Source organism: Curtobacterium sp. Leaf183 (genome assembly GCF_001424385.1).
GTDB lineage: Bacteria > Actinomycetota > Actinomycetes > Actinomycetales > Microbacteriaceae > Curtobacterium.
In genome coordinates, this window is the sequence record NZ_LMPO01000001.1 from 60014 (window position 1) to 175356 (window position 115343).

Sequence of the window (115343 nt, forward strand, 5' to 3'; positions counted from 1 at the left end):
TCGGGCAGCACCTCGTCGATGGTGCGGATGCCCGAGACGGTCTCGAGCAGCATGCCCTCGGCAGAGTGCTCGAACAGCAGCTGCCGGCACCGGCCGCACGGCATCAGGGTCGCGCCGTCGCCGTCGACGCACGTGAACGCGACGAGCTTGCCGCCGCCGGTCATGTGCAGCTGCGACACGAGCGAGCACTCGGCGCACAGCGTCACGCCGTACGACGCGTTCTCGACGTTGCAGCCGGAGACGACCCGGCCGTCGTCGGTGAGCGCGGCGGCGCCCACCGGGAAGGACGAGTAGGGCGCGTACGCCCGCCCCATGGCGGCGGTCGCCGCCTGCCGCAGGGCGGTCCAGTCGACGTCGACACCCGCGTCGAGCGTCGACGAGTCGGACTGGAGGTTCGTGGCCGGGTCGGTCCAGGCGGGCTCGCCAGCTTTCTGGTCACCCGCAGCGTTCGTGTCGGTCATGTGCCGGGCCTCCTGGCTAGCTCTTGATGTACGGCTTGCCGGACGCAGCCGGGCCACGCGACTGCCCGACCAGGCCGGCGACCGCGAAGATCGTGACGACGTACGGCAGCATCAGCAGGAACTCGCTCGGGACGGGCGAGTTGATCGACCCGAGCACGTTCTGCAGGTTCGACGCGAAGCCGAACAGCAGCGCCGCGAGCGTGGCGCGGATCGGGTCCCACCGGCCGAAGATGACGGCCGCGAGCGCGATGTAGCCCGCGCCGGCGGTCATGTCCTTCGCGAACGGTCCGACCGAGCCGAGCGTGAAGTACGCACCGCCCAGGCCGGCGATCGCACCCGCGAGCGACACGTTCCAGAACCGGGTGCTCAGCACGTTGATGCCGACGGTGTCCGCTGCCTGCGGGTGCTCGCCGACGGCACGGAGGCGCAGGCCCCAGCGCGTCTTGAACAGCGCGAACGTGACGACCGCGACCGCGACGTACGCCAGGTACACGATGACGTTCTGCTCGAAGAAGACCGGGCCGATCACCGGGATCTGGTGCAGCACCGGGATCGGCAGCACCGGGAAGCGGATGCCGGTGTTGAGCGTCTGCTCGGCCGGCGACAGCACCTGCGAGTACAGGAAGCCCGTCAGCCCGGAGATGAACGCGTTGATGACGACACCGACGATGACTTGGTCGACGAGGTACTTGATGCTGAACGCCGCCAGGACGAACGACACGAGCACCCCGGCCACGAGGGCACCGACCAGCCCGACCCACGCGGAGCCGGTCAGGGAGCCGATCATCGCGGAGACGAACGCCCCCGCCAGGAACTGGCCCTCGATCGCGATGTTGACGACGCCGACCTTCTCGGAGATGACGCCGCCCAGCGCACCGAACACGAGCGGGACGCTGAGGCCGAGCGCGCCGACCAGCAGACCGGGCAGCGGGATGGTGGCGCCGGCGGCGGCCCACGCCAGGAAGCCGACCACGAACAGCAGCGCGAAGACCGACGTGACCCACAGGGGGACCTTCCGGAACCCGCGGACCTGGACGACCGCGAACACGGTGGCCAGGGCGAGCAGGACGGTGACGACGACGCCGGTGCCCGTCGCGGGCAGCGGCACGTCGGGCAGCTGCACGAAGTCACCCGCGTTGGCGAGCCGGAACGTGGCGTCCCCGGAACGGTGCAGCAGGACGAAGAAGACGAGCGCCACGACCGTGAAGACGGCGTACGCGATCGGCAGCTTCCAGCTGCGGGTGGTCTCGACGGCGCGGTCGGCCAGCGGGGCGTGCGGCGCGGCCGCGGTGGGGCTGAGGGTGCTCATGCGGCGACGGCCTTCCGCTCGGACTTCGTGGAGCGCTTGCGACGGGCGCCGGGCTGCGGGATCCGGAAGATCGCGCGGACGAGCGGCGGTGCGGCGATGAACAGGACGATCAGGGCCTGGATGACCCCGACGATGTCGATCGGGATGCCGTTCGCGGCCTGCATGGCGTAGCCACCGTTCTTCAGCACGCCGAACAGGATCGCCGCCCAGAACACGCCCCACGGCTTCGAACGCCCGAGCAGCGCCACCGTGATGGCGTCGAAGCCGATGCCGGCGTCGATGTTCGAGGTGAACCCGCTCGTGACGGCGCCCTGCACCTGGTAGGCGCCGGCGATGCCGACGAGGGCACCGGAGATGACGAGCACCCAGAAGGTCAACGACGGCACGCTCATGCCGGCGACCCGGGCGGCGCGCGGGTTCTCGCCGATCGTCCGGAACCGGAAGCCGAGCGACGACTTGTTGAGCAGCCACCACACGACGACCACCGCGATGATCGCGACGATGAACCCGAGGTCGACGCCGTAGCGCGGCCCGAACAGTGCCGGCAGCACCGAGCTGTCCTTCATCGCGGGCGAGATCGGGTTCGGGCTGCCGCCGGCCTGCAGCAGCCCCGGGGTGCGGAGCATGTAGCTGACCAGGTACAGCGCGACGTAGTTGAGCATGATCGTCAGGACGACCTCGTTGGCGCCGGTGCGGGCCTTGAGCAGCCCGACGATCCCGCCCCAGACCGCGCCACCGACGATGCCCGCGACGATCGTCAGCGGGATGTGGATCGCGGCCGGTAGGTCGAAGGAGAACCCGAACCACCCGGCTGCCGCGGCACCCATCAGGATCTGTCCCTGGCCGCCGATGTTGAACAGCCCCGCGCGGAACGACACCGCGATGCCGAGTCCGGCGACGATGAGCGGGACGGCGTAGTCGATGGACCGGGTGATCGGCACGACCGCCTGGGCGAAGGACTCCGCGCCGAAGTTCACGACCGACCCCTGGAACAGCGAGGCGTACGAGCCGCCCACGGCGGTGCCGATCGCGCGCAACGTGTCACCGGGTCGGGCGAAGAAGTAGCCGGCTGCCTGCTGCACGGCCTGGTCGGTCAGCGCGATGAGGATCCCGCACGCGACGAGCGCCAGCACGACGGCGAGGACCGTGACGAGCACGGAACCGTTCATGATGCCCTGCAGGGCAACCTGCCAGCGGTCGGCACCGGAACGGTCGGCGGCCCGGCGCTCGGTGTCGGCCGCGGAGTCGGTCATGAGGTGCGGGGTGCCCTCGACGTCCTGGATCCGGTCGTCGGTCACCGGGGTCTCGTCTGGCGTGGGGGTGCTCACGCTGCCAGCTCCGTTCCTTCAGGGAGTTCTCCGGCCATCATGAGACCGAGGACGTCGCGGGGGGTGTCCGCGGGGACGATGCCGATGATCGCGCCGCGGTACATGACGGCGATCCGGTCGGCGAGCGCGACGACCTCGTCGAGCTCGGTGGACACGACGATCACGGGGACACCGGAGTCGCGGGTGGCGACGATGCGCTTGTGCACGAACTCGATGGACCCGACGTCGATGCCGCGCGTGGGCTGCGCGGCGACGAACAGGCGGAGTTCGCGGCTGAGCTCACGGGCCAGCACGATCTTCTGCTGGTTGCCGCCCGAGAGTCGGCCGGCCGCGGTCGCACGCCCGGGGGTGCGGATGTCGAACTCGGCGATCTTCTCGTCGGCGAAGGCGTCGCGCTCGGTGGCGCGGATGGTGCCGGCTCGGACGAACTCGGCGTGGTCGGCGCGGTCGAGCATCAGGTTCTCGGCGATGGTGAACTCGCCGACCAGCCCGTCCTCTTGCCGGTCCTCGGGCACGAACCCGACGCCGGCGTCGAGCACCTGCTTGACGCTGCGGCCGGTGAGCTCCTTGCCGTCCAGGGTGACCCGGCCTGCGCGGACGGGCTCGAGGCCGATGATGGCCTCGGTGAGCTCGGTCTGGCCGTTGCCCTGCACCCCGGCGATCGCGAGCACCTCACCGCGGCGGACGGTGAACGACACGTCGTCGACGAGCACGATGCCCTGCGGGTCCGTGACGGTGAGGCCCTCGACGACCAGGGCGTCCTCGCCACCGGTCGACGGTTCCTTCTCGACGACGAGTGACACCGCGCGACCGACCATCAGCGCCGCGAGCTCGTTGTTGGTCGCGGTGGGCGATGCCTCGCCGACGACCTTGCCGAGCCGGATCACCGTGATGCGGTCGGCGACCTCGCGGACCTCGCGGAGCTTGTGGGTGATGAAGACGATCGCGGTGCCGGCCTCGCGGAGCTGGCGCATGATGCCCATCAGCTCGTCGGTCTCCTGCGGCGTCAGGACGGCGGTGGGCTCGTCGAAGACCAGCACCGAGGCGTCGCGGGACAGCGCCTTGATGATCTCGACGCGCTGCTGCACCCCGACGGGGAGGTCCTCGACGCGGGCGTCGGGGTCGACGTCGAACCCGAACCGCTCGGAGATCTCCCGGACGCGTCGGCGCGCACCGGCGAGGTCGAGGCGGCCGCCGAAGGCCGTCTCCTCTTGTCCGAGCATGACGTTCTCGGCGACCGTGAACACCGGCACGAGCATGAAGTGCTGGTGCACCATGCCGATGCCCGCACGCATCGCGTCGCCGGGGCCGTCGAAGTCCTGGACGACGTCGTCCAGCAGGATCTCGCCCTCCTCGGCCTGGTACATGCCGTAGAGGACGTTCATCAGGGTCGACTTGCCGGCCCCGTTCTCGCCGAGCAGACAGTGCACCTCGCCGGGTTCGACGGTGAGGGAGATGTGGTCGTTCGCGACCAGCGGGCCGAACCGCTTGGTGATGCCGCGGAGTTCGAGCTTCATGTGGCGGGATCTTCTTCTCTTGAGCGCACGGTGATGCGGGCGGAGGATCGCTCCCCCGCCCGCATCGATGGTGTTACTTGACGGTCGCCTCGGTCTTGACCTTGATCGAGCCGTCGATGATGCCGGACTTGATCGTGTCGAGCTCCTTCGACAGACCCGAGTCGACCTTGGACTCGTAGTCGTGGAACGGCGCGATGCCGACGCCCTCGTTCTTCAGCGTGCCGACGTACGGGGTCTTCGAGAAGTCGCCCTTGGCGGCCTGCTCGACGACGTCCTTCGTGGCGGGGCGCATGCCCTTCTCGACGGAGGTCAGCGCGATGTCCTTGTAGCGGGGGTCGGCCTCGTACAGGTCGCTGTCGGCGCCGATCAGCACGGAGCCGTTGTTCGCGTCCTTGATCGCCTCGGCCGCCGACTGGTAGATCGGGCCACCGACGGGGAGGATCACGTCGGCACCCTGGTCGATCAGGGTCTGTGCGACCGACTTGGCCTGCGTGCCGGCCTCGAAGCCGCCCGTGAAGGAACCCTTCTGGCTGTCGACGTCCCAGCCGACGACCTTGACGTCCTTCTTCTTCTGGTCGTTGTAGTACTTCACGCCGTCCGCGTAGCCGTCCATGAAGATCGTGACGGTCGGGATCTGCATGCCACCGAACGTGCCGACGACACCGCTCTTCGAGTACGACGCGGCCGCGTAGCCGGCGAGGAACGCGGCCTGCGAGGTGTCGAACGTGATCGGCTTGACGTTCTTCGCGTCGATCGAGTTGTCGTCGATGATCGCGAAGTCGGTGTCGGGGTTCGCCGCGGCCTGCTTCTTCGTGGCGTCGGCGAGGTTGAAGCCGACCGTCACGATGAGCTTGCAGTTCTGGTTGACGAGCTGCTCGATGTTCGAGTCGTAGACCGTGGAGTCCTTCGACTCGGCCGACTTGTACGTCGCCCCGAGCTCCTTGGCGGCGTCCTGCAGACCCTCGTAGCCGAGCTGGTTGAACGACTTGTCGTCGAACCCGCCGGAGTCCGACACCATGCACGGGCGGAAGCTGGTGGTCTTCGCCGACGAGGTGTCGGACGGAGCGGCGGAGCAGCCGGCCAGGACGGCGACGGTGCCGACGAGCGCGAGGCCGCTGAGTGCGATCTGACGGGTACGAGATGACACGGGTGGGTTCCTCCGGGGAGCTTGGCCCGGTCACTGTGCACCGGGCGATCGTGGCGACAGTACACGACCGCCTGGCCGGTACAGGACGCCGCTGAGGGCCCCCGGGGATCGGTTACGGGATCGCGACCGCACCGTAATGCGCCTGTAACGCGGGGACACCGGATCGGCCCAGATCCGGGCATTTCGTGATGGAGCGCTACAGGACGTCGTCTCGGCCGCTGATCTTCAGCGCATCCACCACACCCTTGACCCGCTGGGCGTTCGCGCTGGTGGTCACGAGGAGTGCATCGGGGGTGTCCACGACCACGATGTCGTCGACCCCGATGAGTGAGATGAGCCGCTGGCTGTGCGACACCACGATGCCGCTCGACGAGTCCGCCAGGATGCGCGCCCCGTCGCCGAGCACGGCCAGGTGGTTCGCGAGCCCGCCGGACTGCAGCTTGGCGAGCGACGCGAAGTCGCCCACGTCGTCCCAGTCGAAGTCCCCGGGCACGACGGCCAGGCGCCCGGCGGCGGCTGCGGGCTCGGCGACGGAGTAGTCGATCGCGATCTTCTTCAGTTCCGGCCACACGGCGTCGACGACGGCGCCCCGCGCCGAGGTGTCCCACGCGGCGGCGAGTTCCTCGAGTCCGGCGAGCAGCTTCGGCTCGTTCCGGCCGATCTCGGCGAGCAGCACGTCGGCGCGCGAGATGAACATGCCCGCGTTCCAGAGGTAGTTGCCGTCGTCGAGGTAGCCGGTGGCGGTCTCGAGGTCGGGCTTCTCGACGAAGGAGCGCACGGTGTGCGCCTGCGGCGCGGACTCGATCCCGAGCGAGTCACCGACGTGGATGTAGCCGAAGCCGATCGCCGGCTCGGACGGCGTGATGCCGATCGTCGTGACGTACCCGGCGCGGGCCGCGGCGACGGCCTCGGCAACGGACCGGCGGAACCCGCGGGCGTCCCCGATGACGTGGTCGGCGGCGAACGAGCCGATGACGACGTCGGGTTCGCGGCGGTGCAGGATGGCCGCGGCGAGGCCGATCGCCGCCGTGGAGTCCTTCGGCTCGCTCTCGAGCACGACGTTGTGGTCGGGGACCCCCGGCAGCTGCGACTCGACCGCGACCCGGTGCGCCCGCCCTGTGACGACCATGATGCGGCCCTCCCCGGCCAGCGGCGCCAGGCGGTCCCAGGTCTGGCGCAGGAGCGAGGTCCCCGACCCGGTCAGGTCGTGCAGGAACTTGGGGGCGTCGGCACGCGAGAGCGGCCAGAGGCGCGATCCGATGCCGCCGGCGGGGATGATCGCGTAGAAGTCGTCGAGGGGTGCAGCCACGGGCTCAACCTACCGCCGTGCGACACGTCTTCCTGGGTGCCCGCCGGACCTTCGGCGGGAAACCGCACGACGCCGCCTCCGGGCTCGCACGACCTGTTCACCCCCCGCGGAGGTCCCGTTCACCGGGCTGACCCGCTGCCGGACACGTCCGACGCGCAGCCTGGAGCACGCCATGAACGCACGCAGCGTGGAGCGCGGGACGTCCAGCAGGACCGTCGCCGTCGTGACCGAGAGCTTCCTGCCCACCCTCAACGGCGTGACCACGAGCGTCCTCGCGGTCCTCGACCACCTGGAGCGTCGCGGCCACCAAGCCGTGGTCATCGCACCGGACACCCCCGGGATCGCGGGCCTGCGGTCGCGGACCCAGCTCGAGCGGTACCGCGACTTCGACGTCCACCGGGTCCCGGCGGTCGCCTACCGACAGTTCCCGGTGGCGCTGCCGCACCCGGTCCTCGACACGATCCTCGCCGCCTCCGGCGCCGACGTCCTCCACGCCGCCAGTCCGTTCCTGCTGGGTGGGCGCGCGATCACGGCAGCCGGGAGGCTCGGCATCCCCTCCGTCGCCGTGTTCCAGACCGACGTGGCCGGGTTCGCCCGCCGCAACGGCCTGGCCGCGACCGCCCCCCTCGTGCGCAAGGTGCTCGGGCGCATCCACGCCGGCGCCTCGCTGACGCTCGCGCCGTCGTCCGCCACCGCGGCCATGCTCATCGAGGACGGCGTGCCCCGCGTCGCGCGCTGGGGGCGCGGCGTCGACACCGCGCTCTTCCACCCCGCGCGACGCACGTCGTCGGCCGTCCGCAGCCTGCGGCGGCGGCTCGCCCCGCGCGGCGAGACCATCGTGGGGTACGTGGGGCGGCTGGCACCCGAGAAGGAGGTCGAGCGGCTCGCCGAGCTGGGCGGAATCCCGGGCATCCGGGTCGTGGTCGCAGGAGGTGGGCCCTCCCGTCCGGCCCTGGAGCGCCGGCTCCGGCACCTCGACGCGACCTTCACCGGCCCCCTGCGCGGCGACGACCTGGCGGACGTGTACGCGGCGCTCGACGTCTTCGTGCACACCGGACCCGCCGAGACGTTCGGGCAGACGCTGCAGGAGGCGCACGCCTCGGGACTGCCCGTCGTCGCCCCGGCGTCGGGCGGGCCGCTCGACCTGGTCGCGCCGGGACTCGACGGGGCGCTCTACGACCCGGACGAACCACAGGCACTCCGAGCCGCCGTGCTCGGGATGCACCTCGACCGGGCGCGCGCGGAACGGATGGGGTCCGCCGGTCGTCTGCGCGTCGAGGACACCACCTGGGAGGCCGTCGGCGACGAGCTCCTGGCGCACCACGACACGGCCAGGAACATCGGCGCACCGCCCGCGGCGCGCAGGGTCCTCACGGGTTGGAACGAGAAGGTCAGCGGCCGGTCGTAGGATGAACGTGTTCCACACGAACATGACGGCAACGGCTCGCCGATCGACGAGCCAGTCCTACGGAAGGGCGAGCTCATGGCCGAGCAGACCACAGGCGGTACGGCGACGACAGCCGCACCCACGGTGTCGATAGACGGACGACCCAGCGGGTCGGCGATCAAGTCGCCGCGCACACCACGCACGCCCCAGGGCACCCTGTACCGGGGCAGCGTCGGGATGTGGTCCTGGGTGCTGCACCGCATCACCGGGGTGGCGATCTACTTCTTCCTGCTCGTGCACATCCTCGACACGGCGCTCGTGCGGCTCTCCCCCGAGGCCTACAACGCCGTGATCGGCACGTACAAGACGCCCATCATGAACCTCGGTGAGATCGCCCTGGTGATGGCCATCGTCTTCCACGCGTTCAACGGGCTGCGCATCATCCTGGTCGACTTCTGGTCCAAGGGGCCGAAGTACCAGCGCGCCATGTTCTGGGTCGTCCTCGTGCTCTGGGCCGTGGCGATCGCGGGCTTCCTGCCGCGCCAGCTCATGAACCTCGTCGCCGACTTCCACTGAACCAGGGGCACACCATGACCACGCAGACCATCGCGCCCCCTCGCAGTGCCGAGGCCGCCCGCCGCACCACGAACTGGGAGAAGTGGGGCTGGATCTACATGCGCGGCTCGGGCATCCTGCTCGTCGTGCTGATCTTCGGCCACCTGTTCGTCAACATGGTGGCCGGCGAAGGCGTCAAGCAGATCGACTTCGCCTTCGTCGCCGGCAAGTGGGCCAGCCCGTTCTGGCAGGTCTGGGACACCCTCATGCTCTGGCTCGCGCTGATCCACGGCTCGAACGGCATGCGCACCATCGTCAACGACTACGTCGCCAAGCCGGGCATCCGCAAGACCCTGCTCGTCGCGATCCTCGCCGCCTGCGTGCTGCTCATCGTCCTCGGCACCCTGGTGTGCTGGACGTTCGACCCGTGCCCCGCCGGCGCCGCAGCCGCCGACCTGCCGTCGTTCTGCCCCGCGCAGTAGCCGCATCCACGACGACGCACGCAGCAGGGCCGTCGTCAGCACCCGCCGCACCACCGACCGGAAGACATCCTTGAGCGACATCACCGTCCACCACCACCAGTTCGACATCGTCATCATCGGCGCCGGAGGGGCCGGCATGCGGGCCGCGATCGAAGCCGGTCCGAAGGCGAACACCGCCGTCATCTCGAAGCTCTACCCGACCCGGTCGCACACCGGTGCGGCGCAGGGTGGCATGGCCGCGGCGCTGGCGAACGTCGAAGAGGACTCGTGGGAGTGGCACACCTTCGACACGATCAAGGGCGGCGACTACCTGGTCGACCAGGACGCCGCCGAGATCCTGGCGAAGGAAGCCATCGACGCGGTGATCGACCTCGAGAACATGGGTCTGCCGTTCAACCGCACACCCGAGGGCAAGATCGACCAGCGGCGCTTCGGTGGGCACACGCGGGACCACGGCAAGGCGCCGGTCCGCCGTGCGTGCTACGCCGCCGACCGCACCGGGCACATGATCCTGCAGACGCTGTTCCAGAACTGCGTCAAGCTCGGCGTGAACTTCTTCAACGAGTTCTACGCACTCGACCTCATCATGGTCGACGTCGTGGGCGACGACGGCGTCACCCGCAAGCAGCCCGCGGGCGTCGTGGCCTTCGAACTGTCGACCGGTGAGCTGCACGTCTTCCACGCCAAGGCGATGATCTTCGCCACCGGCGGCTTCGGCAAGATGTACAAGACCACCTCGAACGCGCACACCCTGACCGGCGACGGCGTCGGCATCGTCTGGCGCACCGGCCTGCCGCTCGAGGACATGGAGTTCTTCCAGTTCCACCCGACCGGCCTGGCGGGGCTCGGCATCCTGCTCACCGAAGGTGCCCGCGGCGAGGGCGCGATCCTCCGCAACGCCTCGGGCGAGCGGTTCATGGAGCGCTACGCCCCGACCATCAAGGACCTCGCCCCCCGTGACATCGTCGCGCGCTGCATGGTGCAGGAAGTGGCCGAGGGCCGCGGGGCCGGTCCGAACAAGGACTACGTGCTGCTCGACTGCACCCACCTCGGCGCCGAGGTCCTCGAGACCAAGCTCCCCGACATCACCGAGTTCGCGCGCACCTACCTCGGCGTCGACCCCGTGGTCGAGCCCGTGCCGGTGATGCCGACCGCGCACTACGCCATGGGCGGCATCCCCACGAACGTCAAGGCCGAGGTCCTGGCCGACAACGACACCGTCGTGCCCGGCATGTACGCCGCCGGCGAGTGCGCCTGCGTCTCCGTGCACGGCTCGAACCGCCTGGGCACGAACTCGCTGCTCGACATCAACGTGTTCGGCAAGCGCTCGGGCAACAACGCCGCCGAGTGGGTGCAGACGGCCGAGTTCCTGCCCCTGCCCGAGGACCCCGCCGCCAACGTGCGCGGCATGCTCGAGCAGCTCCGCGCCGCCACCGGCACCGAGAAGGTCGCGCTGCTCCGCAAGGAGCTCCAAGAGGAGATGGACAAGAACGCGCAGGTGTTCCGGACCGACGAGTCCCTGGCCCGCGTCACCGAGACCATCCACACCCTGCGCAACCGGTTCATGAACGTCTCCATCCAGGACAAGGGCAAGCGGTTCAACACCGACCTGCTCGAGGCCGTCGAGCTCGGGTTCCTGCTCGACCTGGCCGAGGTCGTCGTCTACTCGGCGCGCAACCGCAAGGAGTCCCGCGGCGGACACATGCGTGACGACTACCCCAAGCGTGACGACGAGAACTACATGCAGCACACCATGGCGTACCTGACGGGCGACCCGCACTCGTCACTCGCCGACGACCACATCACACTCGACTGGAAGCCCGTCGTCGTGACGCGGTACGAGCCGATGGAGAGGAAGTACTGATGACCGACACCCTGGTCTCCGACGCCCCCCGTACCGACACGGTGCAGGACGCTCCCCCCGGTTCGTTCCCGGTGACCGTCATCGTCCGGCGGTTCGACCCGGACGTCGACGACGAGCCGCGCTGGCAGGACTTCGACGTCATGATGCTGCCGACCGACCGCATCCTCGACGCCCTGCACAAGATCAAGTGGGAGCAGGACGGGTCGCTGACCTTCCGCCGCTCCTGCGCGCACGGCGTGTGCGGGTCCGACGCGATGCGCATCAACGGCCGCAACCGCCTGGCGTGCAAGACCCTGATCAAGGACCTCGACGTCTCGAAGCCGATCTACGTCGAGGCCATCAAGGGCCTGCCGCTCGAGAAGGACCTCATCGTCGACATGGAGCCCTTCTTCAAGTCGTTCCGCGAGGTCCAGCCGTTCCTGCAGGCGAAGTCGGTGCCCGAGAAGGGCAAGGAGCGCGTGCAGTCGGTCGCCGACCGCGCCCGCTTCGACGACACCACGAAGTGCATCCTGTGCGCCGCGTGCACCTCGTCGTGCCCGGTGTTCTGGACCGACGGGCAGTACTTCGGCCCCGCGGCGATCGTCAACGCGCACCGGTTCATCTTCGACTCGCGCGACGACGCGGCCGACGTGCGCCTCGACATCCTCAACGACAAGGAAGGCGTGTGGCGCTGCCGCACGACCTTCAACTGCACCGACGCATGCCCGCGTGGCATCCAGGTGACCAAGGCGATCTCCGAGGTCAAGCAGGCCGTCATGCGAGGCCGGGCATAGGCGCACCCGATAGGCTCCCGATCATGACGTTCGCGGACACGCGCCCCATCCTCGACCAGCTCGGGTACACCATCCGGTACGTGCAACTCCCCGGGGAGACCCTGCACGAACCGCCCGTCGAGGGGGCGCTCCGCATCGTCCCCGCCGACGGCGCGGACACCTTCGCGCTCGAGGTCGTCGACTACGGCACCGCCCGTCGTCTCGCGACCGCACGCGGCGAGGACGACGCGGTGGAGATGCTCCGGCGCTTCCTGAACCGTCCGTTCCCGGCACCGCGCGACCTGCCGCGGCACGAGCTCGACGGGCTGCGGGACCGCGCTGCCTCGACGTACCCGCAGCTCGCGCAACAGGTCGGGCAGTCCGGGCCAGACGGCCTGACGATCCAGATCCCGGCCGGCGTCCCCGTCGACCGCATCGGTGGACCGGACGGCTACCTGCTGCACCCGCTCGACACCCCGATGCCCGCGCGCTCGCTGCCGCCGCACGTGACGGCCGCGCCCGAGGTCCACCGCTACGTGGTCGACCGTCCGTTCCTGGTCTCGGTCCGTTTCGTGGCGCCGTGGTTCGACCAGCCCGGCGGCGCGCTGCGCTTCCAGATCGCGAACCCGACCACGACGATCCGCGACCTCGTCGTCGACGGCTCACTCGTGCGGGTCCGCGCCGTCTGACCGACCACCACCACGAGGAAGGGCCCCGGCGTTCGCCGGGGCCCTTCCTCGTCGTCGCGCGGGTCAGCCGCGGCCGGGCTCGTCGAAGCGCTGCCCCTCGGGGTTCGACGGCAGGAGCGCGAACACGATGCCGACGATGCCGACGAAGACCGCGATGATCCACAGGGCACCGGGCAGGTTCGCGTCGTGCAACCGGCGCCAGCCGAGCGCGAGGCTCGGCACGATCGTCGCGAGCCCCCACAGGGCTCCGAGGATGACGGGGAGCGCGATCAGGGGTGAGGTCGAACTGGTCGAGGCCTGCACCCCGGTCGCGCTGCTCGACGCCGAGCCGGTGCCGGTCCCGATCACGATCGCCAGGAGCAGCCCGTAGATGACGAACAGCACGATCGCGTTCGCCAGGACCCACCACCAGTACTCGCTCCGGCTGGCACGCCCGTCGAACCGCGCGTACTTCTTCCAGAACCGCGCGGCGGCCTTGGGGAACGAGATGCCGTACCACGGTGCCCAGAGGGGCGGTGCCCCGTCCGGGCCGACGGGTGCCGAGCCCCCGTACTGCGGTGCGTGGCCCGGACCGGGCTGCTGACCGTACTGGTTCGGTTGGCCGTACGGGTTCGGCTGACCGCCGGGCTGCTGCCCGTACGGGTTCTGCGGCGGGTACTGGTCGGTCACGGGGTCCCCCTGGTGGTCGAGTGGTGGTCGTGCACGAGTCAACCAGACACGCGGCGCACCGGAGCGTCCCCGACTACCCCCGATCGGGTCGGTCGTACCGCTGCCCCTCGGGACGGGAGCGCTGCAGCACCATGATGAACAGCACGATCCAGCCGATGATCGGGATGACACCGATGACCCACCACCAGCCGCTGTGGCCCGCGTCGTGCAGACGGCGCATCAGCAGCGCGATCGAGGGCAGCAGGATCGCCAGACCCCACAGCGTCGCCGGCAGGACCGCGACGAAGTTGTCCGAACTGGCTCGGACGCCGAAGTAGCCGGTGCTGGTCGAGGTGACGGTCGTGCCGGTGGCGCTGGCGAGGATGCCGTCGAGGATGTTCACGACGATGCTCGCCAGGAACGCCCAGAGGACCCACCACCAGAACTCGCTGCGGCTGGCACGCCCGTCGAAGCGGACGTACTTCTTCCAGAAGCGTCCGAAGGCCCGCCCGAACGAGATGCCGTACCACGGCGCCCACAGCGGCGGTTCGCCACCGTTGCCGACCGGTGCCGGTGCGCCGTACTGCGGCGTGTGGGCCGCACCGGGCGGCTGCGCATACGGGTCCTGCGGCGGGTACTGGTCGGTCACGGGGTCCCCCTCGGGGTCGAACGGTCGTCGCCTGCGAGTCAACCAGACGACCTGGCCAGCCGTCCCGACGCCGACCGTCCCGACGCCGACCATCCCGACGCCGGCCGCCCCGACGCCGGCCGTCCCGACGCCGACCATCCCGACGCCGACTCAGGGAACCGACCCCGGCTCAGGGAACCAGTGCCAGCTTGCCCCCGGGGTGCCCGGACTCGAGCAGCTCGGCCGCCTCGCGGGCCTGCGCCAGCGGGAACGTCCGGGCGACCGGGACCTCGAGCTGGCCCGCAGCCGCGAGGTCGATCAGCCGCTGCCGCACCGAGTCCCGGAACGCCTTGCTCTCGGGCTGCGCTCCCCCGACCATCGGGATGCCCTCGGCGGCCGCACGCTGCTGCGCGGCGATCGTCACGATCCGGCTCCGGTCGGCCACCAGCGCCAACGAGACGTCGATCGCCTCGTCGGTGCCGACGCAGTCGATGGCCACGTCGATGCCGTCGGGTGCGAGGTCACGCACCCGGGCCTCCAGACCGTCGCCGTAGGCGATCCACTCGCCGCCGTACCGCCGGACGGTGTCCGCACCGCGTTCGGACGCCGTGCCGATGACGCGGACGCCCAGTGGGCGCAGCTGCTGCAGGACGCTCACGCCGACCGCGCCGGACGCGCCGTGCAGCAGGACCGTGTCCCGCCCGGAGACCCGGGTCACCCGGATCACGTCGGGGGCCGTCGTGCCGGCCAGCAGCAGGTTCGCGGCCTGCGGGAAGTCGAGGGACGCGGGCTTGGCGAACACGTCGGCAGCGGGCACCGTCAGCTCCTCGGTCCAGCCGCCGGACACCCGGAACGCCAGGACCTCGTCGCCGACGGCACCCCCTCCGGAGGCGATCTCGGTGTCGGGACCGATCGCGCTGACCACACCGGCGACCTCGTAGCCGATCGCGATCGGGTAGGCCGACGAGTCGGCGGCGCGCGTGTGCTTCGTGTCGGCGGGGTTCATGCCGGCGGCCCGGACGGTGATCGTGACCTCACCCGGCCCCGGCGGCCGGACGTCGACGTCGATGGACTCCAGGACCTCGCTCGCGCCGGGACGCGGCGCCACCCACTGCTTCGTCATGCACCGGACGCTACGCCCCGCCGCGGTACCCTCGGCTCCGTGTCGTCCCCCGAGCCCTCCGCTGCGCGTCCACCTCGGGCCGCGGTCGTCGTCAACCCGTCGGGCATCGACGTCCGCGTGCTCCGCGCCGCGGTGACGACCGAACAGGAGACCCTCGGGTGGGCCGACACCCGCTGGTTCGAGACCGCCCGGGACGACGACGGCCGCGCGGCGGCACGCGCGGCGCGGGACAGCGGTGCCGACGTGGTGCTCGTGGCGGGTGGCGACGGCACGCTCCGGGTCGCCGCCGAGGAGCTGCACGAGTCCGGCATCCCGCTCGCCCTGGTCCCGACCGGGACGGGCAACCTGTACGCGCGGAACCTCGGGGTGCGCCTGAACGACGTCACGGGGGCGGTCCGCAGGGCCTTCCACGGAGCCGACCGGCAGGTGGACATCGCCTTCGCGGACCTCACGCGGGCCGACGGTGCCACGAGTCGGCACGCCTTCCTGGTGATGGCGGGCATCGGCCTCGACGCGAGCATGGCGGCGAACACGAACGCCCGGCTCAAGAAGCACTTCGGCTGGGTCGCGTACTCCGACCCGATCGCGCGGTCGGTGCTCGGGAACCGCCGCATCGAACTGCGCTACCGGTTGGACGACGCGCCGGAGCGGAGCATGCGCGCGCACACCGTCATCGTCGGGAACTGCGGCACGCTGACCGCCGGCGTGCTCCTGCTGCCGGCGGCGCGGCCCGACGACGGGGTGCTCGACGCCGTCGCGTTCCGGCCGGACGGCGCGATGGGGTGGACCAAGGTCGGCTGGGGACTGTCCATGAACCGGTTCCACCACCGCACGCGCTTCGGACGCCTGCTCGCGTGGTTCCTCCCGAAGTCGCGCGCACTGGGCTACACGACCGCCCGGCGGCTCGCGATGACGCTCGACGAACCGCAGCAGGTCCAGCTCGACGGCGACCCGTTCGGCACCGTGGTGCAGGCGGTCCTGACGGTCCGCCACGGCGGGCTGACGCTCCGGGGCGCCTGAGGCGCGACCCCCTGACGGACAGGAGGCCCGGTGCCAGCTGGCACCTGGGCCTCCCGTCCTGTCAGGGGGTCGCGTCGGACCGTCAGGCGCGCGCGGACCGCACCCGCTCGGCGAAGGCGGCGTGCAGCGGGTGCTGCTGCTCGAGGCCCGTGATCTGCGTCACGACCTCGGCGTCGGACTGGTCCGAGGCGAGCAGCGCCTGCAGTTCGACGCTCTGTTCGTCGTCGGGGACGTCGAAACGGAGCGCCGCACCCATCGCGCCGAGCAGCGCAGTCGGCTCGGTGCCGTCCTCGGCCAGCGCGGCAGCGGGTGAGACGAAGCGCTCGTCGCGGGACAGCTTGCGGAGCGGCTGCCGGCCGACACGGGTGACCGTGTCGGGCAGGTGCACGTTCTCGAACCGGGCGATGATCGCCTGCACGTAGGCGCAGTGCACCTCGGGGTCGAGCTCGTGCCGACGGACCAGCAGGTCGCTCGTCTCGGCGAGCACCGACTCCAGCTCGGAGCGCACCGCGGGGATCGCGATCGCGTCGGAGATCTTGTCCGCACCGGCGAGGAAGCCGTGGTACGCGACGGTGGCGTGGCCCGTGTTGACGGTGAAGAGCTTGCGCTCGATCGAGGCCGCGAGCCCGTCGACGTAGTGCGCGCCGGGGATCTCCGGCTCGTGCCCGCCGAACGGGGTGCGGTCGATCGCCCACTCGAAGTAGGTCTCGACCGTGACGTCGAGGCCGCCGTCGGCAGCCTGGGCCGGGACGATGCGGTCGACCGCGGTGTTCGCGAAGACCGCCTTGGCGAGGGCCTGGTCGCGGGTGTCGGCCGGGAGCGCGTCGACGACGAAGCCGCGCAGGATGTCGGTGGCGTTGAGCGCGTTCTCGCAGGCCATCACGGCGATCGGGGCCGCGTCGGCATCGCGTGCGGCGAGGCCCTTCGCGATGACCGGTGCGATGAACTTGAGCACATTCGGCCCGACGGCGCACGTGACGACCTCGGCGGTGGCGATCGCGTCGACCACGGCCTGCTCGTCCTGCGCGCTGTTCAGTGCGCGGAAGCCAGTGACCTCGTGGTCCTGGGCGTCCTGGCCGACCTCGTGCACGGTGTACGAGTCCGCCGCGGCGAGGGCGTCGATGAGCGGGGCGGCGACGTCGGCGAAGACGACCTCGTAGCCCGCCTGGTGCAGCAGCAGCCCGACGAACCCGCGGCCGATGTTGCCGGCGCCGAAGTGGACCGCGGTGCGCTGTCCGTCGCTCACTCGTTGACCTCGCCCAGGATCGCGAGGATCGCCGCGGTGTCGGGGGCGTCGGTCAGCTTGGCGACCTCGTCCTCGTCGGAGAACACGATCGCGATCTTGGAGAGGATGTCGAGGTGCTCGTTGTTGACGCCGGCGATGCCGACGACGAACCGGACCTCGTTGCCGTCCCAGTCGATCGGCGCCGCGTAGCGGATGAACGACAGCGCCGAGGACTTGATGGCGTCCTTGGCGTCGTTCGTGCCGTGCGGGATGGCGAGGAAGTTGCCCATGTACGTCGAGACGCTCTTCTCGCGCTCGAGCATCGCCGGGTAGTAGTCCGCCGTGACCGCGCCCGCAGCCTCGAGGATCTCGGCAGCCTCCTTCATCGCCTCCGACTTGGTCGGGGCGGTGTCCTCGGTGTGGATCCGGATCTGGCTCTCCTGCAGGACGGGCATCGGGGGTTCTCCTTCGTTCGTGGATCGTGATGACGAGAGGGGACGGTCGCCCGTCCCCTCTCCATCGTGCTCTCGTTGACTGGTCGTCGGACCAGCGGTCGTTACTGGTTCTTCAGCTGCTCGACGACCTGGTCGTACTGCGGTGCGTTCATGAAGTTGCCGACCGACACGTGCTGTGCGTTCGGGTTCTTCTGCTTCGCGCGGTCCGTCAGTTCCTCCTGCGTGATGATGAGGTCCTCGTCACCCGTCAGGTTCGCGATGGCCTTGTTGACGACGGTGACGCCCTCGATGCCGGCCTTCTTCACCTTGTTGCGCAGGACGCTGGCGCCCATCGCGCTGGAGCCCATGCCGGCGTCGCAGGCGAACACCACGTTCTGCGCGCGGGTGGCCGTCGCGGTGCTGGCCGAGCCGACGCCGCCGAGGGATGCCTCGGCCTCTTCCTCGTTGGCGGGCGAGTTGTTGCCGAGCAGGCCGGCGGTCGCGGCGTTGACGTCGCGGCCCTTGTTCGCCTGCAGCTTGGCCATCGCGGCGCTCATGTCGCCGCCGCCGTTCGCCAGGTCGCGCTTGCGGGTCGTGATGAGGAAGAACGACGCGACGGCGAAGGACACCGCGGCCGACAGCACCACGGACAGGATGACGCCGAGGAAGCTGTTGCGCTCCGTGGCGCCGAGCACCGCGAAGATCGAACCCGGCGACGCAGGCGCGACCAGACCGGACTTGAACGCGACGTTCGTGGCGACACCGGTCGCACCACCGAGGATGACGGCGATGAACAGGACCGGCTTCTGCAGCACGTACGGGAAGTAGATCTCGTGGATGCCGCCGAAGAACTGGATGATGATCGCGCCGGGAGCGGTCGAGCGGGCGATGCCGACACCGAAGAAGGTGAAGGCGAGCAGGATGCCGAGGCCGGGGCCGGGGTTCGCCTCGAGCAGGAAGAGGATGCTCTTGCCGGACTCCTGGACCTGCTGCGCGCCGAGCTGGTCGAGCACGCCGTGGTTGATGGCGTTGTTGAGGAAGAACACCTTGGCGGGCTCGATGATGATGCTCGCGACGGGCAGCAGGGAGTGCTGGACGAGGAAGTTCACGGCGTCGCCGAGGCCCTCGGCGATGAGCTTGAACAGCGGCGCGAGCCAGAAGAACCCGATCATCGCGAGCACGAAGCCGAGGATGCCGGCCGCGTAGTTGTTGACGAGCATCTCGAAGCCCGGCTTGATCTTGCCGTCCCAGATCTTGTCGATCTGCTTGATCAGGTACGCGCCGAGCGGCCCGCAGATCATCGCACCGAGGATCATCGTGGTGCCCGAGGCCCCGACGATGACGCCCATGGTCATGATCGAGCCGACGACCGCGCCGCGGGTCTCGTAGACCATCCGGCCGCCCTGGATCGCGATCGCGAGCGGGATCAGGTAGGTCAGGATCGGGCCGACGAGCCCGGGGTTGGCGACCCCGGCGGTCTCGCCGAAGCCACCGAGGACGCCGACGGGCGTCCAGCCGGTCTGGATGAAGAACGCGGTGATGATGCCCCACGCGATGAAGATCGCGATGTTGGGCATGACCATGCCGGAGAGGAACGTGCCGAACTTCTGGACGGCGACGCGTGCGCCTCCCCGCGACTTCGCGGGAGCGTCAGGCGCTGCAACGGACGACGTTGTCATGTGCGGTGACTTTCTGTGTGGTGGTGCTGCTGCGTGGAGGGTGACGGGTTGTGGAGCAGGGGCTAGACGGCGTGCGCGGCCGCCGCGGCGGACTTGGCAGCCGCCGCCGTGGACGCGGCGAGTGCCGCCCGGGCCATCTCGCGGGCTTCGTCGAGCGTGTGCCTGCCGAGTTCGGCGCGCACGTCGGCGAGGGCCGCGGGGGTCATGGAGAGGGTGGTGGCGCCGAGGCCGACCAGGACGACGGCGAGCAGCGGGTCGGCTGCGGCCTCGCCGCAGATGCCGACTCCCTTGCCCGCGTCGGCACCGGCGCTGCCGAGCTGCGCGACGAGGCGCAGGACGGCCGGGTGCCACGGGTCCTGGTACGACGCGACGGTGCCGAGCATGCGGTCGGCGGCCATCGTGTACTGGGTCAGGTCGTTCGTGCCGATCGACACGAAGTCGGCGGACTGGAAGACCTGTTCGGCCAGGAGCGCGAGCGAGGGGACCTCGGCCATCACGCCCGCGGTGCGGATCCCGAGCTCGCGGGCCAGGTCGACGAAGTACTCGGTCTCCTCGGCGTCGGCGACCATGGGGGCCATCACCCACAGGTCCGCTTCGGTCTCGGCATCGGCCTGGGCGAGGGCGGTGAGCTGGTCGCGCAGCACCTCGGGGTGGTTCCGGAGCGCGCGGAGCCCACGCCGGCCGAGCGCCGGGTTCTCCTCGTCCTTGTCGGTGAGGAACGGCAGCGGCTTGTCCGCACCGGCGTCGAGCGCCCGGACGACGACCTTCTTGCCGGGGAACGCGGCGAGGAGCTGGCGGTAGGACTCCTGCTGCTCGGCGACCGTCGGTGCCTTCGGCGAGTCGAGGAAGAGGAACTCGGTGCGGAAGAGCCCCACGCCCTCCGCACCGAGAGCAACGGCGCCCGCGGCGTCGGCGGGGCTGCCGAGGTTCGCCAGGAGCGGCACGAGGTGGCCGTCGGACAGGGCACCGGCGGTGAGCGGTGCGGCTGCGGCGGCGAGGCGGTCGGCGATGCGCTGGTCGACGTCGGCGACGAGCTCCGGCGAGGGGTCGGTCACGACGGTGCCGGCCGCGGCGTCGACGACGACGTGGGTGCCGTCGGACAGGTCGTCCGCGCCGGTCACCCCGACGATCGCGGTGATGCCCTTGGCACGGGCGAGGATCGCCGTGTGCGAGGTCGGGCCGCCGTCGCGGGTGACGAGTGCGAGGACCTTGTCGAGGTCGAGGAGTGCGGTGTCCGCCGGCGCGAGGTCACGGGCGACGAGCACGAACGGGGTGTCCGACTCGGGGACACCGGGGGCGTGCACGCCGCGGAGCTTGGCGATGATGCGCTGGGCGACGTCGTCGAGGTCGGTCGCCCGCTCCCCCATGTACCCACCCATCGAGACGAGCAGGTCGCGGAACTGGCCGAACGCCTCGAACACGGCGCGCTCGGCGTTGGTGCCGCCGTCGACGCGGGCGTGCACGTCGTCGAGCAGCGTCGGGTCCTGCGCCATGAGCGCCTGGGCCTCGAGCACGGCCTGGGCATCGCCACCGGCGAGCTGCCCGCGCTTGTTGAGGTCCTCGGCCACCGCGGCGAGCGCCGCGTGCACGGACTGCTTGGCGTCGTCCGCCGAGCCCTCGAGTGCCGCCGTCGACGGTTCGCCGAGCGGGTCCGCCATGCGGAGCACGGGGCCGTGGGCGACGCCACGGCCGACGCCGGTTCCGAGCAGTTCGGGCATTCGAGACTCCTTCATCTCACGCGCGCTTGCGGTGGGGTGGTTCGGTTCGGTGCTGCGCACACGAAGCGGACCACGTCCGTGCGGCTGTGGAGCACACTACATCGATCCGCGTTGACAAACAAACACATCCGGGGATAAAAATACACAAACAGATGCCCGTTTCCGTCTGGAGTCCCCCCCACTCCGGGGCTCCTCCGGCGGAATCTGCCCGTCCGTGTCCGTTCCGCCCCGATCCGAGCCCGACGACGAGGTCCCATGTACGCACCAGAGCGCCACCAGCGCATCGTCGACCAGGCGCGTGCCGCTGGCCGGGTCGACGTCAAGGACCTCGCCGAGCTCCTCGAGGTGACCCCGGAGACGATCCGTCGCGACCTCACCTCGCTCGAGCGCCGCGGACTCGTCCGCCGCGCACACGGCGGTGCCATCCCGGTCGAGCGCATCACGCTGCACCCCGGGGTCGGCGACCGCGGCGGCATCAACCAGACCGAGAAGATGGTCATCGCCGAGGCCGCACTCGAGGAGCTCCCCGAGAACGGCTCGATCATGATCGACGCGGGCACGTCGACGATCTGCCTGGCCGAGATGCTGCCGACCGACCGCGGGCTGACGGTGGTCACCCACTCGCTGCCGGTCGCGATGGCGGTGGCGAACCGCGCGGGCATCGACCTGCACCTGCTCGGTGGCAACATCCGCAGCGACTCGCTCGCGGGCGTCGGCACCTGGACGCACCAGCTGATCGGGATGGTCAGCGTCGACGTCGCGTTCATCAGCATCAACGGCATCACCCCCGAGCGGGGCTTGACGACCCACAACATGGCCGAGGCCGCGGTCAAGTCCGCGATGATCAAGTCCGCGCGCCGGAGCATCCTGCTGGCGGACCACACGAAGTTCGGTCGCGAGGAGTTCGGCCGCGTCGCACCCCTGGCCGCGATCGACACGATCATCACCGACCCCGGTGTGAACCTCGACCTGGTCCGCGAGGTCGAGGCCGCCGGCACCGAGGTGTTCTGGCCTGGCCGTCCCTGACCGTTCCGTCCGACCCACCCCCGGCCGCTCGCTACCATGAGCGCACCACCCATCGACGAGGAGTCAATCGATGTCCGAAGCCACCCGCACCGTCACCGTCGCCAGCGGATCCGGGCTGCACGCCCGCCCGGCGTCCCTGTTCGTCCAGACCGTCACCGCGTCGGGCCACCAGGTCACGATCACCAAGGGCGACAAGTCCGCCAACGCCGGCAGCATCCTCGGCCTGCTCGGCCTGGGCGTCGAGAACGGCGACGAGGTCACGCTGACGGTGTCCGGCGACGACGCCGAGACCACCGCGGACAGCCTGGTCGAGTTCCTGAAGACGGACCACGACGCGGCCTGACCGCGACCGTCGCGTCAACCGCGACCACCTGTCTGACGGGAGGCCCGGTGCCAGCTGGCACCGGGCCTCCCGCGCGCGCTCCGCATGTTGCGACGCGCCAGCGGCGCGCGGCGCCAGCGCCGACCGAGCCTGCGAGGTCGGTCGTCCTGTACGTCCCACCCCGCCGATAAGGTGGTCGGCATGACCCGCCTGCGCCTCGCATCCGTCAACGTGAACGGCGTCCGCGCCGCCTTCCGCAAGGGCATGGGCGACTGGCTGGCCACGCGTGACGTCGACGTGCTGGCGCTGCAAGAGGTGCGCGCGTCGACCGACGACCTGACCGGGCTGCTCGGCGACGAGTGGGACGTCGTGCACGACCCCGCATCGGCCAAGGGCCGCGCCGGGGTCGCCATCGCGTCGAAGCACCGGGCGCACATCCACCGCGTCGAGCTCGGCCCGTCGGAGTTCGACTCCGCCGGTCGCTGGCTCGAAGCGGACTACGAGATCGGCGGCACCCTCGTGACGGTGGTGTCGACGTACGTGCACTCGGGCGAGGTCGGCACCGACAAGCAGGAGCAGAAGTGGCAGTTCCTCGACGCCATGACCGAGCGGCTGCCCGCTCTGCGCGCCCACAACCCGCTCGCGGTCGTCGTCGGTGACCTGAACGTCGGGCATGACGAGCGTGACATCAAGAACTGGAAGGGCAACGTCAAGCGTGCCGGCTTCCTGCCGCGGGAGCGCGCGTACTTCAGCCGCTTCTTCGGCGCCGAGGGCACCGATGTCACCGGGGCGGACGACTCCACCGGGCCCGGTCTCGGGTGGGTGGACGTCGGTCGCGACCAGGCGGGCGACGTCGACGGTCCGTACACGTGGTGGTCCTGGCGCGGCCAGGCCTTCGACAACGACTCCGGCTGGCGCATCGACTACCAGATGGCCACGCCCGAGCTCGCGGCGAAGGTCCGTTCGTACACGGTCGACCGCGCCGACGCGTACGACCAGCGATGGTCCGACCACGCCCCCGTGGTCGTCGACTACGAACTCTGACTCCCCCACCTCCCAGCACGTCACGTACAGGACCCGCACCATGACCAAGACCCGCATCTTCTCGGGCATCCAGCCGTCCGCCGGCTCGCTCCACCTCGGCAACTACATCGGGGCGCTCATGCAGTGGCGCGACCTGCAGGACGAGCACGACGCGATCTACTGCGTCGTCGACATGCACGCCATCACCTCGCCGCAGGACCCGGCGGAACTCCGCGCGAGCACCCGGGCGACCGCGGCGCAGTACATCGCCTCGGGCATCGACCCGTCGAAGTCCACCCTGTTCGTGCAGTCCCACGTGCCGGCGCACGCCGAGCTCGCCTGGGTCCTCAACACGCTGACGGGCTTCGGCGAGGCCAGCCGGATGACGCAGTTCAAGGACAAGTCCGCGCGCCAGGGTGCCGAGGCGGCGTCGGTGGGCCTGTTCACCTACCCCGTGCTGATGGCGGCGGACATCCTGCTCTACGACACCGCCGTGGTGCCGGTCGGCGACGACCAGCGCCAGCACGTCGAACTCACCCGCGACCTGGCCAACCGCTTCAACTCCCGGTTCGGCGAGACCTTCGTGGTGCCCACCGCGCAGATCGGCACCGAGACCGCACGCATCTACGACCTGCAGGACCCCACGAGCAAGATGAGCAAGTCCGCCGCGTCGGACAACGGTCTCGTCCGCCTGCTCGACGACCCGAAGCGCACGGCCAAGAAGATCCGCTCCGCGGTGACCGACACTGAGCGCGAGATCCGGGCCGACCGTGCCGCCAAGCCCGGGGTGACGAACCTGCTGGCGATCCTGTCGGCGTTCACGCGCACGCCGGTCGCGTCGCTCGAGGACGCGTTCGCGGGCAAGGGCTACGGCGACCTCAAGGCCGCGGTGGCGGACGCCGTCGTCGCCGAGATCGAGCCGGTGCGTGCCCGCACGCTCGAGCTCCTCGACGACCCGGCCGAGCTCGACCGACTGCTCGCCGTCGGTGCCGACCGCGCGTCCGCGATCGCCGAGGACACCCTCGCCCGGGTGTACGACCGCATCGGCTTCGTGCCGCGCGGTCGTCGCTGACGTGCTGCCCGTCACGCTGCGCTCGGAGCGGGTGCTGCTCGAGGTCCCGACGCGCGCGGACACCGTCGCGATCACCGAGGGCTGCCAGGACCCCGAGGTCGTCCGTTGGACCACGATCCCCACGCCGTACCGGCCGCAGGACGCGAACGCCTTCGTCGACGCGCTCGTCGGGCCCGGCTGGGCGTCCGACCGCGAGTACACCTGGGCGATCCGGCGACCGGGCTCGACGTGGCTCGACGGCGTGGTCTCGTGGCGCACCGAGCGGCGCGACCTCGGGTTCTGGCTCGCGCCGTCGGCACGGGGCCGTGGCCTGGTGCACGAGGCGGTGTCGCTCGTCGTCGACTGGGCGTTCGACCGCGGGGCGCCCGACGTGTCGTGGGAGTGCTACGTCGGCAACACGGCGTCGGCCGCCGTCGCCCGTCGCGCCGGCTTCGCCTACACCGGCACCGGCGACGCGGACATCCCCAGCCGCGACGGTGGCCCCACGCCGGCGTGGAAGGGACTGCTCCGTGCCGACGGGGTGCCCGCGTCGGACCTGCCCTGGCCGACCGAATCGTACGGCGCCGGGCGTCCAGAGGCCGGTCACGCCGGTAGTCTCGGTCCGTGAACGAGCGAACGTCGTCAGGGGCGTCCGCGACCGAGGTCCAGGCCATGCGCCGTGGTCTCGAGCTCGCGGCCCAGGGACCCGTCGTGGGCGACCACGCCCGGGTCGGTGCCGTCGTGCTCGCTCCGGACGGCACCACGCTGGCCGAGGGCTGGCACCGCGGTGCCGGCACACCCCATGCCGAGGTCGACGCGATGTCGCGGCTCACGCCGGACCAGCTCCGGGGTGCGACCGTCGTCGTCACCCTCGAACCGTGCGACCACACCGGCCGGACCGGGCCCTGCTCGGTGGCGCTCATCGAGGCCGGTGTCGGTCGGGTCGTGTACGCGATCGACGACCCCGGTCCGCAGGCGCACGGCGGTGCCGACCGACTCCGCGCGGCCGGCGTCGACGTCGTGTCCGGCGTGCTCGCCGACCAGGCGTCCGCCTTCCTCGAGCGCTGGCTGCTGTCGGTCCGCCGGGGGCGCCCGTGGGTGACCGTGAAGTGGGCGTCGAGCCTCGACGGCCGCACCGCCGCGGCGGACGGCACGAGCCGGTGGATCACCGGCGCGGCCGCCCGGCAGCACGTGCACGAGCAGCGCGCCGCGCACGACGCGATCCTGGTCGGGACCGGCACCGTCCTGGCGGACGACCCGTCGCTGACCGCGCGGGGTGACGCCGGCGAGTTCCTGGCCGACCAGCCGCTGCCCGTCGTGCTCGGCGACCGTGCCGTGCCCGGCGACGCCGCCGTCCGCGCACACCCGCGCGGGCTGGTGCACCTGCCCGGCCACGACCTCCACGTCGCGCTGGGCTCGCTTGCGGACCGGGGCGTCCGCACGGTGTTCGTCGAGGGTGGCCCCACCGTCGCGTCCGCCTTCATCGCGGCTGGACTCGTCGACGAGGTCCTCGTCTACCTGGCCCCGGTGCTGCTCGGCGGTCCGCGTGTTGCACTTTCCGACATCGGCGTGGGAAGCATGAACCAGCGTCTGCGGTTGGACGTACTATCGACCACCAGCCTCGGCCCCGACCTGCTGGTGCGTGCACGACCCGTCCGTGTCGACTCCCGCCGACACCACGACGAGCACGCTGACGACGGGGCCCGTACCGACCGGAGCACCCCATGACCGACGCACTGACCTCTCCCGTCCCGGGCAGCCCGGTCCGGTTCGAAGTCGCCACGAACGTCCCGACGACCCACGGCACCTTCGAGATGCGCGCCTACCGTGACCTGGTCACCGGGGCCGAGCACGTCGCCGTCATCGGTCTGACACCTGACGGCGACGCTCCCGTCGACGGCGCCCTCGTCCGCGTGCACTCGGAGTGCCTGACGGGCGAGGCCTTCGGGTCGCTCAAGTGCGAGTGCGGTCCGCAGCTCGACGCCGCCCTCGACACGATCGCGGCCGAGGGCGGCGTGGTCGTCTACCTGCGCGGGCACGAGGGCCGCGGCATCGGTCTCGTGAACAAGCTCAAGGCGTACCGCCTGCAAGAGGACGGCCTGGACACGCTCGACGCCAACCTGGCGCTCGGGCTGCCGGCGGACTCGCGGGCGTACGGCGGCGCAGCCGGCATCCTCGCCGACCTCGGCATCCACCGCGTGCGACTGCTGTCGAACAACCCGGAGAAGCAGCGTCAGCTCGAAGAGCACGGCATCGCGGTCGACACCCTCGTGCCGCTCGTCGTCGGCATCTCCGTGCAGAACGCCGGGTACCTCGACACCAAGCGCGACCGGATGGGCCACCAGCTCCCCGAGCACCTGGAAGCCGGCGCACACCAGTAGCCACCGGCACCGGCAGACCCTCGGCGGATTCGCAGGTCCACGACATCCGTCGTACACTGGGCCTCCCCGTCACGAGCGGCCCACCACCACCCGAACGCACCCGACCGAGCAGCCGCCCACCTCGCGGCCCGGTCCGAGTCCGCCGTTCGCGCCCTCTGCGTCCCACGACGCTCTCCTCGGAGTCGCCCGCATGTCCGCCACCTCGGCTGCCCCCGCACCCACCCAGAAGACCAACCCGCGCTCCCGCGTCGTCGTCGCGAGCCTGATCGGCACGTCGATCGAGTTCTACGACTTCTACGTCTACGCGACCGCCGCGGTGCTCGTCTTCCCGACGCTCTTCTTCCCGAACGAGGACCCGACCGCGTCGCAGCTGTCCTCGTTCGTCACGTTCGCCCTCGCGTTCTTCGCGCGACCGGTCGGGTCGGTCCTCTTCGGCCACTTCGGTGACCGCATCGGCCGCAAGACCACGCTCGTCGCGTCACTGCTGGTCATGGGGACCGCGACGTTCCTGATCGGCTGCCTGCCGACGTTCGACTCGATCGGCATCTGGGCGCCCGTCCTGCTCGCGGTGATGCGCTTCGCCCAGGGTGTCGGCCTCGGCGGCGAGTGGTCCGGTGCAGCGCTCCTGGCGACCGAGAACGCCCCCGAGGGCAAGCGGGGTGTCTTCGGGTCGATGCCCCAGCTCGGCGCGCCGATCGGCTTCCTGCTCGCCAACGGCCTGTTCATCGCGATCAACGCCGCGATGCCGGCCGGCGCGGACGGCACGCCGAACCCGGACTTCCAGGCGTGGGGCTGGCGCCTGCCGTTCCTGCTCTCCGCCGTGCTCGTGCTCGTCGGCCTGTACGTCCGGTTCCGCCTGGTCGAGTCGACCGTGTTCCGCGGGGTGCAGGAGTCCGGCACCGTCGCGAAGGTGCCGCTCGGCCGGGTGTTCCGCACCTCGTGGAAGGCGCTCATCGTCGGCACCTTCGGCATGGTCGCCACGTACGTGCTGTTCTACTTCATGACGACGTTCACGCTGTCCTACGGCACGACGGGGTCCACCGCCTCGGCGCTCGTCCCGAAGGTCGGGCTCGGCTACTCGCGCGGCGAGTTCCTCACCCTGCTCATGATCGGCGTGGTGTTCTTCGGCATCTTCACCCCGATCGCCGGCATGCTCGCGGACCGGTTCGGACGTCGTCGCACGCTGATCCCGACCACGATCGGCATCGCCCTGTTCGGTCTGACGTTCCAGTTCTGGTTCGCCGCCTCGACCGGACCGATCACCGTCGTGACGTTCCTGATCGTCGGCCTGTCGCTGATGGGCCTGACGTTCGGCCCGATGGGTGCGCTGCTGCCGGAGCTCTTCCCGACGAACGTCCGGTACACGGGCTCCGCGCTGGCCTACAACGTCGCGTCGATCCTGGGCGCCTCGCTGGCGCCGACCATCGCCCTGGCGCTGTGGAAGCCGGACGGCGACATCTTCCTCGTCGGGCTCTACCTGACCATCGCAGCCGTGGTCACCCTCGTCGCGCTGCTGCTCGTCCGGGAGACCCGCGGCACCGACTGGAGCGCGGCCGACGCGGGCGCGGCGCGGAGCGCCGAGCCGACGGACGCGAGCCGCACGCCGTAGTCCGGACCTCCGAACGGACGGGAGGCCCGGTGCCAGCTGGCACCGGGCCTCCCGTCCGTCTCGGTGCGGCCCGAACCCGAGGAGCGACAGGAGCGACGTCGTACGACAGCGACGATGTCGCATGAGTGGCACCTGGCGCATGGAGTGCCGCCGAGACGACAGACCCGCAGTCGTACGACATCGACGATGTCGTTCGGCGTCGGCACCCCCGCGGCCCCCGCCTGCGCGTCAACTCAGGTTGACGCGTGTCGGTACGTCAATGTAGGTTGACATGCATGGACCGGCCGACCATCACGCACCTCGCCGCCGGGGCCAGCGGGGACGACCCGTTCGACGCCCTGGCCAGCGTGCGCGAGCTCCGACGCGAGCTCGACCGGACCGAGGAACTCGCCGCCCGGCGGGCTCGGAACGCCGGTGCGTCGTGGCAGGAGATCGCCACGCTCCTCGGCGTCAGCCGCCAGGCAGTGCACAAGAAGTACGGCAGAAACTAGGACACGATGAGCCTCCCCTTCGCCCGCCCCAAGAAGACCGACGGCCCCCGCGCCACGTTCGGCCGGCTGCTGTCGTACCTGTTCGAGAACAAGCCCGCGATGGTCGTCATCATCGTGCTCAGCGTCCTGGGTGCGGGCGCCTCCCTGGCGCAGCCGCTGCTCGTGAACCAGGTGATCACGGCGGTGCAGCACGGCAACACGCTGAGCATGCTCGTGTGGTTGCTGGTCGGGCTCGTCATCGTCTCCGGGCTGCTCAACGGCATCCAGCACTTCCTGCTGCAGCGTGCGGGGGAAGGCGTCGTGCTGTCGACCCGCCGCAAGCTCATCGCCCGGATCCTCAACCTGCCGATCTCCGAGTTCGACACGCGCCGCACCGGTGACCTGGTGTCCCGGGTCGGCAGCGACACGACCCTGCTGCGGGCCGTGCTGACCCAGGGCCTCATCGAGTCGATCGGCGGCTCGCTCACCTTCATCGGCGCGATCATCGCGATGGCGGTCATCGACCCGCTGCTGCTCGGCATCACCCTCGCCATCGTGCTCGTCGCCATCGTCGTCGTCGGCGGTCTGAGCCGCCGGATCCGCGTCGCGTCGAAGCGTGCGCAGGAGAAGGTCGGCGACCTCACCGCGGCCGTCGAGCGCGGCATCGGTGCCGTCCGCACCATCCGCGCCGCCGGTGCCACGGAGCGCGAGGTCACCGAGGTCGACACCCACGCCACCGAGGCGTACCGCCGCGGTCTCGACATCGCGAAGATGTCCGCGTTCGTCGTCCCCGTCGCGAGCATCGTGATGCAGGTCGCGTTCATCGCCGTCCTCGGCGTCGGCGGAGCCCAGGTCGCCGCAGGCACGATCACCATCGCCACGCTCATCACGTTCATCCTGCTGCTCTTCATGATGATCATGCCGCTCGGCCAGGCCATGGGTGCCGCGGTCGCCGTCGCCCAGGCGCTCGGCGCGCTCGGCCGGATCGAGGAGATCCTGCACCTGCCCACCGAGGACCAGGACGACGCGGCCGTCCGCCCCAGCGCCGCGATCGCGACCGACGACGCGATCACCTTCGAACACGTCACGTTCCGGTACGCCCGGTCCGCTGACGCGTCCGGTCCCGACGGCGCGGTCGCGTCCGGTCCGGACGGCGCGGTCGCGTCCGGTGACCGTTCCGACCACCCAGCAGGCCGCGCCCCGGCCGCCGACGCGCCCGACGCCGAGCAGGCGGTGCTGCACGACGTCTCCTTCCGGGTCCGCCGCGGTTCGCGTGTCGCTCTCGTGGGTCCGTCCGGTGCCGGCAAGTCGACGACCCTCGCCCTGATCGAGCGCTTCTACGACCCGACCGACGGGGTGATCCGCCTCGGTGGCATCGACGTCCGTGGCCTCGACCGTGACGAGCTCCGTGCCCAGATCGGGTACGTCGAACAGGACGCCCCCGTGCTGGCCGGCACCATCCGCGCGAACCTGCTGCTCGGGTCGCCGAACGCATCCGAGGACGACTGCGTCCGCGTGCTCGAGGCCGTGAACCTCGGTGACGTCCTGCACCGCGACCCCCGCGGGCTCGACGCCCAGGTGGGCGAGGACGGTGTGATGCTCTCCGGTGGCGAGCGCCAGCGCCTGGCGATCGCCCGTGCGCTGCTCGCCGCTCCCCCGATCCTGCTGCTCGACGAGTCGACCTCGTCGCTCGACGGTGTCAACGAGCAGAAGATGCGTCTGGCGATCGACGCCGTCGCCGAGGACCGCACCCTGCTCGTCATCGCGCACCGGCTGTCGACGGTGGTGGACTCGGACGTCATCGTGGTGCTCGAGCACGGGCGCGTCGTCGGGGTCGGGACGCACTCCGAGCTCGTCGAGTCGACCCCGCTGTACCGCGACCTGGCGAAGCACCAGCTCCTGGTCTGAGGCCGACCCGTCTGCGCGGCCTCCGTCAGACCAGCGCTCCCCCGGGCCGCCCGATGCCCTCGTCCATGTCGCTCTGGTCCACGTGCCCACCGGCGTCGGCGATCTCCGCCAGCGCGGTGGCGCTCCGCCCCGGATCGACGCCGACGACCAGGTCGCGGAGGACGACGACGTCGAGCCCCGCGCGCAGGCCGTCCTGCGCGGTGGCCCGGACGCAGTGGTCGGTCGCGATGCCGACGATCGCGATCTCGTGGACCGCGCGGTCGAACAGCACGTCAGCGAGGTCCTGACCGGTGTCGGTGGTCCCCTCGAACGCCGAGTACGCCGGCTCGCCCTGGCCCTTCATCACGTGCACGTCGATCGGCGCCGTGTCGAGCTCGGGGTGGTACTCCGCCCCCGGCGTCCCGGCGACGCAGTGCACGGGCCAGGTGGTGACGAAGTCCGGTTCGACGCCGACGGCGAAGTGCCCGCCGTTGTCGTCGTCACCGTGGTGCCAGTCGCGCGACCCCACGATCAGGTCGTACTCGTCGCCGTGCCGGGCGAGGAAGGCGGAGATGCGGCCGGCGAGTGCCTGTCCTCCGGTGACGCCCAGCGCCCCGCCCTCGGTGAAGTCGTTCTGCACGTCCACGACGATGAGTGCCCGGGTCATGGACCCATCCAACACGGCCCGGCGTGCCGGTCGGTCGGGGGTCAGCTGTTCGTGAGCCTGTTCCCACAGGTGTACGCGGCCGCCGTCACGGCGTCGAGCGCCGGCAGCGCCGCGGCCCGCGACGACCCGATCGCGTAGAACGCGAAGGTCAGCTTCGTGCCGTCGGCGGCGTCGATGTAGCCGCCGAGCGTGTTGGCACTGTCGATCCACCCGGTCTTCGCGTGCACCTTGCCCCGCGCCACGGCGTTCGCCCCGGTGAAGCGGCTGGACAGCGTGCCGGACTGTCCGGAGACGGGGAGCGACTGCGCCAGGGTGTCGAGGCCCTTCGCACCCGCCGCCACCTGCACCATGAGGTGCGCGACGAAGTCCGGCGACACCGCGTTCGCAGCGCTCTCGCCCGAGCCGTCCTTGATCACGATGCCCGACGGGTCGACCCCGTACGACGACAACGCCTTCTGGTACACGCTCGTCAGCGACGCAGCGGAGCCGCCTGCGCCGGACTCGCGCGAGGAGATGCGGGCGAGCATCTCGGCGAGGGTGTTGTCCGAGTTCGGAATCATCTGCCCGATCAGGGTGGAGACGGGCTGCGAGTCCACCTGGGCGATCGTGGACTGGCTGGTGGTCGCACGCTTGACGATCTGCGCGCTGCCGGCACCGACGACACCGGCGTTCGCGAGGGCGGTGCGGAAGGCGGCACCAGCACGACCCACCGGGTCCTCGGAGCGCGGCGAGGTCGCGGCGCCGGGGTTCGCCCGGTCACCGTCGACCATGAGCGCCGTGACCTCGGGCTGGTACCCGATCGTCCGCTCGCTGACCGGCCAGGTCGGGTCCCAGGCGTCGGCGTCGTTCCAGTAGGTGTCGTCGGTGACGATGGTCGTGACGGGTGCGTCGCCGAGCTTGGCCTTCACCTGCTGCGCGAGCTGGCCGAGGGTCGGGGCGCCGGGGTAGACGGTCGCGCCGCCCGCGGACAGCGTGGCGTCACCGTGGCCGACGATCGCGATCGACCCGTTGCCCTCGTCCGTGACCGTCGTGGGGATGGTGTGGCCGCCGCCGAGGACCGCGAGGGCAGTCGCCGTCGTCAGGGTCTTCATCACGCTGCCGGTCTGGGCAGCGGTGTCGCCCTTCCGCGAGAACAGCATCTCCCCGGTGGCGGCGTTCATCACGTACCCCTCGAAGTCGCCGAGGCCGGACGCCGACGCGGCACTCGCGATCGAGCACGTCCGCAGCGCGCTGGGGCCCGGGGCGTCAGCCGGGACCGTCCGCGGCGGGACGGTGGCCGACGGTGACGGCGCGGCCGAGGCGCTCGTCCGCGCGCTCGGGCTCGTCGACGCCGACGCGACCGGTGCCCGTGCGGCGGTGGGCGCCGTGGCCGATGCGACCGCGACCGCTCCGCCGGACCCGAGCACGAGCACGGCGGCCAGACCGCCGATCACCCAGGGCACGGGCTTGCGGGCGATCGATGCACGGATCGCGGCGAAGGCCCCGCTCAGCCGTGCGGGCACGGACGGTCGGTCGGGTTCGGACGGTTGCTCGGACATCGCAAGCGATCCTACGGAACTGCGGCAGGAGCCTCCAGACCGGTTCCTGCGGTCACCCGCCCGGCTGCCGACGTCACCGCGCGGCGGGGGCCTCGTCCGCGGCGTAGCGGACGCCGACCTGGCGCCGTGCCTCGTCCATCGCGCGCATCACGGCGATGGTGCCGTCGGGCGTCATCGCCGTGGCCTCGTGGTCCCCCGACGTGACCATCGCCTCGAAGGCGCGGACCTCGTGCGCGTAGCCGGTGAGTTCCTCTCGGCTGTCGAACTCCTCGACCACCGCACCGTCGCGGTCCCGGATCCGCCAGGTCGTCGGGGTGTACCAGGTCGCGTCGAGGTCGATCCGGCCGTCGTCGCCGATCACGGACGCCGTGTTCGGGCTCCGCACGTCGAGGGCGAAGTGCACGAGCGACTGCGCGCCGCCGTCGTGGGTCATCACGATGCCCATCTGGGTGTCGACCCCCTGTTCGCTGAGCGTGCCGGCCGCCGCCACGGCAGTCGGCGCACCGAGCACGTCGATCGCGAACGAGATCGGGTAGACGCCGAGGTCGAGGATCGCGCCGCCGCCGAGCGCCGGGTCGTTGAGGCGGTGCGACGGGTCGCTCGGCAGGGCCTGGTGGTGCGACGCCTCGACGATGCGGGGCCGGCCGATGCGCCCCTCGGCGACCACCTGGCGGAGCATCGTCATCTGCGGCAGGAAGCGTGTCCACATCGCCTCCATGACGACGACACCGCGCGCGCGGGCCGCGTCGACGACCCGCTGGGCCTCGTCCGCCGTGATGGTGAAGGCCTTCTCCACGAGCACGTGCTTGCCTGCCTCGATCGCGAGCAGCGCGTCCTCGGCGTGGCGGGAGTGCGGGGTCGCCACGTAGACGGCGTCGACCTCGGGGTCGGCGACGAGGTCCGCGTAGCTGCCGTGTGCGCGCGGGATGCCGAACTCGGTGGCGAACGACTGCGCGCTCTCGCGCGTGCGACTGCCCACCGCGACGAACGCCACCCCCGCACGAGTGCAGTCGCCGACGAAGGACCGGGCGATGCCGCCCGTCCCGATGACTCCCCATCGAACGGTCATGCGGCATGTCTACCAGGTGGCCCTCCACAGCCACGTCCGGTGCGGGACGTCGTCCACGTCATCGCGGACCAGTGGACTACCCGGCTGACTGCCAGCTAGCGTGCTCCTGCGTCCCCCGCTCGGGGGTCGACAACCGAAGATCAGGAAACCCATGCGCCGTATCGCGTCCACGTCCCGGTTCCTCTCCGTCGCGGCTGTCGGGGCCGTGCTCATGATCACCTCGACCGTCGTCGGGGGCGCTCCCGCGTCGGCACACGGCTGGGGTCCACCCGGTCACGGCGCAGACCCGGACGCCGGACTCACCCCACGCACGTCGTTCACGATGGCGCCGGACGGGTCCTCGGGCGCCACGCAGGGCGGTGAGGGCATCCCCAACATCGACTCCGACAAGAAGACCATCGCGACCTACTACGGCGACCCCGGTACGGGTCTGGCCGACCGGACCGACTCGCCGTACATCCGCGAGGTGCGCGCGATCGTCGACCGACAGACACGGCAGCTCCGACAGATCCACGACCGCGCGGTCCGGCACGGTGAGAAGCCGGCGATCGTGCTCGATGCCGACGACACCACGCTGTGGACCTACGACATGGAGGTCGCCGACATGCACTTCGTCTTCGACCCGGCCGAACAGGACGTCTGGGTCCAGGACCAGCGCTTCCCCGCCGTCCCGTCGATGGTCGGCTTCGTGAACACGGCATCGAGCATGGGGTTCACGGTGTTCGGGCTGACCGGACGCAACGACGACCAGAAGGCCGCCACCCTCGCGAACCTGACGAAGGTGGGCTACCAGGGGTTCACGTCGGACGACTTCTTCACGAAGTGGACCGGCAAGGGCGACAGCACCCAGCCCGCCTGGATCACGTGTGCGACGGCGTCCTGCACGACGGTCGAGTACAAGGCGCAGACGCGCAGGCACATCGAGCAGGACCTCGGGTACGACATCACGCTCAACGTCGGCGACCAGTGGAGCGACCTGCAGGGCGGGTTCGCGGACCGCTCGGTCAAGCTGCCGAACCCGACCTACTACCTCCCCTCGACGAACCTGCCCGGAGTGTCGGAACCACGGCTCGCGCCGCGCACCCGGTTCACCATGGCCGCTGACGGTTCCTCGGGCGCGACCCAGGGTGGCGAGGGGATCCCGAACATCGACTCGGTCAAGAAGACGATCGCCACGTACTACGGCGATCCCGGCACCGGCATCGCGGACAAGACCGACTCGCCGTACATCCGCGAGATGCGGTCGATCGTCGCCCGTCAGGCGCCGGTCATCGCCGCGCAGTGCGTCGTCGCCCGGCACCAGCACCGGAACCCGGCGATCGTCCTCGACGCCGACGACACCACGCTGTGGACGTACGACATGGAGGTCGCCGACATGCACTTCGTCTTCGACCCCGCCGAACAGGACGTCTGGGTCCAGGACCAGCGCTTCCCCGCCACCCCCTCCATGACCTCGCTGGCCGGGGTCGCGCAGCGCGCGGGGTGCACGGTGATCGGGCTGACCGGACGCAACGACGACCAGAAGGCCGCGACGATCGCGAACCTGCAGAAGGTGGGCTACCCACAGATCACCGCCGAGCAGCGCGGGACCCAGACCTACTACACGAAGTGGACGGGCATCGGCGCCTCCCAGCAGCCTGCGTACATCACGTGCGCGTCCGCGAAGTGCACCACGGTCGAGTACAAGGCGCAGACGCGGGCGCACATCGAGACACCGAGCGGGGGACGGTACGACATCGTCGCGAACGTGGGTGACCAGTACAGCGACCTGCTGGGCGGCTCGGCCGACCGGGCGGTGAAGCTGCCGAACCCCACGTACTACCTGCCGTGAGCGCGTAGCGTCGCAACGACCAGGGGTCGTACCGGACTGGAGGCCCGTGGCCGACCGCCACGGGCCTCCAGTCCGGCCCCGGTCCGGTCAGGAGCCACGGCACGGCACCCGGCCGGTTCCGCTCCGTGCCCTGCACGGGACTCGCGAGGAGGCGCCGACTGTGGACGAACCAGAACCGTGGTGGACCGGAGCGGTGGTCTACCAGGTCTACCCGCGCAGCTTCGCGGACGGCAACGGCGACGGGATCGGGGACCTCGCCGGGCTCCGGCGTCGCCTGGACCACATCGCCGACCTCGGTGTCGACGTCGTCTGGCTGTCGCCCGTGTACCGGTCCCCGCAGGCGGACAACGGCTACGACATCAGCGACTACGAGGACATCGACCCGCTGTTCGGCACCCTGGACGAGTTCGACGCGCTGCTGGTCGAGGTGCACCGCCACGGCATGAAGGTGGTGATGGACCTCGTCGTCAACCACTCGAGCGACCAGCACCCCTGGTTCCAGGCCGCCAAGCTGTCCCGCACCTGCCCCAAGCACGACTGGTACATCTGGCGCGACCCGGTGGACGGCCACGAACCGAACGAGTGGCGCGCGGCGTTCGGCGGCCCGGCGTGGTCGTGGGACCCCGGTACCGGTCAGTACTACCTCCACATGTTCACGCCGCAGCAGCCCGACCTGAACTGGGACAACGCGGACATGCGGGACGCCGTGTACACGATGATGAACCACTGGCTCGACCGGGGAGTCGACGGCTTCCGGATGGACGTCATCAACCACATCGCCAAGGACCCGGCGGCACTCGCGGACGGCAGTGCGGCGTACGTCATGCAGCCGCGCATCCACGACCACCTGCAGGAGATGCACGAACGCGTGTTCGCCGGTCGTGACGCGCTGCTGACGGTCGGTGAGATGCCGGGCGTGACCGTCGAGGACGCGGTCCTGTTCACGGACCCCGAACGGCACGAGCTCGACATGGTGTTCCAGTTCGAGCACGTCGGGCTCGATCACGGACCGACGTCCAAGTTCGACAACGAGCCGTTCGACCTGGTGGCGCTCAAGGCCTCGCTCGCACGCTGGCAGACCGGCCTGGCCGACACCGGGTGGAACTCGCTGTACCTGGCCAACCACGACCAGCCGCGTCCGGTGTCCCGCTTCGGCGCCGCTGCCGTCGCCGCCGCGCACGGGTTCCGGGCCGACCCCTTCGACCTGCGCTACGAGTCGGCGACCCTGCTCGCGACGGTCCTCCACCTGCACCGCGGGACGCCCTACCTGTACCAGGGCGACGAGATCGGCATGCTGAACGCGGGGTTCACCGCCATCGACGAGTACCGCGACATCGAGTCGCTCAACTGGTTCCGGGGCGTCGTCGGGCGGGGCATGCCCGTCGACGACGCACTCCAGGCGCTGGCGGTCCGCAGCCGTGACAACGCCCGCACGCCGATCCCGTGGGACGACGCGACGCCGGCCGGCGGGTTCTCGGACGTCGAACCGTGGATCGGCATGGGCCAGGGCTGGCCGCGGGTCACCGTCGCGTCGGACCGAGCCGCCGGGGAGCGCTCGGTGTACGAGCACCACCGCAGGCTGATCGCGCTGCGACATGACTCCAGGACCGTCCGCGTCGGCGACTTCACCCTGCTCGAGGCGGACCACGCGGCGCTGTGGGCGTTCACCCGGTCGCTCGAGGACGCCGCGGAGCCGGGGCTGGTCGTCGTGGCGAACCTGTCCTCCTCGAGGATGACGCTGCCCGACGCCGTCGCGGAGCGTCTCGGTCGCTGCGTGCTGGGGAACCTCGGCGTCCCCGCACCGGACGACGCCCGATCACTGCAGCCCTGGGAGGCGCGGGTGCACGAGGACCTGGGCTGACGTCGCACCGCTGATCTCACCCTCGCGGGGGAGGTTCCCGAGGTGAGCGCTGCCGTACCGTGGCGCCGTGATCGAAGTCGACCATCTCTCCAAACGATACGGTCCGAAGCTCGCCGTCGACGACGTCTCCTTCGTCGTCCGACCGGGCAGCGTGACCGGCTTCCTCGGGCCGAACGGCGCCGGGAAGTCCACCACGATGCGCATGATCATGGGACTCGACCGGCCCACCTCCGGACGCGCCACCGTGAACGGGCAGCCGTACCAGGCACTCCGCGACCCCCTGCGCCAGGTCGGAGCGCTGCTCGAGGCCAAGGCGGTGCACACCGGGCGGAGCGCCTACAACCACCTGCTGTCGCTCGCGGCGACCCACGGGATCCCGAAGTCCCGCGTGCACGAGGTCATCGACATGACCGGGCTGGAGTCCGTCGCACGCAAACGCGTGGGCGGGTTCTCGCTGGGCATGGGACAGCGGCTCGGCATCGCCGCGGCGTTGATCGGCGACCCACGGACGCTCATCCTCGACGAACCGGTCAACGGCCTCGACCCGGACGGCGTGCTGTGGGTCCGGCAGCTCGCCCGGCGTCTGGCCGCCGACGGCCGCACCGTCTTCCTGTCGAGCCACCTGATGAGCGAGATGGCGCAGACGGCTGACCGCGTGGTCGTGCTCGGCCGGGGCCGGGTCCTGGCCGACGCTCCCATCGCCGAGTTCGTCGCCGGCTCGGACGGCGGCGGTGGGACGCGTGTCGTCGTCCGCACGCCGACGCCGGACCGGTTGTTCCCGGCGATCGGTGCCGCCGCCACCGCGGTCACACCGCGCGACGACGGGTCGTTCCTGGTCGTCGGTCCCGACGCCCCGACGATCGGCGCGATCGCCGCCCAGGCGGGGATCGTCCTGCACGAGCTCACCCCGGTGGGCGCCAGCCTCGAGGAGGCCTACATGGCCCTGACCCGCGACGACGTCGAGTACCGATCGGAGGGCACCCGATGACCACGACCGCCACGATCCCGCCCGACGCCCGCCTGTCCTTCCCCCGGCTGGTCCGCAGCGAGTGGATCAAGCTCCGCAGCATCCGGTCCACCGTGTGGTGCTACGGCGCGCTCGTCGTCCTGACGATCGCCATGGCCGTGCTGCTCGGTGCGCTGGTCAACCGGGGCGGCACCGCGCTGCCCACCGACGCGGCGAACGCGCAGATCGTGAACATCAACACCGCCGGGGTGTCCATCACGGCGCTCGTCGTCGGGGTCCTGGGCGTGCTCATCATCACCGGTGAGTACGGCACCGGGCAGATCCGGTCGACCTTCACCGCCGACCCCCGCCGCATCGGCGTGGTCCTCGCCAAGGCCTGTGTCCTCGCCGCGACGACGTTCCTGGTCAGTGCCGTGTCGACCTGGATCGGCGTCGCAGTGTCGACCGCGCTGCAGGCGACCAACGACGTCCACCCGCACCTCAGCGACCCCGCCGTGGTCCTGCCGATCCTCGGCTCGTCCGTCTACGTCACCCTGCTCGCCCTGCTGGCGTACGGGATCGGGCTGCTCGTCCGCTCCAGCGCCGGTGGGATCGCGATCACGCTCGGCATCCTGCTCGTGCTGCCGGTCATCCTGTCGGTCTTCGCCAGCCTGACGAACGCGCAGTGGATCCTCGACGTGGCGAACCTGCTGCCGTCGCAGGCCGGCGGCAAGCTGTTCACGTACTCCCCTCCGGGCGTGCCCGCGGCGGCGCAGACCGGGCTCGTGCTCAACGGCTGGGGCGGCTTCGGGGTCCTGGCTGCCGAGGTCGTTGCCGTCGGGGCGCTGGCGGTCGCCGTCGCGCGGAGTCGGGACGTGTGATCGTCGGGCATCGCGTGGCGCGATCGGAGTGATCGGGTGCCGATTCCGGAACGAGGAAAACCCCCGGGAGACCGGGGGTTTTCCTCGTTGCTTCGTGGAGCCGCCTGTCGGAATCGAACCGACGACCTATTCATTACGAGTGAATCGCTCTACCGACTGAGCTAAGGCGGCGGACGCTCCGGAGACCGGAGCGGCACGGGTCACGACTATACAGGTTCAGACGAGCGAGCGCGAAACGAGCGACCCGAGCTCGTCGAAGGAGCGCTGCAGGTCGTCCACCAGGTGCGACTGCGCGGGCGATTCGGACCACTCCCACCACGCGTGTCGGAGGGTCGCCAACGACACCAGCGACGCCAGTCGAGCGCGGCGGTGCAGGGACGCCTGGTCCTCGGTGACGGTCGGGTCGTCATGGGTCATGCGCCGGGCGATCACCGTCTCGAGTTCGGCCTGGAACTCCTTCATCGAGGCCATCCGCTGGCTGAAGAGCTCGGGATTGGCGCGCAGCACCTGCTGGCGCTCGGTGATCAGCCCGCGCTCCTCGATCAGTTCCCGCGCCGAGTGCACCAGGAGCGCCCCGACGTCGCCGAGCAGTTCACCCGTCGGGCCGCCGGCGACGAACGCGTCGAGGGCCTGGTCGTCCGGCAGGGTGGGGTCGTCCCCCAGGATCGCCTGTTCCTTGCTCGGGAAGTAGTTGAAGAACGTGCGCGGAGAGATGTCCGCGCGGCGCGAGACCTCGTCCACGGTGACCGCGGCCAGGCCGTCCTCGATCGCGATGCGGAGGGCGGCCTGCTGGATGGCGAGTCGGGTGGCGCGTCGCTTCCGTTCACGCAGGCCGGGTTCTGCATCGGGCATGGGCTGATTGTCCCATGTCGGACCGGCTGGGCGGACCGACCTCGGACTGCTCTCAGCGGAGGGCCCGGACGACCGTCACCAGGAGCGCTTCGAGTGCCAGGAGTGCGGCGACGTTGGCCGCGATCCGCGTTCGGGCGAGCGCGACGGCGTCGAGGACCTCGAGCGCGGCCGCCGGCGGGACCGAGTCGAGCGCGCGGTCGAGGTCGTCCTGCATCGCCAGGTTCACGGGTTCACCCGGCGCCCCGAGCCCCATGAGCAGCAGGTCCCGGTAGAGCGAGGACACATCGACGAGGATGCGGTCGAGGCCGTCCCGCAGGCTGCGCGTCGCCCGGCGCTTCTGGTCGTCCTCCATCGCACGGAGCTGCGACCGGAGCGCCGGCGGGACGGTGCCCCCGGGTTCGACACCGAGCGAGCGGAGGGCGGCATCGCGTTCCTCGGCATCGCGCTCGAGCGTGATGGCCTTGGCGTCCTCGTCGGCGACGGCGAGGAGCTCCGCTGCCGCGGTGACCGCGTCGCCGACGCCCCGGATGCGGAGCACGGTCTGCAGCGTGCGACGGCGACGGTCGCGCGCGTCGGCACTCGTCGCGAGGCGCTGCGCCATGCCGATGTGGCTCTGCGCCTGGCGAGCCGCGTCGAGCGCCAGGTCGCGGTCGACGCCGTTGCGCGCCACCAGGAGGTCGGCGACGGCCTCGATGCCCGGGACACGGAGCCGCACCGAACGGACGCGGGACCGGATCGTCGGCAGCAGGTCGGCTTCACTCGGGGCGCAGAGGATCCACACGGTGCGCTCCGGGGGTTCCTCGAGCGCCTTGAGCAACAGGTTCGATGTGCGCTCGGTCATGCGGTCGGCGTCCTCGATCACGACGACGCGCCACCGACCCACCGAGTGCGAGTAGTACGACGAGGTGACGAGCTGGCGGATCTCGTCGATGGTGATGATGACGCGCTGCGTCGTGAGGACGGCGACGTCCGGGTGCGTGTGCGCGGTGATCTGCCGGAGCGTGTGGTCGTCGTCGGGCCCGGAGCCGACGAGCGCCGCGGCGAAGGCGGTCGCCACGTTGGACCTGCCCGATCCGGGCGGACCGGTGATGAGCCACGAGTGGGTCATGCCGCCGGTGCCGTCGGGCGACTCGGCGGCGTTCCGCAGCGCGGCCACCGCTTCTTCCTGCCCGGTCAGGCCGTCCCAGACGCTCACAGCGCCATCTTCGCAGCGACCACCGTCACGGAGCGATCCCGACCAACGGGCCGATGCCGGCGCGGATCGCTGCCTGCACCTGGTCGCTCGGGGCGGCCGCGTCGACCACCAGGAACCGGTCGGGTTCGGCGGCTGCCATCTCCAGGAACGCCTGGCGGACGGTCTCGTGGAACGCCGCGGCCTCGGACTCGAGTCGGTCGAACGTGTCGCCCCGCGCCGCGGCGACGCGAGTGCGCCCCACGGTCACGTCGAGGTCCAACAGCACTGTCGCATCCGGCACGAGCCCGTCGGCGGCCCAGTCGGAGACGCTGCGGACCTGGTCGGCGCCGAGGCCGCGCGCGACACCTTGGTAGGCGACCGAGGAGTCGATGTAGCGGTCCTGCAACACGATGTCGCCCCGGGCCATCGCCGGTCGGACCACGGTCTCGACGTGGTGGGCGCGGTCGGCGGCGTACAGCAGGGCCTCGGCACGCGGAGCGACGTGTCCGCGCTCGTGCAGGACGATCTCGCGGACCCGCAGCCCGAGGTCGGTGCCCCCGGGTTCCCTGGTCCGGACGACCGTTCTGCCGTGCGAACCGAGCCACGTCGCGAGCAGCTCCGCCTGGGTGGTCTTGCCTGCGCCGTCGCCGCCCTCGAGCGTGATGAAGCGACCGGTCACTTCTTCTTGGCCGGTGCGCGTCGGGCGGCGGGCTTCTTCTTGACCGGCCCCTTGGCTCGCTTGTCCGCGAGCAGCTGGACGGCGCGCTCGAAGTCCACGGACTCGACCTCTTCGCCGCGCGGGATCGTGGCGTTCGTCTCGCCGTCGGTGACGTACGGCCCGAATCGGCCGTCCTTCATCTTGATCGGCTTGCCCGACACCGGGTCCGCTTCGAACTCCTTGAGGGACGCACTCGCGGCCCGCTTGGCGCCGTACTTGGGCTGGGCGAAGATCTCGAGCGCTCCGGCGAGGTCGACGTCGAAGATCGCGTCCTCGCTCGGCAGCGTGCGGGTGTCCGTCCCCTTCTTCAGGTACGGCCCGTACCGGCCGTTCTGCGCCGTGATCTCGTCACCGGACTCCGGGTCGGCACCGACCGTCCTGGGCAGGGACAGGAGCTTCAGCGCGGTCTCGAGGTCCACGCTCTGCGGGTCCATCGACTTGAACAGCGACGCGGTGCGCTCCTTCGGAGCAGCAGCCTTCTTGGCGGGCTTCTTGGCCTTGGTCGCGGTCGCCGTCGTGCCGGCGGCGGCCTTCTTCGCAGCGGCGGTCTTCGTCGCAGCGGCGGTCTTCGTCGCGACGGGCTCCGGCTCGGCAGGGGTCTCGATGACCTCTCCCGTGGCGGGGTCCACCTGGGGCTCGGGCGTGCGCTCGGTCACGTACGGACCGAAGCGGCCGTCCTTCGCCAGGACCTCTTTCCCCGTCTCCGGGTTGATCCCCACCACGCGGTCGCCGACGACCGGGGCCTCGACGAGTTCGCGTGCCTTGTCCGCCGTGAGCTCGTCGGGGGCGAGGTCCTCGGGCACGTTGACGCGGCGGGGCTTCTCCGGGTCGTCGCTCGGCGTCTCGATGTACGGGCCGTACCGACCGATGCGGAGGGTCAGCCCGGGCGAGAGCTCGACGGAGTTGATCTCCCTGGCGTCGATCTCGCCGAGGTTGTCGATGACCGTGCGGAGTCCGCGCTGGTCGCCGCCACCGAAGTAGAAGCCCTTGAGCCAGTCGACGCGGTCGGCCTCGCCGTTGGCGATCCGGTCCAGGTCGTTCTCCATCTCGGCCGTGAAGTCGTACTGCACGAGGTCGCCGAAGTAGTCCTCGAGCAACCGGACCACGCTGAACGCGATCCAGTTCGGGACGAGCGACGTGCCGCGCGGTGTGACGTACCCGCGGTCGACGATCGTCGAGATGATCGCCGCGTAGGTGGAGGGACGCCCGATGCCGAGCTCCTCGAGCGTCTTGACCAGGCTGGCCTCGGTGTAGCGCGGCGGAGCGGAGGTGTCGTGGCCCTTGGCCTCGACCTCGTCGACACCGAGGTGGTCGCCTTCGGCCATCGCCGGGAGCTTGGCGTCCGCGGCGTTCGCCGACGCGTCGTGACGCTCTTCGTCGCGGCCCTCTTCGTAGGCGTTGAGGAAGCCGCGGAACGTGATGACGGTGCCGGACGCGGTGAACTCCACGTCCGTGCCCTGCGCCGTGGACGCGAGGCCCTCGACGGGCTCGGCGGAGGTGATCCCGAGGACGACCGACGCGGTCGAGCCCTTGGCGTCCGCCATCTGCGAGGCGACGGTCCGCTTCCAGATGAGGTCGTAGAGCTTCCAGTCGTTGCCGCGGAGGACCTTCTCCATCTGCGACGGCGTCCGGAACACGTCACCGGCGGGACGGATCGCCTCGTGCGCCTCCTGGGCGTTCTTGCTCTTGCCGGCGTAGCTGCGCGGCTTGTCCGGGATCGTGTCCCCGCCGTAGAGCTCGGAGGCCTGCTTGCGAGCGGCGGAGACGGCCTGCTGCGAGAGCGACGCGGAGTCGGTTCGCATGTAGGTGATGTGGCCGTTCTCGTAGAGCGACTGCGCGACGCTCATCGTCTGTCGCGCGGAGAACCGGAGCTTGCGCGCGGCTTCCTGCTGCAGGGTCGACGTGGTGAAGGGCGCGGCTGGTCGACGTGTGTAGGGCTTCGAGTCGACGCTGCGCACGACCGCGTCCCCGGCACGCTCGAGCACGGCGGTGAGGGCGGTGGCGGAGGCCTCGTCGAGCCGCACGGCGTCGGAGGTGGTGACACCCCGGTCGTCGAAGTCGCGGCCGGAGGCGACGCGGGTGCCGTGGATCCGGGCGAGCTTGGCCGTGAAGGCACTGTCGCCGGCCTTCTCGAACCGGGCGGTCAGGTCCCAGTAGTTGGCGGAGACGAACGCCAGGCGCTCGCGCTCACGGTCGACGACGAGACGCGTCGCGGCGGACTGCACGCGGCCGGCGGACAGGCCGGGTCCGACCTTGCGCCACAGGACGGGTGAGACCTCGAAGCCGTAGAGACGGTCGAGGATGCGGCGGGTCTCCTGCGCGTCGACGAGCGCGGTGTCGAGTTCGCGGGTGGCTTCCTGCGCCCGCTGGATCGCTTCCTTGGTGATCTCGTGGAACACCATCCGCTTCACGGGGACCTTCGGCTTCAACACCTGGAGCAGGTGCCACGCAATGGCCTCGCCCTCGCGGTCCTCATCAGTTGCGAGGTAGAGCTCGTCGGCGTCCTTCAGGGCGCGCTTGAGGTCGGCGACGGTCTTCTTCTTGGCGTCGGAGACGACGTAGTACGGCTCAAAGCCGTTGTCGACGTCGACCGAGAACTTGCCGACCGACCCCTTCTTCAGCTCGGCGGGGAGGTTCTTGGGCTCGATGAGGTCACGGATGTGCCCGACTGACGCCTGGACCTCGTATCCGTCACCGAGGTATTGCGCGATCGTCTTCGCCTTCGCGGGGCTCTCGACGATCACGAGCTTCTTCGTGCCTGGCACGTGACTCCTTGATCGATGGTGCTGTCGGCCCTGGGACGCGGACGCGTCCGGGTCGACCGGGACATCGATGACCGGCGGGCCGACAGGCACACCATACACACAGTGCCGGGGATGCCTGCCGGACGAGGTCATCGCTGACGGTGCGGCGTGGGAGGGGCGGGACCGGCCACCGCGTCCGCGTCGACCGCGAACGGTCCGGAGTGGACCGTGACGGCCACCCGGACCACGCCACTCGCGGTCTCGCAGGACGCGAGGACCGCTCCGGAGGCGGTGACCGCGGTGTCGGCGACAGCGCAGGGGCCCCCCGGGACGAGGCCGACGAGTGCCGCGGCACCGGAGAGCGCCCCCGCGTCGGCAGCACCCTGTGCCCGGACCGTGCCGCCCCGGACGGCGGCCGCGGTCACCAGGGCGCTGACGAGCGCGAGCACCACCGCGACGACCGCGACCATCACCACGGTGGCCGAGCCCCGGTCACCGCGGCCGCCGGTGCTCACCCGCCGCCGTTCGCGGCGCACGCGTCGCCCCGCAGGACCACCGGCAGCGGCCCGGCGGGCTGCCGTTCGACCCGGACGCACACCAGGCCGTCACGGTGGGTTACGGCGCTGGACGTCCCGGTGCCGAGACCCGCGAGCGCCGCCTGCCCGGTGGCGGCGTCGCCGCGCCCGATCGCTCGCGACGCGGTGGCCGCTGCGAGCTGCAGTCGCCCCTGGGTGTCGACGAGGAGGACCCCCGCGACGGCGACCGTGACGACCACCGCGACGACGGGGAGCGCGAGTGCGAACTCGACGGTCACCGCCCCGCGGTCACAGCGAGAGCGCACCGCGGACGAGGTCGGTCAGGATCGACTGGACCTCGCCGGAGCGCATCACGGCGACGAGGACGCCGGCAAACGCGACCGCCGCGAGGATGACGACCGCGTACTCCGCCGTCGCCGACCCCCGGTCGTCAGCACGCAGGGCGTCCGCACCGGGCTCGTCGGCGCGGAGTTCGTCGGCGCGCAGTTCGTCGGCGCAGAGTTCGTCCGCACCGGGCTCGTCGAGACGTTGTTCGTCGACACGGGACGGATCGGTGCGGTGCTGTGTGGACAGTGTCATGGTGTGGGTCCCTTCTCGGTGGTGCTCCGAGCCTGGCGCGATCGCCTCGCCGACGGGCCCCACTCGGCCCGGTTGTGGACGCTTCACCCGAGCCCGGCGACGGTGGAGGAGAGGAGTGCGACCACGACCGGCACCACCCCGACCAGGACGAACGCCGGCAGGACGCACACCCCGAGCGGCACGACGAGTCGGACGCCCAGGCGCTCTGCATCCGCCAGCGACGCGGCTGCCGCGTCCTCGCGCAGGTCCTCGGCCGCCGAACGGAGGAGCGCCGCCGCGGGCACGCCGGCACGTCGGGCGAGTGTCAGTGTCTCGGACAGGCGGGCCTGCTCCTCCGGGTCCGTCGGCCGGTCCCCCACCGCCGCGCGCACGACGTCGCCCGCTCCGGACCACGAACCGCCGCCGGAGAGCGCGACCGCCCAGACGTCGAGCAGCACGCCCGGGATCCGCCCGTCGGGCTCCACGGCGCGCACCAGCCGCCGCGACCACGCGCTGCCGGTGCCGACCAGGCACGCCGCCGTGACCAGGGACGCCCAACCGACCGGGGAGCCGACGAGCACGCCCAGCGTGTCCACACCCCACAGCGAGGCGAGCACGACGCCCAGCACCGGGAGCGCGAGCACCACGTTCGCGCTCGTGCGGGGTCCGGCGAGCGCGACGCGGACCGCGCGGTCACCGGCGGCGGTGCGCCGCAGCGCCTCGGCCAATGCGCGCAGGGTGGGGGCGACCGGCGCCCCGGTGCGATCCGCCACCGCGACCACGACCCGCACGTCGTCCGCGGCAGCCGAGCCACGAGCGGTCGCGCGAGCACCCAGCCCTGCACCAGCGCCAGCGCCAGAAACGGCACCAGCACCAGCACCAGCACCAGCACCAGCACCAGCACCAGCACCCACCCTCGCACCCGCACCCGCACCCGCACCCGCCACACCGTCGCCCCGGCCCTCGACGAGCGCCCACGCCCGCGCCGGAGCGGCCCCCGCGGTCACCAGCGTCGCGACCCGGTCGAGCACCCGCGCGGTCCGGACCGGGTCGAACCCGGCGGGCGCGCTCACCCGCGGCGAGTGGTCGACGTCGCTCCCCCGGTCACACAGTCGACCGCGAGCCGACCACCCCGGTCGAGACGCAGCTGCCCCGCCGCCCCGAGTCGGCGTACCCCGCGACGGCGTTCGACGTGGAGGACCAGGTCGAAGGCGCTGACGGCCTGGCGCGCCAGCACGGTGGGCTCGAGCCCCGCCAGTCCCCCGAGCGCCTCGAGCCGCGCGGGGACGTCGTCGAGACCGTTGGCGTGCACGGTCCCCGCACCCCCGTCGTGCCCGGTGTTGAGCGCCGACATGAGCTCGCGCACCTCGGCCCCGCGGCACTCGCCCACGACGAGTCGGTCCGGACGCATGCGGAGCGCCTCGCGCACGAGCCGGTCGAGGCCGAGCGCCCCGGCGCCCTCCGCGTTGGCCTGGCGCGCCTCGAGTGCGACGACGTGCGGGTGGTCGACGCGGAGCTCGGCGACGTCCTCGACCGTCACGATGCGTTCGCCGTGCGGGACCCGGGCGAGCATGGCGCCGAGCAGGGTGGTCTTGCCGCTGCCGGTCGCCCCGGAGACCAGCACGTTCCGCCGCAGGCGCACGGCGTCCTCCACGACCCGACGCGGGACCCGGTCGAACGTGTGCGACCGATCCAGGTCGTCGAGCGTCGGTCGGCGGCCGCGGGGCAGTCGGATCGAGATCGCCGTGCCCCCGACCGCGACCGGCGCGAGCACGACGTGGACGCGGATGCCGTCCCCGTGTCGGACGTCGGCCACCGGGGTCGTCTCGTCGACGTGCCGACCGCCCGCCGCGACCAGGCTCGTCGCGAGCTCGCGGGTGCGCCGTTCGTCCAGACGGGTGCCGGTCCGGACCAGCCCGGCCCCGCGGTCGACCCACACCCCGGCGCCGCCCTGGACGAGCACGTCCGTGACCGTGTCGTCGTGCACCAGTGGTGCGAGTTCCTCGAACACCAGCGGGTCGGGTCCGGACCGGATCCGGGTGGGAGTGGCCTGGCCGGGGAGGAACAGTGCGGGATCGGCGCGATGACGGTGCATCTGCGGCACGCTAGGGCGCATCGTCCTGCATCCCGAGCCTGGTCCTGCCGTTGTGGACGGTTTGCGTCGTCCCCAGCAGTGCGCGCTTTTGTACCCCGTTCAGTCGCGGCGTACCCCGCCGAGTGCCGCTCGGCACGGTGCCGCCGGATCGCCGCCGGTGGGGCGGGAGGAGGACCGCCGACCCGGCGCGAGGGCGCCCACGACCCGATGCGGCGGTGGGCGCCGACGTGGACCGTTCTGTCCATGGTTCCGCGGCACGGTGCGGATCGACGGGGTCGTGAGGACCGGAACGCTCGACGACACGTGTCGGGCGCATCCGGGAAAAAGAAGAGGCGGCACCGGTTGGGGGGAACAGGTGCCGCCAGGACAACGGAGGATTGGGGGGAATCCGATCCGATGCCGCCGGGAACGAGCCCAGCGAGATCGAGTGTACCCCAAGACTCGCGCACTCGGGCAACCTCGACGCGCCGCTGTGCGTCGACCGGCTTGTGCACCGCACACGCCCGCGCGGTCCCGGGCATCGGTGCCCTCGCGTCCGGGGGTAGTCTCCGACTGCACGAGGACGCAACGACGCGAAAGGACATCGATGTCCACTCCGACCCAGGTCGACCCCCGCAACGACGACGCAGCAGCCGGCCCGACCGACGCCGCAGCCGATACCGAGCGGACCTTCCCCCCGTCTCCCGAGTTCGTCGCCGACGCCGTCGCGCACGAGGACCTGCACGACGCCGCGCGCTCCGACCGCCCGGCGTTCTGGGGCGAGCAGGCGCGGACGCTGCTGGACTGGCGGACCCCGTTCACGCAGACCCTGGACTGGTCCGGGGCCCCCTTCGCGACGTGGTTCGCGGACGGCACGCTCAACGTCGCGGAGAACTGCCTGGACCGCCACGTCCGAGCGGGCAACGGGGACCGGGTCGCGATCCACTTCGAGGGCGCTCCCGGCGACACCCGTCGCATCACGTACGCCGAGCTCACCGCCGACGTGCAACGCGCTGCGAACATGCTGACCGACCTGGGCGTCACGCAGGGTGACCGCGTCGTCGTCTACATGCCGCTCATCCCCGAGGCCGTCGTGACGATGCTCGCCGTGGCCCGCATCGGTGCCGTGCACTCGGTCGTCTTCGGCGGGTTCAGCGCCGAGAGCCTCCGCGCCCGCATCGAGGACGCCGGCGCGAAGCTCGTGGTCACCGCCGACGGCGGCTGGCGCCGCGGGGCCGTCGCCCCGCTGAAGCCGGCGGTCGACGAAGCACTGGCGGGCGAGGGCACCGACAGCGTGGAGCACGTGCTGGTCGTCCGTCGCGGCGGCAACGAGGTCGCGTGGGACGACGCGCGTGACCTGTGGTGGCACGACGTGTTCGCCACCGCCGACGCGCACCACGACGCGCGGGCCTTCCCGGCCGAGAACCCGCTGTTCATCCTGTACACCTCGGGCACGACCGGGAAGCCGAAGGGCATCGTGCACACGTCCGGCGGCTACCTGACGCAGGCCACGTACACGCACCGCAACGTCTTCGACATCCACCCCGACAAGGACGTGTACTGGTGCACGGCCGACATCGGGTGGATCACCGGGCACACGTACGTCGTCTACGGCCCGCTGGCGAACGGCGTCACCCAGGTGCTCTACGAGGGCACGCCGGACGAGCCGCAGCCCGGTCGGTGGTGGGACATCGTCGACTCCTACGGCGTCACCGTCCTCTACACCGCCCCGACCGCCGTCCGCGCGGCGATGAAGGGCGGCCGCCAGGTCCCCGACTCCCGCAGCCTCGACAGCCTCCGCCTGCTCGGCAGCGTCGGTGAGCCGATCAACCCGGAGGCATGGCACTGGTTCCGCCAGGTCATCGGCCACGACCGCACCCCGATCGTCGACACGTGGTGGCAGACCGAGACCGGCGCGATCATGATCTCCGCCCTGCCCGGCGTCACGAAGCTGAAGCCCGGTGCCGCCCAGACGCCGCTGCCCGGCATCGTCGCCGAGATCGTCGACGAGGACGGCCACCGCGCCGACCCGGGCGAGAGCGGCTACCTCACCATCACCGAACCGTGGCCGTCCATGGCCCGCGGCATCTGGAACGACCCGGACCGGTTCGTCGAGACGTACTGGGACCGCTTCCCCGGCCGCTACTTCGCCGGTGACGGCGCACGCCTCGACGGCCAGGGCGACATCTGGGTGCAGGGCCGGGTCGACGACGTGATGAACGTCTCGGGGCACCGGCTCTCGACGGCCGAGATCGAGTCGGCACTCGTCGGCCACGAGGGCGTCGCCGAGGCGGCCGTCGTCGGTGCCGCCGACGAGACCACCGGGCAGGCGATCGTCGCGTTTGTAATTCTGACCACCGAAGCGGCCGACGGTGTCGACCGCGACGCCGTCGCCGCCGAGCTCCGCGCCTGGGTCGGGACCCGGATCGGCGCGATCGCGAAGCCCAAGCAGGTCGTCATCGTGCCGGAGCTGCCGAAGACACGGTCCGGCAAGATCATGCGCCGGCTGCTCCGCGACGCGGCCGAGGGCCGGAAGATCGGTGACACGACCACGCTGGCCGACCCGACGATCATGGCGACCATCACCGACCTGATGTAGACCGCAGAACGCAGGTGGGGCCTCCCGTCCGGATCCGGACTGGGCCCACGCCGCCGGTTCCGGACTGACGCGCCAGCGGCAGGCCGGCCGTGCCGGTGGGGAGAGGCCCCACCTACGTGTGCAGTGTCGGTCACCGCCGTCAGGCGGTCAGCTCCACCACGAGCTCGACCTCGACAGGCGCGTCCAGCGGGAGCACGGCGACGCCCACGGCGCTCCGCGCGTGCACGCCGGCATCGCCGAACACGTCACCGATCAGGGTCGATGCGCCGTTCGCGACGCCGGGCTGCCCGGTGAAGGACGGGTCCGACGCCACGAAGACCGTGACCTTGATGACCCGGGCGACCCGGTCGAGCGACCCGGCGACCGAGGCCACGGCGGCGAGCCCGTTGAGCGCGGCCTGGCGGGCCTGCGCCGTCGCGGTCTCGGCGTCGACGTCCGAGCCGACCTTGCCGGTGACCGGGAGTGCTCCGTCGACGAACGGCAGCTGCCCCGCGGTGTACACGTACTGCCCGGTGACGACCGCCGGCACGTACGCGGCGACGGGGGCAGCGACCGAGGGGATCGTCAGCCCGAGCTCGGCGAGCCGGTCGGAGACGCTCATGCCTGGGCCTTCGGACGCTTCAGGTAGGCGACGAGTCCACCCTCGGGCCCGGTGACGATCTGGACCAGCTCCCAGCCCTCGTCCCCGTAGTTGTTGAGGATGGCGGTGGTGTTGTGGATCATCAGGGGCGTGGTGAAGTACTCCCAGCGAGTCATGCGGTTCCTTGCCAGCCTTTCAGTCGTGGGTGTCGTTTAGGCTGCATCCTATGTCTGCCCAGAAGACGTCTGCCTCGCGGACCAAACCCGTCTCTGCAGTCGGCGCCTTCGTCGGTTTCGTCGGTTTCAGTGTGCTGGCCGGCCTGCTGGTCACCATCGGTGTCACGCCGGCGATCGCGGTCGCCGGTGTCACGACGACCTCGACGATCGGCGTGTTCGAGTCGCTGCCCGAGTACATCGAGATCGGTGACCTCCCGCAGCGCAACGAGGTCCTGGCGTACCAGGGCGGGCAGTCCGTGCACCTGGCGACGGTCTACGACCAGAACCGTCAGGAACTGAGCTTCGACCAGATCAGCGACCAGCTGAAGAACGCGGCCATCGACGGCGAGGACAAGCGCTTCTACGACCACGGCGGTGTCGACATGACCTCGCTCGTGCGTGCCGGTGTCGGCTCGCTCGCGGGCGGCCTCGGCGAGTCCGGTGGTGGGTCCACGCTGACGATGCAGCTGGTCCGCAACATCAAGATGCAGCAGGCCCTCGAGCTCCCGACCGAAGAAGAGCGCAACAAGGCCTACAACGACGCGGTCGAGCAGACCATCCCCCGCAAGCTCGAGGAGATGAAGCTCGCGATCGGCCTGGCGAAGAAGTACTCGCACAAGGAGATCCTGACCGGGTACCTGAACATCGCCTACTTCGGCGACCAGACCTACGGGGTGCAGGCAGCCGCGCAGCACTACTTCAACAAGAACGCCACGGACCTCACGCCGCAAGAGGCCGCATCGATCCTGGCGATCGTGCAGTCGCCCAACACGCGCAACCTGTCCGACCCGAAGTACTACGACGCCAACGTCGCCCGACGCGACGTCATCCTCAAGTCGATGTACGCGCAGAAGCACCTGACCAAGGAGCAGTTCGACTCGGCGATCGCGTCGAAGCCGGCGGACTACGTGCACCTGACGGCACCGAACCAGGGCTGCAAGGCCGCGGCGGGCAACGGGTCGCAGTTCTTCTGCGACTACGCCGTCAAGGTCGTCAAGCAGATGTCGCAGCTCGGCGGCACCGAGAAGGAACGCGGCGTCGCGTGGCGCAACGGCGGGTACACCGTGCAGACCACGCTGAACCTCGACCTCAACGGTCAGCAGAAGGACCTGCTCAACAAGTACGACCCGAACACTGAGACGCGGTTCGCGCTGGGGTCCACGATGAACTCCATCGAAGCGTCCACCGGCCGCATCCTCACGATGGCCCAGAACAAGGACTACGACCAGGCACTGCAAACTGCGCCTACCTCGACGTCAATCAACTACAGCACCGACTTCGACTACGGCGGCTCCGGCGGTTTCCAAACCGGATCAACGTACAAGATCTTCACCCTGCTCGACTGGTTGAAGAACGGCCATGGACTCAACGAGACGGTGAGCGGGACGCCGCGTCTGATGGCGTCCGGCTGGAAGGAATGCGGCGCGCCGTACTACGCAGGCGGTTACACCCCCAAGAACGACAGCCCGGGTGAGAACGGGAACTTCACCGTCGCTCGAGCAACCGCGCTGTCCGTCAACGTCGCGTTCCTGAACATGGCGCAGAAGCTGGATCTCTGCGACATTCGCGACACGGCCAAGTCGCTCGGCGTCCACCGTGCCGACGGCGGCGAGCTCAAGTCGAACCCGACGTCGGTCCTCGGCATCAACGAGATCGCCCCGATGACGATGGCGGCTGCCTACGCCACCATCTCCAACGGCGGCACGTACTGCGCCCCGATCGCGATCGACAACATCACCAACGCGTCGGGCAAGAGCTTGGGCGGCCAGCCCAAGGAGTGCAAGCAGGTCCTCGACCCGAGCGTCGCGGCCACGGCTGCCTATGCGATGCAGGGAACGATCAAGTACGGCACCGCGGTCGGCGCGCAGACGGCCGGCGGCACGCCGATGTTCGCCAAGACGGGGACCACCGACGAAGCCGACCAGATCTGGCTCGTCGGCGGCAGCTCGAAGGTCGCCACGGCGTACTGGCAGGGCAACTGGGACGGCGGCAAGACCAACCTCCGTCACTACTACAGCGGGTCCGGGTACGGCTCTTACGCCAGCAACCGCGCCGACGTCTGGCGCCAGGCGATGACCCCGATCAACACGTACTTCCCCGGCGAAGCGTTCCCCGCGCCGTCGCAGACCGCGATCCGTGGCAACAGCATCGCCGTGCCGAACGTCGCCGGGCAGACCGCCGACCAGGCCCGCTCGGCCATCTCGGCCGCCGGGTTCACCTACGTCGACGGCGGCACGCAGCCGGGCGGTGGCACGGCGGGCACGGTGTCCTCGACCTCCCCCGGGTCCGGGTCGCTGCTCTCGCGTGGCTCGTCGGTGACCGTCTACACGACCGACGGCACGCAGTCCACGGTCCCCGAGGCCGCGGGCCAGTCCGTCGGTGACGCCCGCTCCACGATGAACAACGCCGGGTTCGGCAACGTGGCGGTGGCCGACGCGTTCGAGAAGGGCGACGGCAAGAACCAGTGCACCGTCGCGAGCATCGACCCGGCTCCGGGCACGGCGACCTCGAAGGACACCGGCGTCACGCTCAAGCTCTACGGGGACAAGGACGGCAAGGCGCCGAAGGGCTGCAAGTGACCCGCACCGGTCGCGCCGCCCTCGGTGTCCTCGCCGCGGGCGCCGCTGCCGGCACCGCCGCGGCGGCGTGGGGAACGCTCGTCGAACGCCGCCGTTTCGGCATCCGGTGGGAGACCGTTCCGGTCCTGCCGCCGGGGTCACGTGACGTCGTCGTGCTGCACCTGTCCGACATCCACATGGCGCCGTGGCAGGCCGACAAGCAGCAGTGGCTCCGTGACCTGAGCTTGGTCGAGCCGGACTTCATCGTGAACACCGGCGACAACCTGGGGCACGCGACGGCCAACGCTGCGGTCGAGTACGCCCTCGAGCCGTTCCGGGGCGTCCCGGGGGCGTTCGTGTACGGCTCGAACGACTTCTTCGGACCCTCCCCGCGCAACCCGCTGCGCTACTTCAGCGGGCCGAGTGCCATGCACGCGAAGGCGACCCCAGTCGACCTCGACGTCGAACGGCAGACGGCGTTCTTCGAGTCCCTCGGGTGGCTCGACCTCAACGACCACGCCCGCGCCATCGAGGTCCGGGGATCCCGGTTCGAACTGTTCGGCACCTCCGATGCGCACCGCGACTGGGACCGGCTCGACCTGCTCCCCACCAACGTCGACGAGATGCGTGGCGAGGTCCCCTGGTCCGAGGACGAGGACGGCCCCACACCGGTGTCGATCGGCGTCACGCACGCGCCCTACCGCCGTGTGCTCGACGCCTTCGTCACGCAGGGCGCCGACATCGTGTTCGCCGGCCACACCCACGGTGGCCAGGTGGCGGTCCCGGGTGTCGGCGCACTCGTGACCAACTGCGACCTCCCCCGCGAGTACGCCAGCGGCCTGCACCGGTGGCAGAACAAGACGCACTGGTCGTGGCTCGAGGTCTCGGCGGGGCTCGGCACCTCGATCTACGCACCGGTGCGGTTCGCCGTGCGCCCTGAGGCCGTCGTCGTGACGCTGACAGCGCGCACCGCCTGACCGCCCGGTCCCGCCTGACGGGCCGTTCGGGTGGTCGTGAGCACCCTCGATCATCCGCTAGACTGCTTCAGGTCGCTCCACGGAACGGCCAACACACCGCGGGGTGTGGCGCAGCTTGGTAGCGCGCCTCGTTCGGGACGAGGAGGTCGCAGGTTCAAATCCTGTCACCCCGACACACGAAGGCCCGGATCCACCTGGATCCGGGCCTTCTGCCATGTCCGCACGCCCCCGTGTGTGTCCTCCGACACAGGGCACCCGAGCCGAGGCCGCAGTGCTCCGCTCCCCCGTTACCCTGGCTGGGCCATGGAGATCCCCGAGCCCCTCGCCCCTGTCCTGCAGCGCATCGCCGCGACGTCGCCCGAGCTCGGGGACGACCCCGTGATGGCCGCGAGCTTGTACGAGAACGTCACGTCGATGCTCGCCGATGCACACCGGCACTACGCCGACGGGCTCGAGGCCTCGGTCACGGGCGACCAGCTGCTCGCGGACGAACACCTGGCGACGGGCGCCCTGCACGCCGAGCGGATGCAGCACCCCGCCGGTGCCATGCTCGCCGCCGAGGTGCTGTTCGACGAGTACCTGCCGGTGTTCGTCGACGAGGTCGGCGCCGAGACCCCGGCCGAGCTGCTCCGCGCCGCCAGGGCGCTCCACGCGGGCATCTGGCGGCGCTTCCCCGCCGGGGCCGTCGCCTACACCGAGGCGCTGCGCCAGCGCGTCACGACCGCGAACCTGGACTCCCGCGCGCACATCGCCCGTGACCTGCACGACCGGGTCGCCCACGGCATCCTCGCCGGGCTGCAGCGCATCGACCTGGCCCTGCTCACCGATCCCCCGGCGCCGGAGCGGACGGCGCAGCTCGAGGCCGCGGCCACCCAGCTCCGGCGTGCCCTCGGCGACGTGCAGAACCTGGCGGTCGCCCTGCACGCCCGCGTCGGCGACGACCTGCTCGACGCGGCACTCGCGCGGCACACCGCCGACCTGTTCCCCGACACGGAGCGCGTGACGATCTCCTCACACGGCACGCCGAGCGTGCTCGTCAACTGGCGGGCAGAAGAGGCACTGACGATCCTGCTCGAGGCGCTCACGAACTGGTGGAAGCACGCGCGCGACGCTGCCGTCCGCGTCGTGTTCACCTGGAGCGACGACGCCGTCACCGTCACGGTGGACGACGAAGGCCCCGGCTTCGACCAGGACGTGCTCGCCCAGGGACGGCTCGGGCAGTCGACGATGCGCGAGCGCGCGGCCCTGATCGGCGCACGGCTCGACGTCCGGAGCGCGCCGGGCGCCGGCACCACCGTCACGCTCGTGGTCCCGCAGGGCGCACTGTGACCACCGGGGTGACCCACGTCGCGATCGTCGACGACCACCGCCTCTTCCGCGAGGGCCTGGCGACGCTGCTCGCCGCCGTGCCCACGATCCGTGTCGTCGCGCACGGGGAACGACCGTCCGACGTGCTCGACGGGCTCGAGGTCGCCGCCGTCGACGTGCTGCTGCTCGACGTCGAGCTCGACGGGCCCCCGGCACGCACGACCATCGCGACCGTCCGGCGGAACCACCCGCAGATCGCCGTCGTGGTCCTGACAATGCACCGGGACGCCGTACTACGACGGGCGCTGCTCGACGCCGGTGCGGTGGACTTCGTCACCAAGGACACCCCGAGCCGCGAACTCGTCGAGCGCATCGTCCGCGCCGGCACGCACCCCGGCGGGCCGGTCACCTTCCCCGTCGACGTGGTCACGGACGCGCGGGCGGGCTCACCGCTCAGCGACCGCGAGGTCGAGGTCCTCCGCCTCATCGCGGCGGCACGCTCGAACGCCGAGATCGCAGCCGACCTCGGCCTGGCGGTCGGGACGGTGAAGCGCCACGTCTACAACGTGTTCCGGAAGCTCGACGTCACCAGCCGGGTGGGAGCCGTGGCGACGGCCACGCGACTCGGCCTGCTCAGCTGACCCGAGCCTCCAGGCCGGATCGCCGAACCGACGGCGGGACGGCGCGACGGCGCACAACCGGGACCCGCTCGCACCACGCGATCCCCTGGTTCGAGCGGGTCCCGGTTGTGCGAATCCGATCCGAACCGTGCGTCAGCCGCCTGCGCCAGCCGCCTGCGCCAGCCGCCTGCGCCGGCCGCTTGCGTCAGGCAGCGACGGCGGACCGGACCAGACGAGCCTCGCGGTGCAGCGCCGCGACGACGTCGAGGGCCTGGTGCCGGTAGCGCGCCTGGGCGGCACCGGGGGCGACGATGACGCCGTTCGCACCCGTCGACTCGAGCAGGGCGTTGAGCTTGTCCGCCACCTGGTCCGCGGTGCCGTAGGCCTGTCGCTCGGTGCGCGCAGCGATGAAGCGGCGCTCGAGGTCGCTGAACTCGTAGGCACGGGCCTCGTCCATCGACACCGGCTCGGGCTTGGTGCCCTGTCGCATCCGGATGAACGAGATCATCCCGGGGGCGCTCTGCTCCTCGACGACCCGGGGGTCCTCGTCGGTGACGACCTGCACGCCGATCAGGGCGTTCGGCTCGGAGCGGAAGCGCGACGGGCGGAAGGACTCGCGGTAGAGGGCCAGCGCCGCCTCGGTGTTGTCCGACGCGAAGTGGTGCGCGAACGCGAACGAGATGCCGAGCGCACCGGCGACCTGCGCGCTGTACCCGGACGAACCGAGCAGCCAGAACTCGGGGACGTCCCCGTAGCCGGGGACCGCGCGGATGCGCGAGAGCGGGTTCTCCGCGTCCATGCCCGTGAAGAAGCCGATCAGGTCGGCCAGGCGCTGGGGGAAGTCGTCCACGTCGAGCCGGTCGGTGCGCCGCAGCGCCATCGCCGTCGCACCGTCCGTGCCGGGCGCACGGCCCAGACCGAGGTCGACGCGGTCGCCGTACAGCGCGCGCAGGGTGCCGAACTGCTCAGCGATCACCAGCGGCGCGTGGTTCGGCAGCATGACCCCGCCCGACCCGATGCGGATCGTGCTCGTGGCGGCGCCGACGGCGCTCAGCAGGACCGCGGGTGCCGACGAGGTGATGCCGGGCATCCCGTGGTGCTCGGCGACCCAGAAGCGCTCGTAGCCGGCCTGCTCCGCGTGCACCGCCATGTCGACGGAGCCCTGCAGGGCGTCGGTGTTGGTCTGGCCGTACTCGCGGGTGGCCAGGTCGAGGACGGACAGGTGCACGGAAGCGTCGCTCATGTGGTCGGCAACGCCGCCCGGCACGCGTGCATTCCGAGTCCCCTGCACCGGACGGGAGGCCCGGGTCGGCTCCGTCAGGCCAGGTCGCCGTCGAGTCGGCCGCCGGACTCGGTCAGGCCAGGTCGCCGTCGAGTCGACCGCCGGACTCGGTCAGGTAGCAGTTCGCGCAGAGCGACTCGTACTCGACGTCGACGCCGTCGATCGCGACCTGGGACCCGTCGAACACGAACCGCCCGTCGACCTTGCGGGCGTTGAAGACCGCCTTGCGGCCGCACCGGCAGATCGTCTTGAGCTCTTCGAGGGAGTGCGCGAGCTCGAGGAGTCGCCGGCTGCCGGGGAAGGCCTCCGTGCGGAAGTCGGTGCGGATGCCGTACGCGATCACCGGGACCTCGTCGAGCACAGCGATGCGCAGCAGGTCGTCCACCTGGCGTGGGGTGAGGAACTGGGCCTCGTCGACCAGGACGCAGCTGACCGCCCGGACCATGCCGTCGAGACGGGGCGACTCCGGGTCACGCGCACCCGCCGCGCTCACGGCGGCACGGACGTCGTCGTCGGCGGAGAAGACGATGTCGACCATGCGGGTCACCCCGAGTCGCGACACGATCTCATGGTCGCCCTTGGTGTCGACGGACGGCTTCGCCAGGAGCACCCGGTGACCGCGTTCCTCGTAGTTGTAGGCGGCCTGCAGGAGTCCCGTGCTCTTGCCGCTGTTCATCGCGCCGTAGCGGAAGTAGAGCTTCGCCACTACGCGAGGAAGCCGTCCTCCGCCGCACGACGGATCAGATCGGACTTCTTCGAGGCAGGGCGGCCCACCTTGGCGTACTTCTCGCGGACGCGTCGCAGGTAGGTCTTGGCGGTCTCGTACTGCACGTTCATCTGGCTGGCGACCTCGTTCGTCGAGTAGCCCGACACGTACAGGCGGAGCGCCTCTTCTTCGCCGTGGCTGAGCTTCGGGCGCTGGTGGGCAGCCGCCCCGGTCGGCAACGGACGCCACTCGCGCTGCGGCGGGGTCTCGCGCGCCACGCCCATGACGTCGCGGGCGACGTCCATCACCTCGCGCATCGGCAGCGACTTCGACAGGAACGCCGCCGCGCCGGCGGCCAGAGCGCGGTCGCGGGACTCGCGGGTGTCGACGCTCGACAGGACGATGACCTTGGCACCGGCGGCACGGCAGGTGCGGACGCGGGCCTCGATCGAGACGGGTTCCTTGAGCTGGAAGTCGAGGAACACCAGGTCGGTCGGGAAGCTGTCGCTGTGGACCATCTCGAGCCAGGTGTGCGCGGTCAGTGCCAGGTCGAAGTCGAACGCGTTGACGGCGATCCAGCTCGACAGGCTGTCCAGCAGCACTTCGTGGTCGTCGAGGATGGCCAGACGCACCCGGCGGGAGCCCGGGTTCGGCAGGGCGGGAGTGCCCTCCGTCAGCCTGTTCGGGTCAGTGCTGGTCATAGGAGAACCTTAGTGCGAGGGAAGAGGGACGGACGGCGACGTCGAGGTCCGGGAACGTGACCCGGAGGACGGCGAAGTAGGGGTCGAAGGTGCGGTGGATGCCGACGTCGGTGTCGGCCACGTCCACGTCGAGCGAGACGAGCACGCGGTTCGTCGGCGGGTCCTGATCGCCGCGGGCGTCGGCGGTGCGGCGGTCGGCTGCACGACGGACCGTGGCGTGGAAGCCGGCGGGGTCGACGGTCGGGGCGCCGAGGACCGCTCGGACCACGGTCCGGACGACGGTGCGCTGGTCGGTGTCGAGCGTGGCGATGAGCCCGTCCGGGTCGTCGACGACAGCGCGTGCTCCGCCGTGGGCACGGACGGCCTGCTCGAACCAGGTGCGGTCGGCGTCGGCGACCATCGCACGACGGATGCCGTCTGCGATCGCCCGTGCTCGGGCGCGGTCGGCGTCCGTGATGGTCTCGCGGGTCCGGAGTTCGGCGAAGAACGGCCCGACGTCGCGCGCGAGGATCGTCGACCGGTCCTCTTCCACGCTGGCGGCGATCCCGTCCCGCTCGGCACGCTCGACCGAGTACGAGCCCGCGCGGATCTGCACGCGCTCGGCCAGCCCGCCGAAGGTCCACGCGAAGACCCCGGCGGCCGCGGTCAGCACGAGCGTCGGCGCGGCCGCCAGGAACGCCGACACGGACACCGGCACACCGTGCGGGAACACCGTCGCGGCGGTCCCCCACGCGGCCGCGTCGACGAGGGCCAGGACCAGGCCGCCGATCACCAGGTCGGCCCAGGGGCGGTACGGCGCCGCCATCACGATGCCCGTCGCGGTGAGCAGGGACATGAAGTCGTTGAGCGCGCTGCGGTCGGGTCCCCACTGTGCCGCGACGCTGGTGACGGCGGCGACGGCGAGCAGCACGACGTGCAGGGCGAACGCCCACCGCGGGAAGGGCGCGCGGAAGGGACTCGACGCCACGAGGACGACCGCGGCCGACGCGGCGAGCAGCAGGACCGTCATCGCGCTCAGCGTGGGGCTGCCCGCGACGTCGCGGTCGAAGACCGAGGTCAGGATCGCCCAGAGGACACCGGCGGCACCGAGGACGACGGCGAGCGGGCGCGACCCCATGGCGCCGAGCGGGTCGTACTGCTGGGCGGTGCGTCCGGTCCCACCGTCCAGGGGTCGACGCGGCACGGCACGGCGTGGGCGCCGTGTGGCGTCCCGACGCTGTCGCGGCCCGGACGGCACCGCAAGGCGAGCGTTCACGGAGTGGCCCCGTCCGCCGCCGCGACGACACCGGTCCGGACCTCGAACGGCACGGTCATCATGACGCTGGTGCCGGTGCCGGGCGACGACCACACCTGGACGTCGCCACCGACGCGACCGACGCGCTCGCGGACCGAGTTGCGGAGTCCCATGCGGTCCGCCCCGGTCTGCTGCTCGTCGAAGCCGCGCCCGTCGTCGACCACCATCACGGTGCAGGCGACGCCGTCGTCGAAGACACTGACCTCGGCGGTGTCCGTGTCGGCGTGCTTGCGGACGTTCGCCAGGCACTGTCCGACCGCTCGGACCAGGGCGTTCAGTGCGGTGGAGTCGAGTCGGCCCATCGCCGCGGCGTCGCCGGTCACCGTCACGTCGAGCCCCTCGGCGCGTTCCTCGGCGAGCATGTGCTCGAAGGCGTCGACCGCCGCGCCGGGATCGGTCGGCGGGGACGGTGCCAACCACTCGGACCCCGTGAGCATCGCGACGTCGGCTTCGACGGTCCGTGCCAGCTGTGCGTCCATCGGTCCGTCGGGGGCGAGCGAGATCGCGCCGAGGTGGTTGAGCACGGTGTCGTGCAGGATCGCCGACGCCTCGAGCTCGACGCCGGCACGGTAGGCGGACACGTGTTCTTCGCGGGCGGAGCGCAGGAGTTCGGGCTGCACGCGCTGGGACTGGGCCGTGGTGCGGCTGGCGACGAGCACGATGGCGATCACGGACGCCAGGGTGACCCAGGCGAGGACGAGCGGGTGTCCGACACCACCGCTCTGGAACGTGGCGATCGCGGTGGCGAGCCGCCCGACGACGAGCCCCGCGATCGACCAGAGGACGACACGGCCGGGGACGGCGCCCGCTCCGCCGACCAGGACCAGCGGCACGACGACGAGCGACAGCAGGTACGAGGACACCCAGGGCACGGGGAGCTCGCGGAGGACGATGACCGAGAACCACCAGGCGCAGGCCCCACCGACGGCCAGGAAGGCCACGGCGGACCGCCACGTGCTGAACTGGACGTGGACGCCGATCATCGCCAGCATCGGCAGGACCGCCACGACGGCGGGCACCACGGCCACGCGGGGGTCGTCGATCCGGAACAGCACCAGGGTGATCACCGCAGCCACCAGCGACCCGATCGCCGCCGCGTGGAACGCCCGCACGGTCGACCACGCGTTCACTCGCGGAGCGAGGTGCGTGGGGATGCCGAGCACGGTGGATCGTCCTTCCGGGAGCCAGGGAGCGCCGCCCTCGATCCAACCACCACGACGGCGGTCGTGTACCCCGGATCGGGTACCGGGAGACGACTGACTCAATGGTACCGGCCTCCACTGACGCTCGATGTCCCCCGAACGCGCTCCGCGGCCCGCACTCCGCGACGTCAGAACAGCGTCGGTCCACCGTTCGAGATCCCGGTGCCGGACGCCGGACGCGACGCCCCCGCCGGCACGAGCGAGCGGGTGCGCAGATCGCGGCGGTCGCGCTGCTGGCGCTCGTCCCACGTGCGGTCAGCGCGCTTGAGCGGCGAGATCCCAGCGGCTCGGTCGCTGCCCGGCCCGGCAGCGGGGTCGGCCGTGAGTCCGTCGCCGACAGGGTCGTTGCCGAGGGGGCCGGCCCCTTGCGAGAACCCCATCGACCCGGTGGCGGGGTCGACCTGGCCGACGCCGACTCCGTGCGCGCGGAGGATCGGCCGGATGCGCTCGGCGAGCCACCGGCGGTAGTCCTTGGGTGCGAAGGTGTTGTCGAGGTACATCGCGCGGTACCGCGGCACCAGGTCGGGGTGCGTCCGCGCCAACCACTCGAGGTACCACGGCTTGACGCCCGGCTTCAGGTGGAGTGCCGAGTACATGACACTCGTCGCCCCGGCCGCGGCGGCGCGACCGATCGCGTCGTCCAGGTGCGCGACCGTGTCGGTGATGTAGGGCAGCACCGGCATCAGGAACACCGAGCACGTCAGCCCGGCGTCGCGGACCGCCCGCACGGTCGCCAGGCGTGCCGCGGTGGTCGGCGTCCCTGGTTCGACCGACTGCTGCAGTTCGTCGTCGTACACGGCGATCGACATCGCCAGGTCGACGGAGACCCGCTCCGAGGCCGCGACCAGCGCCGGGATGTCCCGACGCAGCAGCGTGCCCTTGGTCAGGATACTGAACGGCGTGCCCGAGTCGGCGAGGGCGGCGATGACGTCGGGCATCAACCGGTACTTGCCCTCGGCCCGCTGGTACGGGTCGGTGTTCGTCCCGAGCGCGACCGGGTGACGGTCCCAGGTCGGCTTCGCGAGTTCGCGCCGCAGGACGTCGGCCACGTTGGTCTTCACGACGATCTGCTGGTCGAAGTCCGCGCCGCCGTCGAACTCGAGCCAGGTGTGGGTGGGGCGGGCGAAGCAGTACACACACGCGTGGGAACACCCGCGGTACGGGTTGATCGTCATGCCCCAGGTGCCGCCGTCGATCGCGTTCACGCGGTTGAGCGCGGACTTCGCCAGGACTTCGTGGAAGGTCACGCCGGTGAACTCCGGCGTCGTCACACTGCGGACGAACCCGGTGTTCGACTCGAGCCCCGGGAGCATGTCGTCCCGTGACGCGTCGATCGCCTGCCCGTCCCATCGCATGCCGTCATTCGAACACACGTTCGAACGCGGCGCAAGTGCGATCGGGTGTCAGTGGTGCAGACCCAGGACCTTCGCCGTGTGCGTGAGGGTCTCGTCGGCCAGGGCCGCGTCCTCGCCAAGGTCCCTGCCGTACGTCGGCACCATGACGCGGACCGCGTCCTCCCAGCGGTCCCAGCGGTCGGGGAAGCACTTGCGGAGCAGACCGAGCATGATCGGCACGGCGGTCGATGCCCCGGGGGACGCGCCGAGCAGGCCGGCGATCGAGCCGTCTGCCGAGGTGATCACCTCGGTGCCGAACTGCAGCACCCCGCCCTTGTCCTTGTCGGGCTTGATGACCTGCACGCGCTGCCCGGCGATGATCTTGTGCCAGTTGTCGGGCTGCGCGGCCGGCATGAAGTCGCGGAGTGCCTCGAACTTGGTCTGCTTCGACGCGAGCAGCTGTCCGATCAGGTAGCGGAGCAGGTCGAAGTTCGAGAAGGCGACGCTGAGCATCGGTCGCAGGTTGTGCGGCCGGATCGACTTGACCAGGTCGAACAGGGAGCCCTGCTTCAGGAACTTCGGGCTGAAGCCGGCGTACGGGCCGAACATGAGGGACGCCGAGCCGTCGACGATGCGGGTGTCGAGGTGCGGGACGGACATGGGCGGAGCACCGACGCTCGCCTTGCCGTAGACCTTCGCCGCGTGCTTCTGCACCACCTCGGGGTCATCCGTGCGCAGGAACTCACCCGAGACCGGGAAGCCGCCGTACCCGCGGATCTCCGGGATGCCGGACTTCTGCAGCAGGTGCAGCGCCCCGCCGCCGGCACCGACGAACACGAACTTCGCCGCGATCGACTGCCGGGTTCGGCCGACCTCGTTGCGCACGTCGAGCGCCCACCCGTCGAACACCTTGCCGCGGCGGATGCTGACCACCTGGTGGTTGGGCTCGAACTCGACACCGTCGACCTCGAGCTGGTCGAAGAGCTGCCGGGTCAGCGACCCGAAGTCGACGTCCGACCCGGCGGCCGAGTAGGTGGCCGCGATCGGCTGGTCCTTCTTGCGCCCGGGGATGAGCGCCGGGGCCCACTGGCGGATCTGCTCGGGGTCGTCGCTGAACTCGAGGCCGGCGAACAGGGGGTGGTCCCGCATCGCCTCGTACCGCTTGCGCATGTACTCGACGTTGTCGGCACCCCACACGAAGGAGATGTGCGGCGTCGGGTTGATGAAGCTGGTGGGGTCGGGCAGCGTGCCGTTCTCGACGAGGAACGACCAGAACTGGCGCGATACCTGGAACTGCTCGTTGACGGTGACGGCCTTGGCGATCTCGACCCGGCCGTCGGGCAGTTCGGGCGTGTAGTTGAGCTCGCAGAGCGCCGAGTGCCCCGTCCCCGCGTTGTTCCAGGGGTTCGAGCTCTCCTGCGCGACGCCGCTGAGGCGCTCGTACACGCGGATCTTCCAGCTCGGCTCGAGCCGGTGGATGAGCGCGCCGAGCGTGGCGCTCATGATCCCCCCGCCGATGAGGACGACGTCGATCGGGTCCACCTGCTTCACTGCCACCCGATGATCCTACAAGCGTGCGCCGACAGGTGAACAGCGGACGGACAGGAGGCTCGATGCATCCCCGCCCCGCGCCTCCAGTCCGTCGGTGGTCGCGTCAGGCGGCGACCGCGCGACGCGCGACGACGACCTCGGCGATCTGGACGGCGTTCAGTGCCGCGCCCTTCCGCAGGTTGTCGTTGCTGACGAAGAGCGCGAGGCCGTGCCCCTCGGGGGCCGACTGGTCGGGCCGGATCCGCCCGACGAACGTCGGGTCCGCACCCGCCGCCTGCAGCGGTGTCGGGACGTCGGAGAGCTCGACTCCGGGGGCCGTGGCGAGGAGCTCCGTCGCGCGTGCTGCGGACAGCGGCTTGGCGAACTCGGCGTGCACCGAGATCGAGTGCCCCGTGAAGACCGGCACGCGCACGCAGGTGCCGGCGACGAGCAGGTCCGGGAGCTCGAGGATCTTGCGGCTCTCGTTGCGGAGCTTCTGCTCTTCGTCGGTCTCGCCCAGGCCGTCCTCGACGATGCTGCCCGCGAGCGGCACGACGTCGAAGGCGATCGGACGGACGTACTTCACCGGGTCCGGGAAGGTGACGGCGGACCCGTCGTGGGTGAGCCGCGCGGTGTCCTGCTCGAGCGCGGCACGGGCCTGGCCGAGCAGCTCTTCGACACCGGCGAGCCCCGAGCCGGAGACCGCCTGGTAGGTCGTCGCGACCAGTCGACGGAGACCGGCCTCGGTGTCGAGCACCTTGAGGACCGGCATGATCGCCATCGTCGTGCAGTTCGGGTTCGCGATGATGCCCTTGCGCGCGGCGTCGATGGCGTGGGGGTTCACCTCGCTGACGACGAGCGGGACCTCGGGGTCCAACCGCCACGCGCTCGAGTTGTCGATGACCAGGGCGCCGGCCGCTGCGAACTTCGGTGCGAGCGCACGGGAAGCGGTGGCTCCGGCCGAGAACAGCGCGATGTCGATGCCCGTCGGATCGGCCGTCTCGGAGTCCTCGACGACGATCTGCTCGCCGCGGAACGGCAGCGTCGTGCCGGCCGAGCGGGCGCTGGCGAAGAACCGCACGGTGGCGGCGGGGAAGGCGCGCTCCTCGAGCAGGCGGCGCATGACGGCGCCGACCTGTCCGGTCGCGCCGACGACGGCGATGGTGAGGTCGGTCATGGGTGCTCCTGGTCGCGGCGGCGGGTCAGCGGCCGGTGCCGGCGTAGACGACGGCTTCGTTGTCGGCATCGAGGCCGAACGCCTGGTGCACGACGCGCATCGCGTCGTTGAGGGTGTCGGCACGGGTGACGACCGAGATGCGGATCTCGGACGTCGAGATCATCTCGATGTTGATCGACGCCTGGTGCAGCGCGCGGAAGAGCTCCGCCGACACACCGGCATTGGTGCGCATGCCGGCGCCGACCAGGGCGAGCTTGCCGATCTGGTCGTCGTACTGGATGCCCTCGAAGCCGATGTCGGCCTTCGCGACGCCGAGTGCGGTCATGACGGTCTGGCCCTGGTCCTTCGGCAGCGTGAAGGAGATGTCGGTGCGTCCGTTCGATGCGGAGACGTTCTGCACGATCATGTCGATGTTCGCGCCGGCCCGGGCCACGATCGTGAAGATCTCGGCGGCCTTGCCGGGCTGGTCGGGCACCCCGACGACGGTGATCTTGCCCTCGGAGAGGTCGCCGGCGATGCCGGTGATGATCGGTTCTTCCACGGTTTCCCCCTCGGCAGGGTTGTAGACGATGGTGCCCTCGGCGTTGCTGAACGACGAGCGGACATGGAGGGTGACGCCGTGCCGACGGGCGTACTCGACGGCACGGATGTACAGGACCTTGGCGCCGGACGCCGCGAGCTCGAGCATCTCCTCGCTGGTGATCCGGTCGATCTTGTGGGCCTTCGGGACGATGCGGGGGTCGGCGGAGAAGATGCCGTCGACGTCGGTGTAGATCTCGCAGATGTCGGCGTCGAGCGCCGCCGCCAGCGCGACGGCGGTCGTGTCCGAGCCGCCGCGTCCGAGCGTGGTGATCTCACCGGTGGTGCGGTTGAAGCCCTGGAAGCCGGCGACGATGGCGACGTGGCCGGCGTCGAGGGCCTCACGCACGCGCTTGGGGGTGACGTCGACGATCCGGGCCTTGCCGTGCTGGGCGTCCGTGAGCATGCCCGCCTGGCTGCCCGTGTACGAGGACGCTTCGACGCCGAGGCTCTTGATCGCCATCGCGAGCAGCGCCATCGAGATGCGCTCGCCCGCCGTGAGGAGCATGTCGAGCTCGCGCCCGGCCGGGATCGGCGTGATCGAGTGGGCCAGATCGACGAGCTCGTCGGTGGTGTCCCCCATCGCCGAGACCGCCACGACGACGTCGTTGCCGGCCTTCTTGGTCTCGACGATCCGTTTGGCCACGCGCTTGATGCTCTCGGCGTCCGCGACGGACGATCCACCGAACTTCTGCACGATCAAGGCCACGGGCGAGCACTCCTGGGACGAGGTTCCGCGACGCTGCACGGCTTCGACAATCGTAGTCGGTGTTCCGGGGATGTTGCGTCCGGACGGGGGTCCACGCAACGATCCTGCGTGCGCTATCCCCCGACGAGCCGCCGACCCTCGAAGGCACGGCCGAGCGTGACCTCGTCGGCGTACTCCAGGTCGCCACCGACCGGCAGGCCGGACGCGAGCCGCGTCGTCCGGATGCCCATCGGCACGAGCAGTCGACTCAGGTAGGTCGCGGTGGCCTCGCCCTCGAGGTTCGGGTCGGTCGCGATGATCACCTCTTCCACCGTGCCGTCGGCCAGGCGTGTCATGAGCTGCTGGATGCGGAGGTCGTCCGGTCCGACGCCGTCGATCGGGCTGATGGCGCCGCCGAGGACGTGGTACAGCCCGCGGAACTCACGCGTCCGCTCGATCGCGGCGACGTCCTTCGCCTCTTCCACCACGCAGATCACCGCCGGCTGTCGTCGGGGGTCGCGGCAGATGCTGCAGCGCTCCGACTCGGTCACGTTGCCGCAGACCTCGCAGAACCGGACGCGTTCCTTGACGTCGGCCAGCAGCTCCGACAGCCGGGACGGGTCGAACGACTCGCTCTGCAGGATGTGGAAGGCGATGCGCTGCGCCGACTTCGGGCCGATGCCGGGCAGGCGGCCGAACTCGTCGATGAGGTCCTGGACGATGCCGTCGTACATCAGGCGCCCTCGCTCAACGTGGTCTCCTCGATGAACTGCGCGCCGAGGATCTCACGCACCACGGCCTCGCCGTACCGGCCGGGGACCGCTGCGCGGCGCGGCTGCTGGGGCTGTCGGGGTGGCGCTGCCGCCGTCCGCGCCGCGGTGGTCCCGTTCGCGGATGCCGGTGCGGCCGGAGCCGTGCCGGTCGGAGCCGTGGCCACCGCCCCGGCGGCGGGCGCGTGCGGTCGGGCACCGTCGTCGGGTGGGACGTCGTCGAAGGGGCCGTCGTCGAGTGGGTAGTCGTCGACGGGCACGTCCGGTGCTGCGGCCGTGCGCTCGCCCGGACCGGTGGGTGCCGGTCGGTCGGCCGGTGCCGGCGCAGCAGTCGGTGCCGGCGCAGCAGTCGGTGCCGTCGCAGCAGTCGGTGCCGTCGCAGCAGTCGGCGCCGGTGCGTCCGTTCCGGTCGATGCGTCGGGGGCGGCCGCTCCGTGCTGCGCGGGAGCGACGGTGTCACCGGGGCCGGTCGACCCGAAGGGGGCGCCCCAGGCAGGCTCGACGCTGTCGGGGACCGTCCCCGCGGTCGGGTCGGTCGCCGGGATGGACGCGACGGCCCACTCCGTGACGGGGTCGTTCGACGCGGCGGGTGCAGGTGCAGGTGCAGCCTGCGCCGGGGCCGCCGGGGTCGGCGCCTGCGCGGCTGCGTCCGACGTCGGGGCGGTCGCAGTGGGAGCCTGGGCCTGCCGAGTCGTCGCGGGAGCGGCCGATCCGGAGGCCGTCCGCGCCGCGGGCTCTGGCGGAGCGGCAGCCTCGGACGTCGGCGACGCGTCGTGTCCGTCGCCCGTGCGCCGTGGCCCGGGATCGCCGGCGCCGCTCGGACGCTGCTGCCCGGGACCACCCTGTCCGGGGCCGCGAGCCACGAACTTCACGCGGAAGCCGAGCACGTCGTTGATCGCCTGGCGGACGAGTTCGCTCACGCTGGTCGTCGGGTCGGACATCTCCTTGAACGAGGCGACGTCCTGGTGGCTGGGGAACGTGAGCGCCAGGACGTCGTCCCGCAGCGAGGTGACCTGTGCGGTGACGATCACCGTCCACGCGGAGCGCTTGGCGCGCTGGACGTGCTCGAGGACCTGCGGCCAGGCGTCGCGCATCTGCTGGAGACCGACCGCGGCGATCGGCTGGACGGCAGGCTCGGACCCGATGACGGTGCCCTGGCCCGTCGAGGAGGACGACGCGTGTTCCGACGGCACGGACGGATCGGAGGGTGCGGTGGACTCGGCGTGCGGCGTTCCCGGTGCGACGGCGGCCCACGAGGCCGCTGCGTCCTGGGCGGCGTTCGCGGCGGCTGCCGGCGCGGACTCGGAGTCGGCAGCCGGTGGGACCGACGCTGCCGAGGTGGACGCGGACGGAGCGGACGCAGACGGAGCAGTCGCCGACGAGGGTGGTGCCGACGGAGCCGGAGCCGTCGGGGCGGAACTGGCCGGAGCAGCGCCGCCGTCGGGTGCCGGCGCTGCCGGCTGCGACGACGCGGCAGCAGGAGCGGTGCGCGCAGGCTGCGATCCGGTCCGGGCCGCCGGCGCCTCGGCCGGCGCCTGGTGCCCGCCGGCGTCGCCGACGCCCACACGACGCTCGAGGCGCTCGACCCGGGCCAGGGCGCCACGCTGCGTGTCGTCCGCTTCCGGCACGAGCATCCGCGCCACCATCAGCTCGAGGTGCAGTCGGGGCGAGGTCGCTCCGGTCATGTCGGTCAGTGCGCGGTTCGCGATGTCGGCGCCGCGGGACAGCCCGGTGGCACCGAACACACCGGCCTGGCGCGACATGGTGTCGAGCTCTTCCGGGGAGACGCCACGCAGGACGGCGCCCGCGCTCTCGTTCGTCGCGGCGACCACGATCAGGTCGCGGAGTCGTTCGAGCAGGTCCTCGACGAAGCGGCGCGGGTCCTGACCGGTCTGCACGACGCGGTCGACCGCGGCGAAGGCCGAGCCGGGGTCAGCGACCGCCAACGCGTCGACGACGTCGTCGAGCAGGGCGCTGTCCGTGTACCCGAGCAGGGCGACCGCACGCTCGTAGCGGAGCGCGCCGTCCTCACTGCCCGCGATGAGCTGGTCGAGCAGCGACAGGGTGTCGCGGACGGACCCGCCACCCGCACGGACGACCAGCGGCAGCACACCCGGGTCGACCGTCACCGATTCCTGCGTGCAGAGCTGCTCGATGTACTCGAGCATCGCGGCCGGCGGGACGAGCCGGAAGGGGTAGTGGTGCGTGCGCGACCGGATCGTGCCGATGACCTTCTCGGGTTCGGTCGTCGCGAAGATGAACTTGACGTGCTCCGGCGGTTCCTCGACCAGCTTGAGCAGCGCGTTGAACCCCTGCGGGGTCACCATGTGCGCTTCGTCGAGGATGAAGATCTTGTAGCGGTCGCGCGCCGGTGCGAACACCGCGCGGTCACGCAGGTCGCGCGCGTCGTCGACACCGTTGTGGCTGGCGGCGTCGATCTCGATGACGTCGAGCGAGCCGCTGCCGCCGCGTGCGAGTTCAACGCAGCTGGGGCAGACACCGCACGGGGTGTCGGTCGGCCCCTCGGCACAGTTCAGGCAGCGCGCCAGGATGCGGGCGGAGGTCGTCTTGCCACAGCCGCGCGGCCCGCTGAACAGGTAGGCGTGGTTGACACGGTTCGTGCGGAGGGCGGTGCGGAGCGGATCGGTGACCTGCGACTGTCCGATCAGCTCGGCGAAGTTCTCGGGCCGGTAACGGCGATACAGGGCGGTGACCACGCGACAAGGGTAGCCGGGACAGCCGACACCGGGAGGCCGTTCTCCACAGGCGTCGGAGCGACCGGCGTGGACCCGTCCGCGAACGAAGAAGACTCCTCACGCACCCGCCAGAGCCCGGTTGCCCTTGCTGCGTTTCCGCCCTGGGGGAGTTGGCCTGGATGGCGTCACGTGAGGAGCCTCCGGAAGCATACCGGAACCGACGGGCATGATCGAACGCATGAAGATCGCCATCGCCGGAGGCCACGGCCAGATCGCCCTCCTCCTCGCCCGCCTGGTCGTCGACGCCGGACACGAGGCCGTCGGCATCGTCCGGAACCCCGCCCACGTCGCCGATGTCGAGCAGACCGGGGCCACCGCGATGATCGCCGACCTCGAGCAGCTCGACGACGACGAGCTCGCGCTCCGGCTGCGCGGGGTGGACGCCGTCGTGTTCGCCGCCGGCGCTGGGCCGGACAGCGGCGCCGAGCGGAAGCTCACGGTCGACCGCGACGCCGCGGTCCTGCTCGCCGATGCCGCGGTCCGGGTCGGCATCGAACGGTACGTGATGATCTCGGCGATGGGTGCCGACACCTACGACGCGACCCAGGCCGTCGTCCCCGCGGCAGACGACCGCGCGGTGTTCCAGGTCTACCTGCGCGCCAAGGCCGAGGCCGACGCGAACATCCGGGCGCGGCGCCTGCGCTGGACGATCGTCCGTCCCGGTGGGCTGCTCGACACCCCGCCGCAGGGCACCGTGACGGTGGGGTCCACGGTCCCCCGCGGGACGATCCCCCGGGCCGACGTCGCGGCGGTCGTGCTGCACGCGCTGCTCGACGACGCCGCGATCGGTGTGCAGTTCGAGGTCACGAGCGGCAACACGCCGATCACTGCCGCACTGGGTGCACTGGGCTGACCCACGGACGGACGGGAGGCCCCGTGCGCGACGTGCGCGGGGCCTCCTGTCCGTTGTGGGTGTCTACAGCGCGACGGCCGCGGACTGCCGCGCGATCTCGAGCTCTTCGTTCGTCGGGACGACGAGCACGGCCACCCGTGAGGAGTCCGTCGAGATGAGCCGGGCGTCCTTCGCGTGCAGTTCGTTGCGGTCGTCGTCGATCTCGATGCCGAGGTGCTCGAGTCCGGCGAGCACCCGCCGACGCAGCAGCGCGTTGTTCTCGCCCACGCCCGCGGTGAACACGACGGCGTCCAGCCCGCCGAGCTGCGCGGTGTAGGCCCCGACGTACCGGCGGATGCGGTGCCGGTACACGGCGAGCGCCGCCTCGGCGGTCTCGTCCCCGTCGATCGCTGCTGCCTGGACGTCGCGCATGTCACCGTTGCCGGTGAGTCCGAGCAGTCCGGACCGCTTGTTGAGCATGTCGTCGAGCTCGTCGAAGGACAGCCCGGCCTGTCGGTGCAGGTGGATGAGGACCGCGGGATCGAGGTCACCGGAGCGGGTCCCCATCACCAGACCTTCGAGCGGAGTGAGGCCCATCGAGGTCTCGATCGACCGACCGCCGTCGATGGCCGCCGCCGACGCGCCGTTGCCGAGGTGCAGGACGATGGTCTTCAGCTTGGACAGCGGCCGGTCGAGGAACACGGCGGTCTGCTCGGAGACGTACTTGTGGCTGGTGCCGTGCATGCCGTACCGGCGCACGGAGTACTGCGACGCCAGGTCGGCCGGGATCGCGTACGTGTAGGCCTCGGGCGGCATCGTCTGGTGGAACGCGGTGTCGAACACGGCGACGTGCGGCACGTCGGAGAAGACCCGCTGTGCGGCCCGGATCCCCTCGAGGTTGGCGGGGTTGTGCAGCGGCGCCAGGCTCGAGAGCGCCTCGATCTGCTGCTCGACCTGCGGCGTGACGACGGTGGCCCGGTCGAAGGTCGTCCCGCCGTGGACGACGCGGTGGCCGACGACCGCCGGCGGGTGCTCGTCGAACGACGGGCCGGTCCTGCTGAACGCGTCGAGCATCGCCTGGAAGCCCGCCGCGTGGTCCGGCACCTCGGCCGAGTCGTTCGACGCGGACTCCCCCGTCAGCGCGTTCGTGTGCTTCCACGAGCCGGACGACTCACCGATGCGCTCGACGAGTCCGGACGCGAGCATCCGCTCACCGTCGAGCTCGATGAGCTGGTACTTGAACGAACTCGATCCGGAGTTGACGACGAGGGCGGATGTCACGTGTCGCTCGCTTTCTGTGCGTGGCCCGGTCGGGCCGGTCTGGAGGCGCGGGTGCGGTCCGGCGGTCAGCCCGCGTCCGGCTCGGCGGTGCCGGCCTGGATCGCGGTGATTGCGACGGTGTTGACGATGTCGCTGACGAGCGCGCCACGGGACAGGTCGTTGATGGGCTTGCGGAGCCCCTGCAGCACCGGGCCGATCGCGATCGCGCCGGCTGATCGCTGCACGGCCTTGTACGTGTTGTTGCCGGTGTTGAGGTCCGGGAAGATGAACACGGTCGCGTGCCCGGCGACCGGGGAGTCCGGCATCTTCGTGCTGGCGACCGTGGGGTCGGCGGCGGCGTCGTACTGGATCGGGCCCTCGACGAGCAGGTCGGGGCGACGCTCGCGGACGAAGGCCGTGCCGGCACGGACCTTGTCGACGTCCGCCCCCGTGCCGCTGTCGCCCGTCGAGTAGCTGAGCATCGCCACGCGCGGGTCGATGCCGAACTGGGTCGCGGTCTCGGCGGAGGAGATCGCGATGTCGGCGAGCTGCTCGCTCGTGGGGTCCGGGATGACCGCGCAGTCACCGTAGACGAGCACCCGGTCAGCGAGCGCCATCAGGAACACGCTCGACACGATCGAGGTGTCCGGGCGGGTCTTGATGATCTCGAAGGACGGCCGGATGGTGTGCGCCGTGGTGTGCTTCGCCCCGGACACCATGCCGTCGGCGAGCCCGAGCTGCACCATCATCGTGCCGAAGTACGACACGTCGGTCACGGTGTCGCGGGCGAGCTCGATGCTCATGCCCTTGTGGGCGCGCAGGCGGGTGTACTCGGCAGCGAAGCGTTCGCGCAGCTCCGGGTCGAAGGGCGACACGAGCTGTGCGGCGTCGAGGTCGAGGCCGAGCTCGGTCGCCCGGGCCCGGATGGCGGCGGGGTCGCCCAGGATCGTGAGGTCGCACACCTGGCGCTGCAGGAGCGTCGACGCCGCGCGGAGGATGCGGTCGTCGTCCCCCTCGGGCAGGACGATGCGCCGGGCGTGGTCGCGCGCCCGCTCGATCAGGCCGTGCTCGAACATCAGCGGTGTCACGACGCCCGAGGGCGTGACCTCGAGCCGGGCGAGGAGCTCGTCCGCGCGCACGTGCCGCTCGAACAGCGCCAGCGCCAGGTCGGCCTTGCGCGGGGAGTCCGCCGCGAGCCGCCCGCGCGTCTGGGTGATCCGGAGCGCGGTGTCGTACGTGCCGAGGTGGTTGGTGGCGATCGGCAGCGAGCTGGACAGCCCTTCGAGCAGGCGCGTGATCTGCGGCGCGGTCTCGAACCCGCCGTTGAGGATCACCCCGGCCAGGCTCGGGAAGGTCTCGGACTGGTTCGCGAGCAGGGTCGCGATGAGGACGTCGTTGCGGTCGCCGGGGACGACCACGATCCCGCCCTCGATCAGACGCGGGAGCACGTTCTCCATGCTCATGCCCGCCACGACGGTGCCCAGGGCCTCGCGGTCGAGCAGGGCTTCGTCGCCGCGGACGAACGTGGCGTCGGTGGCGGCGAGCAGGGCCCGGACGGTCGGGGCGACCAGGACCGTGTCCTCGGGGATCGCCCACACCGGTGTGTCCGGGTGGTGGTCGGCGACCGCGGCGGCGACGCTCGCGCAGACGGTGTCCAGCGCGTCGGGGTCGGCACGGTTCACCACGACCCCGAGCAGCTGGGCGTGTGCGGCGCGGAGTTCGCTGGTGGTGACGTCGGCGACCTGTGCCATGTCGGCCGGCGTGCGTGCCCCGCGCTCGGCGGACACCCGGCCGCCCAGCACCAGGAGCACCGGTGCACCGAGGTTCGCCGCGACCTTGGCGTTGAACGACAGCTCGGTGGGGCTGCCGACGTCGGTGTAGTCCGACCCGAGCACCAGGACCGCGTCGTACTGGCGCTCGACCTGCCCGAAGCGACCGACGATCGTCGCGAGGGCGGCGTCCGGGTCGGCGTGGACGTCGTCGTAGGTCACTCCGAGCGCGTCGTCGTAGGACTGGTTGGTGCCGGTGTGCTGGAGCAGGAGCTGCAGCACGTAGTCGGGTTCCTCGACCGAACGGGCGACGGGCCGGAACACGCCGACGCGTCCGACCGTGCGCGCGAGGGTCTCGAGGACACCGAGCGCCACCGTGCTCTTGCCCGTGTGTCCTTCTGCTGACGTGATGTAGATGCGGGTCGACACCGTCTCAGCGTATCGGCGCGCCCGTCGTGGCCACTGGGAACCGGGCCACTGTGGACGGAGGTGGTCGTCCACAGGCCCGATGACCTGTACCATGGGGTGTCGTCGCGAGACGGCACCAGGAGAATTCGCCTAGTGGCCTATGGCGCACGCTTGGAAAGCGTGTTGGGTGCAAGCCCTCGGGGGTTCGAATCCCCCATTCTCCGCAGCACCACCGAGAGCGCGAGACCCCGTCGGGTCTCGCGCTCTCGTCGTTCGTGCCGCGTCGGTCGTGCCGCGTCCGTCTGGGGCCGGTCCCCCACCCGGTGGACGCCCCTGCACCCCGTTCGCCAGGAACGCCGTGGGAAGGGTGGACAGATCTGTCGCGGGCCTCCGCCGCTCCCCTATGCTGGCCGGGACGGGCGGCCCGACACGGGCGCCCGAGGGGACAGGAGCGAAGCCGTGGGGGAGACGACGGTGCCGGCGGAGACGCCCCGGACGGAGACGGCCTACGAGCTCGTCCTGCGCCCGCGGTCCTCGCTCGTGCGGTCGACCGCGCTGAGCATCGTCTTCTCGGCCGTGCCGCTCGTCGTCGCACTCGTCTGGGTCGCGCTCCCGCTGCGGCTCTGGGCCCTGGTGGCGACGGCCGTCGTGGTGCTCGCCGTGGTCGCGGGTCTGGCCTTCGTCCGGCTGCGGTTCGCGTTCGTCGGCATCGGCACCGACGCGGTCGCGGTCCGCGGTCTCGTCACCCCGGCCCGGACCTTCCCACGCTCCGAGGTCGCTGGCCTCGTGCTCGGCACGACCTTCGGCAGCTCGGTGGACCGGACGACGCGCGAGCTCGTCGCGGTCGACGCCACCGGCGCACGGCTGTTCCGGATGCGCGCGGACGTCTGGGGCGAGGACGCGATCGACCGGGTCGTCGAGACCCTCGGCGTCCAGATCACGGAGCTCCGGCGACCGATGCCCGCGCGGGACTTCGCCCGACGGACCCTGCGCGGGCGCCGCGACGACTGACCCGGCGCTGCACGACGTCCCCTGAGGGAGCTCGCACCCGCGCGCCGCTGTCCGACGCCCCGTGAAGGGGCTCGCGGCGGTCCGGCACGCCCGGAAACGCACACGCGCTTGACACGTGTCCAGACGATGCGTGATGGTGACATCACCTCATCACGAGTGCCACCACATCCGGACCTCACCAGTCCGGCCGGGTCCAACCAACCCGGAGGGTCGGGGGCGGCGCTCATGGGCCCCTACAGCCGGCCGCCCCCGCGACGGCCTGTCGTCGTGCGCGAACACGGCGGCAGGTCATCAGGTGTTCCCGCGTATCCGACGGGAACCCGTCAATGCTAACGAATGCACTGGGCAGCACGCGTTTTCTGACCCGGTGCCCGGCGGGCAACGGCTGTCGTGCTGCGTTCGGCGCGCCCGCGCCCGCGACCGTCACCCCCGGACTGGGGTCCGATCAGCCGGGACTTCCACCCGGGCACGCTGGTGCTCCTCTCAGTCTGGGCTTAACGTGACTCAGACATCGCACAGACGGTGACGGAGGTCCCTACCCTCCCTCGCCGCGTATCCGAAAGAGGTTGCCATGTCGCAATCGCGTGCGCGTTCGTCGCGCCGTGCACCAGCACTGATGGGACTCATGGGAGTCTCCGTCGGCCTGGCCGTCACCCTGCTCGCCCCCTCTGCGGCCTCGGCCGCCCCTGTGGTCTCACAGGGCACCGGCCGTCTCGTGCAGACGTCGCTGCTGAGCTCGACGGTGCTCGACACCGTCGCGACGCTCCGCGGTGCCGCAGCCGTGAACGCGGACGCCACCGGGGACGTGGTGGTGAACACCCCCCTCGACGCGACCGCGGTCGCGCAGCTCGTGCAGCTGCAGGCCGGGGCGTCGAACCTGTTCGGCACGAACGGGGTCATCCAGCTCGGTGCGGTCGGCCAGTACGGCCGCGCGGCGGACGACGGCTCCTCGGCCGCGTTCTCCGGCGCGGTCTCGCAGGCCGCCAGCCTCATCGGCGCCGGCACGACCGTGAACGGCGGCGACGTCGGCTCCCCGACCGCCGGCAGCAACGCGCAGATCACCGTCGGCACCGCGGCCAGCCCGGTCTCGCTGAACGTCGCACTGACCGGTCTCGCGGCATCGGCACAGCAGACCGCCGACGGCACGCAGACCGGCCGCTACACGCTGACCGACGGCAGTGTCATCACCGGCGGCACCGTGCTCGCGCCGACGCTCAACGGGCTCCGCACGCCGCTGGCCACCGTGATCGGCGTCGCGAACGGCCTCGGGGTCACGGTCGCCAACCCGATCGCCGCCGACGGCACCGTCCGGGTCACGCTGCAGCAGCTGCTCGACGCCGCCGGTGTCACGAGCGTGAACGACCTGCCGGCGAACACCAACCTGCTCAACTACGTCCCACAGGCCGTGACCACGCAGGTGACGGCTTCGGTGAACGCCACGCTCGCCCAGCTCGCGACCGGTGCGACGAACCTCGGCGGCGTCGGTGGGCTCACCTTGAACGCGGCGATCACGACCGCGCGAACGACGCTGAACCCGCTCCTGACCGCCCTCTCGTCCACGCTGAGCACGAACCTCGCCCCGGCCATCACGACCGCGGCGCAGCTCAACGTGAACCGCCAGGCGACCGGCGCGGACGGCGCCTTCACACAGACGGCACTCCGCGTCGGTGTCGGACCGAACGGCAGCATCGCAGCGGTCGACCTCGCCAGCGCCACCGTCGGCCCGAACGCCGGCATCGCAGCGGTCCCCGTCGTCAACCCGGCATCGGCCAGCATCGCCGGTGGTGCGCTCGTCCTCGCGGCGATCGCAGCACTGCTGGTGCAGCGCCGTCGTCGGTCGACGGCACTCGCCGCCGCCTGATGTACCGCGCAGGCTCGATCGGGCCGTCCGTCATGACGGGCGGAGTGATCGCCGCGGGAGCCGGCGCCCCCGCGATGGGCATCGCGCTGCTGGTGCTCGGCGCCGTCCTCGCAGCGTTCGTGCTCTGGCGCGTGCTGTACCGCCGCCGACGCGCAACCAGCGTCGACCGGTGACACCGTCGGCCGTCTCGTCCCTGGATCAGGAGGACGAGGCGGCCGCCGGAGGACACGTCCGACGTCGGGTCGTCCGACGGGTCCTCCCCGGGTGACCGCCTTCCCGGCCGCTGGCCGAGGCGGTCACCGGCCCGTGGACGCGCAGGTTCGGGACCTGCGCTCCACGGGCCCCTGACTCCCCCACACCCGCACCCCGCTCGTCCCTCCTCACGGAAAGGACCGTCGTGTCCGCCTCCGAATCCGCGCAGACCCTGGCGTTCGTCCTGCTGGTCGTCTTCCTCGCGTACGTGACCGCGATCCTCGTGCCGTTCCTGCGCCGGCGTCCCTCTGCCGAGGGCGACCCGGGAACGCTGGACTGGCACGTGTTCGTCGCCTGCCGCGACGAGGTCGTGGTGATCGGCGACACGCTCGCCAGGCTGCGCCGGGACTTCCCCGCCGCCCACGTGTGGGTGGTCGACGACGCGAGCACCGACGGCACCGGGGACGTCGTCCGCGCCGTGTCCGACCCGATGGTGCACCTGGTCGAACGGCGTCTGCCGGATGCACGGACCGGCAAGGGTGCCGCGCTCAACGCCGCGTACCACGCACTCGGGGGCTGGCTCCCGGCCGGGTCCGCGCACGACCGTGTCGTCGTCGCGGTCGTCGACGCGGACGGACGACTGGCCGCCAACGCGCTGGCCCAGGCCGCGGGCCCGACGGCCTTCGGCGACCCGCGGGTGGGCGCGGCACAGGCCGCCGTGTGGATGTCCAACCGCACTGCGCTGCGCAGAGCCGGAGACGGCGACGACGACGAAGCAGATGCCGGCACCGCCGTGCCACTCTCCCGGTGGGGTCGCTGGTTGGTCCGGATGCAGGACATCGAGTTCCGCACCGCGATCGCGGCGATGCAGTGCCTCCGCGGACACACCCTGTCCGTCGGACTCGGCGGCAACGGCCAGTTCACCCGGCTGAGCACGCTGGACCGCATCGGCGCCGCGAACGGCACACCGTGGCACGGGTCGCTGCTCGAGGACTACGAACTCGGCGTCCACGTCATGCTCGCCGGTTTCCGGAACGTGTACCTGCACGACACCCACGTCGAGCAGGAGGGGCTGCCGTCGGTCCGCCGCCTGCTCACCCAGCGCACCCGGTGGTGCCAGGGCGGCATGCAGTGCGCGAAGTACCTGCCGCGGATCTTCGCCTCGCGCCACGTCACGCACGCCGGCGCGATCGAGGCGAGCTACTTCCTCATCCAGCCCTTCACCCAACTGGCCGGCGTGCTCCTGTGGCCCGCCGTCCTGGTCTCGATGCTCGCCGCCGGCACCGTGTCCGCCGGCAGCGCCGCCGCCTGGGCCGCCGAGAACTGGTGGCTGCTCCCGCTCGTCGTCGTGACCGGCATCGCCCCGTTCGCGATGTGGCCGCTGATCTACCGCCGTCGCGCCGAGCCGGGCACCAAGATCGGCACCGCGCTCCTCTGGGCCCTCGGCTACTGGCTGTACATGTACCAGAGCTACATCTGCGTCCCGCGCGCGTTCGTCCGGCTGGTCCGAGGTCGCGCCGGGTGGGCGAAGACCCGACGGAACGCCGAGTCCGGCTCCCTGCTGCTGGCCACGGAGGTCTGATGTCCCACGCCGTCGTCCCCGCCGCCCGGCGCGTCCGCCACCGCGGCGGCCACGTGCTGCTCGCCGTCCTCGCCACCGCCGCCGCCGTCGCGACCCTCGCCGCCGCGAACGCGATCCACCCGCTGGAGGCCCGGGGCGTCGCCGCAGCGCTGGCTCCGCTCGCGGACGGGGGCACCGCCGCGTCCGGCAGCGTCGCGTACTTCGGCCTCGGCACCCGGACGGTGCACGGCATCCAGATCACCCCGATGTGCTCGAGCGTGGTCCTGGTGGTGCCGCTGCTCCTGCTGGCCGCGGTGCTCGCGCTCGTCACGCGCGGCAACCGCACGCCGCGCGTCGCCATCGGCCTGGCCGCCGCGGTCGTCCTCGTGGTGGCGTGCAACACGCTGCGGTACCTCGGGTCGGCGCTCGCGCTGCAGGGGTGGGGCGAGCAGGGCTTCGACGTGGTGCACGAGTACGCCGGATCGCTCTTCGTGATCGCCGGCTTCGCCGCGGCGTTCCTGCTGCAGCTCCGGTTGGCGCTCCACCAGCCGGTCCGCCGACGGGGTCGTCGTGCCGCCAGCCGGGCCCGCGCCATCGAGGTGGCGCCGTGACCGGGCGTGCCAGCCGACTCGTCGCCGCCTTCCTGGCCGTCGCGACCAGCGGCGCGCTGGTGTGGGGGGCCGCGACCGTGGCCGCCGGTGCCGAACCACCCCGGGCCGCGGGCACAGCGCTGCGGGTCGGAGCATGCCTGGACCTGGCGACGCCGCGCGACCGCTCGGCACGCACGACGCCGGACCCGGTTGCCTGCGCCGGGGAGCACACCCACCAGGTCTTCGCAGTCGCCACCGTGCCCGGTCTCGCCGGGCAGTGGCGGCAGCGGCCGACCGCCGCGGTGTTCGCCGCGGCGACGGCCGGGGTGTGTGGACCCGACGCACTCCGTGCCTTCCTCGGCGCCCAGGCGGTCGACGCCCTCACCGACCTGACGATCAGCCGGTTCGCCCCGTCCGCCCGCGGGTGGGCCGACGGGTCCCACCGCGTCGCGTGCACCGTGTCCGTCCCGGTCGACGCCGCCGCGACGCCGCTCCCCCTCCGGACCTCGCTGCAGGGCATCGCCGGCCGCGAGGGGACCGGGACCGACAGCTCGGCCGTCGTCCGGGCGTGCCGCAGTCAGCTGCCCGAGGGCGACGCGTGGTCCGCGCACGGTTCCCGCGTGCGCTGCGACCTGCCGCACACCACCCAGGAGGTCGGCGCGTGGATCGCGCTGACCTCCGACACCGAGGACCTCTCCCCCGCCACGATCACGACACGCTGTCGCGACGCGGCCGAGACCTTCGTCGGCGGTCGGCTGCCGACCGGGCTCGCACCGTCGGGCGTCGTGGTCCGTGCCGACGGCGCCGTCACCCTGCGCTGCACGATCGGGGGTGAGCCCCGTGACGATCGCACCGACGTCGTCGTCCTCCCGGGCTGAGCGCCGGGCTGCTGCCGGACGCTCCCGGGCTGAGCGCCGGGCTGCTGCCGGGCGCTTCCGGCAGCGCGGACTCGGCGAGCGCCTGTTCCTGCTCCTCCTCGGCCCGGTCACCGTCGCGGTCCTGCTCTGGCGGTTCGTGTCCGCGGTCCCGCGCGTCCGGTTCGACGACGCCGTGCTCTGCCTGCTCGACGTCGCGCCGCCGCGCACTCTCGGCGCACCGCTCTGGCCCGCGCACGCCTGGACGGCCGCCGCGTGTTCGCCGGCGGACGGCACCGCGACCGTCAGCAGTGCAGCCCTCCCGTTCCGGCTCGCCGAGCTGCTCACCCCGTTCGTGACCGGTGCCGCCGGGCTCGACGTCCGACTGGCCGCGGCGGTCATCGCCCTCGTGCTGGCCGTCGTGGTCGTCGCGGGGACCCTCGCCGTGCCCGGTCGGCTGGTGGTCCGCGTGGGCGCCGCCGTGCTCGCGGTCGGGGCGCTCGTCGACCCGTGGTCCGTGCGGACGCTGCTCGCTGCCGGGCCGGAGTCGGCTGCGCTGCTCGGCGCGGCCGCCACCGCCGTGTCGGCGGCCTGGCTGCCGCGGAGGCCCTTCGTCGCGACGGCCGCGATCACCGTGAGCACCGCCTCCTGGGTGACGGCGGCACCGACGCTGGCGTGGGTCGTCCTGCCCGTCGTCGCCGCGGTCGTCGCCGTCGTGGTCGTCCGCGCGACCGGGGTCGACCGTGTCGTCGGCCTGGCCGTCGCCGGCGCGGCGGTCGCCGCGCTCGCGACCAGCGCCTGGACCGGGGCGCACCTGGCGTCGCCGGACGACGGCGTCGACGCCAGGACCCGTCACGTCCAGGTGGTCGCGTCGGTCATCGGGTCCGACGCCGCGCGGGCGACGTTCGGGCTCGGACCCGGCAGTGGCGACGGCTCGATCCGGGACGGTGACCCCGACCCCGCGTTCGCCACCCTCGACGACCTCGACCTCGTCCGAGCGGCGGTCGTCCACCCGGCGACGACCGTCGTGCTCGCCGACCGCGCGGTCTCAGCACTGCTCGATCCCGACGTCGACTCCGCGGACACGGGTGCGTCGCCGGTCACCGTCGCCGCGGGCGCGCTCGCGAGCCTGCCGCTGCTGGCGCTCGGTCTCCACCTCGCGGTGGCGGCGTCGGCCGCGGCGCTCACCGTCCGTCGGCGGCTCGGCTCGCGCGCGTCGGGCGTCGGGATCGCGGCGCTGGTGATGACCTCGTCGTCGTGGCTCGTGTTCTGGGCCTGGGTCGTCACCGGGGACCCGGCTGACCCGGTCCCGGCGGTCGTCTTCACCACGACGACCCTGGCGCTCGTCCCCCTGCTCCCCGTGCAGCTCGCCGTCCTGCTGCGCAGCGGCCCCGCCGTCGCCGGTCGCCAACGGCACCGTCGACTCGTCCTCACCACCGCACGGACAGGAGCACACCGATGACGTACCGCCCGCGAGTCCTCGTCGTCTACGGCACGCGGCCCGAGGCGGTGAAGGTCGCCCCCGTCGTCCTCGCCCTCCGCCAGGACCCCGACCTGCAGGCGCTCGTCGTGGACACCGGACAGCACCCCGACCTCACCGCCGCGGTGCACGAGACCTTCGGCACCCACCCGGACTGCACCCTGTCGATCGCGCGACCGGGCCAGTCCGTCGGCGCGATCGCCGCACGGACGATGACCGCGGTGGGGTCGCTCCTGGCCGAGTGGCGACCCGACCTCGTGCTCGTCCACGGCGACACGACCGCCGCGGCCGCCACGGCACTCGCCGCCCACTACGCGCACCTCCCGGTCGCACACCTGGAGGCAGGACTCCGGTCGGGCGACCTGTGGTCCCCGTGGCCGGAGGAGGCGAACCGCAGCGTCATCGGTCGCCTGGCCGGGCTGCACCTGGCTCCGACCGCGACCGCGCGGGACAACCTGCTGCACGAGGGGGTGCCCGCCGAGCGCGTCGTCGTCACCGGCAACACGGTCGTCGACGCGCTCCTCCACACCCTGGACCGGGCACGACCGAACCTGCCCGGACCGCTCGAGGAACGGGCCGCAGCGGCTCGTCAGGTCGTGCTGTTCACGGCGCACCGCCGCGAGTCGTGGGGCGGCGGACTGGCCCGGGTGGCCGCTGGCCTGGCCGACGTCCTGGCTGACCGTCCGGACACCCTGCTGCTCGCCCCGCTCCACCCCAACCCGGTGGTGCGTGACGCGGTCCTGCCCGAACTCGCCCGCGTGGCGTCCGCCGTGGTGACCGACCCGTTCGACCACCCCGCGTTCTGCCGGGCGATGCAGCTGTCGACCGTCATCGTCACCGACTCCGGCGGGGTGCAGGAGGAGGCACCGTCGCTCGGGGTCCCGGTGCTGGTCACGCGCGACACCACCGAGCGCCCGGAAGCCGTCGCCGCCGGTGCCAACCGGCTCGTCGGCACCGAGCGTGCGGCCGTGGCGAGCGCGCTCCGCGAGGTCCTCGACGACCCGGGAGCACGTGCGCGGATGGCCGCCGTGGAGAACCCCTACGGCGACGGACACGCGGGACGGCGCGTCGTGCGGGCGATCCGGGAGTTCCTCGGGGTTCCCCCGCGCCACCGGCGACGCGACGACGACGTCCTGCACGACGACGTCCGGCGGCACGAGGACGTCCTGCACGACGACGTCCGGGACGCGGATGCGCGACACGACGACGCCCTCGGCGCCACGGCGGCGGTGGGCGTCGCGTGAGGGCCCTGCCGGCCGCAGTCCTGGGCGTGCTCGCGGTCGCCGCCATGGCCGCGGGCGTGGTCAGCCTGCAGACGCCGGCCCCGGACCCCGGTGCCGGGGTGGCTCGTGACCTCGACGGCCGTCCGGTGGTCGGCGCTCCACCCGCGACGGTGGCCCCCACCACGTCGACGACCGCGGGGACCGTGGGCAGCGGGGGCGACCGGCTGGTCGTGCCGGCGGTCGGGCTCGACGTCCCCCTCGACACGATGCAGGTCCGGCACGGCGTCGTCGACCCGCCGGGCTTCGCCGCCGCGTACGAGGTGCAGGGCCTGACGACCGACGTGCCCTCGGCCACCGGGACCTACATCGCCATGCACGCGCTGCGCGGCGGGGGCCGTGCACCCGGGAACGCCCTCTGGGACACGGACGCCGGACGCCCCCGCATCGCGATCGGCGACACCGTCAGTGTTGACGGTGCATCGTGGCGCGTCACCGGCATCGGCACCCCGACGAAGCAGTCCGTGCCCGGGAGCGACCGGCTCTGGTCGACGACGCCCGACGAACTCGTGCTGCTGACGTGCCTGGAGACCCCCGACGGACGTCCCTCCACCCGGAACGTCGTCGTCACGGCGGAGCCTGCGGGCTGAACCCGGTCCGGCGTCAGCGGCGTCGGCGCAGCGTCGAGAAGATCCCCTGCACCACCTCTTTCGCGATGCTGCCCCCGAGGCCGCCACCGAGCAGGTCGGACAGCGGGTCCGTCGGCCGACGCCTCGACGTCGTCCGGGTGCCCGAGCGCGACGAGCCGCGCGACCGACGGGCCTCGGCGGCACGTTCCGCCTGCTCGAACTCCCGCTGCGTCCGCTCGTACTCGCGCTGCGCCGTCGCGTGCTCGCGTGCCTCGCGCTTCGCGTCGGCGGCCGCCTGCTTCGCCGCGGCGGCGGCCGCGCGTGCGGCCTCCTTCTCCGCGTCCGCGGCGGCGGCCTCGGCCGCCTCGTGTGCGTCCGCGGCTGCTGCCTGCGCAGCGGCTGCCTCCATGCGGCGGGCGAGCATCTCGTGGGCCGAGTCGGGGTCGACGCGGGTGCCGTAGGCGGCGAGCAGCGGGGACGCGGTGACCCGGGCCTCCAGGTCGGCCGACGGCATCGGCTCCATCGATCCACGCGGCGCGCGCAAGCGGGTCCACGCGACCGGGGTCGGCGCGCCCTTCTCGTTCATCACCGTGACGATGGCCTCACCCGTGGCGAGTGAGGTGAGGACCTCGCCGAGGTCGTAGTCGCTGGTCGGGTAGGTCGACACCGTCGCACGCAGGGCCTTCGCGTCGTCCGGGGTGTGCGCCCGCAGCTGGTGCTGCACGCGGGAGCCGAGCTGCGCCAGGACGTCGTTCGGCACGTCCTTCGGGGTCTGCGTCACGAAGAAGATGCCGACCCCCTTCGACCGGATCAGCCGCACGGTGCGCACGATCTGCTCGAGGAAGTCCTTCGACGCACCGGTGAAGAGCAGGTGCGCCTCGTCGAAGAAGAACACGAGCTTCGGCTTGTCCTGGTCGCCGACCTCGGGCAGCTCGTTGAACAGGTCCGCGAGCAGCCACATCAGGAAGGTCGAGAACACCTCGGGCTGGTCCTGCACGCCGGGGACCTCGAGGAGGCTGACGATCCCGCGCCCGTCCGCCGTCGTCCGGAGGAAGACCTGCGTGTCGATCTCCGGCTCGCCGAAGAACCGGTCGGCACCCCGGTCGGCGAAGGTGATGAGCTCGCGGAGGATGACCCCGACCGTCTGCTTCGACAGCCCGCCGAGGTCGGCCAGTTCCGGCTTGCCCTCGTCGCTCACCAGGAAGGTCAGGACGCTCCGCAGGTCCGTGAGGTCGACGAGCGGCAGTCCGGCCTGTTCGGCGTAGTGGAACACCAGACCGAGCGAGGACTCCTGGGTGGCGTTGAGGCCGAGGGCCTTCGCGAGCAGCAGGGGCCCGAAGCCCGACACCGTCGCACGGATCGGCACGCCGGAGCCCTGGCCGCCGAGCGAGTAGAACTCGGCCTCGCTGGCGGCGGGGGTCCAGTCCTGGCCGATCCCGGCCGTGCGCGCCAGGAGCTTGTCGCTGCTCGTCCCCGCGACCGCCAGCCCGGACAGGTCGCCCTTGATGTCGGCGGCGAACACCGGCACGCCGTTCGCCGCGATCTGCTCCGCGAGGACCTGCAGCGTGCGGGTCTTGCCCGTCCCGGTGGCACCGGCGACGAGCCCGTGGCGGTTGAGCATGCCGAGCGGGATGCGCACCTGGACGTCGGGCAGGGCGGCGCCGTTGACCAGGGCGCCGAGCTCCAGCGCGCTGCCGTCGACGGCGTACCCGTCGCGGATCGCGGCGATCGCGGCGTCGTCGAGCGGACCGACGGGAGGCTCGGTGCCGGTCGGCGTCGCAGCCGTCGGGCCCGGGGTGGGCGCGTCCGGGGCCGCGGGCGCGTCCGGTGCGGGTGGTGCGTCCGGCGTGGGCGGCGCTGGCGGCGCTTCCGGTGCGTCCGGCGCGGGTGGTGCGGGTGGTGCGTCCGGCGCGGGCGGTGCGTCCGGCGCCGGCGGCGCTTCCGGTGCGGGGGTCGCCGGGGTCGGAGCTGCCTGGGCCAGCGCCGCGGCGAGCTCCTCGGCGCGGGCGACTGCTTCGTCGGCCAGTCGTCGTGCCTCGTCAGCCGCTGCCCGTGCCGCCTCGGCCGCCGCTCGTGCCTGCTCCACCGCGTCGCTCATGCGCTCAGCCTAGGGACGGACCCGGCTCTGCGCCCGGCTCGTGTCGCGAGCGATCCGGATGCGTCCGCATCAGACGACACCGCACGCGTCGAACGATCTCTGCCGTGTCGGAACATGCACACGCACCCGATGCGTCCGCATCAGCCGACACCGCACGCGTCGAACCACCTCTGCCGTGTCGGAACACGCACACGCACCCGCAGCACGCGCGTCCCGCGCAGCGCCTCAGTGCGTCAGTGCCGGCACCGACCTCGGCCGCACCACGAACCACAGCAGCAGGACCGCCACGGCGGCGGTGCTGGCCATCACCGCGGCCATCGGTGCCGCCTGCGTGATCCCGAGCAAGCCGACGATCGGCGAGATCAGCCCGGCGACACCGAAGTTCAGCGCGCCGAGGACCGAGGCCGCCGTCCCCGCTTCTTTCCCGTGGGAGGCGAGACCGATGACCTGTACGAGCGGGAACGAGAAGCCGCACGCCGCGATGAAGAACCACAGCGGCACGAGGACCCCGACGAGCCCGGCACCGAGCAGGTCGAGCACGATGATCGCGGTCGAGGCCAGCAACAGCGTCGCCGTCGAGCACGCCAGGATCCACTGCGGGCCGACGCGCTGCGCGAGTCGCGCCGAGATCTGCACGCCGAGGACGACCCCGATCGAGTTCACCGCGAACAGCAGCCCGTACTGCTGCGCGTTCAGCCCGTACACGCCCTGGAACAGGAACGGCGACGCGCTGAGGTACGAGAACAGCCCGCTGAACACCATCGCACCGATGAGCGCCACGCCGACGAAGATCCGGTCCGTGAACAGCGCGCGGTAGCGCTGGCGCATCGTGGAGTGTCCGGCCTCTTGGCGGCGGGCCGGCGGCAGGGTCTCGACGATGAGCAGGATCGACGCGATCACCACCGCCAGGCCGTAGCAGGCCAGGAACACGAAGATGCCGCGCCAGCTGGTGAACCGGAGCATCTGCGACCCGATGAGCGGGGCGAGGATCGGCGCGAGCCCGTTCACCATCGCCAGCCGCGAGAGCATGCGCACGAGGGGCTTGCCGCCGAACAGGTCGCGGACCGTGGCCATCGCGACGACACCGCCGGCCGCGGCACCCATCCCCTGCAGGACGCGGAACAGCCCCAGCAGCTCGATGTCCGGCGCGGTCGCGGCACCGATGGACGCGGCGATGTGCACCGTCGTCGCGATGATGAGCGGGAGCCGACGACCGACCTTGTCGCTCCAGGGACCGACGAGCAGCTGCCCGGCGGCGAAGCCGAGCGTGGTGGCCGTCAGCGTGAGCTGGACCGCCCCGTCGGTGACGCCGAACTGCTCCTTCAGCGAGGGGAACGCCGGCAGGTAGAGGTCGATCGTGAACGGCCCGAGCGCGGTCAGGGCACCGAGGACGAAGACGTAGACGAGGCGCTGGGCGCGGGTCAGGGAGTCCCCGGGGTGCAGGATGACCCGGATCGAACCGGTGGTCGCAGGCGCGGTCACAGCAGTGTCCTTCGGCGGTGAGGGGCGGTCGGCGGAGCGGCGTCGGCGTCGATCGAAACGATTCGGCCGTGGAACCATCCTAGGACCGACGCCGGGCATCGCGACACCCGCTGCCGGTCGTTGCCGCGTGTCGAGCGACACGACGAACGGCCCGGACTCCGGGCTGCGGTACCGTCGTACCGCCCGGGAGCCCCCGGGTCAGCACGGAAGAGGGGGTGCGCGTCATGGTCGACGCTCGGATCCTGCACACGACGGCAGCCCTGCGCGAGGCCATCCTGCGTCTCGCGGCGGGCCGACCCGTCTCCGAGATCACCGTCGCCGACGTCACCCGCGCCGCCGGGATCAACCGTGCGACGTTCTACTCCCACGCGGTCTCACCCGGCTCGCTGCTCGCGGACGTCCTGACGCCCGAGCTCGACGAGATCCGCGCCGAGGACTCCGATGCGCGGCGCGTGGCTGCCGAGCGTGGTGCCGGCCGGGACGAACTCGCCGCGATCACCCGTCGCGGGATCAACGCCGTCGTCGAGCACGTGGTCACGCACCGGGAGATCTACCTGCGGGCGCTGCCCGACGCGAACGACGCCTCGTTGCACCGGTTGCTCGTCGAGCACTTCACCGTCTCGAGCGCGATCCACATCCGCGAGCTCGACCCCGCCACCCGGCCCGAGCTGCTCGACGACGTCGCCGCGGGCTTCGTCGCGCAGGGCTTCGTCGGCGCGATCGAGGCGTGGCTCGCCGGTCCCCGGCGGTCCCGCAAGGCGCTCGTCGACACGATCACGCAGTCGTTCCCGGCCTGGTGGAGCTGACGCGACGCCCGAGACCGTCACACCGACGGACGGGAGGCCCGGTGCCAGCTGGCACCGGGCCTCCCGTCGTTCAGGTGGTCACGTCAGTGATGCGCGACCTGGCTCATCCCGGTGAAGGACACCGCGCCCAGCCCGGTGACGTCGTCGTAGCCCTTGGCCGTGGTCAGCGACGTGTCGTGGTCGAGCGTGACCAGGAAGTCGTGTCCACTGGTCGCGCTGGTGTAGGCCAGGGCGAGCGGCGACCGCGGCGACGTGACGTCGGCGAAGGCCGACGGCGTCGCACGGTAGGTCGCGTACAGCGTCGGGTTCGCGAAGCCGAGGCGGACGTTCGTCGACTGCTGCACGATGGCCGACAGCGCCGCGGTGATCGGCGACGCGAGCGACGTCCCGCCGTACGTCTCGTTCACGAACTGGCCGGCCTTGAGGGTCGCGTCGTCCGTGATCGGGCGGATGCCGATCGAGAACCCGGTGTACGGGTCGGCCAGCGCGGCCAGGTCGGGCGAGACGCGCTTGCCGCCGGCCAGGGACGCCGGGACGACGCCCTTCTGGTACGCGGGCTGGTCGAACAGCGTGCTCTGGCCACCGCCGGCGCCACCACCGTCGAGGTTGCCGGGGAGTGCCGCGGAGTAGACGTTGCCGCGGGGGCTGCTCACGATCTGGTCGAGCAGGTCACCCCAACCGGTCTCGAACGACTTCTTGCCGGTCTTGTCGATGCCGAGGCTCGTACCACCCACCGAGGTCACCCACGGGCTCGAGGCCGGGAAGTCCGGCTGCGCACTGCCGAGCGCCGCGGACTCGTCGCCGTGGTCACCGCTCGAGAAGTACAGGCCGATGCCCTCGCCGGCGGCCTGGATGTGCAGGTTCTCCTGACCGCGGATGCTCGACAGCGGGACGTTCTCGCCGACGTCGCCGTAGCTGTTGCTGACGAGCGAGGCCAGGCCCTGGTCGAGGATCTTCGACATCGCGACGTCGAGACCGCCACCGCAGTTCGTACCACCGACGTAGAGGATCTTGGCCGACGGGGCCACCGCGTGCACGGACTGCACGTCGAGGGTCTCCTCGCCCTGCCAGCCGCTCGGCTGCTGGCACAGCACCTGGTCGGTGAACTGCGACGGCGACGGGATGCGCTGCTCGAAGGTGGCGCCCGTCAGCTGGGGCTCCCCGTGCTGCTGCGAGTATGAGTTCGTGTCGTGGATGATCGTCGGCGAGGCGTACGCGTCGATGATCGCGACGGTCTGCCCCTGGCCCGACACGCCCTTCGCGGCGAGCGCGTCGACGCCGTACGCCGAGCGGAGCTGCGACGGGCCGTAGCCGCAGGCGAAGGTCGGCACCACGGTCTTGCCGTACGCGGACGGGACGGTCGCGGTGTGCTCGCCCGCGTACGAGGAGCACTGGGCGTTGATCCCGGTCGGGGTGGTCGCCTGCTGGCGCAGCGACCGGGTCGGGGTCGACGAGGCGGGCTCCTGGCCCTGCTCGACGAGCTCCGGGTGGGTCAGCAGCCGTCCCTGGTCGACGCTGACGCCGCTGACGAGTCCGGCGATGGATGCCGGGAGGCTCGGTGCGGTGGACGGTGCCACCAGCGTCTGCTGCGCGTGGCGGTAGGAGTGCAGGGTCGTCCCGAGCACCGAGTCCACGACCGAGGCCGCTCCCCGGAACACCACGTACTCGTGGCTGGCGGGCACGGCGGTGATCGACAGGCCCTGTGCGCGCAGGAACCCGGTGACCTGGTCGACGTCGGCCTTGCTCGGGGCGTAGGCGGCGATCCAGGCAGCGGGGGTGAGCGGCTTGCGGTACTGCGGGGATCCCGGGGTGGACACCGCGGTCGCGAGCGCTTCGGCACCGGCCTGGTTCTTCAGGGGCAGGTAGACCTCGCCCTCGACGTCGGTGGACGCGGCGACCGTGCCGGCGTCGTTCGGTGCCGTCGCCCAGGTCGGGACGGAGTCGGGCAGGACCTGGCGGGTCGCGGCGTCGGCTGGACCGCCGGCGAACAGCACCGCGCCGACGGTGCAGGCGGCTGTCGTGACGGCGAGCGCGGTGAGGCGCCTGCGGGTGGAGGGAGTGGGAGAGCGTCGTTGCACGTCGGGTCCTCTCGGGAACTGCATGGTGTGGAGTGAGCTGACTGTAGTAAGTTCCGCGAACCAACAGACAGTCAGTGGAACCACCGACCTGCCATGTCACCCGTCCGGGGGGTGAAGCTGTCGCTGTGTTCAGCCCCGGATCCGCGTCGTTGCTGTGATGCCCATCGGCCGACTGGGTCCGAGCCGTGAAGCGGAGCGCGGGGGCTTGTGCCCAGCCGGCGACCGACCCGTTCCCGCAGCGCTCAGTCGCCCGCGGGCTTCTTGCCGCGCTGCAGTGACTCGACGACCGCGACGGCCTTGCCGACCATGGCCGCGTCGGAGTCGGTGCCCTGCACCCGGTAGTCGGTGGCGAGCCCGTCGCCGCCCGTGCCGGACGACGGCAGCGGGTCACCGAGGGCGATGACGACCACACCGGCGTCGTGCGCGGTCTGGATGGCACCGGTGAGGGCGTCGGGATCGGCGGCCTCGACGAACAGTGCCTTCGCCCCGCGCTGCACGAGGGCCTGGACGTCGCGCACCTGGGACGTCGCCGGGTCGGTCGCGCTGGCCACCCGGACGTCCGGACGGAACCCCGCGGTCGTCAGGTCGGACCGGAACCGGTCGGGCAGCGCGACGCCGCCCGACGTGGGCCCCGGCGTGGCGGCCGCGGACAGCAGCAGCACGCCGACCACGGCGTGCTGGTCGAAGCCGCCGTCCGAGCTCGTGAGGTCCGTGCTCTGCACCGGAGTCGGCGCGGCGCTGGTCGTCCCCGTGCACCCGGTCATCACGACGACGGCGATGACCGCCAGAGCGGCGGAGACCAGGGTGCGGCGCACGGTTCCTCCTCGTCGTGGACCCACCACGCTACCCGTTCCCCGCGGAGGAGGCCGGTGGCGGCACGGGGCCCAGCCGGCGGACCGCGAACAGCCCCACCAGGGCGACGACGATCATCGCGGCGAAGACCGCGGCGAAGGCCAGGGGGTCCGAGCGCCCGCCGAGCGCCGTGAACAGCAGTCCCGCGACCGCGAGCCCGACCACGCTGCCGGAGGCGTCGGCGATCGTCAAGGCGGAGCTCGCGAAGCCGTCGTCGCCCTCGGTCGAGAAGCGCAGGGTGAGCATCGACGTGCGCGGGTACGCCACCCCCATGCCGGCACCGCCCACGAACCAGCCGGCGACGAGCACCCACGCGGGCAGGTCGGCGAGTGCGACGGCGAGGGCTGCGACCAGGCTGACCAGCACCAGGCCGAGCCCGACGCCGAACGCACGGGCAGCGGGGAGCCGTCGCTCCCCCAGCCGACCGTGCACCCAGCTCGCGCCGGCCCAGCTGAGCGCGGCGACGGTGAGTGCGAGCCCGGCGGCCGAGGGCGACAGCCCGTGCTGGGCCTGCAGCAGGAAGGGCACGTACGCCTCGCTGCCGAAGAAGCCCGCGGCCAGGACACCGCGCAGCAGCACCACGGACGGCAGGCCCGGTGCGGCGGTCAGGGTACGGCGCGGCAGCAGCGGTCGCAGGGCAAACCAGGCACCGGCGACGCCGACGACGACGGAGACGACCCGCAGGACCACCGGCAGGTCGGGTGCGACGTTGAGCAGCAGGACCGCGACCGCGGCACCGGCTGACCAGGCGATCCGTCCGCGCTGCCACGGCGGGCGGCGCTCGACGGCGGGCGGGTGGAGGCGGCCGAGCGTCGGGACCAGCAGCGCGAAGGCGGAGACGGCGATCACGAGGGCACCCGCGAAGACCCAGTGCCAGCTGAACAGGTCGGTGACGATGCCGGCGAGTGCGGGACCGACGAGCGCGGGGACGACCCAGGCGGCGGCGAACCCGGCGAACACCGGGCCGTGCAGGTCCTCGGGGAAGATCCGGGCCACGAGCACGTAGAGCACGACGTCGATCGCACCGGCCCCGAAGCCCTCGACCAGTCGACCGGCCAGGAACACCGGCATCGTCGGGGCGAGCATGACGATCGCCGTGCCGATGGCGAAGAGCGCTGCGGAGACCCACGCGACCACCCGGCCGCCCGCGCGGTCGGTCCAGTTCCCCGCGAGCACCATCCCCGGCACGCCGGCCGCGAGCGGCGCCGCGAAGCTCAGCGAGTACAGGGTCTCGCCGCGCAGGTCTCGGCTGATCTCCGGCATGATCGTCGTCATCGCCAGGTTCTGGAACGCCGAGACGGCGACGATCGCGACCATGCCGATGGTCGGGAGCGCGTAGCCCCGACTGAACAAGGTCGTCCGCGTCACCGTCGTCGTCACCCGGCTCATCGTAGGGCCGACGGGTGACGCGGCTACCGGCGCAGCGCCTGCTGCACGTCGGCGACCAGGTCGCCCGCGTCCTCGATCCCGACGGAGAGCCGCACCAAGTTCTCCGGCACCGCGAGTTCCGTGCCCTTGACCGAGGCGTGGGTCATCTCGCTCGGGTACCCGATGAGCGACTCCACGCCGCCGAGCGACTCGGCGAGGGCGAACACCTCGGTCGACTCCGCGAAGCGCTTGGCGGCCTCGGGTCCACCGGCGAGCGCGACCGAGAGCATGCCGCCGAACCCGCGCATCTGCCGGGCCGCGACGTCGTGCCCCGGGTGGTCGGCGAGTCCCGGCCAGTACACACGCTCGACGGCCGGGTTGCCCACGAGGGACTCGGCGACCGCCTGGGCGTTCCGCGAGTGCCGCTCCATGCGGACCGACAGCGTCTTGATCCCGCGGATCGTCAACCACGCGTCGAACGGCGACGAGATGGCCCCGGCACCGAACTGGACGAAGCCGACCTGCTCGGCGAGCTCGGCGTCGCGGAGCACCACGGCCCCGCCGACGATGTCGGAGTGCCCGCCGAGGTACTTCGTCGTCGAGTAGACCACCACGTCGGCACCGAGTGCGAGGGGCTGCTGCAGAGCCGGCGACGCGAACGTGTTGTCCACGACGACGAGCGCGCCGGCCTCGTGCCCGATCGCCGCGAGCGCCGTCACGTCGGCGATCTTCATGAGCGGGTTCGTCGGGGTCTCGACCCACAGGACGGTCTTCGCGGGGGCTCCCTCGAGCGCCGCACGGACGAGGTCCGGGTCGCTCATGTCGACGACCACGAGCTCGACGCCCCACGGGACGTGCAGGCGGTCCACCAGACGGTGCGTGCCGCCGTAGACGTCGTTGCCCATCACGACACGGGCGCCGGGGGCGAGGGTGGCGCGGAGCAGGGCGTCCTCGGCGGCCAGACCGGACGAGAACGAGTACGCGGCCACCCCGCCGTCCAGGTCGGCGAGCAGCGTCTGCAGCGAGTCGCGCGTCGGGTTGCCGGAGCGCGAGTACTCGTAGCCGTTCCGCATCTGCCCGATGCCGTCCTGCAGGTACGTCGAGGTCAGGTACAGCGGCGGGATGACGGCACCGGTCGGGCCGTCGGGCTCCTGGCCGGCGTGGACGGCGCGGGTGTCGAACTCGGTCATGGTGCGTTCTCCAGGTGGGGGCTCGGGTGTCGGACGGGAGGCTCAGCACGGCCCGCGCGCGCACCGCACGGTGCGCGCACGGCCGGGATCACTCCGACAGGAAGGTGAGCAGGTCGTGTCGCGTGAGCACGGTGACGGGCTTGCCGTCCTCGACGACGAGGAGCGCGTCGACCTCTTCCAGCGCACGTCGCGCCGTGGAGACCGACTCGCCGATGCCGATGAGCGGCAGCGGGTCACCGACGGATCCGGAGACCCGGTCCGCCATCTTCGCGGCGCCGGTGAAGACCTGCTCCAGCAGGTCCTTCTCGGCGACGGCCCCGATGACCTCGCCGATCACGACGGGCGGTTCGGCGCTGAGCACCGGCATCTGCGAGACGCCGTACTTCGACATGATGTCGACGACCTCGCGGACGGTGTCGCCCGGGTGTGCGTGGACCAGGTCCGGCAGACGGCCGTCCTTCCCCGCGATCAGCGACCCGACCGTCCGGGCGTCGTCGGTCTCGGCGAAGCCGTACGAGCGCATCCAGCGGTCGTTGAAGATCTTGCCGAGGTAGCCGCGGCCGCCGTCGGGCAGCAGCACGACGACGACGTCGTCTTCGGGCAGGTCACGTGCGGCGCGCAGCGCGGCGACGACCGCCATGCCGCTCGAGCCGCCGACCAGCAGCCCCTCTTCGCGCGCCAGACGTCGGGTCATGGCGAAGGACTCGGCGTCGGACACGGCGATGATCTCGTCCGGGACGCTCGGGTCGTAGGCGCTCGGCCAGAAGTCCTCGCCGACGCCCTCGACCAGGTACGGACGCCCCGTGCCGCCGGAGTACACGGACCCCTCGGGGTCGGCGCCGATGATCCGTACCTGACCGTCCGACGCTTCCTTGAGGTACTTCCCCGTCCCCGAGATCGTGCCGCCCGTGCCGACGCCGGCGACGAAGTGCGTGATGCGCTGGTCGGTGTCGCGCCAGATCTCCGGCCCGGTCGTCTCGTAGTGGCTCCGGGGACCGTTCGGGTTGGCGTACTGGTTCGGCTTGTAGGCCCCGGGGATCTCGCGGACGAGCCGGTCGGACACCGAGTAGTACGACTCGGGGTGGTCGGGCGGGACCGCGGTCGGCGTGACCACGATCTCCGCGCCGTACGCCGTCAGGACGTTCCGCTTGTCCTCGCCGACCTTGTCCGGCAAGACGAACACGCACCGGTAGCCGCGCTGCTGGGCCACGAGCGCGAGCCCGACGCCCGTGTTGCCGGACGTCGGTTCGACGATCGTGCCACCCGGGCCGAGGTCCCCCGCAGCCTCGGCGGCGTCGAGGATCCGCGTCGCGATGCGGTCCTTCGACGAGCCGCCGGGGTTCAGGTACTCGACCTTGACCAGGACCGTGGCCCGGATCCCCTCGGTGACGCGGTTCAGCTTGACGAGCGGGGTGTCGCCGACGAGGTCGACGACCGAGTTCGCGTAACGCACGGGCCGAGTCTAGGCGGGGCTCCTGCCGCCGTTACCGATCAAGACGTGCCGGTGCGCGTTGCGACTCGACGTGGGCCGTCACCGCGGCGGCGACCTCGTGTCGACGGCGGTCGATCACGTCGCCCATGTCCCGGGCGAGCGCGGGCGTGGACCGGACGATCTGGTCGAGCGCGGTCGCGGGGACCACCAGGACGGCGACCTCGTTCCGGGCGATCGCCGTCGTGAGCATGGCCTCGCGGGTGAGCGCCGTCTGGCCGAGGTAGTCGCCGGCCTCGACCCGGCTGGCCGGCAGTTCCGCGTCCTCGAACGGCACGCGCAGCTCGACGCTGCCGGCGAGCACGAAGCGCACCGCGTCCGGCACCGTGCCGACCGTCGAGACGACCTCGCCCGCCGCGTACCGCTCGAGACGGACCACGGGCGCGAGCGCCAGGGCGTCGTCACCGGTCAGGTACAGCGTGGGCGAGATCGTCTCGAGGGCGGCGTCGCGACGCTCGTCGGTGACGAAGTCGTCGGTGGTGTCGCCGTCGAGTCCGAGACCGGCGCGCCGAGCGGCGTACCAGAGCCACATCCGGAAGGTGGCCAGGGCAGCGCCCTCCTGGGACGGGCCGCGGACCTCGAAGGACACCTCGTAGGCGGGACCGCCCTTCGGCACGGCGCTCGGTGTCGTCCCCGGGATCACCTGGGGCAGGCTCGACGCGACCCGCTGGAGCAGGCCGACCACGGCCGCGGGCGCGTCGTCCGTCGTGAACGCGACCTCCGTCGAGACCGTGAACGCGCCTCCTGTCCGGCTCAGGTTCGTGAAGGACGCACCGGCCAGCGACGAGTTCGGGGTGATCAGGATGCCGTCGCCGGTCTCGATGTGGACGGACCGCCAGTTCACCTCGATGACGCGACCACGCGTGCCCCCGACGTCGAGCCAGTCGCCCAGGCGGAACGGCTGCTCGAACAGCAGGAACAGGCCGGCGATGACCGGGCCGACCGCGGACTGCAGCGCGAGGCCGATGACGAGCGAACCGACGCCGAGCGCGGTGAACACACCGCCGACGTCCGCGTCCCAGACCAGCCGGAACACCAGTGCGAGCCCGAGCGCGATGAGGACGATCCGACCGATGTCGACGAAGATCGACGGGATCTTCTCGCGCCAGCTGCCCTTCCGCGCGTTCGTGAACAGCAGGATGTTCAGGCCGTTCAGCACGAACACGATGACCAGGAAGCCCAGCACCGTCGCGATGATGCGGTTCGTGGTGAGCTGCTCCGGGTCCACCGCGTCCGTGACCTGCACGGACAGGATGAGGATGGCGATGAGCGGCACCACGGCGTTCCGGAGCAACCCGACGATCTTGGACAGCTCGTTGCCGCGCCGCTGCAGGCTCGACTGCAGCTCGGTGAGGACCAGGAGCGTCACCGGCAGGCCGATGATCACCACGATCGCCGGCCAGAACCACGACTGCTCCCAGAAGGCGGTCATGCGCTCGGCCGATCGAGCTTCCACACGCGCTGCGGACCGGACTGGGTCTGGACCTCGCCGACGTCCCGCACGTCGGCGCGGTCACCGAGCTTGTCGACCACGCGCTGCGTCGCGTAGACACCAGGCGTCGGGGCGATGCCCTGCACCCGGTACGCCAGGCTGACCGCGTCGCCCCACATGTCGTAGACGATGCTCGACCGGCCGACCAGGCCGCTCGTGACCTGACCGGTGTCCACGCCGGCACGCAGGGCGATCGAGGCGCCGTGCTGCGCGTTGAAGCGCTCGAGCACCCCTTCAGCCTCGGCGGCGAACTCGATCACGCGGCGGACGTTGTCGACCCGCGGGACACTGAGGCCGCAGCTCGCCAGGTACCCGCTGCGGGTCGTCCGGACCCGCTCGATCCCGTGCCGGGCCGCCGCCTCGTCGAAGGAACGCCAGACGTCGTTCACCAGTGACAGCGACTCCTCGGCGGTCAGGCCCGCGGCGAAGTCGTCGATCCCGATGATGTCCGCGTACACGACGGCGACGTCCTGGTGGTCCTCGGCGATCGTCTCGTCACCCTGCTTGTAGCGACGGGCGACCTCTTCCGGCATGAGCGTCAGCAGCATCGTGTCGTTCTGCCGCCGCTGCTCGTCCAACAGGTCCTGTTTCACGCGGAGGCTCCGGCTCATGTCGTTGAACGCCAGGCCGAGGTCACCGATCTCGTCGCCCTGCTTCGTCTTCACCTCGACGCCGATCTCCCCGGCACTCACACGGTTGACCGCGGTCTGCAGTCGGCGGATCGGCCGGACGAACACCTGCGCCAGCAACAGCGACAGCAGGCTCACCAGCACGATGATGCCGACCAGGGCGAGCCCGATGTTGCGCGTGAAGTCGTTGACCGGCGCGAAGGCCTCGGCGGTGTCCATCTGCGCCACGACCACCCACCGCAGCCCGTCGACCTCGAGCGGGGCGTAGGCGGCCAGGGTCTCCTTGCCGCGGTAGTCGTTCGCGATCACCGTGCCCGTCTTGCCCTGCAGCGCCCGGGTGACCGGTGTGGTGTTCACCTGCTGCAGGAGCACCGAGCCCTTGACCGCCACCTCGCGCTTCGCCGTCGCCGGTGCCGTCCCCGCCGCGATCACGTCCTGCTGGTACTGCTTCGGGTGCTCGAGGAGCTGCCGCGGGTAGGACCGCATCAGGTTGTCGTCTCCGACGAGGTACGACTCGCCGGTGTCGCCGAGCCCGTCGTTCTTCCAGCCCTGGTTGCCCGTCATCACCTGGGTGATCAGGTCGACCGGCACCTGTACGGCCATCACGCCGATCACGCGACCGTCCTCGGCCACCGGGCTCATCACCCACAGGGTCGGGACGTTGAGGCTCGGGACGTACCGTCCGAAGTCCGTCACGACGACCGCGTCGGAGTTCGTCAGCTGCAGGGCCTGCTCGTACCCGGTGGCCAGGTTCGAGTCGCGGTACGGACCGTCCTCGAGGTCCGAGCCGAGGTCGGCACCGCCGTAGGCCGAGTAGACGACGTCGCCGTCGGTGTTCATCAGCAGCAGGTCCTCGTAGCCCTGCGCGTCCACCGCCTGCCGGAAGTACGACTGGTACTGGGCGTGCGCCGCGCTCCAGGTGCTGCCGTCGCCGGCGTCGTCCCGCTGGATGGCCTTGTCGTAGTCGTCGAACGGGGCGGTGTAGCGCGCCTGGAGGTAGGTCTGCGGGTCACGCGTCGGCGCGAACTGCTCCGGGTTCGCCGTGCCGCCGCTCCGTTGGTCGAGCTGCGGCACGAAGGTGTCCTGGTACCAGGCGTCCACCGCGGACTGGTCGGCCGAGGTCACCGGCTGGTCCTGCAGGTCACGCCACCCGGCCTCGAACGCCTGCGTCGCACCGATCACGCTCGCGTTGCGGCTCTGCGAGACCACGGTCTGCGTGAACTGGTCGAACGACCGCTTGAGTTCGGTGATCCGGGACTCGCGCAGCGAGGTGACCTGGTTGAGCGCCGCCGCCTGCAGGGAGTCGCGGCCGTTCACGTAGCCGACGGCACCGACCACGAGGGCCGCGAGGACGCTGACCCCGAGCAGCATCACCAGCAGCTTGGACTGGATGTCGAGGGACCCCGTCTTCCGGAACCGGCTCCAGCGACCGCGTCGGCGGGGTGCGGGGTCGGCGCTCGGGGTGCCGGGCCCGGCAGGGGGGATGGGGTCGGCCGGGGGGATGGGGTCGGCCGGGACGGAGCCGGGAGCGTGGGAGCCCGACGGGTTCGTGCCGGTCGGGTTCGTGCTGGTCGGGTTCGTGCCGGTCGGGTCTGCGCCGTGCGACGCGGCTGGTGTGTCGGCGGGCCGGTCATCCGGCGAGGACGGAGGGGCTGCGGTCACGATGACTCCGATCGACAGCCCACTGGTGCCGGTGGGCTCCTGGTCGTGCGACGCCGCTGATTCGGCGCCCATCACATCTATCACGCGAGTAACACTCGTGTCCGTTTCGCGTCCCCTGTCCGCAAAACGAGCCAGTCGACGCCGGTGCCCACCGCGCGCCCGGAGCGTGCGGTGCGTCCGGCGTCCGATGCGTGCGGTGCGTCCGGCGTCCGATGCGTGCGGCGTCCGATGCGTCCGGTGCGTGCGGCGCGTGCGGTGTGTCCGGAGCGTCCGGTGCGTGCGGCGCGTGCGCGTCAGGTGCCGAGGGCGTCGATCGGCGCGGCCTGCTGCTGGTTCAACGTCGTGTAGATGCCGTCCAGCGCGAGCAGCTGGTCATGTGTCCCCTGCTCCACGATCCGTCCGTGGTCGAGCACGAAGATCACGTCGGCATCCCGCACGGTCGACAGGCGGTGCGCGATCGAGATGGTCGTCCGTCCTCGCGCTGCGGCATCGAGCGCGGCCTGCACGACCCGCTCTGAGATCGAGTCGAGGGCACTCGTGGCTTCGTCGAGGACGAGCACGGGCGGGTCCTTGAGCATGACGCGAGCGATCGCGATCCGCTGCTTCTCACCCCCGGACAACCGGTACCCGCGCTCCCCGACCACCGTGTCGTAGCCGTCGGGGAAGGACGCGATCGTCTCGTGGATGTTCGCTGCCCGTGCAGCGCGCTCGAGCTCGGCGTCGGTGGCGTCCGGCTTGGCGTACCGGAGGTTGTCGCCGATGGTCGCGTGGAAGAGGTAGGTCTCCTGGCTGACGATGCCGACGTGCCGCATGAGGTCCTCGTGCTCGAGGTCGCGGACGTCGGCCCCGGCGAAACGGACCGACCCCTTCGTGGCCTCGTACAGTCGTGGCACCAGGTAGGACACCGTCGTCTTGCCGGCACCGGACGGCCCCACGAAGGCGGCGAACTGCCCTGGCTGGAGCTCGAACGACACACCGCGCAGCGTGGGCTTGTCGGCTTCGCCGTCCGGGTAGGTGAAGGTGACGTCGTCGAAGGCGACGTGTCCGACCCGACTCTCGTCGACCTTGGCCGCAGCAGGCGAGTCCGTGATGGCCGGCTTGAGGTCGAGGTACTCGAAGATGCGGGCGAATAGCGCGCCGGAGGTCTGCAGGTCGAGCACGACACGCAGCAGCCCCACGGTCGGGAACAGCAGCCGCGACTGCACGGTCGTGAACGCGACGATCGTGCCGGCGGTGATCGGGACTCCACCGAGGATCAGGTACGCCGCCACCAGGTAGATGATCGCCGGGATGATCGACAGGAAGATCTGCACGATGGCGAAGAACCACTGTCCGGACATCTGCTGGCGGACCTGCAGCGAGATCTGGTTGCGGTTCTCGTCGCCGTAGCGGTGGGTCTCGGCCCGCTGCTGGTTGAAGCTCTTGGCGAGGAGGATCCCCGACACGCTCAGTGCCTCTTGGGTGATCGCGGTCATGTCCGAGAGCGATTCCTGCGTCTGCCCGGCGATCTTCGCGCGGACCTGACCGACCCGACGCTGCGCGATCACGAGCAGCGGCAGCAGGACGACGGCCACGATGGTCATCTGCCAGCTGAGCAGCAGCATCGCGACGACTGCGGCGATCACGGTCACGGTGTTGCCGAGCACCGAGGAGATCGTGTTGTTCAGCACGCTCGCGACGCCGCCCACGTCGTTCTGCAGACGCGACTGGATCACGCCGGTCTTGGTCCGGGTGAAGAACGCCAGCTCCATCCGCTGCAGGTGCGCGAAGAGCCGCATACGCAGCGCCCCCATCACCTTGTTGCCGACGGTCGCCGTCAGGTACGTCTGCCAGACACCGACACCGGCGCTCGCGATCCACAGGGCGACCATCCCGCTGACCAGCCAGAACAGCACCGGCACGTTCGGCGTCCCCGACTCGGGGAACAGTCCCCGGTCGAAGGCCTGCTGCGTCAACAGGGGCGGGATCACCGACAGCGCGGCCCCCACGAGCACCAGGGCGATCGTGAAGACGATCGAGCGACGGTGCGGGACGAACAGCCCGGCGATCCGCCGCAGCAGGTGCGGGACCGCCGGCGCCTGGGCGTTCGCGGCACGCTGCGCGTCGAAGTCGCCGCTCGAGATGCGGCCACCGTGGCCGCCGCCGCGCATCATGCTCATGCGAGATCCTTTCGCCCGGAGGGCCCGACCGGTCATCCGCGAGAGCAAATGTATCCCCGCGGTACGACAGCGGTGCGGCCGGGAGCGACATCTGTGGAGAACGTCGCTGACAGCGGAATTGACCCCTTTCCGGGGCCATGCGAGCATGACCCGTCCCGTTCCCCCACCACGAGGTCCCATGTCGTCCGCGCCACCCCGTCCTGCCCAGCCCCGTCCCGCTCGGACCCTCCGCCACCAGCTCGCGCGGCGCAAACCGATCGACCAGCTGCAGGCAGATGCGGCAGCCGGCGTCGACGGGCAGCCACTCCGCAGGACCCTCGGCGTCTGGCACCTGACGATGATCAGCGTCGGCGCCACGCTCGGCACCGGGATCCTCGTCGTCCTCGGGACCGCGGTGCCGCTGGCAGGGCCGGCGGTCTGGATCTCGTTCGTCCTGGCGGGGGTCGCGGCGCTGTTGTCGGCGCTGTCCTACGCCGAGATGGCCGGAGCCGTGCCGACCTCGGGGTCGAGCTACTCGTACACGTACGCGACCATGGGCGAGGGCATCGCCTGGGTCTGCGGCTGGTGTCTGGTCCTCGAGTACGCCGTCTCGGTCGCCGCCGTCGCCGTGGGTGCGAGCGAGTACGTCGACGAGACGCTGCGCGTGTTCGGCCTGCACCTGCCGACAGCCCTGTCGGCTCCTCCCGGTGACGGCGGCGTCGTCAACCTGCCCGCCGCCGTGCTGGTGCTCCTCGCCACCGCGGTGCTGCTGCCGGGTGCCCGCGAGAGCGCGTGGGTGAACACCCTCATGGTCATCGTGAAGATCGCGCTGCTGGTGTTCTTCGTCGTCGTGGCGTTCACCGCGTTCCAGGCGGGCAACTTCGAGCCGCTCGCGCCGATGGGTGCCGCCGGGGTCACCGCAGCTGCCTCTCGCCTGTTCTTCTCGTACATCGGCTTCGACGCCGCCTCGACCGCGGGCGAAGAGGCGAAGGACCCGCGCCGTGACCTGCCCCGGGCGATCATCGGGTCGATCGTGGTCATCACCGCGCTGTACATCCTCGTGGCGATCGCGGCGATCGGCGCCCGGCCGTGGGAGTCGTTCTCGTCGACGGAGGCCTCGCTCGTGCGCATCGTCGTCGACGTCACCGGTCGGCCGTGGGTGGCACTCGTGTTCTCGGTCGGCGCCGTCATCGCCATCGCCAGCGTCGTGCTGACCGTCCTGTACGGCCAGACCCGCATCCTGCTCACCATGGCGCGCGACGGCCTGGTGCCGAAGGTGTTCGGACGGGTGTCGGCGCGCACCGGCACCCCGATCGCCAACACCCTCATCGTCGGCGTCGTGGTGACGGTCGTCGCCGCGCTCGTCCCGCTCGGCGAACTCGCCGACGCGACGAGCATCGGCACCCTCGTGGCCTTCGCGCTCGTCAACGTGTCGGTCATCATCCTGCGCCGATCGCAACCGACGCTCGAGCGCTCGTACCGCGTGCCGCTGTTCCCGGTCGTCCCGGTCCTGGGCACCCTGTGCTGCGTCCTGCTCGCGGTCTTCCTCGGCGCGGGCACCTGGATCGCCTTCGCCGTGTGGATGCTCGCCGGCGCCGTGCTCTACGTGCTGTACGGCCGCCGGCACAGCACGCTCGCCTGAGCCGCTGGGCCGCTGAACCGCTGAACCGCTGAACCGCTGAGCCGCTGAGCCGCTGAGCCGCCTGCAACCCCGGGCCCCTTCTGCTCTTCCGGCGCCCCGGATCGCCCGGACCGCCCGGATCGCCCGGAGACGGTTCACACCTGCAGTCCGTGGCCGCGGAGCAGTGCCCGCAGCCGATCGACGTCGACGAGGTGCCACCATCGCACCCGGATGAACGCGACGACGCCGGGCCGGATGCGGTCCTCGCGCTGCTTCTCGTGCCAGAGGACGTCCTGCGGCGTCCGACCGGCGAGCATGGTCGGGTCGGTGTACTTCTGACGGCCGTCGAACTCGATCACGATCCGCTCGGCGGGCAGCCACAAGTCCACTCGGTCGACGAATCCGTCGCTGACGAACTCGTGCTGCGGCTCGACTGCGGTGATGCCGAGTTCGGCGAGCCGAGCCGCGCAGAACGACTCACCCACCGATTCGTGACGGACGTCGCTCGTCTGGACGACCCGGTCGAGATGGACGCGCCCACGTCCGTCGAACCGGTCGGCGAACGCGGTCAACGCCGTCCGCGCCAGACCCCCGCGGAGCGCACTGTCGAGCACGATCACCGCCTGGGGGAACTGCAGGTCGAGGGCAGCTCCCACAGCGGTGCTGACCGGGTCCGCGAGCCGGGCCCCGGCGTACGTGTCGAGCGAAGTCGATGCGCGCTCCGGCTGGGGCGATGACCGGACGCTGACACCCGACATGCGCCGGCGCCCACCGTGGGGCACGGTGACCTGTACCCGGTCCGGCCACGGTCCGATGTGCGCCCATCCGCGGAGTGCCGCGGCGGACAGGTGCGAGACGACGCCGTCGTGCGGGATCCTGGGCGTGACGGCCCGGACCAGGGTCAGATGTCGCGCGTGGGTGTCGAGTCGGTCCCACTCGTCGGGGTCGACGTAGACGCCGGGGACGAGCCGGGTCAGTTTCCGTTCGGCCGCCCGACGCTGGAGCCGTCGAGCAACGGTGCGGCCGGACGATGCGCGCCAGAGCTGCGGTTCGTACGAGGTCTCGATCTCCATGCACTCAGCGTCGTTGAGCCCGTCGACGCCTGGGACCGGGCGACCAGAACCGTGGACCGATCGTCACCGACCCCGACCTGTGGAGGAACCGGTCATGCACGTGATGCGACATGAGTGCAGCGAAAGCGCGACGCTTTCGCTGCCGCGATGTCGCCCGGCGCCGGCTGGACCCGATGTCGGCGCATCGAGCGACGTCGCGGCACCGAAAGCGCGTCGCGGAACCGCCTGCGATGTCGCTTTCGGAGCGGGAAAGCCCCACAGCCCCCGCAGCCCCCCACAGCACGGCAGCACCCACCCCACCCACACAGCCCCCACGAACGACGACGGCCGCCGCCCCGAAGGGCAGCGGCCGTCGTGATGAAGCGGATCGAACTACGCGACCTCGACCGTGGCGCCGGCGGCCTCGAGGGCTGCCTTCGCCTTGTCAGCGGCTTCCTTGTTCGCACCCTCGAGCACCTTGGCGTCGGGGGTCTCGACCAGGGCCTTGGCCTCGCCGAGGCCGAGCGACGTGAGGCTGCGGACCTCCTTGATGACCTGGATCTTCTTGTCGCCAGCCGACTTGAGGATGACGTCGAACTCGGTCTTCTCCTCGACCTCTTCGGCCGGAGCAGCAGCACCGGGAGCCGCAGCAGCGGCAACGGGGGCAGCAGCGGTGACCTCGAAGACCTCTTCGAACTTCTTCACGAAGTCCGAGAGCTCGATGAGCGTGAGCTCCTTGAAGGCCTCGATGAGCTCGTCCTGCGAAAGCTTCGCCATGATTTTCTCCTACTACTAGCTAGTACGTGTGGTTGATGAACGCGTGCCTGGTCAGGCCGCGGACTCCTGCTTCTCGCGGAGGGCGTCCACCGTGCGGACGGCCTGCGAGAGGGGTGCGTTGAACAGGTACGCAGCACCGAACAGCGAAGCCTTGAAGGCACCGGCGAGCTTGCCGAGCAGCACTTCACGGGATTCGAGGTCGGCGAGCTTGTCCACCTCGGTCGCGGAGAGCGGGTTACCGTCGAAGTAACCGCCCTTGACCACGAGCTCGGGGTTCGCCTTGGCGAATGCACGCAGCGACTTCGCGACGGCGACGGTGTCACCGTGGACGAAGGCGAGAGCGGACGGACCGGCGAGCTCGTCGTCGAACGACGAGATGCCGGCGTTGTTCGCCGCGATCTTGGTCAGCGTGTTCTTCACCACGGCGTACGTGGCGTGCTCACGGATCGAGTTGCGGAGCTCCTTGAGCTGCGCGACCGTGAGACCGCGGTACTCGGTGAGCAGAACGGCGTTCGAGCTACGGAAGGACTCCGTGAGCTCGGCGACCGCAGCTTCCTTGTTCGCCATGGTTCTCCTTGGGGGTCTTGCCGGCTAGCCCCAGGTCCCCGGTTGCGACGTACACAACCACCACACGAAAAAAAGCTCCGGCGCAGAGGCTCGGAGCTGCTCCCCCCGCGAACGGAAGGAGTGGTTCGGAACACCTGCGCGGGCTGCCTCGTGAGAGAGGACCTTCGGTTGACGTGCAAGCACGGCAACGACCGGCGGTCTTTGGCTTCGAGAACTGTACCAGACGGCACGGGCGCCGCCAACCACCGGACGGGAGGCCCGGTGCCGGCCCGCCCCGCGCCTCCTGTCCGTCAGTGGGTCGGGTCCGAAAGGAAGTCGGATCGCGCGTTGGGGGTCGGAAGAACCGACCAACTACGCGCGATTCGACCTCCTACGCGCGGTCCGGCACGGTGGCCCATGATGCAGCCGAGTCCACCGAGCGGGCCGAGCCGTCGACATCCGCCTGCGGAGCGACGGCGGGCAGGTGCACGGTGAACACGGTGTCCCCCGGCTCGCTCGTGACCTCGACTGAACCGCCGTGGGCCTGCACGACCGCGTCGACGATGGCCAGCCCGAGGCCGGTCGAGCCCGCGCTGCGCGACCGTGAGCTGTCGGCCCGCGCGAACCGCTCGAACAGCTTCGGCAGGAACCCGGGGTCGATGCCCTGGCCGGTGTCCCGCACGGTCAGGTCCACGCCGGTGTCACGCGGCGCGATGCCCACGGTGATGCGGGTGCCCTCGGGGGTGTGGGTCCTGGCGTTGGTGACGAGGTTGACGATGACCTGGTGCAGGCGAGCCGCGTCCCCGGGGACGACCACGGGCTGGTCCGGCACGTCCACGTCGATGGGGTGCTCCGGTGACGCCGCGTGCGCGTCGTTGACGGCGTCGAACACCAGCCCGGTCAGGTCGACGTCGTCGAACTGGATCTCGCGACCCTCGTCGAGGCGCGCGAGGAGCAGCAGGTCCTCGACCATGCTCGTCATGCGCAGGGACTCGGACTCGATGCGGCCCATGGCGTAGACGACGTCCGGCGGCAGGTCCCCGCCCATGCGCCGGGTGAGTTCGGCGTACCCGCGCACCGAGGCCAGGGGCGTCCGGAGCTCGTGCGAGGCGTCCGCGACGAACTGCCGGACCTTCTGCTCGGAGCGTTCACGGGCCTGCATCGCGCCGCCGATGTGCTCGAGCATCCGGTTGAACGCGGTGCCGACACGGCCGACCTCGGTGCGCGGGTCGGTGTCGGGGACGCGCACGCCGTCGAGGGCGTCACTGCGTTCCAGGGGCATCCGAGCCACGGTCGAGGCCGTCTCCGCGACGCGTTCGAGGGGTCGGAGTGACCGGCGGACGACGACCGCTGCGCCGAGCGACGCCGCGAGCAGGGCGAGTGCGGTGACCGCGAGCACCACCCCGAACAGCTTCCAGACGCTCTCGTAGACGGGCGCCATCGGCAGACCGACGACGAGCACGGCGGGGCCGACCGTGGCCGCGGTGACCCGGTACCGACCCAGGTCGCCGCCGAGGTCGATCGTGTGTGGCTGCTTGTCGACCGTCACCGACCCGAGCGGCGCGACGACGGTCCCGGACAGGCGGTCGATGTCACCGTCGTTGTCGAGGACGCTGCCGACCACCGCGTCGCCGTTGAGGAAGTACACGGTGAGGGTCCCGGCGGCCTGCCCCGACGGTCGGCCGATGTCGAGACCGGGGCCGTTCCCGCCCTGCTGCTCCACCGAACGCTGCGCGCGACCCGTGGCGAACTGCAGCTGCTCGTCGATCGCGGAACGCTGGATCGAGAAGAGCGCGATGATGCTGCCCGCACCGATCACCGCGCTGACGGCGACGACGAGGGCGACGATGCTCAGGACGAGCCGACGGCGCAGGGTCACGGCAGGCTCAGGAGATCGGCTTGATGACGTACCCGACACCGCGGACGGTGTGGATCATCGGCTGCTCGCCGGCGTCGATCTTCTTGCGCAGGTAGGAGATGTAGATCTCGACGACGCTGGACTTGCCGCCGAAGTCGTAGGACCACACGCGGTCGAGGATCTGCGCCTTGCTCAGCACGCGGCGCGGGTTGCGCATCAGGAAGCGCAGCAGCTCGAACTCGGTGGCGGTCAGCTCGATGGGTCGGCCGGCGCGGGACACCTCGTACGACTCTTCGTCGAGCACCAGGTCACCCACGACGATGCGCGAGTCGCCGGCCTCGGAGACCGAGATCTGCGAGCGACGGATCAGTCCGCGCAGCCGTGCCACCACCTCTTCCAGCGAGAACGGCTTCGTGACGTAGTCGTCGCCGCCGGCCGTCAGCCCCGTGACGCGGTCCTCGACCGAGTCCTTCGCGGTGAGGAACAGCACCGGGGTGTCGTCGTTGTTCTGCCGCAGACGACCCAGCACCTGCAGGCCGTCGAGGTCCGGCATCATCACGTCGAGCACCATCGCGTCCGGCTTGAACTCGCGGGCCTTCGTCAGGGCGTCCTGCCCGCCGTTGGCGCTCGTGACGTCCCACCCCTCGTAGCGCAGCGCCATCGAGAGCAGGTCGGTGAGGCTGGCTTCGTCGTCGACGACGAGGATGCGCAACGGCGAACCGTCGGCACGCGTGAGGCGCGGGGCTGTCTGCTGCTGCTGCTGGGAGATGGTCACGTCGTCGAGTGTCGGAGGGGTTCCTATGAGGCGTCTGTGGAGCACCCCTCCACGGTCTGTGGATGAACCGTCACGATCCGGAGGACCGCCTCCGTAGGGTCGGTCCCATGATCCGATCCGCCGCCTGGCCCGCCGACGCCACCGCCGTCGACGTCGACGCGCTCACGGCAGCGGCCGGGAGGCCCGGCTCAACCCCGTCCGACCGGCTCGCCCTGGCACGCGCGGTCGCGGCGACCACCCCGCCCCTCTCCGCGGGCACGGCCGGACGGACCTTCGTGACGCTCGCGGCCGTCGCCGCGGTGGACGTCGCCCTCGCCCGCACCGTCGAACCACACCTGGACGCGCTCGGGATCCTGGCGCAGGCCGGGGTCGCGGTGCCGGAGGGGTCGACGTGGGGCGTGTTCGCGGCCGAGGGCCCCGGGGTGCAGCTCACCGCGACGCCGTCGTCCGTCGGGGACGACAGCGTCGTGCTCGACGGCACGAAGCCGTGGTGCTCGCTCGCGTCGTCGTTGTCCCACGCGCTGGTCACCGCCCACGTCGAGGACGAGCGGCAGCTGTTCGCCGTGGACCTGCGCCAGGACGGTGTCACCCCGCACGACGAGGCCTGGGTCGCACGGGGCATGCCCGACGTGCCGAGCGGCCCGGTGGACTTCGACGGGGTCACGGCCGCACCGGTCGGCGGTCCCGGCTGGTACCTCACCCGTCCGGGCTTCGCGTGGGGCGGCATCGGCGTCGCGGCCTGCTGGTGGGGCGGAGCCGTCGGGCTCGCCCGGGTCCTCCGTGACCACGCCGCGCAGCGTCCGGACGCCGAACTGCTGCGCGTCGCCCTCGGCGCCGTCGTGACCGACCTGGCCGACGCCGAGGACGCCCTGGCCGACGCCGCCGCCCGGATCGACGGCGGGCAGGAGACGGACTGGGCGCTCCTCGCGCAGACCGTGCGCTCGCGGGTCCGGCGTGCGGTCGACGCCGTCCGCGTCCGGGTCGTCAGCGCGGTCGGGCCGGGTCCGCTGACGTCCGACCCCGCCGTCGCGGCCCGGGTCGCCGACCTCGAGCTCTACGTCCTGCAGGACCACGGCGACCGGGACCTCGCCCGCATCGGCCGGATGGTCCTCGAACGCGGTGGTGTCGCGTGGTGAGCTTCGACCACCGCGAGCCGGGGACCGCACCCGAGGCCTGGACCGCCTTCCTCGACACGGTCGACGCCCGCCCCGTCGACCTGACGGGGTCCGCCGCGGTGCTGGTCGTCGCGCCGCACCCGGACGACGAGACCCTGGGCGCCGGTGGACTCATCGCGACAGCCGCGGACGCCGGGCTCCCGGTGCACGTGGTCCTCGTCTCGCTCGGCGAGGGCTCGCACCCGGACTCGCCCACGACCACCCCGGACGAACTCGCGCGCCGCCGTGCCGTCGAGTTCCGCGACGCGCTGACGGAACTGCACCCCGACGTCACGGCCAACTCCCTCGGGGTCCCGGACGTCGGGATCCGCGAGCAGCCCGAGACCCTGCGGGACGCCGTCGCCGCACGGCTCGACGCGACACCGGGTCGCACGCTGCTCGTGGCACCGTGGCGCGGGGACGGCCACCGCGACCACCGCGTCGCCGGCGAGGTCGCCGAGACGCTCGCCGCCGAGCGGGACGACGTCACGCTGCTGTCCTACCCGATCTGGGCCTGGCACTGGGACGACGCCGGCGCTCCGGCCGCCCCGTGGGACACCGCCCGGGCGCTCCCGCTGACGCCGGAGGTCCTGGGCCGCAAGCGCTCGGCGCTCGCAGCACACCGCTCGCAGGTGCTCCCCCTCTCGCCGGCACCGGGAGACGAGCCGGTGGTCGACGAGCGGCACGGAGCGCACCACCTGCGCGACACCGAGTGGTTCTTCGGCACGCCGCGGTCCCGCTCGCGCGAGTCCTTCGACGCGCACTACGCCCGGAAGCCCGAGGGGTGGGACTTCGACGGGTCCTGGTACGAGCGGCGGAAGCGTGCCGTGACCCTGGCCGCGCTCCCCCGCGAGCGCTACCGGTCCGCACTCGAGATCGGCTGCGCCACCGGTGTGCTGACCGCGGCGCTCACCGACCGGGCCGACGACGTCCTGGGCACCGACATCGCCGCGGCGCCCCTGGCCCGTGCGCAGGTCCGCGCACCCCGGGCACGCTTCGTGCAGGCCGCCCTGCCCGACGAGTGGCCTGACGGCGCGTGGGACCTCGTCGTGATGTCCGAGGTCGGCTACTACCTGTCCGCCGAGGACCTCGACCGGACGATCGACCACGTGCTCGCGTCCCTCGCCGACGACGGCGTCCTGGTCGCCTGCCACTGGCGACACCCCGACGACGAGGCGGTCTCGAGCGGGGACGTCGTCGACGCCCGACTGGCCGAGCGGTGGCCCCGCGCGGCCCTGGTCCGGCACGTCGAGGACGACTTCGTGCTGAGCGTGCTGCCCGGCGCCGGCGTGCGGTCCGTCGCCCGCACCGAGGGGCTCGCGCCGTGACGCCGCCGCACGCTGCCACACGGATCGACGTCGTGGTGCCGGCCCACCAGGAGGCCGACCGCATCGGCGCGTGCCTCGCCGCGTTGGACACCGCCGCCATCCGGCTGGCGATCGAGCGGCCCGACGTGCCCGTCGGCATCACCGTGGTCCTCGACGGCTGCACCGACGGCACCGCGTCGGTCGTCGCGCGGCACCACGTGCGGGTCCTCGAGACCGCGCACGTCGGGGTCGGACGGGCCCGGTCGCTCGGCGTCGCACAGGCGCTGGCGTCCGGCAGCGCCGACCTGACCGGTCGGTGGCTGGCACACACCGACGCCGACTCCCGCGTACACGCCGACTGGCTCGTGCAGCAGGCCGACGCCCTCGCCGACGGGTCGCACGTGCTGGTCGGCGCCGTCGTGCCCGACTCCGCCGACCTCGACCCCGAGGTGTTCGCCCGCTGGACCGTCGCGCACCCGCCCGGGGCGGCACTCGGGCACGTGCACGGCGCGAACCTCGGCGTCCGCGCCGACGCCTACGTGGCGCTCGGCGGCTTCGACCCCGTCCCCGAGCACGAGGACGTGCGCCTCGTCGAACGTGCCCATGCGCTCGGGCTGCGGGTCGCGGCGACGACCGACCTGCCCGTCGTGACCAGCGGACGCTTCACCGGGCGCACCCCGGGCGGGTACGCCGAGCACCTGCGCCGGACCTACGCCCCTTAGCCGTCTCTTGGGGACGGCATGGCCCGGTCATCGGGTGCGTCCCTAGCTTCTCCCCAGGTCGGCCCCGCCGCGCTCCCGATGCGCGACCGGTGACCAGTGCGCCGGCCCCCACCGAGGAGAAGCATGTTCCTGACCTACCTCAGGCGCGAACTCACGAACCGAAGGAAGCAGACCGCCGTCATCGCGATCGGCATGGCGCTCACCATCTCCCTCGTGGTGATCGTGTCCTCGATCGCGGGCGGCGTGCAGGCCGCGCAGTCGAGCGTCCTGCAGTCCGTGTACGGCGTCGGCACCGACATCACCGTGACGAAGACCGAGACCCCCTCGTCCACGAACGGCGGACGGCCGTCGTTCGACTTCGGCGACCAGGGCTCGTCGAGCAGCGGCAGCACCGATCTGTCCCAGTCCCGCCTGGCCGTGGCCCGCGGGACGAGCACGCTGACCACCGCGAACGTGGCGACCGTGGCCGCGACGGACGGCGTCGCGGCGGCGACCGGGGTCCTGACGCTCGAGGACAGCACGTTCTCCGGCTCGGTCCAGCAGGGCGGCAGCGACTCCAGCGGCACGAGCACCGAGAGCGGCACGTCCAACGGCACGAGCACCGAGCAGGGCCCGCCCAGCGGTGACTCCGGCACCGGCGGCGGCTTCGGCGGCGGCTCCTTCAGCGTCGACTCGTTCACCGTCACCGGCATCCCCGTCACCGGCGACACCGTCGGCCCGCTCACGAGCACCGAGGTCACCAAGGGCCGCGCCTTCACCAAGGCCGACGCCGGCAAGGACGTCGTCGTCCTCGACGCCGCGTACGCGAAGAGCGAGTCGAAGGCCGTCGGCGACACCGTGTCGATCGGCGGGAAGGACTTCTCGGTCATCGGCATCGTGTCGTCCACCGGGTCGGCGAGCACCACCGGCTCGAACACCTACGTCCCGCTCGACACCGCCCAGGCGCTCGCGGACCTGGACGGCAAGGTCACGTCCGTGTACGTCTCCGCCTCGTCGTCGTCCGACGTCGCGACGATCAAGACCGCGCTGCAGAAGCAGCTGTCGAGTGCCACGGTCTCCACCGAGTCCGACCTGGCCTCGAGCGTCTCCGGCTCGCTGTCGACCGCGTCGACCCTGGTCTCGAACCTGGGCACCTGGCTGTCGGTCGTCGTCCTCGCGGCGGCGTTCCTCATCGCGATCCTGTTCACGATCTCGGGTGTCACCCGACGCACCCGCGAGTTCGGCACCCTCAAGGCGATCGGCTGGTCGAACGGCCGGATCACCCGGCAGGTCGCCGGCGAGTCCCTCGTACAGGGGCTGATCGGCGGCGTGATCGGGACCGCCGTCGGCCTGCTCGGCATCCTCGTCGTGAACGTCATCGCCCCGACGATCTCGGCCAGCGCCTCGGCGTCGGCGGGCACCGGCCCCGGCGCCGGCCGGATGCCCGGCGGTGCTGCCACGGCCGCAGCGGGCAGCGGCACCGCGGGGAGTGTCCCGGCCGGCGGGTTCGGCGGCGGCGGGAGCACCGCGTCGACCACGGACGTCGTCCTGCACGCACCGGTGACCGTCGAGGTGATCCTGCTGGCGATCGGGCTGGCGGTCCTCGGTGGACTCATCGCCGGTGCCCTCGGCGGCTGGCGCGCGAGCAGGCTGCGTCCGGCCGAGGCCCTGCGGAGCGTGGCGTGATGCCCCGCCCGACCGCATCCGGCGCCACCGTGCCGGGCACTCCCGACACCACCGCGACACACGAGCACGAGCCGACCCGAGGAGCCACCGTGACCAGCACCGAGACCGCAGCCTCCGCAGCGGAGGCGAGCCGGGCCTCCCGGCCGATGTACCGCCTGACGAACGTGCGCAAGACCTACCGGCAGAAGCAGCGGACCGTCACCGCGCTGACGGACGTCGACCTGACGATCCCACAGGGGCAGATGGTCGCGGTGCAGGGGCCGACCGGCGGTGGCAAGTCGACGCTGCTGCAGATGCTCGGCGCGCTGGACCGACCGACCTCGGGATCAGTCGAGCTCGGCGAACACGACGTCGCGACGCTCGGCGACCGGGCGCTGACGACCGTGCGCGCCACCGAGATCGGGTTCGTGTTCCAGAGCTTCAACCTCATCCCGACGCTGACCGCGCTCGAGAACGTCGAGACCGCGTTCGCCGGTGCGCTCGCGAACCGGAGTCGCGCGGAGATCCGGCAGCGGGCGGCCGACGCGCTCCGGGAGGTCGGCCTCGGCGAGCGCCTCGACCACCTGCCGGCGGAGCTGTCCGGAGGCCAGCAGCAGCGGGTCGCGATCGCCCGCGCCCTGGTCAAGAACCCGAGCGTGCTGCTGGCCGACGAGCCGACGGGCGCGCTCGACGAGGGCACCCGCGACGAGATCATGGGGCTCATCGAGGGACAGTGGCAGGACCGCGGGCTGACGGTGGTCGTCGTGACGCACGACTCGTGGGTGGCGCGTCGCGCCGAGCGGCGCCTGTACCTCGAGAGCGGCCAGGTGCGCGAGGCACGGTAGCGCGGTCCGGGGCGGCCGGGAGGCCCGGTGCGCGTCCGACGAGAGCCGCGCCTCCGGCTGCTGGTCGTCCCCACTGCACCCCCGCGCGGACAGCGCGCCCCGTCCCCTCGGGGCGCGATGACCGTGCCGGGGTGCGACCCGTCAGGGGCGCGGCCCCGTCGGGTAGTCGCAGTAGGCGAACCAGCGCGAGTCCGGAGCCCACGGCGGGACGTTGACCGTTCCCTGGCCGCCCTCGAGCGTCACGAGCGTCTCGGGGAGGACCGCGATCCGGGCACCCCGCACCAGGACGCCGGGGAGCAGCCGGAGCTCGACGCGCTGGTCGGCCGGGTGACCCTGCACGCCGGGCTCGTACGACAGGTACAGCAGGTGCGCACCGTCCGGCGACACGTGCGGGAACCAGTTCACCCGGTCGTCGGCCGTGATCCGCACGGGCTCGGTCGCCCCGGGTCGGCGGGACACGAGCTGCGCGGTCCCGGGGCTGAACACCTCGGAGTTGTACACCAGCACGTCGCCGGCGAACGAGCACCCGTCCGACGGGAACGCGTCGCGGGTGACGAACGTCGTCTCGCCCGTCGCCGGGTCCACCAGCGCGACGTCCGTCGTCCAGACCCCGTCCTCGCTGAGCTCGCCCACGATCGCCGCGAGCGAGGACCCGTCCGCCGCGACGCCGTGCAGGTAGTACTTCCGCCGCACGGGCAGCACGGCCGCGGCGTCGGTGAGCT

The 115343-nt window shown here is 71.5% G+C and carries 98 protein-coding genes, 3 tRNA genes, 1 other RNA gene and 1 pseudogene (1 of these 103 cut by a window edge); 45 read left to right on the forward strand and 58 right to left on the reverse strand.

Annotated elements, in window-relative coordinates:
* The 6 genes from ASG04_RS00250 to ASG04_RS00275 all read right to left on the reverse strand — a co-directional run.
* On the reverse strand, positions 1-314 hold a 314-nt coding region (locus tag ASG04_RS00250), incomplete at its 3' end, for a cytidine deaminase (protein ID WP_414835814.1).
* Between the two features lie 163 nt (positions 315-477).
* Positions 478-1770, reverse strand: coding sequence for an ABC transporter permease (locus ASG04_RS00255; protein WP_056118621.1), 1293 nt, complete (start codon positions 1768-1770; stop codon positions 478-480).
* Entirely contained in the window at positions 1767-3098 is a 1332-nt protein-coding gene (locus tag ASG04_RS00260) for an ABC transporter permease (protein WP_414835806.1), read from the reverse strand. Before ASG04_RS00260 ends, ASG04_RS00255 begins: the two co-directional genes overlap by 4 nt.
* Positions 3095-4615 carry an ABC transporter ATP-binding protein gene (locus ASG04_RS00265; RefSeq protein ID WP_056118624.1) on the reverse strand — a complete coding sequence of 507 codons (1521 nt, stop codon included), beginning with the start codon at positions 4613-4615 and terminating at the stop codon, positions 3095-3097. The genes ASG04_RS00260 and ASG04_RS00265 overlap by 4 nt, the downstream gene beginning before the upstream one ends.
* 73 nt (positions 4616-4688) lie before the next feature.
* Positions 4689-5762 carry a BMP family lipoprotein gene (locus ASG04_RS00270; protein ID WP_056118627.1) on the reverse strand — a complete coding sequence of 358 codons (1074 nt, stop codon included), beginning with the start codon at positions 5760-5762 and terminating at the stop codon, positions 4689-4691.
* A gap of 196 nt (positions 5763-5958) precedes the next feature.
* Entirely contained in the window at positions 5959-7071 is a 1113-nt protein-coding gene (locus ASG04_RS00275; RefSeq protein WP_056118632.1) for a mannose-1-phosphate guanylyltransferase, read from the reverse strand.
* Positions 7072-7243: 172 nt separating this feature from the next.
* On the opposite strand from ASG04_RS00275, the gene ASG04_RS00280 reads away from it, so the two are divergent.
* The 6 genes from ASG04_RS00280 to ASG04_RS00305 all read left to right on the forward strand — a co-directional run bounded on the left by ASG04_RS00280 (position 7244) and on the right by ASG04_RS00305 (position 12800).
* A complete protein-coding gene (locus ASG04_RS00280; RefSeq protein WP_235515379.1) occupies positions 7244-8479 on the forward strand; it encodes a glycosyltransferase family 4 protein in 1236 nt (411 codons plus the stop codon).
* A gap of 75 nt (positions 8480-8554) precedes the next feature.
* Entirely contained in the window at positions 8555-9034 is a 480-nt protein-coding gene (gene sdhC, locus ASG04_RS00285) for a succinate dehydrogenase, cytochrome b556 subunit (RefSeq protein WP_268750879.1), read from the forward strand.
* Positions 9035-9048: 14 nt separating this feature from the next.
* Entirely contained in the window at positions 9049-9495 is a 447-nt protein-coding gene (sdhD, locus tag ASG04_RS00290) for a succinate dehydrogenase, hydrophobic membrane anchor protein (protein WP_056118635.1), read from the forward strand.
* Positions 9496-9565: 70 nt separating this feature from the next.
* Complete coding sequence (gene sdhA / locus ASG04_RS00295) at positions 9566-11359, forward strand: succinate dehydrogenase flavoprotein subunit (RefSeq protein ID WP_056118637.1); 1794 nt, start codon at positions 9566-9568, stop codon at positions 11357-11359.
* Positions 11359-12132: a succinate dehydrogenase iron-sulfur subunit gene (locus ASG04_RS00300; RefSeq protein ID WP_056118640.1), complete on the forward strand. Its 774-nt coding sequence runs from the start codon at positions 11359-11361 to the stop codon at positions 12130-12132. The genes sdhA and ASG04_RS00300 overlap by 1 nt, the downstream gene beginning before the upstream one ends.
* A 23-nt stretch (positions 12133-12155) precedes the next feature.
* Positions 12156-12800, forward strand: a complete 645-nt coding sequence (locus ASG04_RS00305; RefSeq protein WP_056118641.1) for a TNT domain-containing protein — start codon at positions 12156-12158, stop codon at positions 12798-12800.
* 63 nt (positions 12801-12863) lie between these two features.
* Here the strand turns inward: ASG04_RS00305 and ASG04_RS00310 are convergent, their stop codons facing one another.
* From ASG04_RS00310 to ASG04_RS00320, 3 genes are all read right to left on the reverse strand, one after another.
* Entirely contained in the window at positions 12864-13469 is a 606-nt protein-coding gene (locus ASG04_RS00310; RefSeq protein WP_082517684.1) for a DUF805 domain-containing protein, read from the reverse strand.
* A gap of 73 nt (positions 13470-13542) precedes the next feature.
* Positions 13543-14097 (reverse strand): DUF805 domain-containing protein, encoded by a 555-nt coding sequence (locus ASG04_RS00315; RefSeq protein WP_082517760.1) that lies wholly within the window; start codon positions 14095-14097, stop codon positions 13543-13545.
* A gap of 169 nt (positions 14098-14266) precedes the next feature.
* A complete protein-coding gene (locus ASG04_RS00320; RefSeq protein WP_056118645.1) occupies positions 14267-15199 on the reverse strand; it encodes an NADP-dependent oxidoreductase in 933 nt (310 codons plus the stop codon).
* 39 nt (positions 15200-15238) lie between these two features.
* Between ASG04_RS00320 and ASG04_RS00325 the strand changes: the two genes are divergently transcribed.
* Positions 15239-16219, forward strand: coding sequence for a diacylglycerol/lipid kinase family protein (locus ASG04_RS00325; protein WP_056118647.1), 981 nt, complete (start codon positions 15239-15241; stop codon positions 16217-16219).
* A gap of 82 nt (positions 16220-16301) precedes the next feature.
* Here ASG04_RS00325 and ASG04_RS00330 read toward each other — a convergent pair whose 3' ends face one another.
* The 4 genes from ASG04_RS00330 to ptsP all read right to left on the reverse strand — a co-directional run bounded on the left by ASG04_RS00330 (position 16302) and on the right by ptsP (position 21275).
* The gene (locus tag ASG04_RS00330) at positions 16302-17465 is read right to left on the reverse strand and encodes a mannitol-1-phosphate 5-dehydrogenase (protein WP_056118648.1); all 1164 of its coding nucleotides are present in this window, start codon (positions 17463-17465) and stop codon (positions 16302-16304) included.
* Positions 17462-17899: a PTS sugar transporter subunit IIA gene (locus ASG04_RS00335; protein WP_056118651.1), complete on the reverse strand. Its 438-nt coding sequence runs from the start codon at positions 17897-17899 to the stop codon at positions 17462-17464. Before ASG04_RS00335 ends, ASG04_RS00330 begins: the two co-directional genes overlap by 4 nt.
* 101 nt (positions 17900-18000) lie before the next feature.
* Positions 18001-19557: a PTS mannitol transporter subunit IICB gene (locus ASG04_RS00340; protein ID WP_056118654.1), complete on the reverse strand. Its 1557-nt coding sequence runs from the start codon at positions 19555-19557 to the stop codon at positions 18001-18003.
* A gap of 62 nt (positions 19558-19619) precedes the next feature.
* Positions 19620-21275, reverse strand: coding sequence for a phosphoenolpyruvate--protein phosphotransferase (gene ptsP, locus ASG04_RS00345; protein ID WP_056118657.1), 1656 nt, complete (start codon positions 21273-21275; stop codon positions 19620-19622).
* Positions 21276-21530: 255 nt separating this feature from the next.
* Here ptsP and ASG04_RS00350 point away from each other — a divergent pair, with 255 nt between their 5' ends.
* The 10 genes and pseudogenes from ASG04_RS00350 to ASG04_RS00395 all read left to right on the forward strand — a co-directional run bounded on the left by ASG04_RS00350 (position 21531) and on the right by ASG04_RS00395 (position 31065).
* Entirely contained in the window at positions 21531-22301 is a 771-nt protein-coding gene (locus tag ASG04_RS00350) for a DeoR/GlpR family DNA-binding transcription regulator (protein ID WP_056118659.1), read from the forward strand.
* Between the two features lie 70 nt (positions 22302-22371).
* A complete protein-coding gene (locus ASG04_RS00355) occupies positions 22372-22644 on the forward strand; it encodes an HPr family phosphocarrier protein (protein ID WP_056118665.1) in 273 nt (90 codons plus the stop codon).
* A gap of 180 nt (positions 22645-22824) precedes the next feature.
* On the forward strand, positions 22825-23667 hold the full coding sequence (locus tag ASG04_RS00360; RefSeq protein WP_056118668.1) for an exodeoxyribonuclease III: 843 nt from the start codon (positions 22825-22827) through the stop codon (positions 23665-23667).
* A 40-nt stretch (positions 23668-23707) separates the two neighbouring features.
* Positions 23708-24718: a tryptophan--tRNA ligase gene (trpS, locus tag ASG04_RS00365; RefSeq protein ID WP_056118672.1), complete on the forward strand. Its 1011-nt coding sequence runs from the start codon at positions 23708-23710 to the stop codon at positions 24716-24718.
* 1 nt (position 24719) lies between these two features.
* The gene (locus ASG04_RS00370) at positions 24720-25325 is read left to right on the forward strand and encodes a GNAT family N-acetyltransferase (RefSeq protein ID WP_056118675.1); all 606 of its coding nucleotides are present in this window, start codon (positions 24720-24722) and stop codon (positions 25323-25325) included.
* A gap of 44 nt (positions 25326-25369) precedes the next feature.
* Positions 25370-26425: a bifunctional diaminohydroxyphosphoribosylaminopyrimidine deaminase/5-amino-6-(5-phosphoribosylamino)uracil reductase RibD gene (gene ribD, locus ASG04_RS00375; RefSeq protein ID WP_056118678.1), complete on the forward strand. Its 1056-nt coding sequence runs from the start codon at positions 25370-25372 to the stop codon at positions 26423-26425.
* 14 nt (positions 26426-26439) lie between these two features.
* Positions 26440-27078, forward strand: a pseudogene (gene ribA, locus ASG04_RS00380) (GTP cyclohydrolase II); the annotation flags it as partial.
* A gap of 190 nt (positions 27079-27268) precedes the next feature.
* The gene (locus tag ASG04_RS00385) at positions 27269-28687 is read left to right on the forward strand and encodes an MFS transporter (protein WP_056118682.1); all 1419 of its coding nucleotides are present in this window, start codon (positions 27269-27271) and stop codon (positions 28685-28687) included.
* Between the two features lie 275 nt (positions 28688-28962).
* On the forward strand, positions 28963-29178 hold the full coding sequence (locus tag ASG04_RS00390; RefSeq protein WP_056118685.1) for a hypothetical protein: 216 nt from the start codon (positions 28963-28965) through the stop codon (positions 29176-29178).
* Between the two features lie 6 nt (positions 29179-29184).
* Positions 29185-31065: an ABC transporter ATP-binding protein gene (locus ASG04_RS00395; RefSeq protein ID WP_056118686.1), complete on the forward strand. Its 1881-nt coding sequence runs from the start codon at positions 29185-29187 to the stop codon at positions 31063-31065.
* A 25-nt stretch (positions 31066-31090) separates the two neighbouring features.
* Here ASG04_RS00395 and ASG04_RS00400 read toward each other — a convergent pair whose 3' ends face one another.
* The 3 genes from ASG04_RS00400 to ASG04_RS00410 form a co-directional block, all read right to left on the reverse strand.
* Positions 31091-31711: an isochorismatase family protein gene (locus ASG04_RS00400; RefSeq protein WP_056118690.1), complete on the reverse strand. Its 621-nt coding sequence runs from the start codon at positions 31709-31711 to the stop codon at positions 31091-31093.
* A 41-nt stretch (positions 31712-31752) separates the two neighbouring features.
* Positions 31753-33249: a D-alanyl-D-alanine carboxypeptidase/D-alanyl-D-alanine-endopeptidase gene (dacB, locus tag ASG04_RS00405; RefSeq protein WP_056118693.1), complete on the reverse strand. Its 1497-nt coding sequence runs from the start codon at positions 33247-33249 to the stop codon at positions 31753-31755.
* 73 nt (positions 33250-33322) lie between these two features.
* Positions 33323-34318: a Gfo/Idh/MocA family protein gene (locus ASG04_RS00410; protein ID WP_056118696.1), complete on the reverse strand. Its 996-nt coding sequence runs from the start codon at positions 34316-34318 to the stop codon at positions 33323-33325.
* Positions 34319-34469: 151 nt separating this feature from the next.
* Between ASG04_RS00410 and ASG04_RS00415 the strand changes: the two genes are divergently transcribed.
* The 4 genes from ASG04_RS00415 to ASG04_RS00430 all read left to right on the forward strand — a co-directional run bounded on the left by ASG04_RS00415 (position 34470) and on the right by ASG04_RS00430 (position 39837).
* Entirely contained in the window at positions 34470-36149 is a 1680-nt protein-coding gene (locus tag ASG04_RS00415; RefSeq protein ID WP_056118699.1) for an HAD family acid phosphatase, read from the forward strand.
* Between the two features lie 160 nt (positions 36150-36309).
* On the forward strand, positions 36310-38010 hold the full coding sequence (locus tag ASG04_RS00420) for an alpha-glucosidase (protein WP_056118702.1): 1701 nt from the start codon (positions 36310-36312) through the stop codon (positions 38008-38010).
* 67 nt (positions 38011-38077) lie between these two features.
* Positions 38078-38998 (forward strand): ABC transporter ATP-binding protein, encoded by a 921-nt coding sequence (locus ASG04_RS00425; protein WP_056118705.1) that lies wholly within the window; start codon positions 38078-38080, stop codon positions 38996-38998.
* A complete protein-coding gene (locus ASG04_RS00430; RefSeq protein WP_056118708.1) occupies positions 38995-39837 on the forward strand; it encodes an ABC transporter permease in 843 nt (280 codons plus the stop codon). Before ASG04_RS00425 ends, ASG04_RS00430 begins: the two co-directional genes overlap by 4 nt.
* A 95-nt stretch (positions 39838-39932) precedes the next feature.
* Here the strand turns inward: ASG04_RS00430 and ASG04_RS00435 are convergent.
* The 10 genes from ASG04_RS00435 to ASG04_RS00480 all read right to left on the reverse strand — a co-directional run bounded on the left by ASG04_RS00435 (position 39933) and on the right by ASG04_RS00480 (position 48514).
* Positions 39933-40008: transfer RNA gene (locus ASG04_RS00435), tRNA-Thr, on the reverse strand.
* A 45-nt stretch (positions 40009-40053) separates the two neighbouring features.
* The gene (locus ASG04_RS00440; RefSeq protein WP_056118711.1) at positions 40054-40689 is read right to left on the reverse strand and encodes a TetR/AcrR family transcriptional regulator; all 636 of its coding nucleotides are present in this window, start codon (positions 40687-40689) and stop codon (positions 40054-40056) included.
* Between the two features lie 52 nt (positions 40690-40741).
* Positions 40742-41884: a DNA polymerase III subunit delta' gene (locus tag ASG04_RS00445; RefSeq protein ID WP_056118713.1), complete on the reverse strand. Its 1143-nt coding sequence runs from the start codon at positions 41882-41884 to the stop codon at positions 40742-40744.
* Positions 41885-41909: 25 nt separating this feature from the next.
* Complete coding sequence (tmk, locus tag ASG04_RS00450) at positions 41910-42542, reverse strand: dTMP kinase (protein WP_056118716.1); 633 nt, start codon at positions 42540-42542, stop codon at positions 41910-41912.
* Positions 42539-45346 carry a type I DNA topoisomerase gene (gene topA / locus ASG04_RS00455; protein ID WP_056118719.1) on the reverse strand — a complete coding sequence of 936 codons (2808 nt, stop codon included), beginning with the start codon at positions 45344-45346 and terminating at the stop codon, positions 42539-42541. Before topA ends, tmk begins: the two co-directional genes overlap by 4 nt.
* Before the next feature lie 128 nt (positions 45347-45474).
* On the reverse strand, positions 45475-45840 hold the full coding sequence (locus tag ASG04_RS00460; RefSeq protein WP_146245208.1) for an Rv3654c family TadE-like protein: 366 nt from the start codon (positions 45838-45840) through the stop codon (positions 45475-45477).
* Positions 45837-46139 carry a TadE/TadG family type IV pilus assembly protein gene (locus ASG04_RS00465; RefSeq protein WP_056118725.1) on the reverse strand — a complete coding sequence of 101 codons (303 nt, stop codon included), beginning with the start codon at positions 46137-46139 and terminating at the stop codon, positions 45837-45839. The genes ASG04_RS00460 and ASG04_RS00465 overlap by 4 nt, the downstream gene beginning before the upstream one ends.
* A 10-nt stretch (positions 46140-46149) precedes the next feature.
* Positions 46150-46347 carry a DUF4244 domain-containing protein gene (locus tag ASG04_RS00470; RefSeq protein ID WP_056120066.1) on the reverse strand — a complete coding sequence of 66 codons (198 nt, stop codon included), beginning with the start codon at positions 46345-46347 and terminating at the stop codon, positions 46150-46152.
* A gap of 176 nt (positions 46348-46523) precedes the next feature.
* On the reverse strand, positions 46524-47192 hold the full coding sequence (locus tag ASG04_RS00475) for a type II secretion system F family protein (RefSeq protein WP_235515380.1): 669 nt from the start codon (positions 47190-47192) through the stop codon (positions 46524-46526).
* Positions 47193-47488: 296 nt separating this feature from the next.
* Positions 47489-48514, reverse strand: a complete 1026-nt coding sequence (locus ASG04_RS00480) for a TadA family conjugal transfer-associated ATPase (protein ID WP_235515381.1) — start codon at positions 48512-48514, stop codon at positions 47489-47491.
* 586 nt (positions 48515-49100) lie between these two features.
* Between ASG04_RS00480 and acs the strand changes: the two genes are divergently transcribed.
* Positions 49101-51092, forward strand: coding sequence for an acetate--CoA ligase (acs, locus tag ASG04_RS00485; RefSeq protein WP_056118731.1), 1992 nt, complete (start codon positions 49101-49103; stop codon positions 51090-51092).
* Positions 51093-51231: 139 nt separating this feature from the next.
* Here the strand turns inward: acs and ASG04_RS00490 are convergent, their stop codons facing one another.
* Entirely contained in the window at positions 51232-51693 is a 462-nt protein-coding gene (locus ASG04_RS00490; protein ID WP_056118733.1) for a RidA family protein, read from the reverse strand.
* The gene (locus tag ASG04_RS17225) at positions 51690-51848 is read right to left on the reverse strand and encodes a DUF4177 domain-containing protein (protein ID WP_111106559.1); all 159 of its coding nucleotides are present in this window, start codon (positions 51846-51848) and stop codon (positions 51690-51692) included. Before ASG04_RS17225 ends, ASG04_RS00490 begins: the two co-directional genes overlap by 4 nt.
* A 50-nt stretch (positions 51849-51898) precedes the next feature.
* On the opposite strand from ASG04_RS17225, the gene ASG04_RS00495 reads away from it, so the two are divergent.
* The 5 genes from ASG04_RS00495 (at position 51899) to ASG04_RS00515 (ending at position 57371) form a co-directional block, all read left to right on the forward strand.
* Entirely contained in the window at positions 51899-54466 is a 2568-nt protein-coding gene (locus ASG04_RS00495; RefSeq protein WP_082517688.1) for a transglycosylase domain-containing protein, read from the forward strand.
* The gene (locus tag ASG04_RS00500) at positions 54463-55422 is read left to right on the forward strand and encodes a metallophosphoesterase (RefSeq protein ID WP_056118738.1); all 960 of its coding nucleotides are present in this window, start codon (positions 54463-54465) and stop codon (positions 55420-55422) included. The genes ASG04_RS00495 and ASG04_RS00500 overlap by 4 nt, the downstream gene beginning before the upstream one ends.
* 99 nt (positions 55423-55521) lie before the next feature.
* Positions 55522-55595, forward strand: a tRNA-Pro gene (locus tag ASG04_RS00505).
* A gap of 130 nt (positions 55596-55725) precedes the next feature.
* On the forward strand, positions 55726-56751 hold the full coding sequence (locus ASG04_RS00510; protein WP_056118739.1) for a sensor histidine kinase: 1026 nt from the start codon (positions 55726-55728) through the stop codon (positions 56749-56751).
* Positions 56748-57371 carry a response regulator gene (locus tag ASG04_RS00515; protein WP_056118741.1) on the forward strand — a complete coding sequence of 208 codons (624 nt, stop codon included), beginning with the start codon at positions 56748-56750 and terminating at the stop codon, positions 57369-57371. The genes ASG04_RS00510 and ASG04_RS00515 overlap by 4 nt, the downstream gene beginning before the upstream one ends.
* A 184-nt stretch (positions 57372-57555) precedes the next feature.
* Here the strand turns inward: ASG04_RS00515 and ASG04_RS00520 are convergent, their stop codons facing one another.
* The 12 genes from ASG04_RS00520 to ffs form a co-directional block, all read right to left on the reverse strand.
* Positions 57556-58593, reverse strand: a complete 1038-nt coding sequence (locus ASG04_RS00520) for an LLM class flavin-dependent oxidoreductase (protein WP_056118743.1) — start codon at positions 58591-58593, stop codon at positions 57556-57558.
* Positions 58594-58705: 112 nt separating this feature from the next.
* The gene (locus ASG04_RS00525) at positions 58706-59338 is read right to left on the reverse strand and encodes a thymidine kinase (RefSeq protein ID WP_056118745.1); all 633 of its coding nucleotides are present in this window, start codon (positions 59336-59338) and stop codon (positions 58706-58708) included.
* A complete protein-coding gene (locus ASG04_RS00530) occupies positions 59338-60039 on the reverse strand; it encodes a DNA-binding response regulator (protein WP_235515382.1) in 702 nt (233 codons plus the stop codon). Before ASG04_RS00530 ends, ASG04_RS00525 begins: the two co-directional genes overlap by 1 nt.
* Entirely contained in the window at positions 60026-61222 is a 1197-nt protein-coding gene (locus ASG04_RS00535) for a hypothetical protein (RefSeq protein WP_056118746.1), read from the reverse strand. Before ASG04_RS00535 ends, ASG04_RS00530 begins: the two co-directional genes overlap by 14 nt.
* 68 nt (positions 61223-61290) lie before the next feature.
* Positions 61291-62496: a sensor histidine kinase gene (locus ASG04_RS00540; RefSeq protein WP_056118749.1), complete on the reverse strand. Its 1206-nt coding sequence runs from the start codon at positions 62494-62496 to the stop codon at positions 61291-61293.
* A 167-nt stretch (positions 62497-62663) separates the two neighbouring features.
* The gene (locus tag ASG04_RS00545) at positions 62664-63890 is read right to left on the reverse strand and encodes an Rv2578c family radical SAM protein (RefSeq protein ID WP_082517689.1); all 1227 of its coding nucleotides are present in this window, start codon (positions 63888-63890) and stop codon (positions 62664-62666) included.
* A gap of 48 nt (positions 63891-63938) precedes the next feature.
* Complete coding sequence (locus ASG04_RS00550) at positions 63939-65426, reverse strand: malate:quinone oxidoreductase (RefSeq protein ID WP_082517690.1); 1488 nt, start codon at positions 65424-65426, stop codon at positions 63939-63941.
* Positions 65427-65523: 97 nt separating this feature from the next.
* Positions 65524-66576, reverse strand: a complete 1053-nt coding sequence (locus ASG04_RS00555) for an aspartate-semialdehyde dehydrogenase (protein ID WP_056118752.1) — start codon at positions 66574-66576, stop codon at positions 65524-65526.
* Between the two features lie 25 nt (positions 66577-66601).
* Positions 66602-67864 carry an aspartate kinase gene (locus ASG04_RS00560; protein WP_056118753.1) on the reverse strand — a complete coding sequence of 421 codons (1263 nt, stop codon included), beginning with the start codon at positions 67862-67864 and terminating at the stop codon, positions 66602-66604.
* Positions 67865-67977: 113 nt separating this feature from the next.
* Positions 67978-68577 carry a recombination mediator RecR gene (gene recR / locus ASG04_RS00565; RefSeq protein ID WP_056118756.1) on the reverse strand — a complete coding sequence of 200 codons (600 nt, stop codon included), beginning with the start codon at positions 68575-68577 and terminating at the stop codon, positions 67978-67980.
* Positions 68577-71330 carry a DNA polymerase III subunit gamma and tau gene (locus ASG04_RS00570; protein ID WP_056118760.1) on the reverse strand — a complete coding sequence of 918 codons (2754 nt, stop codon included), beginning with the start codon at positions 71328-71330 and terminating at the stop codon, positions 68577-68579. The genes recR and ASG04_RS00570 overlap by 1 nt, the downstream gene beginning before the upstream one ends.
* Before the next feature lie 84 nt (positions 71331-71414).
* Positions 71415-71511: signal recognition particle sRNA small type (gene ffs, locus ASG04_RS16920), an RNA gene on the reverse strand.
* Between the two features lie 36 nt (positions 71512-71547).
* On the opposite strand from ffs, the gene ASG04_RS00575 reads away from it, so the two are divergent.
* On the forward strand, positions 71548-72222 hold the full coding sequence (locus ASG04_RS00575; RefSeq protein ID WP_056120078.1) for an SDR family oxidoreductase: 675 nt from the start codon (positions 71548-71550) through the stop codon (positions 72220-72222).
* Between the two features lie 63 nt (positions 72223-72285).
* Here ASG04_RS00575 and ASG04_RS00580 read toward each other — a convergent pair whose 3' ends face one another.
* Together ASG04_RS00580 and pta are read right to left on the reverse strand one after the other, a co-directional pair.
* Positions 72286-73482, reverse strand: a complete 1197-nt coding sequence (locus ASG04_RS00580) for an acetate/propionate family kinase (RefSeq protein ID WP_056118764.1) — start codon at positions 73480-73482, stop codon at positions 72286-72288.
* Between the two features lie 65 nt (positions 73483-73547).
* Entirely contained in the window at positions 73548-75659 is a 2112-nt protein-coding gene (gene pta, locus ASG04_RS00585; protein ID WP_056118766.1) for a phosphate acetyltransferase, read from the reverse strand.
* Between the two features lie 118 nt (positions 75660-75777).
* On the opposite strand from pta, the gene ASG04_RS00590 reads away from it, so the two are divergent.
* The 10 genes from ASG04_RS00590 (at position 75778) to ASG04_RS00630 (ending at position 85057) form a co-directional block, all read left to right on the forward strand.
* Positions 75778-75862 (forward strand) — tRNA-Ser (locus ASG04_RS00590).
* A 235-nt stretch (positions 75863-76097) separates the two neighbouring features.
* The gene (locus tag ASG04_RS00595) at positions 76098-76649 is read left to right on the forward strand and encodes a hypothetical protein (RefSeq protein WP_056118769.1); all 552 of its coding nucleotides are present in this window, start codon (positions 76098-76100) and stop codon (positions 76647-76649) included.
* Positions 76650-77274: 625 nt separating this feature from the next.
* Complete coding sequence (locus tag ASG04_RS00600) at positions 77275-78510, forward strand: choice-of-anchor G family protein (RefSeq protein WP_162241676.1); 1236 nt, start codon at positions 77275-77277, stop codon at positions 78508-78510.
* Between the two features lie 32 nt (positions 78511-78542).
* Entirely contained in the window at positions 78543-78683 is a 141-nt protein-coding gene (locus ASG04_RS17230) for a hypothetical protein (protein WP_156463463.1), read from the forward strand.
* A 224-nt stretch (positions 78684-78907) separates the two neighbouring features.
* Entirely contained in the window at positions 78908-80284 is a 1377-nt protein-coding gene (locus tag ASG04_RS00605) for a glycosyltransferase (protein ID WP_056118774.1), read from the forward strand.
* A complete protein-coding gene (gene xrtS / locus ASG04_RS00610) occupies positions 80284-80874 on the forward strand; it encodes an exosortase S (RefSeq protein ID WP_056118776.1) in 591 nt (196 codons plus the stop codon). Before ASG04_RS00605 ends, xrtS begins: the two co-directional genes overlap by 1 nt.
* Complete coding sequence (locus ASG04_RS00615) at positions 80871-81731, forward strand: septum formation family protein (RefSeq protein ID WP_056118779.1); 861 nt, start codon at positions 80871-80873, stop codon at positions 81729-81731. Before xrtS ends, ASG04_RS00615 begins: the two co-directional genes overlap by 4 nt.
* Positions 81694-83169, forward strand: a complete 1476-nt coding sequence (locus tag ASG04_RS00620; protein WP_156463464.1) for a hypothetical protein — start codon at positions 81694-81696, stop codon at positions 83167-83169. Before ASG04_RS00615 ends, ASG04_RS00620 begins: the two co-directional genes overlap by 38 nt.
* A complete protein-coding gene (gene wecB / locus ASG04_RS00625) occupies positions 83166-84431 on the forward strand; it encodes a non-hydrolyzing UDP-N-acetylglucosamine 2-epimerase (protein ID WP_082517692.1) in 1266 nt (421 codons plus the stop codon). The genes ASG04_RS00620 and wecB overlap by 4 nt, the downstream gene beginning before the upstream one ends.
* Entirely contained in the window at positions 84428-85057 is a 630-nt protein-coding gene (locus ASG04_RS00630; protein ID WP_056118783.1) for a class F sortase, read from the forward strand. The genes wecB and ASG04_RS00630 overlap by 4 nt, the downstream gene beginning before the upstream one ends.
* 13 nt (positions 85058-85070) lie before the next feature.
* On the opposite strand, the gene ASG04_RS00635 is transcribed toward ASG04_RS00630, so the two are convergent.
* The gene (locus ASG04_RS00635) at positions 85071-87134 is read right to left on the reverse strand and encodes a helicase HerA-like domain-containing protein (RefSeq protein ID WP_056118786.1); all 2064 of its coding nucleotides are present in this window, start codon (positions 87132-87134) and stop codon (positions 85071-85073) included.
* 225 nt (positions 87135-87359) lie between these two features.
* The gene (locus ASG04_RS00640; protein ID WP_056120080.1) at positions 87360-88589 is read right to left on the reverse strand and encodes a multidrug effflux MFS transporter; all 1230 of its coding nucleotides are present in this window, start codon (positions 88587-88589) and stop codon (positions 87360-87362) included.
* A gap of 251 nt (positions 88590-88840) precedes the next feature.
* Here ASG04_RS00640 and ASG04_RS00645 point away from each other — a divergent pair, with 251 nt between their 5' ends.
* On the forward strand, positions 88841-89422 hold the full coding sequence (locus tag ASG04_RS00645; protein WP_146245337.1) for a TetR/AcrR family transcriptional regulator: 582 nt from the start codon (positions 88841-88843) through the stop codon (positions 89420-89422).
* Between the two features lie 83 nt (positions 89423-89505).
* Here ASG04_RS00645 and ASG04_RS00650 read toward each other — a convergent pair whose 3' ends face one another.
* From ASG04_RS00650 to ASG04_RS00685, 8 genes are all read right to left on the reverse strand, one after another.
* Entirely contained in the window at positions 89506-91500 is a 1995-nt protein-coding gene (locus ASG04_RS00650; RefSeq protein ID WP_235515383.1) for a protease pro-enzyme activation domain-containing protein, read from the reverse strand.
* A 242-nt stretch (positions 91501-91742) separates the two neighbouring features.
* Complete coding sequence (locus ASG04_RS00655) at positions 91743-92315, reverse strand: substrate-binding domain-containing protein (protein ID WP_056118793.1); 573 nt, start codon at positions 92313-92315, stop codon at positions 91743-91745.
* A gap of 28 nt (positions 92316-92343) precedes the next feature.
* Positions 92344-93732, reverse strand: a complete 1389-nt coding sequence (locus tag ASG04_RS00660) for an MFS transporter (RefSeq protein ID WP_056118796.1) — start codon at positions 93730-93732, stop codon at positions 92344-92346.
* A gap of 32 nt (positions 93733-93764) precedes the next feature.
* Positions 93765-94910 (reverse strand): cystathionine gamma-synthase, encoded by a 1146-nt coding sequence (locus ASG04_RS00665; RefSeq protein ID WP_056118800.1) that lies wholly within the window; start codon positions 94908-94910, stop codon positions 93765-93767.
* 88 nt (positions 94911-94998) lie between these two features.
* Positions 94999-96363, reverse strand: coding sequence for a cystathionine beta-synthase (locus ASG04_RS00670; RefSeq protein ID WP_056118803.1), 1365 nt, complete (start codon positions 96361-96363; stop codon positions 94999-95001).
* 31 nt (positions 96364-96394) lie between these two features.
* Entirely contained in the window at positions 96395-97831 is a 1437-nt protein-coding gene (locus ASG04_RS00675) for a mechanosensitive ion channel domain-containing protein (RefSeq protein ID WP_056118806.1), read from the reverse strand.
* Positions 97828-100182 carry an adenylate/guanylate cyclase domain-containing protein gene (locus ASG04_RS00680; RefSeq protein ID WP_156463465.1) on the reverse strand — a complete coding sequence of 785 codons (2355 nt, stop codon included), beginning with the start codon at positions 100180-100182 and terminating at the stop codon, positions 97828-97830. The genes ASG04_RS00675 and ASG04_RS00680 overlap by 4 nt, the downstream gene beginning before the upstream one ends.
* A gap of 293 nt (positions 100183-100475) precedes the next feature.
* The gene (locus tag ASG04_RS00685; RefSeq protein ID WP_056118810.1) at positions 100476-102341 is read right to left on the reverse strand and encodes an ABC transporter ATP-binding protein; all 1866 of its coding nucleotides are present in this window, start codon (positions 102339-102341) and stop codon (positions 100476-100478) included.
* Positions 102342-102519: 178 nt separating this feature from the next.
* On the opposite strand from ASG04_RS00685, the gene ASG04_RS00690 reads away from it, so the two are divergent.
* Complete coding sequence (locus ASG04_RS00690) at positions 102520-103962, forward strand: APC family permease (protein ID WP_056118813.1); 1443 nt, start codon at positions 102520-102522, stop codon at positions 103960-103962.
* Positions 103963-104096: 134 nt separating this feature from the next.
* On the opposite strand, the gene ASG04_RS00695 is transcribed toward ASG04_RS00690, so the two are convergent.
* The 5 genes from ASG04_RS00695 to ASG04_RS00715 all read right to left on the reverse strand — a co-directional run bounded on the left by ASG04_RS00695 (position 104097) and on the right by ASG04_RS00715 (position 108949).
* Positions 104097-105014 (reverse strand): hypothetical protein, encoded by a 918-nt coding sequence (locus tag ASG04_RS00695; protein ID WP_056118815.1) that lies wholly within the window; start codon positions 105012-105014, stop codon positions 104097-104099.
* A gap of 372 nt (positions 105015-105386) precedes the next feature.
* The gene (gene rplL, locus ASG04_RS00700; protein WP_056118818.1) at positions 105387-105770 is read right to left on the reverse strand and encodes a 50S ribosomal protein L7/L12; all 384 of its coding nucleotides are present in this window, start codon (positions 105768-105770) and stop codon (positions 105387-105389) included.
* 51 nt (positions 105771-105821) lie between these two features.
* A complete protein-coding gene (gene rplJ / locus ASG04_RS00705; protein ID WP_056118821.1) occupies positions 105822-106337 on the reverse strand; it encodes a 50S ribosomal protein L10 in 516 nt (171 codons plus the stop codon).
* A 370-nt stretch (positions 106338-106707) separates the two neighbouring features.
* A complete protein-coding gene (locus tag ASG04_RS00710; RefSeq protein WP_235515384.1) occupies positions 106708-108195 on the reverse strand; it encodes a sensor histidine kinase in 1488 nt (495 codons plus the stop codon).
* 7 nt (positions 108196-108202) lie between these two features.
* Positions 108203-108949 (reverse strand): response regulator transcription factor, encoded by a 747-nt coding sequence (locus ASG04_RS00715; RefSeq protein ID WP_056118827.1) that lies wholly within the window; start codon positions 108947-108949, stop codon positions 108203-108205.
* A gap of 107 nt (positions 108950-109056) precedes the next feature.
* Here ASG04_RS00715 and ASG04_RS00720 point away from each other — a divergent pair, with 107 nt between their 5' ends.
* From ASG04_RS00720 to ASG04_RS00740, 5 genes are all read left to right on the forward strand, one after another.
* Positions 109057-110085 carry an acyl-CoA/acyl-ACP dehydrogenase gene (locus ASG04_RS00720; protein WP_056118832.1) on the forward strand — a complete coding sequence of 343 codons (1029 nt, stop codon included), beginning with the start codon at positions 109057-109059 and terminating at the stop codon, positions 110083-110085.
* A complete protein-coding gene (locus tag ASG04_RS00725; RefSeq protein WP_235515385.1) occupies positions 110082-111431 on the forward strand; it encodes a PIG-L family deacetylase in 1350 nt (449 codons plus the stop codon). Before ASG04_RS00720 ends, ASG04_RS00725 begins: the two co-directional genes overlap by 4 nt.
* Entirely contained in the window at positions 111428-112132 is a 705-nt protein-coding gene (locus tag ASG04_RS00730) for a glycosyltransferase (protein ID WP_156463466.1), read from the forward strand. The genes ASG04_RS00725 and ASG04_RS00730 overlap by 4 nt, the downstream gene beginning before the upstream one ends.
* A gap of 123 nt (positions 112133-112255) precedes the next feature.
* Positions 112256-113797 (forward strand): ABC transporter permease, encoded by a 1542-nt coding sequence (locus tag ASG04_RS00735; RefSeq protein ID WP_056118837.1) that lies wholly within the window; start codon positions 112256-112258, stop codon positions 113795-113797.
* A gap of 146 nt (positions 113798-113943) precedes the next feature.
* On the forward strand, positions 113944-114621 hold the full coding sequence (locus ASG04_RS00740; RefSeq protein WP_056120090.1) for an ABC transporter ATP-binding protein: 678 nt from the start codon (positions 113944-113946) through the stop codon (positions 114619-114621).
* Between the two features lie 141 nt (positions 114622-114762).
* Here the strand turns inward: ASG04_RS00740 and ASG04_RS00745 are convergent, their stop codons facing one another.
* On the reverse strand, positions 114763-115343 hold the 3' portion of the coding sequence (locus ASG04_RS00745) for a TolB family protein (RefSeq protein ID WP_056118839.1). 367 nt of this gene lie beyond the right edge of the window; 581 of the gene's 948 nt are visible here — the last part of the coding sequence; its start codon lies beyond the right edge, outside the window — the gene reads right to left on this strand; the stop codon is at positions 114763-114765.

Coding starts and splice junctions, on each gene's coding strand:
- ASG04_RS00735 (WP_056118837.1), top strand. CDS start 112,256: ATGTTCCTGACCTACCTCAGGCGCGAACTCACGAACCGAAGGAAGCAG.
- ASG04_RS00635 (WP_056118786.1), bottom strand. CDS start 87,134: ATGAGCGACGCGGTGGAGCAGGCACGAGCGGCGGCCGAGGCGGCACGG.
- rplJ (WP_056118821.1), bottom strand. CDS start 106,337: ATGGCGAACAAGGAAGCTGCGGTCGCCGAGCTCACGGAGTCCTTCCGT.
- ASG04_RS00510 (WP_056118739.1), top strand. CDS start 55,726: ATGGAGATCCCCGAGCCCCTCGCCCCTGTCCTGCAGCGCATCGCCGCG.
- wecB (WP_082517692.1), top strand. CDS start 83,166: ATGACGTACCGCCCGCGAGTCCTCGTCGTCTACGGCACGCGGCCCGAG.
- recR (WP_056118756.1), bottom strand. CDS start 68,577: ATGTACGACGGCATCGTCCAGGACCTCATCGACGAGTTCGGCCGCCTG.
- ASG04_RS00335 (WP_056118651.1), bottom strand. CDS start 17,899: ATGCCCGTCCTGCAGGAGAGCCAGATCCGGATCCACACCGAGGACACC.
- ASG04_RS17230 (WP_156463463.1), top strand. CDS start 78,543: ATGACGGGCGGAGTGATCGCCGCGGGAGCCGGCGCCCCCGCGATGGGC.
- ASG04_RS00355 (WP_056118665.1), top strand. CDS start 22,372: ATGTCCGAAGCCACCCGCACCGTCACCGTCGCCAGCGGATCCGGGCTG.
- ptsP (WP_056118657.1), bottom strand. CDS start 21,275: ATGCCCGAACTGCTCGGAACCGGCGTCGGCCGTGGCGTCGCCCACGGC.
- ASG04_RS00685 (WP_056118810.1), bottom strand. CDS start 102,341: ATGAGCATGATGCGCGGCGGCGGCCACGGTGGCCGCATCTCGAGCGGC.
- ASG04_RS00480 (WP_235515381.1), bottom strand. CDS start 48,514: ATGCACCGTCATCGCGCCGATCCCGCACTGTTCCTCCCCGGCCAGGCC.
- dacB (WP_056118693.1), bottom strand. CDS start 33,249: ATGTCCGAGCAACCGTCCGAACCCGACCGACCGTCCGTGCCCGCACGG.
- ASG04_RS00495 (WP_082517688.1), top strand. CDS start 51,899: ATGTCTGCCCAGAAGACGTCTGCCTCGCGGACCAAACCCGTCTCTGCA.
- ASG04_RS00555 (WP_056118752.1), bottom strand. CDS start 66,576: ATGACCGACCTCACCATCGCCGTCGTCGGCGCGACCGGACAGGTCGGC.
- ASG04_RS00300 (WP_056118640.1), top strand. CDS start 11,359: ATGACCGACACCCTGGTCTCCGACGCCCCCCGTACCGACACGGTGCAG.
- ASG04_RS00575 (WP_056120078.1), top strand. CDS start 71,548: ATGAAGATCGCCATCGCCGGAGGCCACGGCCAGATCGCCCTCCTCCTC.
- ASG04_RS17225 (WP_111106559.1), bottom strand. CDS start 51,848: ATGACTCGCTGGGAGTACTTCACCACGCCCCTGATGATCCACAACACC.
- ASG04_RS00675 (WP_056118806.1), bottom strand. CDS start 97,831: ATGACCGCCTTCTGGGAGCAGTCGTGGTTCTGGCCGGCGATCGTGGTG.
- ASG04_RS00665 (WP_056118800.1), bottom strand. CDS start 94,910: ATGACCGAGTTCGACACCCGCGCCGTCCACGCCGGCCAGGAGCCCGAC.
- ASG04_RS00280 (WP_235515379.1), top strand. CDS start 7,244: ATGAACGCACGCAGCGTGGAGCGCGGGACGTCCAGCAGGACCGTCGCC.
- ASG04_RS00430 (WP_056118708.1), top strand. CDS start 38,995: ATGACCACGACCGCCACGATCCCGCCCGACGCCCGCCTGTCCTTCCCC.
- ASG04_RS00720 (WP_056118832.1), top strand. CDS start 109,057: ATGATCCGATCCGCCGCCTGGCCCGCCGACGCCACCGCCGTCGACGTC.
- ASG04_RS00340 (WP_056118654.1), bottom strand. CDS start 19,557: ATGACAACGTCGTCCGTTGCAGCGCCTGACGCTCCCGCGAAGTCGCGG.
- rplL (WP_056118818.1), bottom strand. CDS start 105,770: ATGGCGAAGCTTTCGCAGGACGAGCTCATCGAGGCCTTCAAGGAGCTC.
- ribD (WP_056118678.1), top strand. CDS start 25,370: ATGCGCCGTGGTCTCGAGCTCGCGGCCCAGGGACCCGTCGTGGGCGAC.
- acs (WP_056118731.1), top strand. CDS start 49,101: ATGTCCACTCCGACCCAGGTCGACCCCCGCAACGACGACGCAGCAGCC.
- ASG04_RS00360 (WP_056118668.1), top strand. CDS start 22,825: ATGACCCGCCTGCGCCTCGCATCCGTCAACGTGAACGGCGTCCGCGCC.
- ASG04_RS00645 (WP_146245337.1), top strand. CDS start 88,841: ATGGTCGACGCTCGGATCCTGCACACGACGGCAGCCCTGCGCGAGGCC.
- ASG04_RS00350 (WP_056118659.1), top strand. CDS start 21,531: ATGTACGCACCAGAGCGCCACCAGCGCATCGTCGACCAGGCGCGTGCC.
- ASG04_RS00545 (WP_082517689.1), bottom strand. CDS start 63,890: ATGCGATGGGACGGGCAGGCGATCGACGCGTCACGGGACGACATGCTC.
- ASG04_RS00385 (WP_056118682.1), top strand. CDS start 27,269: ATGTCCGCCACCTCGGCTGCCCCCGCACCCACCCAGAAGACCAACCCG.
- ASG04_RS00520 (WP_056118743.1), bottom strand. CDS start 58,593: ATGAGCGACGCTTCCGTGCACCTGTCCGTCCTCGACCTGGCCACCCGC.
- ASG04_RS00600 (WP_162241676.1), top strand. CDS start 77,275: ATGGGAGTCTCCGTCGGCCTGGCCGTCACCCTGCTCGCCCCCTCTGCG.
- ASG04_RS00305 (WP_056118641.1), top strand. CDS start 12,156: ATGACGTTCGCGGACACGCGCCCCATCCTCGACCAGCTCGGGTACACC.
- ASG04_RS00490 (WP_056118733.1), bottom strand. CDS start 51,693: ATGAGCGTCTCCGACCGGCTCGCCGAGCTCGGGCTGACGATCCCCTCG.
- ASG04_RS00740 (WP_056120090.1), top strand. CDS start 113,944: ATGTACCGCCTGACGAACGTGCGCAAGACCTACCGGCAGAAGCAGCGG.
- ASG04_RS00255 (WP_056118621.1), bottom strand. CDS start 1,770: ATGAGCACCCTCAGCCCCACCGCGGCCGCGCCGCACGCCCCGCTGGCC.
- ASG04_RS00320 (WP_056118645.1), bottom strand. CDS start 15,199: ATGACGAAGCAGTGGGTGGCGCCGCGTCCCGGCGCGAGCGAGGTCCTG.
- ASG04_RS00440 (WP_056118711.1), bottom strand. CDS start 40,689: ATGCCCGATGCAGAACCCGGCCTGCGTGAACGGAAGCGACGCGCCACC.
- ASG04_RS00400 (WP_056118690.1), bottom strand. CDS start 31,711: ATGACCCGGGCACTCATCGTCGTGGACGTGCAGAACGACTTCACCGAG.
- sdhC (WP_268750879.1), top strand. CDS start 8,555: ATGGCCGAGCAGACCACAGGCGGTACGGCGACGACAGCCGCACCCACG.
- sdhD (WP_056118635.1), top strand. CDS start 9,049: ATGACCACGCAGACCATCGCGCCCCCTCGCAGTGCCGAGGCCGCCCGC.
- ASG04_RS00265 (WP_056118624.1), bottom strand. CDS start 4,615: ATGAAGCTCGAACTCCGCGGCATCACCAAGCGGTTCGGCCCGCTGGTC.
- ASG04_RS00530 (WP_235515382.1), bottom strand. CDS start 60,039: ATGACCAGCACTGACCCGAACAGGCTGACGGAGGGCACTCCCGCCCTG.
- ASG04_RS00390 (WP_056118685.1), top strand. CDS start 28,963: ATGGACCGGCCGACCATCACGCACCTCGCCGCCGGGGCCAGCGGGGAC.
- ASG04_RS00695 (WP_056118815.1), bottom strand. CDS start 105,014: ATGGAGATCGAGACCTCGTACGAACCGCAGCTCTGGCGCGCATCGTCC.
- xrtS (WP_056118776.1), top strand. CDS start 80,284: ATGTCCCACGCCGTCGTCCCCGCCGCCCGGCGCGTCCGCCACCGCGGC.
- ASG04_RS00410 (WP_056118696.1), bottom strand. CDS start 34,318: ATGACCGTTCGATGGGGAGTCATCGGGACGGGCGGCATCGCCCGGTCC.
- ASG04_RS00395 (WP_056118686.1), top strand. CDS start 29,185: ATGAGCCTCCCCTTCGCCCGCCCCAAGAAGACCGACGGCCCCCGCGCC.
- ASG04_RS00690 (WP_056118813.1), top strand. CDS start 102,520: ATGTCGTCCGCGCCACCCCGTCCTGCCCAGCCCCGTCCCGCTCGGACC.
- ASG04_RS00415 (WP_056118699.1), top strand. CDS start 34,470: ATGCGCCGTATCGCGTCCACGTCCCGGTTCCTCTCCGTCGCGGCTGTC.
- trpS (WP_056118672.1), top strand. CDS start 23,708: ATGACCAAGACCCGCATCTTCTCGGGCATCCAGCCGTCCGCCGGCTCG.